Below are 111,638 nucleotides of genomic sequence, written 5' to 3'. Positions count from 1 at the left end.
ATCCTGGGGCTGTAGTCGGTCCCAAGGGTTGGGCTGTTCGCCCATTAAAGCGGTACGCGAGCTGGGTTCAGAACGTCGTGAGACAGTTCGGTCCCTATCCGTCGTGGGCGCAGGAAATTTGAGAGGAGCTGTCCTTAGTACGAGAGGACCGGGATGGACGCACCGCTGGTGTACCAGTTGTCTTGCCAAAGGCATCGCTGGGTAGCTATGTGCGGACGGGATAAGTGCTGAAAGCATCTAAGCATGAAGCCCCCCTCAAGATGAGATTTCCCATAGCGTCAAGCTAGTAAGATCCCTGAAAGATGATCAGGTTGATAGGTCAGAGGTGGAAGCATGGTGACATGTGGAGCTGACTGATACTAATCGATCGAGGACTTAACCATAGTCTTAAGGTGAACTCGTTTTTACTAAAAACTTCTTCTGTATTATCTAGTTTTGAGGGAATGAAAAAAAATAAATTTACCTCTTGAAAAATTTCAAAAAGACATTATAATAAAATAGTGTCTGATAAACAGTCTGGCAATAATGGCGAGAAGGTCACACCCGTTCCCATACCGAACACGGAAGTTAAGCTTCTCAGCGCCGATGGTAGTTGGGGGCTGTCCCCCTGTGAGAGTAGGACGTTGCCAGGCTGTTATAATGGAGGATTAGCTCAGCTGGGAGAGCATCTGCCTTACAAGCAGAGGGTCGGCGGTTCGATCCCGTCATCCTCCACCATAATATTTATAAACCTGCCGGTTTAGCTCAATTGGTAGAGCAACTGACTTGTAATCAGTAGGTTGGGGGTTCAAGTCCTCTAGCCGGCACCACTTTTATGTTTAGAGCCATTAGCTCAGTTGGTAGAGCATCTGACTTTTAATCAGAGGGTCGAAGGTTCGAGTCCTTCATGGCTCACCATTTAAATTGGATATGCGGGTGTGGCGGAATTGGCAGACGCACCAGACTTAGGATCTGGCGCCGCAAGGCGTGGGGGTTCGACTCCCTTCACCCGCACCAATTAAATTAAATATGCGGAAGTAGTTCAGTGGTAGAACACCACCTTGCCAAGGTGGGGGTCGCGGGTTCGAATCCCGTCTTCCGCTCCACTCTTGCCGGGGTGGCGGAACTGGCAGACGCACAGGACTTAAAATCCTGCGGTAGGTGACTACCGTACCGGTTCGATTCCGGTCCTCGGCACCAAAGCTTTTAAAATATGCGCCCGTAGCTCAATTGGATAGAGCGTTTGACTACGGATCAAAAGGTTATGGGTTCGACTCCTTTCGGGCGCGCCATTATCGGGAAGTAGCTCAGCTTGGTAGAGCACTTGGTTTGGGACCAAGGGGTCGCAGGTTCGAATCCTGTCTTCCCGACCATTATCTTTAATTATAATATGGGGTCTTAGCTCAGCTGGGAGAGCGCCTGCTTTGCACGCAGGAGGTCAGGGGTTCGATCCCCCTAGACTCCACTTATCTAAATAATATTTTGGCGGTGTAGCTCAGCTGGCTAGAGCGTACGGTTCATACCCGTAAGGTCGGGGGTTCGATCCCCTCCGCCGCTACCAAAAGGGACCTTTAGCTCAGCTGGTTAGAGCAGACGGCTCATAACCGTCCGGTCGTAGGTTCGAGTCCTACAAGGTCCACCATTATATTTGAAATATTACGGAGGAATACCCAAGTCCGGCTGAAGGGATCGGTCTTGAAAACCGACAGGCGGGTTAAACCGCGCGGGGGTTCGAATCCCTCTTCCTCCGCCATATGATTTTATCTTCAGCATAGAGTTTTAGCTTCAATTATTATTATCGCGGGGTGGAGCAGTCTGGTAGCTCGTCGGGCTCATAACCCGAAGGTCGCAGGTTCAAATCCTGCCTCCGCAATTTGGTCTGGTAGTTCAGTTGGTTAGAATGCCTGCCTGTCACGCAGGAGGTCGCGGGTTCGAGTCCCGTCCAGACCGCCATTTGTTGGCTCAGTAGCTCAGTCGGTAGAGCAAAGGACTGAAAATCCTTGTGTCGGCGGTTCGATTCCGTCCTGAGCCACCATTTAAATTTCAATAGCATGCTTCCAAGTATGGCGGTTGTGGCGAAGTGGTTAACGCATCGGATTGTGGTTCCGACATTCGTGGGTTCGATTCCCATCAGCCGCCCCATAAAATGCGGGTGTAGTTTACTGGTAAAACCTCAGCCTTCCAAGCTGATGTAGTGGGTTCGATTCCCATCACCCGCTCCAAAATATGGGCCTATAGCTCAGCTGGTTAGAGCGCACGCCTGATAAGCGTGAGGTCGATGGTTCGAGTCCATTTAGGCCCACCATATTTTAATTATTCCGCAGTAGCTCAGTGGTAGAGCTATCGGCTGTTAACCGATCGGTCGTAGGTTCGAGTCCTACCTGCGGAGCCATATAGAGAAGTACCCAAGTGGCTCAAGGGGCTCCCCTGCTAAGGGAGTAGGTCGGGTAACCGGCGCGAGGGTTCGAATCCCTTCTTCTCTGCCATAAAATTTAATCGGCCCCTTGGTCAAGCGGTTAAGACACCGCCCTTTCACGGCGGTAACACGGGTTCGAATCCCGTAGGGGTCATATAGTAAAGCTGATGATATAGTTCATCAGCTTTTTTATATTGAAGGATCCTCCGCCATAGAATCTATATGAGACTGAATTTTATGAATTACTTTTGTATGTTTCCTCAATGTACGTATAGGGGATAGATGTAAATAAGCCACGAGACTAAAAGTGTCTCCAATACAGCGTATAGGAGACAGATACGGATGTATCATGACTGAAAGTGTCTCTTATAGGGCGTATAGGAGACAGATATCGGTGTATCATAACTGAAAGTGTCTCCTATAGAGCATTTAGTAGACAATTATGAATGAATTAAGGCTAAAGTGTCCCCAAAAGGCCCCTTTAACAAGTATTTGTTAAAAAAGTATCTCTTACGCAACATGCTGCATTTATGAAGATTTTTATAGGTTCATGTACTTTCTACTTTTAAAAATCATTATTTCCACTTTCTACGTTTTACTTTCTGATTTAGCAAATATACGTTCCACTTTCTACGTTTTACTTTCCGGTTTAACCAATATACTTTCCACCTTTCACACTTTACTTTCCACCTACCAAAATTTATCGTCCGCCTCGACCCAAACCGAACCACTCTCCATTAATATTTTCCTCTATATATCTTCCACTCCTACAATCACAAAATGTAAACGCTGCCAGGCAGAAACTTTTTTTAAGAGATTTCATCTGTTTTTGTCGAGAAACGTTATTTTCTTTGTCTGTTATGCTCGAATTCTGTCGAAAAAGCAAGCAATATGGAATTTGATAATAGTTATTGTCAGAAAACATAAAAAAGTATTTCAACGAAAATACAATAATTACAATTATAATTGTACTTTGTAATACATATTTTCAATGGAGATGAGAAAAGCCATGGCAGTGAATACATTTTTTCCTACTGACTATCAGTTGCATTTATTTCATGAAGGAAGCTTTTTTCAAAGTCACCAGCTTTTTGGCGCTCATATCTATAAAGATTCCGATAAAGTATATACACGGTTTTGCGTATGGGCCCCTAGGGCGCTAGAGGTGAGGCTAGCTGGCGATTTTAATAATTGGAACGGAAAGGGATATGAACTACAAAAAGTGAATGATGAGGGTGTTTGGATTCTCATAATGGACCAGGACCTTGAAGGACGCCTTTATAAGTACGAAATTATGACTGAAAATGGTGAGGTCATCAAAAAGGCTGATCCATATGCATTTTATTCAGAACTACGTCCGAATACTGCATCAGTTGTTTATTCCTTAGAAGGATATTTGTGGCAGGATGAACAGTGGATGAATCAGAGAAGGAAAAAAAACTTTCTATCAGAGCCTTCTGTTATCTATGAAGTTCATCTAGGGTCATGGCTGAAGAAGCAGGATGAAGAATTTTTATCCTATAAGGAATTGGCGGCAGAGCTTCTTCCCTATGTTCTTGAACATGGGTTCACACATATTGAGTTATTACCCCTTGTTGAACATCCGCTCGATGCGTCTTGGGGATATCAAGGTACAGGTTATTATTCTGTAACTTCAAGATATGGTAAACCGGAAGATTTCATGTATTTTGTTGACCAGTGCCACCAGCAAGGAATAGGAGTTATTCTTGACTGGGTACCAGGGCATTTTTGTAAAGATGCACATGGTTTATATCAGTTTGATGGTTCGCATGTCTACTCTTATAGTGATGTACATGATCGGGAAAACCCGGTATGGGGGACAGCGAATTTTGATTTAGGAAAAGCTGAAGTGCAGAGCTTCCTTATTTCAAATGCCTTTTTTTGGATGCTTTACTACCATATTGATGGTTTTCGAATGGATGCGGTTGCCAATATTATTTATTGGCCGAATGCCGACGGAAAAATTGAAAACCCATATGGGATTGAATTTTTAAAGAAATTGAACAAAGAAATCCACGAATATGATCCATCCTTCTTGGTGATTGGAGAGGACTCAACTGATTTTCCTCGTGTCACCACACCGGTTTGTTATGGAGGATTAGGCTTCGATTATAAATGGAATATGGGCTGGATGAATGACATGCTTGAATATATGGAGACACCCCCTTATTCTCGTTCAAAAGTCCATTCAAATGTATCCTTTTCGCTTTTATATGCATTTTCAGAAAACTTCATGCTTCCATTCTCTCACGATGAAGTTGTCCATGGGAAAAAGTCATTATTAGATAAAATGCCAGGTGATTATTGGCAAAAGTTTGCTCAATTACGACTATTACTGGGCTATATGTACGCCCACCCTGGCAAGAAACTGTTATTTATGGGATTTGAACTAGGGCAATTTTCTGAATGGAAAGATAAAGAACAGCTTGATTGGAACTTGCTGGAGTATGACATGCATCAAAAAATGAATGTGTATGTTAAAGAATTAACAAAGTTTTACAAACGTTCAAAACCTCTTTATGAATTAGACCATCTTCAGGACGGATTTGAATGGATTGATGTAAATAATCATCATCAATCAATCTTTTCTTTTATCCGAAAAGGAAAAAAAGTGGAAGAGTCATTAATTATTATTTGTAATTTTACAGGGGTTGGATATGAAAATTATCGGATTGGTGTTCCGTCCCCTGGAGAATATCGAGAAATTTTTAATAATGATTACGAAATATTCGGCGGTGCCGGATGGATGAATAAAAAGAAAATCATCTCTAAAGAGGAGCCGTTTCATGGCAGGAGATATTCTGTTGAAGTAACCATTCCGCCATTTGGATTCCTCATTATTAGACCTGTCAAAAAGCGAAAGGAGAGAAAAGGAAATGGGAAAGAAAAAGTGCGTAGCCATGCTATTGGCAGGAGGGAAAGGAAGCAGACTTAACTCTCTCACAAAGGACCTTGCAAAACCGGCTGTACCTTTTGGGGGGAAATATCGGATTATTGATTTTCCTTTAAGTAACTGCTCTAATTCCGGTATCGATACCGTTGGTGTTTTAACGCAATATCAGCCATTACTGCTCAACTCGTATATTGGAATTGGCAGTGCCTGGGATCTTGACCGAAAGGATGGCGGGGTAACTGTTTTACCTCCATATAGTGAATCGTCTGAAGTTAAGTGGTACACAGGTACGGCTAGTGCCATTTATCAAAATTTAAATTATCTTAAGCAATACCAGCCGGAATATGTGTTAATACTTTCCGGAGATCACATCTATAAAATGAACTACGAAAGCATGCTTGAATATCATATTGAAAAAAGGGCGGATGTCACGATTTCCCTAATTGAAGTACCATGGGCAGAAGCCAACCGCTTTGGCATTATGAGTACGAATGAGGATATGAGAATTACAGAGTTTGAGGAAAAGCCGAGCAGTCCTAAAAATAATCTTGCTTCCATGGGCATTTACATTTTTAGCTGGAATATACTGAAAGAATATTTGGAAATGGATGAAAGAAATCCTCATTCCAGTCATGACTTTGGAAAGGATGTTATTCCTTTATTACTGGATGAAAAGAAGAAACTTTATGCCTACCCTTTTAAAGGGTACTGGAAAGATGTAGGTACGGTCCAAAGCCTTTGGGAAGCCAATATGGATTTATTAAATGATAAGTGTGAATTAGATTTATTCGATCTTGACTGGAGAATTTATTCAGTTAATCCGAATCAGCCACCACAATATATTGCCCCAAATGCTATCGTTACAGAATCACTTATCAACGAAGGGTGCACCATTGAAGGTGAGATTGAAAAGTCAGTTCTATTTCAAGGGGTAAGTGTGGGGCAAGGGACAATTATAAAAGAATCAGTCATTATGCCTGATGCAATTATTGGTAATAATGTCTTGATTGAAAAGGCAATTGTTCCAAGTGAAGTTACGGTTCCGGATGGAACAGTCATTCGTTCATATGAAGATGAAATTATCCTTGTGACAGAAGAAATGTTAAGTGGGCTATATCCTGCGTTTTAAATAAATAAGGAGGGAATAAGGTTTGAAAAGAAGGCTATTAGGAGTAATTGACGCAACAACCTATCATGAAGATTTAGAGGACTTAATCACACACCGCTCACTTGCAGCCCTGCCTTTTGGCGGGCGCTATCGAATGATTGATTTTATTCTTTCCAACATGGTTAATTCCGGAATCCGCAGCGTGGCGATTTTTCCGAAGCAACAATACCGTTCATTAATGGACCATTTAGGTTCAGGAAAGAATTGGGATCTAAATCGAAAACGAGATGGACTGTTCTTTTTTCCTTCGCCCATTCTCGAAAATGATCAAAACAAAGTCGGTTCATTTGATCATTTTGCGGCTAATATGGACTATTTTTATCGCAGCACCCAAGAATACGCAATTATTGCTAATTGCTATACTGTTTTTAATATGAACTTTAAACCTCTTTTGGATTGGCATATCCGTTCAGGTTGTGATATCACAGAACTCCATCACAAAGACGGCCAGCCGATGGAGATTTACTTAGTAAAAACCTCCCTGCTTATGAAATTAATTGAAACCAGAAATGAAACAGGGTATACCTGTATGAAAGACGTTGTTCGGGATATTCATCATGAATACACAGTCTGCCACCATGTATATGATGGATATGCAGTAATGATTGATTCATTCCAAAACTATTATTCTACGAGTATGGAAATGTTAAACCCAGCTGTTTGGAAGCAGTTATTTTTAAAAGACCAGCCAATTTTAACCAAGGTAAAGGATGAGCCGCCATCAAAATATATCAAAGGCTCAAGCGTAAAAAATACGATGATTGCCAATGGCTGCATAATCAACGGTACAGTTGAAAATAGCATTATCTCTAGGGGCGTTAAAATTGGTAAAGGGTCAGTTATTAAAAACTGTATTATCATGCAGAAGTGCCAAATCGAGGATAATTGTTACCTAGATTCGGTGATTTTAGATAAGGATGTCAAAGTTCAGGCTGGAACCCAATTAACGGGGACAGCTCAGAATCCATATGTTATTCGTAAAGGTACGAAACAAGGAGTGTTGATTAATTCGTGAAAGTTTTATTTACAGTTTCTGAATGTGGTCCATTTGTAAAATCTGGAGGGCTTGCCGATGTTGCAGGCTCTCTTCCCAAAGAATTAAAGAGTCTTGGTACAGATGTTAGAGTGATCCTTCCTAAATATGGTACAATTTCTGATGATTTTAAGAAGGAAATGAAAAAAATAAAGGAATTTACTGTTCCCGTAGGCTGGAGAAATCAATATTGCGGGATTGAAGAGCTGGTTTACCAAGGACTTACCTTTTATTTTGTCGATAATGAATATTATTTCAAACGAGAAAGCCTTTATGGTTTCTTTGATGATGGGGAAAGATTTGCTTTCTTTAACCGGGCTGTGTTAGAAGCCTTATCACACCTTAATTTCTTTCCAGATGTCCTCCACTGCCATGACTGGCATACAGCGATGATTCCTTTCCTTCTAAGAAAGGAATATTATCAACGAAAAGGGTACGGTAAAATCCGCACAGTCTTTACAATTCATAATCTTCAATTTCAGGGAATTTACCCAAATGAAGTATTAGAGGATTTATTTGGAATGGACCGTAAGGCTGTCGATTTGGGACAACTGGAGTTTTTCGGAAATGTTAATTTTATGAAAGCTGCTATTGTGGCTGCCGATAAAATTACGACTGTTAGTCCTACGTATAAGGAGGAAATACAAACACCAACCTATGGTGAAAAGTTGAACGGTCTTTTGAAAACAAGGGAAGAAGACCTTCTTGGAATCCTGAATGGGATTGATGAGGATTTTTATAATCCGGAAAAGGATCCATTTATTTATCAAAGGTACACGGCCAATAATCATGAGAAAAAGTCCGTTAATAAACGCGAGATTCAAAAGCTTTTTGGTCTGCCGCAATCCTCGGGGACTCAGCTTATGGTGATGATTTCCCGACTTACGAAACAAAAAGGGTTTGACCTGGTTAAATGTGTCCTTAGAGAAATCCTGCAAGAGGATATCCAGTTAATTGTTCTTGGAACAGGCGATTACGAGTTTGAAGAATATTTTAGACAGGCTGCAAGGGTTTATCCTGAAAAATTAAAAGTTTATACCGGATTTAGTGAAGAACTGGCTCATAGGCTGTATGCTGCGGCAGACCTATTTTTAATGCCGTCACTCTTTGAGCCATGCGGGCTTGGTCAGATTATTGCCATGAAATACGGTGCCATTCCGATTGTTAGGGAAACCGGCGGGTTGAATGATACCGTTCAAGCCTGGAATGAAGCAACAGGTGAAGGAAATGGCTTCTCATTCAGCCATTTTAATGCACATGACATGCTCTATACGATTCAGAGAGCCATTCATTTTTACCATGATCAGAAGGTATGGCCAAAGCTCGTAAAGAGGGCTATGGAGACGGATAATAGCTGGGCACAGTCCGCATTCAGATATAATCAACTCTATGCAGAGCTCATCTCAAGGAGTGAAACTCATGTTTTCTAGTAAAAACGGGTTTAAAAAGACTTTTTTAAAAAGAGTTGAGATGGTATGTGGGACTAGTTTTGCCGAGAGTACGGAGCGGGACCATTTTCAAACCCTAGGAAATATGATTCGTGAATATGTAAGCAATGATTGGATTAAAACCAATGAACATTACCGGGAAACGAAGGGGAAACAGGTTTACTATCTCTCCATTGAGTATCTTTTGGGGAAACTTTTACGACAAAATTTAATCAATCTTGGTATCGAAAATGTGGTCCAAGAAGGGCTTGGGGAACTTGGGATTGATTTAAGCGAGTTAGAAGAGTTTGAAGCGGATGCAGGCTTGGGAAATGGTGGCTTAGGTAGGCTGGCCGCCTGTTTTTTAGATTCCCTCGCCTCGCTTAATCTTCCTGGCCATGGATATGGCATCCGCTATAAACACGGGTTGTTTGAACAAAAGATTGTCGACGGGTACCAGGTTGAACTTCCGGAACAGTGGCTTCGGAGCGGGAATGTTTGGGAAATTCGTAAGGCAGATTTAGCGGTTAAAATTCCATTTTGGGGGAAAGTAGAAGCTAAAATGGAAAATGGCAGGCTTCAGTTTCAGCATTTGAATGCTGAAACAATTACTGCCGTGCCCCATGACATGCCGGTAGTCGGCTATAACACTGACACTGTCAATACATTAAGGTTATGGAACGCCGAGCCTTCACAATTTCCGATCCACCATGATATTTTAAGGTATAAAAGAGAAACAGAGTCTGTTTCGGAATTTTTATATCCTGATGATACGCATGATGAAGGAAAGATTTTACGATTAAAGCAGCAGTATTTTTTAGTTTCTGCGAGCCTTCAATCCATTATTAAGTCCTACCGTCAGCAGCATGGCAATTTAGCACAACTTCATGAGTATGTCTGCATCCATATCAATGATACTCATCCTGTTTTGGCTATTCCCGAATTGATGCGGATATTAATTGATGAGGAGTCATTTGAGTGGGACGAGGCATGGAATATTACGAAAAATACCATTTCCTATACCAATCATACCACTTTAACAGAGGCCTTAGAAAAATGGCCGCTCAGGATTTTCCGCCCGCTGCTTCCACGAATTTATATGATTGTAGAAGAGATCAATGAACGGTTTTGTAAGGAACTTTGGGAACGGTATCCTGGGGATTGGGACCGAATTGCGAAGGTTGCCATTATTGCGGATGATCAGGTGAAAATGGCTCATTTAGCAATCGTCGGAAGCTTCAGTGTAAATGGGGTTGCGAAACTCCACACAGAAATTCTAAAGAATCGGGAAATGAGTCAGTTTTATCAGTTGTTTCCGGAGAAATTTAACAATAAAACGAATGGAATTGCCCATCGGCGCTGGCTATTAAAGGCAAACCCAAAATTATCGGGCTTAATTTCCGAAACAATTGGTACTAATTGGACACAAGCACCGAATGAATTAGTTCGGTTAAGCGAATATGAGAATAATACATCCTTCTTAGAACGTTTAGCGAAGATTAAAAAGGATAATAAAGAAAGACTTGCAGATGTCATTCATGAAAAAACAGGAGTTGCAGTTGATACGAATTCTATTTTTGATGTGCAGGTAAAAAGACTTCATGCCTATAAACGTCAGCTGCTCAATGTTTTACATATCATGTATCTTTATAACCAAATTAAAGAGGATTCAAGTTTTTCGATGGTTCCAAGGGTGTTTATTTTTGGTGCTAAAGCTTCACCGGGATACTATTATGCAAAGAAAATCATTAAATTAATTAATACGGTTGCAGAAAAGGTCAATCATGATCCAAAAGTCGGTGATCGTATGAAGGTCATTTTTATGGAGAACTATCGCGTTTCATTAGCAGAGAAAATTTTTCCCGCTGCTGATGTAAGTGAACAAATTTCTACAGCGAGTAAAGAAGCTTCGGGAACAGGAAATATGAAATTTATGATTAATGGAGCCCTTACAGTAGGAACACTGGATGGTGCTAATATTGAAATCCGTGAATTAGTAGGGGATTCCAATATTTTTACTTTTGGACTTACGGCGGATGAAGTACTGCATCATTACCAACATGGCGGCTACCAGTCCCTTGAATATTATCATCATGATTGGCGGATTCGGCAGGCCGTGGACCAGCTGGTCAATGGATTCTTCCCAGGAGTATATAATGAATTTGAGCCGATATTCGATTCTCTACTTGAGGAGAATGATCAATACTTTGTTTTAAAGGACTTTGCCTCCTATGTGGATATTCAGAAAGTAATTGGCAACACTTTTATGGACCCAATTAAGTGGCAAAAAATGAGTTTAGCGAACATTGCCAATGCCGGCTATTTTTCCAGCGACCGAACGATTCAAGAGTATGCTGATGATATTTGGGGCATTAAGTAATAGGCTGTATTAAAGTATAATGTTGATTTTTGAACAACGTTGATTGGAGTGGAAGGCACGAAGACTCCTGTGGGAGTACGGGACAGGGGAGACCCCACAGGAGCGAAGCGACGAGGAGGCTCCCCGAACCGCCCACGGAAAGCGAAGTGCCTGGAACGGAAATCAACCACCAAGTTAAAAAGGGAGACCAATAATACGGCCTCCCTTTTATTATGAGAAAAAGTGTCCAATAAAGATTCCGACAGCTAATAGAAATCCAAAGATTGTATTCGTTTGAGCTGTAGCTTTCATGGCTGGTGCCATTTGAATAGGAAGGGTGTTTTCGATAAATCCCTTTGTTGCTTTGATTGCTTTTGGTGCACTAATTATAACAATTGCGACCCAGGCAGGAGTGACTCCGGCAACAATCAGAGCGATCACCCAAAGATAAGAGAATGTAAACATCCCAGCAAGTAGATATATAGCTCTTTTCTTTCCTAGCAGAATGGCAACCGTTTTTCGGCCGTTTTTCTTATCTCCATCAAGGTCGCGAATGTTATTGGATAGCATGATTTCACCGACAAGTACCATACTAGGAACAGACACAAGAATGCTGGTACTAGTAACTGTACCGGTTTGAATAAAGAAAGAGATTAAAATAATCAACATTCCCATAAAGAAACCAGAGAAAATCTCTCCAAATGGGGTATAAGCAATTGGGAAAGGCCCTCCAGTATAAAAATATCCGATTGCCATACAAATCAATCCAACTAATGCAAGCCACCAGCTGCTGTTTGCACAAATATATACTCCTAATAATAAAGCAATCCCATAAAAACCAAAGGCAAGATTTAAAACGGTTTTTGGTTTAATTCCATCACGGACAATCGTACCGCCAATTCCGACCGATTCCTCATTATCTAAGCCTCGTTTGAAATCAAAATACTCATTAAACATATTGGTTGCTGCCTGTATTAACAAACTGGCAATCAGCATAGCAATAAAAAGTCCCACGTGAATTTTTTCATATTTAAGTGATAGTGCTGTCCCAAGCAGGACCGGTACAAAAGATGCCGTTAGCGTATGGGGGCGGGTCATTTGCCACCAAACCTGAAAACCGCGGTTTGATTCCACAGCTGAACGCTGTAAATTTGGCTGCATATTTATTCTCTCCCTTTTAAAATTTTATCTATATTCCAAGCTTAATTTCTAATAGGACCAATGATCTTTCCAAATACTAAGTGTAAGAAAACAAAGAGTCAGTGTCAATGGAATTTTATTAGTTAGCCTAGCAGATAATACCTGTTTGATTGAAAAGACCGTTTAACTAGCATGAGGAAATACCCGATTATACTGTTTTTATACGAAAAAGAAAAATTTACTATATAATAAGGAATGAAAAGGAAGGAAAAGACATGGATTTATTGACTTTTTTACGATGGGAGTAGTATGTTTAAATAGGCTTGAAAATGAATGGATAACAGCATTTTTAGCTGTTTTGGAGGGATTTTTTTGGTTACCATTCACGAATTAGAATTAAAGGAAAGGGGCCTTTTGGCTCTTACAAGAGCAAAAAAACTTGGCCGGTCCATTTTAGTAAGTGAAGTTCATCAAATGGATTGGATGAACCCTTTTACATTTTTTTTGCTGGGGAAGGAACGCTATCTGGGTGAACGTTTTTTCTGGAAGGACCCAACAGATGAAATAGTGCTTACAGGTATTGGAATATCAAAACAAATTCAGTCGGATCAGGCTACTGACCGCTTTTTTCATGTTGATAAAGAATGGCAGACTTTTTTAAAGGATAGCCTTATTTATAATTCATATTCAGAATCGGGGGTCGGGCCCGTCATGTTTGGCGGATTTTCTTTTGACCCTCACAAACCCAAAACAAATCTTTGGTCAAAATACCCGGATTCACTGTTTCATATCCCGAAATACATGTTAAGTATTATAAAGGGTCAAACCTTTCTTACAACCAACATTGTTTGTACCCCAAATGATGATGAATCATTATTTACAAAGATTCTGGACGAAAGAAATCAGCTTATACGTTCCAGCAATCAGAAGTTCGAAACAAAGTCAGCAGACCTCCTTATGACGAAAGAAATTTCCCCTGAATCGTGGAAAGCGTCCGTTGATGAAGTTGTAAAGGATTTAAAGACAGGCCCATTAAAAAAGGTTGTTCTTGCCCGTGAACTCCGTCTGTTATTTAATACTACGGTTGAACCGGAATCCGTATTAAATCGGTTATCTGAGCAGCAACAAGATAGTTATCTCTTTGTGTTTGAATCCAATGGGGATTGCTTTATCGGGGCTACTCCTGAACGGCTAATAAAGAAGCAGAATACTCACATTTTTTCGACTTGCCTTGCAGGCTCTATTTCGAGAGGCCAAACAGAGGAAGAGGATGAACATTTAGGTAAGACCTTATTAAACGACAAGAAAAATCTAATCGAGCATGGTTATGTTGTTGAAATGATTAAGGAAGCTTTAGAGGAATCCTGTGAAGAAATTATCCTTCCTGATAAGCCGCAATTAATGAAAATTAGAGACATACAGCATCTTTATACACCAGTTGTGGGAAGAGCTAAGAGCGATGCTTCTTTGCTCCATATAGTTGAGAGGCTCCATCCAACACCAGCCCTTGGAGGGCTGCCAAAAAAAGAAGCGGTTGAAAAAATCAGGGAAGTAGAAAAACTTGATCGGGGCTTTTATGCAGCACCCCTTGGCTGGGTGGACTATCGTGAAAATGGAGAATTTGCTGTTGCGATTAGGTCCGGCCTTATTCAGGGAAAGGAAGTTTCCTTATTCGCCGGATGCGGTGTTGTTTCCGATTCTGAATCAGAAAGTGAATATTTAGAGACGGATTTAAAATTTAGACCGATGCTTCGTGCTCTTGGAGGAAATTAAAATGAGTCATCAGGAATCACTAACTGCTTATATTGCAGCATTTGTTTCAGAGCTTGTGCTTTCCGGCATAACCGATGTCGTAGTCAGCCCAGGCTCCCGTTCAACACCAATGGCTATGGTCATTGCGGAACACCCAGACTTAAAACTTCATATCCATGTAGATGAACGCTCGGCAGCGTTCTTTGCATTAGGGATTGCAAAGGCTTCCAATCGTCCAGTAGCGATCCTGTGCACATCAGGAACGGCCGCTGCTAATTATTATCCTGCAATTGTCGAAGCACGATACGCAAGGGTACCGCTACTCGTACTAACGGCTGACCGTCCGCATGAACTACGAAATGTGGGTGCACCGCAGGCGATTGATCAAATTCATTTATATGGTCATCATGTTAAGTGGTTTTCAGAGATGGCATTGCCTGAAAAAAATGACGAAGTGATTCGCTATGCAAGAACCGTTTGCGCTCGTGCGGCAGCTATTGCGACACAAGCTCCAGCTGGCCCTGTCCATTTGAATTTCCCTTTTAGGGAGCCGTTAATACCAAAGCTGAATGATGAGCTGTTTCATTTGACGGAACGCCCGAATGGGTATGTAAACGTCCTTAACGGAGATGTTACGATAGACGATGAACAATTTAAGGCGATTGCCTTGTTGCTTGAAGAGAATGAAAAGGGAATTATTGTATGTGGGAATATAGGTGACAAGGATTTTGCAAAAAATGTGACGAAGTTGGCGGAAACCTTAAACTATCCAATTCTGGTTGACCCATTATCACAGCTAAGAAGCGGTAAACATAATCAGGAGCATATCATCGAAGCTTATGATACATTTTTAAGGAATGAAGATGCGAAAAATAATCTAAAACCTGATATAGTGATCCGTTTTGGAGCCATGCCTGTTTCAAAAGCGTTAACAATCTTCCTAAAAGAAAATCACAATGCATTGCAATTTGTGATTGATAGTGGAGGGGGCTGGCGTGACCCTGCTGCATTAACAACCAATATGATTTATTGTAAAGAATCAACTTTTTGTAAAAAGTTAGCATCAAGTGTTGAGCGAAAATCGACAACATCATTTTTAGATAGCTGGAAAAGGGTTAATCAACTGACGAAGGACCATATGGGTATGATAAGAGATGCTGCCGAGTTAAGTGAAGCGAAATTATTCTCCCAGTTGGCGGACATTCTTCCGGAGGGTGCCACTTTATTTGTCGGAAATAGTATGCCTATACGGGACTTGGATAGTTTTTTCCTTAATAATGATAAATCGATTACCATTATGGCCAATAGGGGAGCGAATGGAATTGATGGCACCGTTTCAACGGCTTTAGGTGCGGCTTTATATTTAAAACCTCTTTATCTTGTAGTAGGAGATTTAACGTTTTTCCATGATTTAAATGGATTATTGGCAGCGAAGTTACATGAAATCGACATTCAAATTCTTGTTATTAATAATAATGGTGGAGGAATTTTCTCCTTCCTTCCACAATCGGAACATTCGACTCACTTTGAGCTGCTATTTGGAACACCAATAGATCTTGATTTTGAATATGCTGTTAAGATGTATAACGGGAATTTTACTAGAATTAAGGATTGGGATCATTTTTATTCGGTAATGAATAATGCCAAAACACCTGGTTTAAATGTATTTGAACTCGTGACAAATAGAGAGAAAAATACGGAGGAACACCGCGAATTTTGGCGATCAGTTTCCCAGGAAATATCAAACTTTGTCAATGGTGAACATGAATGGACGTAATGGTTGATGATCTGCAGGTTCATGTCGAAATATACGGAAAAGGATTCCCATTACTTTTGCTGCATGGGTTTACAGGAGATGCCTCCACTTGGACTCCTTTTTGCTCTGTTTGGGGCGGACATTCCAAATTAATCATTCCTGATATCGTGGGCCACGGTAAAACCCAGATGAGCGAAGATTTAGAGCGCTATACGATTGAGTCAGCTGCTGGGGATTTGAACCTCTTACTTGAACACTTAGAAATAAATCAGATTGACGTTCTTGGATATTCAATGGGGGGAGACTTGCATTAACCTTTGCCATTCTTTATCCTAAAAAGGTAAGAAAGCTGATTTTAGAAAGTGCTTCACCAGGTCTAGAAACCGAAGAAGAACGGAAAAACCGCTGTATAAATGATTTTAAACTTGCTCGTTTTATAAAAGAAAAAGGAGTCCATTCATTTGTTGATTATTGGGAGACAATCCCATTATTCGCAACGATGGAAAAACTTCCGGATGAAACGAAGGAGTCAATTAGAAATCAGCGGTTAAACAACTCCCCGATTGGGCTTGCTAACAGTTTAATTGGAATGGGAACGGGTGCTCAGCCCTCATGGTGGGAGAATTTAAATCAGCTATCCTGTGAGGTTTTACTGCTTACTGGTGAAAAAGATGTTAAGTTTTGTCGGATTGCAGAAAAAATGATGGAAAAGCTGAAAAATGGTAATTGGATTGTGGTTCAAAAAAGTGGACATGCAATCCATGTGGAAGATGCTGAAAAGTTTGGTACAATAGTTAGTGACTATTTGTCGAATAAAACAAAAGGAGGATCAACTTATGACAGTTGAATGGGTTGCAGGTCGCAAGTACGATGAAATTATTTATGAAACCTATAATGGGATTGCGAAAATTACCATTAACCGCCCGCATGTACATAATGCTTTTACACCAAAGACCGTAATGGAATTAATTGATGCTTTTGCTTATGCACGTGATGACTCAAATGTAGGTGTTATTGTATTAACAGGTGCAGGAGATAAGGCGTTTTGTTCCGGGGGAGATCAGAGCGTCCGTGGACATGGAGGCTATGTGGGGGATGACCAAATTCCTCGTTTAAATGTGCTTGATCTTCAACGTCTAATCCGTGTCATTCCGAAACCAGTTATCGCAATGGTAAAGGGGTATGCAATTGGCGGAGGACATGTCTTACATGTTGTCTGTGATTTAACAATTGCAGCAGACAATGCTGTTTTTGGACAAACAGGACCGAAAGTAGGAAGCTTTGATGCCGGATATGGTTCAGGCTATCTTGCAAGAATTATAGGACATAAAAAAGCCCGCGAAATTTGGTATTTATGCCGTCAATATAACGCGCAGCAGGCGCTTGATATGGGTCTTGTTAACACTGTTGTTCCACTTGAGCAGGTAGAAGAAGAAACCATTAAATGGTGTGAAGAAATGTTAGAAAAGAGTCCAACAGCTCTTCGCTTTATAAAGGCTGCCATGAATGCGGATACCGATGGATTAGCTGGACTTCAGCAATTTGCCGGAGATGCTACATTACTATACTATACAACGGATGAAGCGAAAGAAGGCCGCGATGCATTTAAAGAAAAGCGTAAGCCTGACTTCGGTCAATTCCCGCGATTCCCTTGATTTTAAAAACAAATTTCAATGCAGCTTGATGGTCTCCATCAAGCTGTTTTAATAGAAAGCGGAACTTTAAAAGTTGGTGACTACGATGCAAAATGATTTAATGCCTAATTTTTTAAAGAATAGATCGTATTTAACACCTAATCGCGTAGCGGTTTATTTTAATAACAGGCAATTAACTTTTCATGAACTTTATGAACGATCAGTTGAAACAGCAGGCAAATTTCAAAGCCAAGGTGTTAGAAGGGGTCAATATGTGGGGGTTTTATTAAAAAACCACTTGGATACAATTGTGGTATTATTTGCACTCCAACTTCTCGGAGTTAGAGCTGTTATTCTCAATAACCGTTTAACCTCGTCTGAAATCATTTGGCAGCTCAAAGACTCACAGGCTGCCTTTTTGATAACCGAAAAAAGCTTTGCTGATAAAGAACTTGAAATAAGAGACATGATTCCAACACTTCCAACCCTTATAAAAGAACAATTGGACAGCCTTCCAATGGAAACTCCTGATATAGAAGAAGAAATTAATCTTGGCGATGTTTGTACCATAATGTACACCTCCGGAACCACAGGTAAACCAAAAGGAGTTATGCAGACATATGGAAATCATTGGTGGAGTTCTGTTGGATCCGCCCTTAATCTTGGATTTACCGATTCAGATTGCTGGCTTTGTTCGGTCCCTCTTTTTCATATCAGTGGTTATTCCATCCTCATGCGTAGTGTCATATATGGTATGCCAATCGTTCTTCATGAGAGCTTTGACGTTGAAAAAATCATAGAGGATTTTCATAGTAAGAGGGTTACCATTATGTCCGTTGTAGGAACTATGTTAACAAGAATTGTTGATTTCATTGGTGAAGAGCAGCTGCCGCAATCATTCCGCTGTATGCTTCTTGGCGGAGGGCCTGCTCCATTGCCATTACTTCAATTCTGCGTGGCAAAAGATATCCCTGTATTTCAGACATATGGCATGACAGAAACTTCCTCACAAATTGTAACCTTGTCACCGGAGTATAGTATTTCAAAATTAGGTTCTGCTGGAAAGCCGCTTTTTCCTTCACAGGTTCGGATTATGCTTGATGATGGTCGAAGAGCTCAGGAAGGCGAAACAGGAGAAATTTTCGTTAAAGGCCCCAATGTTACTCCAGGTTATTTAAACCGTCCAGGAGCCATGTTAGACAGGACGAAGGATGGCTGGTTTTCGACGGGGGACATCGGATATTTAGACGATGAGGGCTTTTTATATGTATTAGATCGCCGTTCTGATTTGATTATCTCAGGAGGGGAAAATGTTTACCCGGCTGAAATAGAATCGGTGCTTCTATCCCATCCTTTTGTTAAGGATGCAGGGGTAACAGGACAAGAGGACGAACGATGGGGTCAGGTACCTATTGCTTTTATTGTGATAAAAGAGAGAATCGCTGTATCTCGAAATGAACTTGAATTATTTTGTATGGAGCGTTTAGCCAAATACAAAGTGCCAAAAGATTTTAAGTTTGTTGAAGAGCTCCCAAGAAATGCTTCCAACAAGCTGTTAAGAAGAAAGCTTAAAGGAGAACATTAGCAATCTAAAAGAACCAGGCAGATCACAAATGCCTGGTTCTATTCTTTATATTCCCTCTGCTTCAAAAGTTTTACAGTCTGTTTCTTGAATATTATCTGCTGTTTTTCCTTTATGACTTACAACATATATTTGTTCAGCGCTGCATTTATTTCCTTTTGCCCAATAAGTACAGTTATTGACTTCACATAAAACATCTTGTGCCATTTTGTATCACTCCTTTTAATTTCGTAATACAGCTATAGCTTTTGATGTTTGGTATTGATTCATCCATGGGAGTAAAAGGAATTTTATTTAGATAAAGCCGTTTTTAAAGTCGCTAAATTTTTATTCATTAAAGTAAAATAGGTTTCTTTATTTTTAATATTTTCTTCGGTTAAAATGGCTAAATTGTGGATGGGAAGTGCCTTTGCACCAATTTCATTTTTAACAATCTCTCCTAATTTGGAATGAACATTTTGTTCAAAAAGAATATAGTGTAATCCTTCACGGTCGGCCAATGAAATGATTTTTTCTAATTCCTTTTGTGTAGGTTCATTCGTTGTCGATAAACCTGAAATACTAATTTGCTTAATTCCATAACGAGTTTCCCAATAGCCAAATGCAGCATGGGTAACGATTATTTCTTTATGTGGTGCATTTTTTATCGTTTCTTGATACTTTGTATTCAGATTATCCAATTGCTTTGCAAGCCTTTGGTAATTTTCTGTGAATAATGCTTTATGCTGCGGCATTTTTTTAATTAATGAATTTTTAATGACTTCGGCCATTTCTTTAGAGTATATAGGGTCAAGCCATACATGGGGGTTTATATCGCCATGTTGATGGCCATCTTCATCCGCTTCATCAGCATGCTGATCTTTTGGAAGTTGAAGCTGATCAGCAGCTGGAACTAATGTAACATTCTCGTCCTGCAAGGTGGTCTTTGCCTTTTCTACAAATCCTTCAAGACCTAAACCAATATAGAAAAACAGGTCTGAATCTGCAAGGTTCATCATATCCTTTTGCGATGGTTCAAAGGTATGTTCATCCGCTCCAGGGGGATAAATGGTTTTTACATTTACGTATTTTCTGCCAATTTGTTCAGTAAAATACTGAAGTGGGAATACTGTTGTATATATGGTTAATTGTCCTTTCTTTTTTTGCACTTGGTTATTATTTGATGTACATCCTGACAAAAGCAAACTTAAAGGAACTAGGATCGAAAGAAAAAGAATAAATTTTTTCATAAAAACTCCTTTATTAATTTAATAAATCGGATTAATTACGATTTAAATAAGAAAAATTTTTAAAAATAGCATGTATAATACGGAACGATTCCGATTTCCTTATGTATCTTACAAAAAAATAACCTTATTTGCAAGCAAAAAGTTTACTGCCGCAAGCAGAATTTATATAAGATAGAGAAAAGGAAATAGATACGAAAGGTAGATGGCTATGACAGGAAAGAAAATGTTAAATGATATTTTGGAATTTAATAAGCAATTTGTGGAAAATCGAGAATATGAAAAATATGAAACGACCAAATTTCCAAAAAAGAAAATGGTGGTCCTTACCTGTATGGACACCAGATTATTAGAGTTATTGCCAAAAGCGCTGAATTTAAATAATGGGGACATCAAACTTGTCAAAAATGCTGGTGCGATTGTTTCCCATCCGTTTGGTAGTATTATGCGCAGCATTTTGATTGCAGTCTTTGAATTACAAGCAGATGAGGTAATGGTCATTGCCCACCATGATTGCGGCATGAGTGGACTAAAAGCAGGCCCGGTAATTGAAAGTATGAAAAAGCGGGGTATTTCAGAAGAAAAACTTGAGACATTAAAATATGCAGGGGTTGATTTTGAAGAGTGGCTGCATGGATTTGATAACGTTCAAGAGAGTGTTGTTCACAGTGTAAATACCATTAAGTATCACCCGCTAATGCCAGAAGGCGTACCGGTTCACGGCCTTGTTATTGATCCAAAGACAGGAAAGCTTGATTTGATTGTCAACGGTTACGAGGACTAATCACCTTTTCGCCGCACTTTTTTTTCAGGAACAGGATCGAAACCGCCTGGATGAAAGGGATGACATTTTAATATCCGTTTGATTGTCAGCCAGCCGCCCTTAAAAGCTCCAAAGCGTTGAATGGCCTCCATGCCATAATGGGAGCAGGTGGGATAAAAACGGCAGGTTGGCGGTTTTAAAGGTGAAATCACCAATTGGTAAAAACGAATCAACCCAATAAATGTTTTTTTAATCATGCAGTTCACCTCTAGAGAATCAATATCTACAACATATCATAATTTTAAAGTAACGTCTAAATTGTTAATTTGAACTAAGTAGATGTAAGAACTCGGATTTTATAGTATGATAGGGAAGAAATAAGTAAAGGAGTGATATGAATGCCTTCAGTTGAAAGCTTTGATCTAGATCATAATGCTGTTAAAGCCCCGTATGTCCGCCACTGTGGTGTCCAAAAGGTAGGCAGTGACGGTGTTGTTAATAAATTTGATATCCGATTTTGCCAGCCAAATAAAGCGGCCATGAAACCAGATGCCATTCATTCTCTTGAACACTTACTGGCACATAATATTCGTGAGGCTGCTGAAAAGTATGATTTCAGCATTATTGATATCTCGCCTATGGGTTGTCAAACGGGCTATTACCTTGTTGTTAATGGAGAACCAACAGTTGATGAAATTATTGACCTTATTGAAGATACAATGAAAATTTCTCTTGAAGCAACAGAAGTTCCTGCAGCAACAGAAAGGCAGTGCGGGCAGGCAAAGCTTCACAATTTAGAAGCTGCTAAAGATTTAATGCGTGAATGGCTTAAAATCAGCAAAGAGGAATTAAAGCAAGTATTTGCATAGCAAAAAAACTCCTATTCAATCGAATAGGAGTTTTTTTATGGCCTATTTTGTTCCTCTTCATCCTTGTTTTCTTTCTCTGCATAAGGATTATCTTCCAATGGATCAACGGAATGTTTATATGAGTAGGCTTTAGAGGTGGTAATAACTGCAAGCAGTAAAACAACGATTACAATTACAATACATACTACGAAAACTGCATACATCTTTTTTTCCTCCCTTCCCACACTATTGTAGCATGCCATTAACCTTTTTTTGTACAAAAAAGGAAATTGCCCAAAGGCAATTTCTCTTTATTCTATATGTAAAATTAATGTATATTACGAGGATAAAAGGTATGTGTCCGGTGCTGTCCATATTCTTCTTGAGCAAATTTGCCCTTTAAACTTTCGATTAAATATAACCCCATTAAATCGTAAAGTTCTTGTTTATCCATATCTTGGATTAATGAGAGTAAATCTTCATGGGACATTTCCTCAAGAAAAGCGAATGCCAGCATATCAATATCTTCTTCGTCACCAGTCAATTTATTCCGATACATTTCGTATAGTTCATCAACTAATTTCAAATTGGTCACCTCCTATGAGAATATTTTACTTAATCACTATTTTATCCCTTTTTCATAATAAAAAATCTGTTACCTTAATTTTATGATAATTATACAGCATTCATTTCTAAAAAATGAACCAAAATTTAAAAAAGAATAAAATTATCTTTTCGGAAGTATTATTTGGGGTTAGTTAGGAAAGGAGTAGTGTTTCACTACCCCTTTTTAGGTTGAAGTTATTCTTATAAGAAAGCAGGCTCTGCCTTATTGATGAATAATTCCCTAACTTTTACATGGGAAGGAATCAATGGGTGGTTTTGAATAACGTTCACACTTGTATATACATTATCTTTAAATGTACCACTGCCCTCGAGCCATTCCATTATACTATCTGCTGGATACTCTGGCTTGCAATGTTTAAAAAGATAATCAAATATTTGAATTTTGTTCTGAATTTCTTTGTTTTCGTTTATCTTTTTAACGATTGCCTCTAAGTTATTGTGGTTATTTTCTGAAACTGCCACAATAATTTCATCTACATTTTCCTGATAAACAGAAAGGATGATGTCCCTCATTAAATCACCGAATGGCGAAATGACTGGTTGGAAACACTGCAAAATTAAGAAGTCCTCAGGATCCATTTTGATATTTTCTTTAATAAGCCCTTCAATTTTTTGGTCCATTCCAATAACAAAAAGGATTTTTTTCTTCCCATCTATATACATTTCATTCACCTTCTCAAGATAATTTGTTCTCTAAATTATTAGAGAGCTTAAAAACCATGATTCGTTCTCCAGTACGTGTACTAATATCAGTGTAAAAACTAATCACTTCCTGACCCGTGATCGTAAAGATAATCTCCTTTAATTCTTCTATACCTGATTCCACTAAACTATTTCGGGTCTTCTTAACGGATAGCAATCCCTCTTTGTCCTGACATAATGAATATTCAGCTGGAGATAAAATACCATGCAATATGACAAAAATCATATCCCGTAAGATATCTGATTTAACAGATACTGATCCACGTCCAAGATAACTTTTTTCCCAATAAGTTAAAGCTTTACTTATTTCAGCTTCAACCATTCCTTTTGACTTATCCATATTGATTCCTGTTCCTTCTCTCTTTTTAAAAGTTAAAAATAAATATGAAACATTATAATTGCATTATGTGAGGGGAAGAGCTGTTATGACCAACTCTCCCAGTTTCCTTCTGGATCAATAGATGCAAGCCGAATCCATCCATTTTGTACTTTTTGATAGAATTCTTGACTCTGGTTAAGTGCCCTTTGCACATATTCTCTTGGCGCTTGAATTACCATCAGAAGTCTTATTGGAGCGTGATAGACCTCTTCATCAGAATGCATAACGGATTGCCATGGAAGTCCGGATAATAAGTCACTGGCATTCCCTTGCATCACTCCGATACCGGCAGTTACGGTTTGGGTTGCTTTATTTCCACTGCCATAATAATGCGGTGCAACAGTAGAGGCATAATACTGCAAGTTAATCCATTGGCAAACTGTTCCTGGACCATTAATGATAGCGGAAAGTAAATCACCATTTTTATCATTTTGCCATTTATAATTATGCAGAAAAGCTCTTCCGTTCAAATTGCAATCTTGGGTTAGGTTTCGTTCTCCGATAATAAAGGAGGCATTGCGTGCCAGGCCCCACTCTGGACGTACTTCACTCCAATCTTCTGCAAAGCGTTCTGCTTCTCTCTTCGGATTTTTGCAAGTCAAGTTGATATTTGGTAATTGTGGTATACGTTCAGCATTGGCTTTTTCACTAACTTTTAACAATATGGACTCTATTTGATCAAATGCCTCCTTGGCTGAATCCGAAAGTTCCGGAACATAAAGCCAATTCAATTTATCCAGTGTAGTAATATGTTCGGCGGCCGCAAAAACCGTATCAACCGGAATCGAAATTCCCTCCCTAGCGAGAGTTTGCCGAACCTTTGGAAGATTACACAAGGACGCGAGCACTCGGGCATTGAATCCACTCGAGGCTCCACCACATGCACCACAGTCAAGTGCAGAGGCATAAGGATTGTTTGTGCTATGACTTCCATGACCGCAAATAACCACTAATGGAGCGAAATATTCAGTAAGTCCCATCATCTTCAGTGCTTGACGTACGTAGGACACTTTTTCCTCATCAGTAAATCCAACAGGCAACTCTGAATGTAAAGTATACTCACGTTCTAATGAGAGTTTAGTGGAAGGTTTTTGCAGCCAAGTTTTTCGAATTATGCGTAAAGCAGATCCGGCCCCTCTAGGAACAAAACTTCTTACTAACGTTTGTAAGCCCATCCATGGACCGCTAATCTCCGGCAGCAGCATGCTTGAAGGAAGGTTATGTTTCATTGTCTTAAATGTTGAATTGAGTGAATGAGCAGCCTTCCTTCTTTGTTGATACTGCTTTAATTCCAGTTCAGATGAAGTTTCTTTTACTTTAAATTGCGGTTTAAACATAACCGGTAAAGAGTTATGGCTGTGATGACATCCAAGCTCAGAGGTTTCGATTGGCAAACCGAAAAAACCAGCAGCTCCCATTGTCTCAAATGGTCCCTCTTGTTCAAGGTTACGGCGAAAAGGCTCAGAGCGTACATCAATACAAAAGATAAATTGTGCCATTACAGGTTTTACATACTTTTCTGAATTCGGTTGTTTTGATTCGATTATTTTCTTTAATTGATTTTCGTATGTTTTTTCCCATGCTTCTAACCAGAGGCGCTGGCGGACAACCCGATCAAAACGATGGGCAAGTGTGAAATGTGCTTTTAGTTCTGCAGTAGATAACTGGGCTAATCTGTTGAGTGGTATGCCACCCCACTCGTCCCAGGCTGCAGCCAACGGTTCTATTAAGACTTTATCCTCTATTTTTTTCTCAGGCAAGGGAAGATAAGGTTTAATCAAAGCATATTCCAGAGAAATTCGAACAGCCAAATATTCCTCAAGCAGTGAATTTTCCTGGGATGATTTCTGTGAGCGCCAAAGCATCATTCCCGCCCAGCCTGGAAGAGCAAGTAAATGAGCTTCTAGATACTCCTGTATCTCATAAAAAGGAATTTCTAGCTTCATCAAAGCCTTCATTAAAGCATCTTCAGCTTTTTCAGGTAAATCATTAAGTTCTAAGCGTACAGAAGATTTTAATGCTGGGTCATACTTGACTAATCCCCGCCAAGCATGATAGAAACCATCTTCCCGATTCGGCATTGACAAAACAGCCTGGGATTCATCGAGAAATAATTTACACCACTTAATCATGTGGCGATTGAGATCTTTAGCTGTTCCTTCATTTCCGAGTTGATCCAAGTATTGACTAAACGTTTTAATGGCATGTTTTTCGGAAATCTTATGCTTAAAATGACTTAGTTTCTTTTCGAACCTTCTAAACTCCTGTGTTTGTGGTAGTTTGGAAGGAGGGTGGTCCATCAAAAGTGCAGAGCGACAGAAGCGTTCTGCAACATCACGCGGTACGTCTAAAGATAGTGAATCCAGCCAATTATGAAGGACAATTTCGAGAAATTCCTGTCCAATTTCACCTCGTTTATATGCCGACTTTAATATAGATTCTGTCGGATAAATATCGACATCACAAACATCCTTGAGCCGACGGGCGACTTTCTCAAATGGTTGCTGTTCTAATCCCATCCACGGATTTCGCGCAGCAAACGTATTAATAGGTCCAAGGGGTGATATGATTTCAGCGGCTGATTTCACCAAATCGTTAAGATGCTGGGGATAAGATTCCTTTTCTAAACTGGATGATCGTGCCAATGTTAATGTAGTACTCACCGTAAATTTCCTCCTTGAGACAGTAATCTTGTCAGATACTTTGGATGGCTTTCAAAGAATTTATTTTTCGGTTCACTTAACCGTAAGAGCCACAGATAAATGACAGCAAAGGCCGCGGATGAACGATAATGAAATAGTAATAAACCAAGAGCACTGCAAGCTAGCACAATAACCAGAAGCATAAGGGTTGCAAGGGCAGGAGGTTGTGTTCCAGTTCCAATTTGAACGGTTTCCTCTAACAATCTATAAAAGGCGGTATGCACGAAGTGGAAAACAATACCTGCCCCTGCAAATAGTATAAATCCTGCTACTCGCCCGACCTTACCGTTTGCATGTGCAACAAGCTGTTTCCAGGCTAGTAAGACAGACCATCCTAAAATGATAGCGCTCATTAATTGATACCCGTCTTTAGGGGAAGTCAACCAAAAGACAGCACCCAGGAACAATCCTAAAACGCCCCCACTGATTGTCCATAACCAAGATGAAGGTTGTGTGGTCCTGATGATTGATTTACGGTGTTGCACCGCAGCCCCAGCCTGAAGGAAAAGGGTGGCCTTGAATAGACCGTGTAACACAGCGTGAATGATGGCTGCCCAATAAGCCCCTAATGCACATTGAATCAGCATGAAGCCCATCTGTGCGATCGTAGAGCCTACGAGTTGTCGTTTATAGTCAACCTGGACCAGCATAATTCCCGTACCCATTAAAACTGAAAAACTTGATAATACTAACAGAACCACCTGTGCCACATCTCCACTAAAAAATGGTGCAAATCGGGTTAACATAATTCCACCGGCATTTACAATCCCTGCATGCATCACAGCAGAAATAGGTGTTGGCGCAATAACTGAATCTAACAGCCAGCGGTGGAAAGGCCATTGTGCGGCTGGAATCATAACGGCCACGATTACCAGCAAGCATATACAGGTTTTTTCCCATGAATCAAGTTGCTCAAGACTATTCTCTGAAAGTACCTTTGACAACTGCCACTGTCCTGTTGCCTGTCTAATCCAGAGAAAAGCTGACAATAAGATGATCCAACCAAGGGCGAAAAGACGACCGGAGAGCCTAGAAGCATTTCGGGCAATTTGCCACTCTTTTTTTAATCCGATGAGAAGGGTCAATCCTAGAAGTGTCGCTCCCCAGCAAAGTAATAATAATCGGGTATCATTACTTAACCAGGCAAGAGAATCGGCGGCCGTAGTCATGGTAAGCAGTGTAAAATACTTCCGGTAAGAATGTTCCCCAAGTAAATAATGAACGGAGTACCGCTGCACAATAAAACTAATCGTAAATACAAAACATGCAAGCAGCCACGATAATGAATCAAGATGCCACGGGCCGAAATTTATTTCTCCATTTCTAAAAACCAGGGCGATTAGTGCGGAGATCGCGGGCAATAAAAGAATTGCAGTATGAACACGTACAAAATTCAAGGGAACTTTCGGATTTAATAGCAACATGGAGCTAAGCACAGAAAGTGCAACCATGAGAAAAAAAATCGTAGGCAGTAAAATCATTTGCATCAATTTCCTTTCTACTTAACATTTTTAAAACAAAAAAACCGACAATTTTTCAATGTATAATAGTTTTGTAATCAAACTATTATACGCTGAAAATTGTCGGTTTACTTTTAACTAGCCTATTTTAGGCTTTTTACTAGTCTACCTTATTATATAATTGTTCCTTCCTTGTCAAAAAGGAAGCATATTCCGAATTAACCTATTCCATTTTTCGTTAAAATTATAGATTTCCTTTTTCATATAGTCATAAATAAATGATTAACCAAATGCTAAAGGAAAATGAATTTTATATCTTAATAGAATAAGTTTTATATAGTAATAATGTTACTACTCATTAAACATTCTGTCAATGAATACGAACGGATGAAATAAAAAGAATAAAATGTATCACTTTGTGGAAAATGATAATTAGTGTTAAGAAAATTGGGCTGCCTCCGAAATTTCAGAGGAAATGGCCAAGAAAAAGGGGCTGACTGCATGGATGGACAAAAGAAAACCTATTATATAGATGTTGGAACAGGGCATATAACACAAAGTGCCCGGAGTTCAACATGGAGCTATAAAATTCAAGCAACGGATGAAGAAATTACTGAGCTGCGTGAATTATTTGATCAGAACTATTCAACGGAATGGGATAATTTTATCCGCGCCCATATTCCCTATGTTGAATATCACCATGATCGTGAAAACCACCGGTATGATAGTACGATTCAACAGGTTTATGGAATAATTTTCAAACTCGGTGATGAGGAAGCAAGGAATCATATTGAAACGATGAATATCCTGCCAAAAAGTGAATAATAAAAGGAAATCCTTATCCATCCAAAGATAAGGATTTTTTGTTTCCTGATTATTGATTATAATAAAAGAATCAACGGTAATAGGCGGTAATGAGATGATAGAGTTTATTGATCAAAATGGGAATCAAGTTGAGTTATCTTTTTCTGAAAAAATTTTTCCCGAAAAGGCAAAGCACGTACTGGTCATTTGTCAATATAAAGATTCCTGGTTATTGACGTGTCATAAAACACGTGGTCTTGAATTTCCTGGGGGAAAAATGGAGGAAGGAGAAACACTGGAAGAAACGGCGCGTCGTGAGGTTTATGAAGAAACAGGGGCTCTTCTTGGTGATTTAAGGCGAATCGGGGAATACAGGGTAATCGATCCAAAAGGTCCTTTTGTAAAGGCAATTTTTTGGGGAATCGTGAGCATGTTAAACAAAACGAATACCTATTACGAAACCAATGGCCCTGTTCTTGTGAAAGGAGATCTTTTACAACTCCGGTTTGGTGATGAATACAGCTTTATTATGAAAGATCGAGTCGTGGAAGAATGCCTTCAAGTTCAAGGTAGAAGAGAATAGCGGCATTGGTAGTGATTACTGCTATTCTTTTATTTTTATCAAAAATTTTGAATTTTCCCTAATAACTGAATTGACAAATAAACTAGTTTATGAGAATATAATTTTGTGAATCCGCTTTCAACTATTCGATTCTTCAAAAAACAATAGAATATTTTACGGTTGATTGTATTGGGAGAGAGTAACAAATGTTGCCGCCGAAGGAGCAAATTCCATAAAAGCCTTGGAATAAATCTCTCAGGTAATAAGGACCAGTACATGACGTAGCTCTGGAGAGTGCATATTTCTTTATATGCCACCAAAGGGGATCTGCTTTTTTAGCAGGAAACTTTCAGGTAAAAGGACAGAGAAGGCAGTAATAATGCCTTCTTCTGTCCTTTTTTGTTGTCAAAAAGGAGGTAAAGAAAATAGGTTGGATTTACTGAAACATGATGAGGGTGTATTCACGCTTTGAAAAAATTAGGAAAAGAGGGGAATCAATGCAGGAACAAAAATTAGATAGGGGTTTAAAGAACAGGCACGTTCAGCTAATCGCCATTGGCGGGGCAATTGGAACGGGGTTATTTCTTGGGGCAGGAAAATCTATTCATTTGGCAGGACCTTCGATTTTATTTGCTTATATGATTACAGGTGTCATTTGCTTTTTAATTATGCGTGCACTTGGCGAACTACTCTTAACTAATTTGAACTATCATTCATTTGTTGACTTTGTTCGAGACTATTTAGGTAATATGGCAGCTTTTATCACTGGTTGGACCTATTGGTTTTGCTGGATTTCGATTGCCATGGCTGACTTAACAGCGGTTGGTCTCTATACCCAATATTGGTTTCCGAATGTACCACAGTGGATGCCAGGATTAATTGCTCTTGTTATTCTGTTAGTTATGAACCTTACAACTGTTAAACTTTTTGGTGAAATGGAATTTTGGTTTGCATTAATCAAAGTAATTGCCATCTTGGCACTAATTTTCATCGGGCTTGTCATGATTATTAAAGGCTTTTCCACAAATTCTGGGCCATCCAGTTTCAAGAACTTGTGGAGCCATGGAGGCATGTTTCCAAATGGAATAAATGGGTTTATACTTTCATTCCAAATGGTCGTGTTTGCATTTACAGGGATTGAACTAGTAGGACTTACAGCGGGTGAAACAAAAGACCCGGAAAAAGTAATCCCAAAAGCCATCAATAATATCCCAATCCGTGTTTTTATTTTCTACCTTGGCGCATTATTTGTCATTATGAGTATTTATCCTTGGAATGCCATAAATCCGGCAAAAAGCCCGTTTGTCCAGGTCTTCGTAGCGGTTGGTATCGCAGCTGCTGCCGGTATTGTTAATTTTGTCGTGCTTACATCCGCAGCTTCAGCATGTAATAGCGCCATCTTCAGCACAAGCCGGATGGTTTACTCACTAGCCAAGGATAATAATGCACCTGTACCATTCGCAAAACTTACTTCACGAAAAATACCTTCAAATGCATTATTCTTTTCAACAGTTGTCATTCTCATTGCCGTAATTTTAAACTATATCATGCCGGAAGGAGTATTTACACTAATTACAAGTATTTCTACGGTATGTTTCATCTTTATTTGGGGAATTACTGTCATCAGCCATTTAAAATACCGTAAAGTAAGACCAGATTTGGCAAAAGTAAATAAATTTAAGTTGCCGTTTTATCCTGTTTCCAATTACTTAATCCTTGCTTTTCTTGCATTCGTTTTGGTTGTCCTTGGGCTAGCAGAAGATACTCGTGTTGCCTTGTTCGTAACTCCTGTTTGGTTTATTATGCTAATTGCTATTTATAAGGTACGGAATCAAAAGGAAAACCATGCAGATCCAGTGAATCAAGAAAAAATTGCAGAAAATTAACAGCAAACGATAAATGATCTTAATTACTTTTTATTGTTATCGCTTTCAAAAATTTATAAAAAAAGCTTGACGTGAATTATGTTAGCGATTATTCTGAAAATAATAATAAATAGAGCGGATGACGGTTGTGGGAGAGTGCAAATTAACACGCCACCGAAGGAGCAAGTTCCAAAAAGACCCTTGGAATAAATCTCTCAGGTAGATGGAACCATAACTGGACGCAACTCTGGAGAGCGCATAAATAATTATGCCACCAAAGGGGAAGGTTCTTTTCGTAAAAGAGCTAAACTCTCAGGTAAAAGGACAGAGAAGGGTAGAGCAATCTTTATGCTACCCTTTTCTGTCCTTTTTTGCGTGCAAAAAAGTGAGTGTTTCTATCGGTTTACTTGGAAAAAATATCTTCGGTGATAAGGAAGATATTCCATGTTTGAAACATCAAAGGGTAGTTGAACCATTAAAAGGAGGACTAGAAATGGGATTACAACAAAATGATTCAACTATTTTTGAAGCAATTAAGAAAGAGCAGGAACGCCAGCATCAAACATTGGAGTTAATCGCTTCTGAAAACTTCGTAAGCCAAGATGTATTAGAAGCAATGGGAAGTGTGATGACGAATAAATATGCAGAAGGCTACCCAGGGAAGCGTTACTATGGTGGATGCGAATTTGTTGATATAGCAGAAAATACAGCGATTGATCGCCTAACAAAGCTGTTTGGCGCAAAATATGCAAATGTTCAGCCACACTCAGGTGCACAAGCGAATTTTGCAGTATTCTACGCATTGTTGCAGCCTGGTGATAAGGTCATGGGGATGAACCTTTCACATGGCGGGCACTTAACTCATGGAAGCCCTGTCAGTGTTTCAGGAAAATGGTTTGAAATTGTCTCCTATGGTGTGAGAGAAGACACTCAAATGATTGACTATGATGAACTGGAAGAGATTGCAAAAAGAGAAAAACCAAAATTGATTATTGCGGGGGCAAGTGCTTACCCAAGAGTAATTGATTTTGCTCGTTTTAGACAAATTGCTGACAAAGTTGGTGCAAAATTCATGGTGGACATGGCGCATATTGCGGGACTTGTTGCAGCTGGTCTTCATCCATCACCAGTCCCATTTGCTGATGTTGTAACAAGCACTACACATAAAACGCTCCGTGGTCCGCGCGGCGGAATAATTTTAACCAATGATGAAGACATCATAAAGGCCATTAATAAATCAGTGTTCCCAGGGATACAAGGCGGTCCCCTCATGCATATTATTGCAGCCAAGGCGGTTGCTTTCAATGAAGCACTGCAGCCAAGCTTTAAGGAATATGCAAAACAGGTCATTGAAAATGCATCAACACTTGGCGAAACATTAAAAAATGAAGGTGCTGCACTAGTTTCTGGGGGAACGGATAATCATATCGTTCTTTTAGATTTACGTCCGTGGAATTTAACTGGAAAAGAAGCAGAAAAATTATTAGAAGAAGCGGGTATTACCGTAAATAAAAATACGATTCCATATGACCCGGAAAAACCGTTTGTTACGAGTGGGATCCGGATGGGAACTGCAGCTCTGACAACACGCGGAATGAAGCAGGAAGAAATGGTGGAAATCGGGAAAGTCATTGCCGCTGTTCTGAAGAGTAAAGGGGACAAAGTCGTGCTTGAGAAAGCAAAGGAAACAACAAAAACGATTTGTGGCGCCTATCCGTTATTTCAACAAGCTGTAACAGTGTAAGAAAGGGGCAAATTGGGATGGAATTTCAGAGTTGTTTTGACATTATCGGTCCGATTATGGTGGGACCATCGAGTTCTCATACAGCTGGAGTCGTATCAATCGGAAAGTTTATCTTCGAATTGTTAGGAGATTGTCCGGAAAAAGCAAATATTGTATTTTATGATTCATTTGCCGAAACCTATCAAGGTCATGGAACAGATAAGGCACTTCTCGGAGGATTACTTGGGATGGATACTGATGACTCGCGAATTAAATCTTCATTAGATTGGGCTAAAAAACATGGCATGCAGTACCAATTCGATTTTGCAGAAAACTGTGAGTATTACGACCATCCAAATATTGCAATGGTAACAGCAAGGTGCGGTGATTATGTTGTTAAAGTTGGCGGTGTTTCTCTAGGCGGCGGCTTATCTAAGATCTTTATGATTAACGAGAAGATGGTTGATATTCGATTGAGTGCAGGGGATGATTTTGCCGTCCTTGCTCGTCATTACCAACCAATCAGGAAAGAGCTTATGGAGGCAATATGATGGGAATTCAGTCGATGAGAGAACTAGTCGAAGCTTGTGAAAAAGAACAAACAACCATAGGCGAAATGATGTTGATGATGGAAGCAGAAAAATCAGGGAGAAACAAAGAAACCATTATTGCCATGATGAGAGAGCGACTAATCAAAATGAAAGAAGCTGTCGACAGCGGCATCAAAGATGACTCAGCTGCACCAAGTGGGATTTCCGGCGGGGATGCTGTGAAAATGTATGATTACATGAGTCAGGGAAAGGGTCTGTCAGGAAATTATATAAGTAATGCAATGGCCTTTTCATTGGCAACCTCTGAAGGTAATGCCCGTATGGGGGTCATAGTAGCAACGCCAACCGCCGGAGCAGCCGGCATTTTACCTGGAGTTTTGTTTTCGCTTCATAAAAATGATGGTACGCCCTTTAAAGATTTAGTTATGGGCTTGTTTACTGCAAGTATGCTTGGTTTAGTCATTGCAAACCGTTCTTTCATTTCAGGAGCAGCTGGAGGGTGCCAGGCTGAGGTAGGGTCCGCAACTGCCATGGCTGCCGGAACAATCGTTGAACTAAAGGGAGGCACACCACAACAGGCCGTGAATGCCACTGCCATTGCCATGAAATCACTCTTAGGTTTGGTTTGTGACCCGGTAGCAGGACTTGTTGAAGTGCCATGCATTAAACGGAATGTGATTGGGACTTCCATTGCGTTTTCAGCAGCGGATATGGCCCTTGCCGGGATTGAAAGCCGGATTCCTTGTGATGAAGTCATTGAGGCGATGTATAGGGTTGGAAAAGATATGCCTAGGACACTCCGGGAAACAGCTCTTGGAGGACTGGCAACGACAGAAACAGGCAAACAGGTAAAAGAACGGCTTTTTTGCAGGAAATTATAGGAGGTATAACAATGGGGATAGATACAGCATTAAAACAAACACCACTTTTTGAAACTTATGGTAAGCATGGTGCGAAGGTTATTGACTTTGGCGGCTGGGCACTACCAGTGCAGTTTTCCAGTATTTTAGATGAGCATGAAGCGGTCCGAACAAAGGCAGGACTTTTTGATGTCTCCCATATGGGTGAAGTGCTCGTTGAGGGAAAAGATGCAGAGAGTTACATTAACTACTTGGTTACAAACGATGTAACAAAACTTAGCATCAATCAAGCACAATATACCGCAATGTGCTACCCAGAAGGCGGAACGGTCGATGATTTATTAGTATATAAATTAGACAATGAAAAATATTTACTCGTCATTAATGCGGCTAACATCGAGAAGGATTTTGACTGGATGAAGCAACAGGCAAAAGGGGAGATGACGCTCCAAAATATTTCGAATGAAATCGCTCAGCTTGCCATTCAAGGTCCAAAGGCTGAAGGTATCGTTCAAAAATTAACTGATATCAACCTATCAGAAATTGGCGCATTTAAATTTGCCCAACATATCAATCTAGACGGGGTAACAGATGTACTTGTATCTCGCACCGGTTATACAGGAGAAGATGGTTTTGAACTATATTTAGCTGCTGATCAAGCGGACACCCTTTGGGAAAAGCTTTTAGAAGCAGGAAGTGAGGACGGCTTAAAGCCATGTGGACTTGGTGCACGTGACACACTCCGTTTAGAAGCACGTCTGGCACTTTATGGTCAAGAACTTTTAAGTGATATAAGTCCGCTTGAAGCAGGAATTGGCTTTGCCGTAAAACTGAAAAAAGAATCCGATTTTATTGGAAAGGCTGCACTTATCGCCCAAAAAGAATCAGGTTTAAAACGGAAGCTTGTTGGGATTGAAGTCACTGGACGAGGGATTCCGCGTCACGGTTATAAGGTTGTTTCGGAAGCTGGAGAGGAAATTGGGGTTGTTACATCCGGAACTCAATCACCCTCTTTAAAGAAAAGTGTTGGACTTGTTCTAATTTCTGCGGAACATGCTGAAGTGGGGACACCATTAAAAGTGGAAATCCGTAATAAGATGATTGATGCCGTTGTTGTGAAAACACCATTTTATAAAAGGGGTTAATAGAGTAATAAAGATACTCTCGCAGACTCTCAAACTGGCAGCACACCTAATCCACAAACATACTTAAAAATGATTTTTTTAACTTATTAAATTCTAATTAATCGTTGAAGGGAAGAAAATATGATGACACAAGCAATTGCAACTTTACTATATAGCAAGGAACATGAGTGGGTTTTAAAGTTAGACGGAAATCGAGTACGAATCGGGATTTCTGATTATGCACAAAAACAGTTAGGAGATATCGTATTTGTTGAAAATCCGCAAGTGGATGATGAAGTAACAGCGGATGAATCAATGGGAACAATCGAATCGGTTAAAGCCGTTTCTGAAATTTTCGCTCCAGTATCAGGTACAGTAGTCCGGATAAACGAAGAGTTAGAAGATGCTCCTCAGACAATTAATGAACATCCATTCAGCAAAGGCTGGTTGGTAGAAGTGGAAATGTCAGTTCCTGAAGAGCTTGAATCCCTTTTAAATGAAGATGAGTATAAAGCATTTATCAATGAAGAAGGAGAGGAATAAGATGGCGAATACTTATAGATATCTCCCTGATACGGAACAAGATAAAAAGGAAATGCTCGATTTCTTAGGAATGTCTTCAATCGAAGAATTATTTGAAGATATTCCATCTGAACTTCGCTTAAAAGGTGAATTAACTATTCCAGATGCGGATCCAGAACCTATTTTAATGAAGAAATTGAACCAACTTGCTGCAAGTAATTTAAATGCAAATCAATATCCAACTTTTCTAGGTGCGGGTACATATGATCATTACATTCCAAGTGTTGTTGATCATATGATCTCACGTTCAGAATTTTATACAGCTTATACACCATATCAACCAGAAATCAGCCAAGGGGAATTACAAGCAATTTTTGAATTCCAAACCATGGTTTGTGAGCTGACAGGAATGGATGTGGCCAACTCCTCCATGTACGATGGCTTTACATCACTTGCAGAAGCTGCCTCACTTGCTGTTGCTTCTACAAGACGTTCAAAAGTAGTTATTTCAAAAGCTGTTCATCCTGAATCACGTGCAATTTTAAACACTGTTGCTAAGGGTCAAGAATATTCAGTTGAAGAAGTAAGTCTTGATACAGATGTAACAGACTTAGAACAACTTAAAGCACAAGTAGATAAAGGCACGGCTGCTGTTATTGTTCAATATCCAAACTTCTTCGGTTCTATTGAAGATTTAACAGAAATTAAGAAAATTGCTGATGAGGTTGGTGCTCTTTTCATCGTAAGTTCAAACCCGCTTGCATTAGCTCTATTACAATCACCAGGTAAACTTGGAGCAGATATTGTTGTCGGGGATATGCAGCCACTTGGTGTTCCTATGTCCTTTGGGGGACCGCACTGCGGATATTTTGCTGTTAAACAAAAATATATGCGTAAAATTCCAGGTCGTATTGTAGGACAAACTCATGACGAACAAGGAAGACGCGGCTTTGTATTAACCTTGCAAGCTCGCGAGCAGCATATTCGCCGCGATAAAGCGACTTCTAATATTTGTTCAAACCAAGCACTAAATGCTCTTGCCTCTTCTATTTGCATGTCAGCATTAGGAAAGAATGGTGTTCGTGAAATGGCACAGCAAAATATTGAGAAAGCTGACTACATGGCAAAGTCTCTTCAAAACAAAGGCTTTAACGTTTTAAACAAATCAGCATTCTTCAATGAATTTGTTGTAGAACTACCACGTCCAATTAAAGAAGTTAACACTAAGCTCCTTGAATCAGGGCTCATTGGTGGTTATGACTTAGGTATTGATTACGGATTTGACAATCAAATGCTGATTGCGGTAACAGAACAACGTTCAAAAGAAGAGATAGACAAATTTGTAGAAGCATTGGGGGCTGTTGTAAATGGTTGAATATAATGATCTAATTTTTGAAATCAGTCGTTCAGGTCGTGTAGGTTACAGCCTTCCGAAAAGTGATGTTAAAAGTGTTGATTTACAAGATAAATTTCCAAAACACTTAATTCGTGATGAAGCAGCAGAACTACCTGAAGTATCTGAGCTTCAACTTGTTCGTCACTATACTGCACTTTCAAATAAAAACCATGGGATTGATAATGGATTCTATCCTCTTGGATCTTGCACGATGAAATATAATCCGAAAATTAACGAAGATGTGGCACGTCTAACAGGTTTAAGCCGTATTCACCCATATCAACCAAGCGAAACGGTACAAGGTGCATTAGAGCTTTTATATAATCTACAAGAAGAGTTAGCTGTAATCACTGGTATGGATGCAGTAACATTACAGCCTTCTGCAGGTGCTCAAGGTGAATGGACTGGATTAATGATGGTTAAAGCTTACCATGAGCAAAAAGGTGAAGTTAGAAAGAAAGTTCTTGTTCCAGACTCCGCTCATGGTACAAATCCTGCTAGTGCGAGCGTTGCAGGATTTAAGACAGTAACGATTCCATCAAACGAAAATGGATTAGTTAACTTAGATGAATTAAAGAAACATGTGGATAGTAATACCGCTGCATTAATGTTAACAAACCCTAATACACTTGGTTTATTTGAACAAGAAATCGCAGAAATTGCTGCTGTAGTTCATGAAGCAGGCGGATTACTATACTATGATGGTGCGAATGCCAATGCGATTTTAGGAAAAACAACTCCAGGAACAATGGGCTTCGATATCGTGCATTTAAATCTTCACAAAACATTTACTGGTCCACACGGTGGCGGAGGTCCTGGTGCAGGTCCTGTTGGTGTTAAGGAATTCCTTCTTCCATATTTACCTGTACCACGTGTTGAAAAAGACGGCGATAAATTTGTGTTGAATTCAAATTATCCATTATCTATTGGCCGTGTAAAAGGCTATCATGGAAACTTTGGAATTTTGGTTCGTGCATACACTTATATTCGTACATTGGGACCAATTGGATTGCGTGAAGTTTCTGAAGGGGCTGTCCTTCATGCGAACTATCTTCGTAAAAGACTTGAGCCTTATTTTGATGCACCATATTCACAAATTTGCAAGCATGAATTTGTATTATCTGGATCAAGACAGAAGAAGTTGGGGGTAAGAACCCTTGATATGGCCAAACGTCTGCTTGATTTTGGGTATCATCCGCCAACCATCTACTTCCCGTTAAATGTTGAGGAATGTTTGATGATCGAACCAACAGAAACGGAGTCAAAGGAAACAATGGATGCATTTGCTGATGTGATGATTCAAATAGCCAAAGAGGTTGAAGAAAACCCTGGTATTGTATTAGAAGCACCACATACAACAGTGATTGGCCGATTAGATGAAGTGCAGGCAGCGAGACAACCAATTTTGCGTTATAAAAAAGAGGAATCGGCAGTAAAAGTAAAAGAACCTGTAAACGTATAAAGTGAAACTTCAATCAGTGGGGGTTTTTTTCATCCCCCACTGATAGTTAGTTGAACCAATCGGGCTTTTACGGGCAGTTGGACCCCCACTTATGCTTCCTGTTTCCACTTGGCCTTGAAGCGGGGGTTCTTACTGCCCGTTAATGCGGGATAAAAGAAACCTTCCGTCTGTGCAGGGATTCCCTTGCACAGATAATTTTCAAGTTTAACAGATTATATGTTCCGTTCATAGGAGTGAATAAGATGGCAACTGAGTATGTACGTAAACCAGAATGGCTTAAGATAAAATTAAATACGAATGAGCAATATACCGGGTTAAAATCGATGATGCGTGAAAAAAAGCTTCATACCGTCTGTGAAGAAGCAAAATGTCCGAACATTCATGAATGCTGGGCATCTCGAAAAACGGCAACCTTTATGATTTTAGGAAGTGTATGTACACGGGCCTGTCGATTCTGTGCCGTTCAAACAGGGCTTCCTACAGAGCTTGATTGGGAAGAGCCAGAACGCGTAGCAGAATCAGTGGAGCTGATGGGATTAAAGCATGCCGTGATTACGGCTGTTGCCCGTGATGATTTAAAAGATGGGGGAGCCGGGGTTTTTGCAGAAACGGTCAGAGCCGTCAGACGTCGTAATCCATTTTGCAGCATTGAAGTTCTACCTTCTGATATGAATGGAAAATATGAAAATTTAAAAACGTTAATGGATGCAAAGCCTGATATTTTAAATCACAATATTGAGACAGTGAAACGTTTATCACCAAAAATACGTGCCCGGGCTACATACGATCGTTCCCTTGAGTTCTTGCGGCGCGCAAAAGAAATGAATCCTTCTATTCCAACAAAGTCAAGCATTATGATTGGCCTTGGAGAAACAAAAGAGGAAATTATCGAAACGATGGATGATCTTCGCGCGAACAATGTGGATATTATGACCATTGGACAGTATTTGCAACCTACTAAACATCATTTAAAAGTCCAAAAATATTGGAGTCCGCAAGAATTTGAAGAACTTAAAATAATCGCCATGTCAAAAGGCTTTAGTCATTGCGAAGCGGGTCCGCTCGTTCGCTCCTCCTATCATGCAGATGAACAGGTCAATGCAGCAAAAGCGAAGGCACAATAAAGGTAAATAAGTGATTAGGAGAAGAGGAGCGTGGTCCTATGAAGTTAAAAGTGACAGAAGCTGCGATAGACAAACTTAAAGAGCTGATTGAGACGGAAGGAAGAAGTCCCCGGATTGATGCGGATGTAACAGGGGGCTGCGGGATGTCCGTTAAGTTTTCAATTGTTTTTGATGAATCGCGTCGAAACGATTTATGCATTGAAATGGAAGGAATACAAATCCGGCTGGATCGTTTTACTAAACGCTATTTAGATGAAGAAACAGAAATTGATTATCAAGTTGAACAGGGGTTTCTAGTTGGAGACAGCTTTACCTCAAGTGCATGTGCAATTGAAATCGATTAATGGGAACCTGGTTGTGTCGTAAGATGCAATGAATATCTCTAATTTTTATTACTTATAATCTAAGTTTTCCGGTAGGTATTATAGGTATTTTTGTTTGGAAAGGAGAAACGAAAATGACAAAAGAATATGATGTTGTTATTATCGGCGGTGGACCTGGAGGATACGTAGCTGCCATTCGCGCATCTCAATTGGGTTTAACAGTAGCGGTTGTTGAAAAAGGGAAAATAGGTGGAACATGCCTTCATGCTGGGTGTATCCCAACCAAAGCCTTATTAAGAAGTGCAGAATTATATTCTCAAACAAAAAATGCAGAGCGGTTTGGTGTCATTGCCCCTGAAATTGGACTTGATTTTTCAAAAGTACAAGCTCGGAAAGAAGAAATCCAAGAACGTCTTTTTAAGGGGATCCAACATCTAATGCAAAAAGGAAAAATCGATGTTTATGATGGAAAAGGCAGTATCTTGGAGTCAAAAGATGTATTAGTTGAATTGAACAATGATGGCGGAGAAATCATTATAAGCCCGCGGAATATTTTAATTGCGACAGGTTCCCGGCCAAGAACATTCTATGGCTTGGAGGCAGATGAAAAGTATGTGATGACATCAGATGAAGCCTTAGAAATGGAAACACTTCCAAATTCCATCATAATTGTTGGCGGTGGGGTGATTGGAATAGAATGGGCATCGATGCTTGTGGACTTCGGTACACAGGTTACTGTGCTTGAATATGCTGATCGTATTTTACCGACAGAAGATAAAGATGTTTCAAAGGAAATCCAACGCTTACTAAAGAAAAAGGGAGTAAAAATCATCACAGGGGCAAAAGTTCTACCGGAAACGCTTGAAAAAGGTGATGGTGTTTCGATAAAGGCAGAGCATAAAGGGAAAGAAACATCATTTTCTGCCGATAAACTTTTAGTTTCCGTAGGGAGATTACCAAACACGGAAGGAATTGGACTTGAAAAAACGGGCATTGAAATGAATGGAATTTTTATTAAAACAAATGATTCCTATCAAACAAAAGAACCGAACATTTACGCAATTGGTGATGTTATTGGCGGCTTGCAGCTTGCTCATGTCGCTTCACATGAAGGAATCATTGCTGTTGAACATATAGCTGGAGAAAGTCCTAATGCACTTGACCCAACTCTTGTTTCAAAATGTGTATACTGCAGTCCTGAAGTAGCAAGTGTTGGACTTACAGAAGATGAAGCAAAGGAAAAAGGATTTCAAGTAAAAACCGGTAAATTCTCATTTCGTGCAATCGGTAAGGCACTCGTTTTTGGTGAATCAGACGGATTTGTCAAACTTGTTGTTGAAGAAGGAACAAATAAACTGTTAGGAGCTCACATGGTGGGTCCTCATGTAACGGATATGATCACCGAGTTTGGTCTTGCCCGTGTATTAAATGCGACTGCAATGGATATTGCCCATACAATCCATCCACATCCTACATTAGCCGAAGCAATAGGTGAAGCAGCACTAGCGGTAGATGGAAAGGCCATTCATGCATAAAGGAAGGTGAGAGAGGAAATGATCACAAAGTTAAAGCTGAATCGTGCGGTACTATTAATTTCTTGTCCAGAAAAGCCAGGTATTATCTCCACAGTAACGAATTTTTTATTAGAACACAAAGCGAATATTGTCCATTTTGATCAACATACAACGGACCCACACTCTGGTGTATTTTTCATGCGGATTGAGTTTGATTTGGAAGAATTAGATACTTCATTTGAAAAACTTGAACATGATCTTCATATGTTAGGGGAGGAGCATGCTTTAGATTGGCAGTTAAGCACGAATAAAAAAAGGAAGCGAATGGCTATCTTTGTTTCCAAAGCAGATCATTGTCTCACCGAGCTTCTTTGGAGGTGGAAATCAAAGGAAATCCCGGTGGACATCCCTTTGGTAATTAGTAATCATCCCGATTTAAAAGAGGAAGTTGAAAGTTATGGCATCCCTTTTTATCATATTCCAATGTCTCATGAGACAAAAGAAGAGGCCGAACATAAAGCGTTAGAACTAATTGACGGGAAAGTAGATTTTATTGTATTGGCAAGGTATATGCAAATTCTCTCCCCAAATTTTATCTCTCATTTCCCGAATCAAATCATTAACATCCATCACTCTTTCTTACCGGCATTTGTTGGTGCAAATCCCTATGTGAGAGCATTTAACAGAGGTGTGAAGTTAATCGGGGCTACTGCCCACTATGTAACGAATGATCTTGATGAAGGACCAATCATTGAACAAGATGTACAGCGTATTAATCATCGTTTTACAGTTGAGGACCTAAAGACGGCCGGGCGCCATGTGGAAAAAAGGGTTCTAGCTGAAGCGGTTTCCTGGCATGTTGAAGATAAAGTACTTGTTCATGGGAATAAAACGATTGTATTTGCATGAGAGGCATGAAAAAACTAAAAAGAATAGCGATATTTTTTCGCTATTCTCAGATTGTCGAGAAAGTGTATTTTTCTCGGCAATTTTTTACTTTGTTTAAATCTAATACCCATTTTATTATTGTCCCTCCAAAAGGGCCTGTTGATTTTCGCTCCGGTTAACAGGGGTGCAAATCAATTATTTAATTCCTCATCTGGAACTAGTTCATCAATAGAGACAAATTCATTTTCACTTTGCCTTGACTTTTTTAGCTTAAACATTAAATTTACCACTTATTTTTATTATTTATTGGGAGTTATAGTCTTTATTGAATACACCTGTTGGTTGGAGCGGAAGGCACGAAGACTCCTGCGGGAGTACGGGGCAGGTGAGACCCCGGAAGCGCCAAAGCGCTGAGGGGGCTCCCCGGCACGCCCGCGGAAAGCGAAGTGCCTGGAGCGTAAATCAACAGACCAGTTGAACAGCTATATTTTAACTTCTTATAATAAATAAACGCGGTAAATTATAAGAAAGAAAGTGAATGAAATAAAAGGCTATCGAAAGTTTTTCGACAGCCCGAGAATAGTGATACATTTTCGCTATTCTTTTATTAGTTTTTTTTCAATAAAGTCCACAAGTTGGTACATAATCGTTGCTAAGACGGCAACAACAAGGAGTGACAGCATCACTAATGTAAAATTAAATACCTGGAAGCCGTAAATAATTAAATACCCTAGCCCTTTAGCTGATACAAGGTATTCTCCTACAATTACTCCTACCCATGATAATCCGACATTTACCTTTAAAGTTGAGATAATCGTTGGAAAACTGGCCGGCAGAATCGCTTCTTTAAAGCATTGAAAACGAGTGGCACCAAATGTTCGCAGAACTTTTATATAGTTCGGATCAACTTCGCGAAAGGACGTATAAATTACGATGGTTGTCACAATAACAGATATGATGACTCCCATAGCAATAATCGAAGGATAACCCGGACCTAAAGCGACAATTAAAATTGGACCAAGGGCCACTTTTGGCAAAGCATTTAAGATTACTAAATATGGATCGAAAATTTTTGAAATCATCGGGGACCACCATAATATTGCAGCCATAATAGTGCCCAGTAATGTCCCTAAAATAAAACCGAAAATGGTTTCAGTTAATGTGACCATCGTGTTATCAAGCAATGTTCCATCTTGAATTTTATCCCAAAATAATAACCCAATTTTGGAAGGGGAACTAAAAATGAGCGGATCAACCCAATGGAGTCTGCTTGCAACTTCCCAACCTATAAAAAATAAGAGGAAAATTAACAGCTGATAAAATCTTACCCATCTATTTTCAACCTTTAAGAAGTGCAGGTATTCCTGGTGAAGCTGTTTTACTTTATGAGGATTCAAGGGACTCCAACTCCTTCCATATCATCTCAAATAAGTTGGAATATAATTCGTGGTTTCGGGCTTCAAGTGGTGATAAATCTCTTAGCTCATTTGGAATTTGAAAAGTTTGATGGAGCTTCCCAGGTCTTGCTGAAAACAAAAATACCCGATCACTCATGGCTATGGCCTCACCAATATCATGTGTAACAAGGATGGCTGTTTTGTTTAACTCTGTTAATGTGTTAGAGACTAGATCCTCTAATTTTAACTTTGTTTGATAATCAAGTGCTGAAAAGGGTTCATCCAGCATCAACAACTTAGGCTCTGTTGCTAATGTTCGAACGAGTGCAGCACGCTGCCGCATTCCTCCAGATAATTGTTTTGGCAGTTGTTTCTCCACACCTTTTAGACCGATTTGATTTAAAAGCTGTAATGTTTTCGTTTTCGACTTTTCATTCAGCTGGTTTGATAATTTCAGTCCCATAAGGACATTTTCCTCAATTGTTTTCCAAGGAAACAGGTAATCCTGCTGAAGCATGTAGCCAATTTCATTGTTGTTCGAGGATATAGGTTTATTTTCGAGAAGTACCGTCCCTTGGGTCGGTTTAAGTAACCCTGAAATAATGGATAGAAGCGTTGTTTTTCCACAGCCGCTTGGGCCGAGAAAGGAGACAAATTCCCCTTCCTCGATTTTTAAAGAAACATCGGAGAGGGCCGTGGTCACGGAGTTTTTTGTCAAATAGGTATGATGGATTTCATTAATGGCTAAGAAACTCATCGGACCGCCTCCTAAAGTAGTTTTAAAAAAATTTAGAGCCTTGGTGTCATTATTTTTGTATGATTTTTTCTGCAACACTGGTATTCACTAATGTTTTGTAATCAACTTGCTTTGGTAGTTCGCCTGCTTCTTTCATAATGTTTTGGAGATTGTTCCATTCTTCTTCATCGAGAATTGGGTCTGTAGCAAAAGACCCTTGATTTTTATAACGATCAACCACCATTTTAATAATTTCAAAGTCCGTGTCCTGGAAATAAGGCTGAACCGCCTTAGCAATTTCTTCAGTACTGTGCGTTTTCACCCATTGTTGAGCTTTATAAATGGCTCTGGTGAATCTTTCAACTGTTGCATTATGCTCCTTCATATAACTTTGCTTTGCCATAAAAGTGGTATAGGGAACATGACCTGATTCGGTGCCGAACGAAGCGATGATATGACCTTTTCCTTCTTTTTCAAAAATACTGGCGGTCGGCTCAAATAATTGGACAAAATCACCAGTCCCGGAAGCAAAAGCACTGGAAATATTTGCGAAATCAATGTTTTGAATTAAATTTAAATCTTTATGCGGATCAATTCCGTGTTTCTTTAAAACAAACTCCCCCACCATTTGAGGCATACCGCCTTTACGCTGTCCTAAGAAGGTTTTTCCTTTCAGCATATCCCATGAAAAGTTATCAATTTTTTCTCTGGAAACGAGAAATGTTCCATCTGTTTGTGTTAGTTGAGCAAAGTTTATCACCGGATCATCTGTTCCTTGGGTATAAACGTAAATGGAAGTTTCTGAACCGACTAATGCAATATCTGTTCCACCGGACAGTAATGCTGTCATGGTTTTGTCGCCACCGAAGGTAGTCGTTAGTTTTACATCCAATCCCTCAGCTTTGAAAAATCCCTTTTCTAGGGCAACATATTCAGGTGCGTAAAAAATTGACCTCGTTACTTCAGCTAACCGAACTTTTTCCAATTTTTTTGTCTTCGTAGTATCATTATTGCAGGCTGCAAGTGAAAACATAAGAATAGCAATAAGAAGCGTTGAGAAACTGAATTTTAGCCATTTTTTCATGTTAAACCTCCTAATCTTCAAAAATCTGGGCTGCTTTTGCATACGATATCGTATGAAAAGGGAAAAAATGTGTGAATGCCCAGTGACAAAATTTTTTAATAAATAGGGAGTGGTTGCGTTGAATGCAGATACAGGAAAAATCATTGAAATGGATCGGTTTCCCTCCCCAAATCCGAATGTTGAGCTGAAGCTTGTTACCTACCTTTCAAATGGATTAAAGGTGAAAGGAATGCTAGCAGAGCCAAAATATGAAAAAACAAATGAAGGATTTTTATATTTACGCGGCGGGATTAAAAATGTTGGAAGAGTTAGACCAGCTAGAATTGCTCAGTTTGCAGCGGAAGGGTTTATTGTTTTTGCACCGTTTTACCGGGGAAATCAGGGTGGAGAAGGGAATGAAGATTTTGCCGGTGAAGACAGGGAGGATGCATTTTCGGCCTTTTTGCTGTTAAAATCCCTTCCAAAGGTTCAGCATATTCATATTTTTGGTTTTTCACGAGGCGGGGTGATGGCGCTCTTAACAGGAATTCAATTTCCAGAGGCAGCATCCCTTGTTACATGGGGAGGGGTAAGTGATATGGCCTTGACCTATATGGAGCGCACTGATTTGCGTAGAATGATGAAAAGAGTGATTGGCGGTACACCTGAAAAATTTCCTGAGCGATATGAGGAACGGACTCCCTTATTTAAAATGGAGGCGTTAAAAGCACCTGTTTTAATTATCCATGGAGTGAATGATCATAATGTTTCGGTTGAACACGCATATCGTCTTGAACGGAGGCTGAAAGCTTTAAACAAGTCTGTAGAGCCCTGGTATTTTGAGTCATACACTCATTACTTTCCTCCGGGGGTAAATCGAAAAATTGTCCAAGATTTAACGAATTGGATGAAAAGGCAAATCAAAAGATGATAGAATGGAAGTAACCAATTAGCAGAGGAGTGGGTCATATGGGCATGCCTCTTGAGTTAAACACGATGATAGTGACAAAAGGAAATGAAAAGCGGGTAGAAGAAAATCTGTTCTATTTAGTAAAAGAAGGATACAGGCTCTATCCAATTGATATTCCGATTGAGGTTCGAAAAACGATACAAAGTGATTCTAATGGAACAGCGGTCATTCGGAAAGTAGAATGGCAGGAGAAAACAACTAAAATTACGTACCAATTAATTTCATTGAATTCAACGAATTAAGCAGGGGTTTTTACACCTGCTTTTTCTTTTATTAAAAAATCAGTTTCGCAGATAAAAGCATGTTTATCGCAGATACATCATCCAGTAACGCAGATAAATGTCCCCTTATCCCAGATAAAAGTGCGTTCACCACAGATAAACCTAAATCAAGATAAAAAAAGAGATGCCATTCATTTGGAATGGCACCCCTTTTTCATATTATGCGATTGGTCCGCCTTTTTCTTCGATATCGCTTGCGGCAGATGAAAACTTTTTGAAGTTTTGACGGAATTGTTCAGCTAATTCTTTTGCTTTCAGTTCATATGCATGTGCGTCAGACCATGTTTTGTTAGGCTGAAGCACCTCGTCTGGAACTCCTGCAATGTGAAGCGGGATATGAAGACCAAAGATTTTATCCTGAACAGTTTCAACATGATTTAATTCACCTTCAAGAGCTGCCTGAACCATTGCTCTTGTATAGGAAAGCTTCATTCTGTTGCCAACGCCATATTCTCCACCAGTCCAGCCTGTGTTTACAAGGAAAACATTTGCACCGTGTTCAAGGATTTTCTCACCAAGCATTTCTGCATAACGTTTTGCAGGCAGCGGCAGGAATGGCGCCCCAAAGCAAGTTGAGAATGTAGCCTGTGGTGAAGTGATTCCACGTTCTGTACCGGCAAGCTTCGATGTATAACCGCTCAAGAAATGGTACATTGCTTGTTCCTTTGTTAATTTAGCGATTGGAGGCAGTACGCCGAATGCATCAGCCGTTAAAAAGACGATTGTATTTGGATGCCCAGCGATGCTTGGCTCAATAATGTTATCAATCGCTTGAATTGGGTAAGCTGCACGTGTATTTTCTGTTAATGTGTTATCATCATAATCAGGAATTCTTGTTTCAGGATTCGTAATGACATTTTCTAACACAGTTCCAAAACGAATGGCATCAAAGATTTGCGGTTCTTTTTCACGAGTAAGACTAATGGTCTTTGCATAGCAGCCGCCTTCAATATTAAAAACTCCATTGGAAGACCAGCCATGTTCATCATCACCAATTAATTTGCGATTTGGATCTGCAGATAGCGTTGTTTTACCTGTTCCAGATAGACCGAAGAATAAAGCGACATCACCTTCTTGGCCAACATTTGCAGAACAGTGCATGGAAAGGATATTGTTTTCAGGTAGTAAATAATTCATGACAGAGAAAATGGACTTTTTCATTTCTCCCGCATATTCTGTACCACCGATTAAGACAGTGCGGCGTTCAAAAGAAATAATAATAAATGTTTCGGATTTTGTCCCATCAACAGCCGGATTTGCTTTAAAATTTGGTGCGGAAATAACGGTAAAGCCCGTTTCGTGTGCTAATAACTCTTCTGCATTAGGACGAATAAATAATTGATGGGCAAATAGGTTATGCCACGCATATTCATTAACCACTTGGATTGGCAGGCGAGATTTTTTATCTGCCCCGGCGAATCCTTTAAAAACAAAGATTTCTTCTTTTGTCTTTAAATAGTCAAGGACTTTATTGTAAAGGTTTGTGAATGCTTCTTCAGAAATAGGCTGATTGTTTCCCCAATCAATTTTATCCTTTGTAGATCCTTCAGCAACAATAAATTTGTCGTGAGGAGAACGTCCAGTATATTTACCAGTTGCTACACTGATAGCACCTGATGAGGTTAAAGTTCCTTCATTACGGCTTAATACTTTCTCTACCAATTGCGGAACGGATAGTTGGATTTGAACATTTTTTTCATCTAATAATTGATTTAATTCATTAGGGATATGAAGAGAATTCATTTGGATGGGACCTTCCTTTTTAGTTTTTTTAGCAGGGACTGCATCTTGATAAAAAGTATAACACATTTAATTTATTAGTCTATACTAATTCGAAAAATAACTAACATTTTATACATTATTCATAAATTAATGCGTTTATTTAGGCAAAATGTTCATTAATATTATTTTTTACAAAAAATAATTTTTTCGCTGATTTTTATTGTTGGTTTATTTTTGAAAAATTGATTGACATCCTTCGACATGGTAGGTTAAGATTTAAAATTGAACGGATACTCTCTTATCCCGAGCTGGTGGAGGGACAGGCCCAATGAAACCCAGCAACCTGCTATTTTCAGGAAAGCAGTCGACAAAAGGATATTCCTTTTTAAACTGGTCATTTTCTAAGCAAAGGTGCTAAACCTGAAGCAAGGCTAGACCTTGAACGATAAGAGTGAAAGGCGCGGAAACAGTATGCTCTTGACCTTTCCTCAAATGGAAAGGTTTTTTGTTTTGGTGCAGTAATCTTTTATTTCTACCCTTGAAAATGTACAATGGGCTTGTTTTTCTCATAAAATGCCCGTATTTATTTCATACTACTAAGGGAATGAGTACCGTATCAGCCCGAGGTTAAATGGAAAAGGTTTAAAAGCCGACACAGATAACCTCATATAATAAATTTAGGAGGAATTCAGATTGTCAACAAAACGTCGTTTGTTTACTTCTGAATCAGTAACCGAAGGTCATCCTGATAAAATCTGTGACCAAATTTCTGATTCCATTTTAGATGCCATTTTAGCAAAGGATGCTAATGCACGTGTTGCAGCTGAAACTTCAGTTACAACCGGATTAGTTCTTGTTGCCGGTGAAATCACCACTTCTACTTATGTGGACATTCCAAAAATCGTTCGTGAAACCATTAAAGGAATTGGTTATAACCGTGCAAAATATGGCTTCGACTCCGAAACCTGTGCGGTATTAACCTCAATTGATGAACAATCACCTGACATTGCAATGGGAGTTGATCAGGCACTTGAAGCACGTGAAGGTCAAATGTCTGATGAACAAATTGAAGCAATTGGTGCAGGAGACCAAGGCTTAATGTTTGGATTTGCTTGTAATGAGACAAAAGAACTTATGCCGCTTCCAATTTCACTTGCTCATAAGCTAGCACGTCGTTTAACTGAAGTTCGTAAAGAGGAGATTCTTCCATACCTTCGTCCAGACGGAAAAACTCAAGTAACAGTGGAATATGATGAAAATGATAAACCAGTTCGGATTGATACCATTGTTATTTCAACCCAGCATCATCCTGAAATTGCTCTTGAGCAAATTCAACGCAATTTAAAGGAATATGTAATTAATCCGGTTGTACCAAAAGAACTAATTGATGAAAATACAAAATACTTCATTAACCCTACTGGCCGTTTCGTTATCGGCGGGCCTCAAGGGGATGCAGGTCTAACTGGCCGTAAAATTATCGTTGATACGTACGGCGGCTATGCTCGTCATGGCGGTGGTGCATTCTCCGGTAAGGATCCTACAAAGGTTGACCGTTCTGCTGCCTATGCAGCGCGTTATGTAGCAAAAAATATCGTTGCTGCAGGACTTGCTGAAAAATGTGAAGTACAGCTTGCATATGCTATTGGTGTAGCAAGACCGGTATCCATTTCTGTAGATACATTTGGTACAGGTAAGGTAAACGAAGAGATTTTGGTTGAATTAGTAAGTAAAAACTTTGATCTTCGACCTGCAGGCATTATCAATATGCTTGACCTTCGCCGCCCAATTTACAAACAAACAGCAGCTTACGGACATTTCGGACGTACAGATGTTGATCTTCCTTGGGAGCGTACAGACAAAGCTGACGCCCTTCGCGAACAAGCAAATCAATAAACATTTTAAGGAAGAGAGTTACACAACCGTGTAACTCTCTTTTTTCGTCACATACATAACCGGTAAGAAGAATAGGATGTTTAAGTCATCCTAAACAGGTGAAAACTGGATAATATCTATATTTTAATATGAAGCAGGTGAGATACGATGTGCGGATTTATTGGCTGTGTCGATGATCAGCCAAGGGTTTATAGGGATGAACAAAAACAGCAATTTAAAACGATGAATGATATCATTACCCATCGTGGACCTGACGATGATGGGTTTTATCATGATGAATATGTTCAATTTGGGTTCCGCCGCTTAAGTATCATTGATATTGAAAGTGGGCAACAGCCATTAACATTTGAAAATGAACGTTATTGGATTATTTTTAATGGTGAAGTATATAACTATATTGAATTACGTGAAGAGCTTTTAATGGAAGGAATTGAATTTACCACAAGTTCTGACACGGAGGTCATTGTCGCTCTTTACAGTCATTTAAAAGAGCAGGCTGTTGAAAAACTTCGTGGTATGTTTGCCTTTATTATTTGGGACAAACAGGAACAGCGGCTTTTTGGAGCACGGGATCCCTTTGGCATTAAACCATTTTTCTATTTTGAAGAGAATGGAAAAACCTTCTTTGCTTCCGAGAAAAAGAGCATTTTGCTTGCACGTAAAAATGAGGTTCTGAATTATAATGCCTTGCAGCACTACTTTACCTATCAATTTGTCCCCGAACCGGAAACCTTATCAGAAGGAATAAAAAAATTAGAACCTGGACATTTTTTTACAAAAAGAATTGGCACTGCGATGGAAATAAAAAGGTACTGGAAAGCGCAGTTTCATCCTATTAACCGATCGGAATTTGATGTGATAAAAGAAATCAGGGATGTACTCACTGAATCGGTAAAAATTCATATGCGCAGTGATGTTCCAGTCGGTTCCTTCCTATCAGGAGGAATTGATTCGTCTATTATTGTCTCATTAGCAAAGGAATTTCACCCGGCGATTAAGACGTTTTCAGTAGGTTTTGAACGAAATGGATTCAGTGAAATTGATGTTGCGAAGGAAACGGCAGATAAACTTGGAGTTGAAAATATTAGTTATGTGATTCCACCTGAGGAATATATGGCTGAACTCCCCAAAATCATGTGGCATATGGATGACCCACTTGCCGACCCGGCATGTGTTCCTCTTTATTTCGTAGCCCGTGAAGCGCGCAAGCATGTGACGGTGGTTCTCTCCGGTGAAGGAGCGGATGAGCTTTTTGGCGGATATAATATATACCGGGAACCGCATTCACTGGAGGTTTTTAATAAAATCCCAAGAGTGGTGAAATTATTTTTAAAATGGATGGCCTCCGTTATGCCGGAAGGTACAAAAGGGAAAAGCTTTATTGAACGCGGGGTAACTCCAATGGAGGAACGCTATATTGGGAATGCCAAAATGTTTACGGAAGAACAGAAGCGGGAGTTGCTGAATGTTTATCAAGAAGGTTTGAATTATACGGAGATTACTAAATCTTTTTATCAAGAATCATTAGGATATGACCCTGTTAACCGCATGCAGTTCATTGATATTCATACATGGCTGCGGGGCGATATCTTATTGAAGGCCGATAAAATGACGATGGCCCATTCTTTAGAGTTGCGTGTTCCCTTTTTAGACAAGTCGGTCTTTGCAGTTGCTTCTCAAATACCTGAAAGTCTGAAAACAGCAAACGGAACGACAAAGTATATTTTAAGAAAAGCTGTAGAGGGAATTGTGCCGGATCATGTGTTAAATCGAAAAAAGCTGGGGTTTCCTGTCCCGATTCGCCACTGGCTGAAGGATGAAATGAATGAATGGGCGAAATCTACCATCCGTGAAAGCGAGACTGATCATCTAATCAATAAAAGCTATTTATTGAAGTTATTGGATGAGCATTGTCAGGGTAAAGGGGATTACAGCCGGAAAATTTGGACCGTGCTTATGTTCATGATCTGGCATCAGGTATATATTGAAGAAAAGTACTCATTTCAGAGGGAGTTTACAAGAGAGCCAGAAGTATTAAAAAACTAAGGGACTTATCATCATCCCTTAGTTTTTTGTTTGCAGTGATTTATAATACTGACCCTTTTCTGCGTATTCCCGAATGATTCTTTCCATGTCTTTAATATCTTCAGCGTTTAATTCGCGAATGACCTTTGCTGGTCTGCCAAATGCCAATGTATTTGGAGGGATTTTTTTACCTTGCGGAACAAGACTGCCAGCACCAATAAATGCACCCTCCCCAATTTCGGCTTGATCTAGAATAATGGAACCCATCCCGATTAATGCCTTTTTTCGAATAATACAACTATGTAAAATGACTTGATGACCAACGGTTACTTCATCTTCTAAAATGAGCGGATTATTTGGACTTTGGTGCAGGACGGAATTGTCCTGTATGTTTACCTTATTACCGATAATGGTAGGTGCTACGTCCCCGCGGATGGATGTGTTAAACCATACCCCTGATTCTTCTCCGATGGTAACATCGCCGGTGATGGTGACATAGTCAGCAATAAATGCTGAATCAGCAATTTGTGGGTATTTATTTTTAAAAGGATAAATCATTCATTTTTTCCCCTTTCTAGGTGATGGTTTTATTTTAACTAAAACGAGGAAGAAATAAAAAGTATTTGAACGTCTCTCATTAAATGCATGTCATTTTTGTAACTTATGTTAAAATAATATAATAATTATGACTAGGGTTCTAATATTTTGTCTATTGTTTCGTTCTAGCACGCAGCGCTTGCGGTTTCTAAGGAGGAAGGAAAATGTGGAAGTGGGAAGCAGAAGGGGAGGCTAAGGCGGTTATTGTGATGGTTCATGGGGCAATGGAACATCATCGCCGCTACGGTTGGCTAATTGAAATGTGGAGAACATCTGGCTTTCATGTCATCATGGCCGATCTTCCCGGTCAAGGCATGACCACTAGAACCCGCAGGGGCCACATTGATTCTTTTGATGAATACATACTAGAAGTGAAGGACTGGGTACAGGCTGCCTATCGCTACAATCTGCCTGTATTTTTACTAGGTCACAGCATGGGCGGTTTAATTTCGATTCGGCTCATGCAGGAGGAGAGAATGAATTTAGCCGGTGTGATTCTTTCTTCCCCTTGCCTTGGCCTTGTCCAAAAGCCATCCAGGTTTTTAGAGTTTCTCTCGTATGGTTTGAATTTTGTTTTCCCTTCCTTTCGAATCAATTCTGGTTTAACGGTGGAAATGGCGACAAGGAATCTGGATGTAAGGGAAGCCGATGTAAATGATACTCTATATGTGACAAAGGTTTCTGTCAGATGGTATCGTGAATTAACGACAGCAATGAAGCTTGGCTTTTTAAATTTGGAAAAAACGCATGATGTACCTATCCTTGTAATGCAGGGTGGGGATGATAAAATTGTCAATAAAAAAGCGGTAAAAGATTGGTTTAACCATGCCCTATTTTCAGAAAAAAGATTTAAGGAATGGCCAAAATTGTACCATGAGATTTTTAACGAGCCAGAGCGGGAAGAGGTTTTTGAATACGCAAAAGACTTTGTTACCAGTCAGTTGAAAGCAATTGGGTATATTGTATAAAAAAGAGGTGGAATGATGAGTTTTTCGATGATGCCAATCAATCTAATGTCAAACGTATACCGTAAAATCATTCCGGCTGTGCACCAAGAATTAGGCTACTGGAAAAAACGCGCAGAAAATATTCCAAATTCGGAGTTGCGAACCCAGGCACTTGCCAGCATTGAGCATAAAACCTTCCATTGTGAAGGTGGTGCAATCCTAGCATTAACTGCCAATAAGCATTATAAAAAAGCCGTTAAATTTATTGTTGCTTATCAAACCATTAGCGATTATTTGGACAATCTTTGTGACCGTAGTACATCCCTTGATCCAAACGATTTTGCCGCACTTCACGAATCCATGACAGATGCACTATCAATTGAAGCAACAAGGAAAAATTATTATCGCCTTCGTGAAGACCAGGATGATGATGATTATTTAAATGATTTGGCTGAAACATGTCGTTCGGTATTAAACGAAATGGGAAATTATGAGTTAATCAAGAAATACCTTCTAGAGCTTTGCAGCTATTATTGTGATCTGCAAATTCACAAGCATGTGGTAAAAGAAGAGCGGGTACCTAGGTTGGAAAATTGGTTTAATCTTTATAAAAGTCAACTTCCAGACATGGAATGGTACGAGTTTTCTGCATGCTCTGGTTCTACACTTGGGATTTTTTGCCTTATTTCCTATGCGATGCGGGAGGATTTCAGGAGAAGGATGGGGAAAATATCCGTAAAGGTTATTTTCCTTATATACAAGGCCTGCATATTTTATTAGATTATTTTATTGATCAAGAGGAAGATATTGAGGGAGGAGATTTAAATTTTTGTTTCTATTATGAAAATCAGGAAAAGCTCTTTAAAAGGTTGAAACACTTTGTTTTAGAAGCTGACCGTCATACAGAATACCTTCCTCACAAGAAATTCCACCAGTTGATTAATCGCGGTTTGTTAGGGATTTATTTATCGGATCGAAAAGTAAGAAAACAAAAGAATGTTCGGAAATTAGCAAAGGAAATCATAAAGACCGGCGGAATCATTAGCTACTTCTTTTTTATAAATGGACTAGCTTATCGTTCTTTTCAAAAATGGGTGCCATCATTTGCTACAAGATTGATAAAGTAAAAAACCAGGCCTTTTCAAACCTGGTTTTTAACGTTTTTCAATCGCCACAATAAATGGCGGATGATTTTGTTGGTTGATAAATTGATACATTAGGACATGAGCAGACTTTTGGTCGAGTGTTTGACAATACTCTAGTACCGCATCACGCTCAAATGCACCTTCAGAATGACCGTGATAAATGACAAGAATAATGATTCCTTCAGGCTCCATTATGTTTAAAAGCTGCTCAACCGCTGCAATAGTCGTTTCAGGTTTTGTGACAACCGTTTTATCGCTGCCTGGTAGATATCCGAGGTTAAAAATTGCTCCTGTTATTTTTCCGCAATCAGCAGCGGGAATTTTTTGTTTAATTTTCTCGTGTCCTTCATGAAAAAGTGTTACCCGTTCGTGCATGTTATGCTCGGACAGCCGTTCTTTACTTGCTTCTATGGCTTCTTCTTGAATATCAAAACCATATACTTTACCATTTTCGCCGACAAGCTCCGCTAAAAATAGGCTATCGTGTCCGTTCCCAAGTGTTGCATCAACAGCAATATCACCAGGTTTTACAGCTTTGGCTAGTAACTGTTTTGCAAAAGGAAGAATCCGCTCTAATTTCATTGGATATTCCCCTTTTGAAAAAATTTCCCCTGCCAGCTGTTTCTTCTTTTTAGCTCAGCATTAATTGCATTCAAAACTTCCCATTTATTTACACTCCACATTGGTCCAACCATTAAGTCAATTGGTCCATCACCGGTAATGCGATGGACAATCATTTCGGGTGGTAAAATTTCTAATTGGTCACATACTAGGCTTACATAGTTTTCTTGGGAAAGAAACTCTAGCATACCTTTTTCATATTGTTTTACCATTGGTGTCCCTTTTAAAAGGTGAAGTAAATGGATTTTAATCCCTTGAACATCTAATTTTGCGACCTCACGAGCAGTCTCCATCATCATTTCATTCGTTTCAAGCGGCAGGCCGTTAATTATATGAGAGCAAATGCGAATCCCATGTTTTCGTAACTTGTTAACTCCCTCAACATAGCATCGAAAATCATGAGCGCGGTTAATTAACATGGCTGTCCGCTCATGAACAGTCTGTAAACCAAGCTCGACCCAAAGATAAGTTCTTTCATTTAATTCAGCCAGATATTCCACCACATCATCTGGAAGACAGTCCGGGCGGGTGGCAATCGACAGGCCCACAACGCCTTCCTGTTTGAGTACTGCTTCATATTTCTCACGAAGGACCCCAACAGGTGCATGGGTATTTGTGAACGCTTGGAAATAGGCCAGATATTTTCCGTCTTTCCATTTTGTATGCATTTTTTCTTTTATTTCAAGAAATTGGGTTTCTAATGTCTCGGAACGGTTTCCGGCGAAGTCCCCGGAACCTGAAGCGCTGCAAAAGGTACAGCCTCCATGAGCCACCGTACCGTCACGGTTTGGGCAATCGAATCCGCCATCTAATGCCACTTTAAAAACCTTGTGGCCGAAATGGTGGCGAAGATGATAATTCCACGTATGGTAACGTTTATCATCTAATGCATATGGAAAAGGTTTCGTTTCAATCATTCGAAAACCTCCTTATTAAAAAATTTTATAAAGAAGCACATAAAGTAAATTTTATCATGAAGTATAGGCTTATCCAAATGGATTTTATTTGCTGTTATAGGAAAAGAAATCGAGAACAAAATAAGGATTGAAGCGGTGCGCTTCAGGGTTTACAGCAATAGGAAAGGGGTTCTAAGATGGCTACTCGTGATTCAATGAGTCATTTAATTCAGCAATGTGAGGATGCTATTCGATTTGCCCAGGATCAATATCGGGAAGGCAGCCTTCAACAACATTATAATAACGATGATTATACGAATGCCCTACAAGGACTAGAACAAACTTATCAGGATGTTTGTAAAATGGCACAATTTGCAAATGGACAACAAAGGGAGCAGCTGCACAGAATGAGACTACAGCTGCAACAGATTCAAAATACAATGATTTTACAGGGGCCTTATCAAAATACACAAATTCTTGAGTAACCAATGAGGAGGAAACTTTGGTGAAAAAACGGTCGAAACAGCAAAATCCGGAACAAAAAACAAGGAATGGCATCAATAATAACGATTTAGAGTTAGGTCAGGATGTTGATTTAGTAAAACAGGCAAAAAAGAAATATGAAGAGACAGGCGGTCAACCAGTAAAATCGAAATTTCATCAAGAAAAGGAACAATCTTCTTAATAAGTTGTTAACCCTCAACATATTGTTGGGGGTTTTTTATATTTGATTTTTCAGTCGAAATAAGGCAATGAAAAAGGATTGCGCGTTAGGTAAAAGTACACTACACTTATGTAGGGTTTCGAAATATTTATATGTAAAGGGGAATTTTCATGCCGCGTGCATTATGGCTGTTAATTATTGGGATGGCAGTGAATTCAACTGGCTCTTCTTTTTTATGGCCTTTAAATACAATCTATATTCATGATCATCTAGGAAAAAGTTTATCAATGGCTGGGGTTGTTCTTATGTTAAACTCTGGTGCAAGTGTTATTGGTAACCTAATTGGCGGTAGTTTTTTTGATAAGTATGGGGGTTATAAATCAATTTTATCAGGTATTGGGGTTTCATTGTTTGCCATCATCGGCCTTTCGATTTGGCATGGCTGGCCGGAATACGTGATTTTTTTAACCATCATTGGACTTGGAACTGGCATTATCTTTCCTTCGATGTACGCTATGGCAGGTTCTGTATGGATTGAGGGTGGTCGAAAAGCTTTTAATGCTGTGTATGTTGCCCAAAACCTGGGTGTAGCAGTAGGGGCTGCTCTATGCGGAATTGTTGCTGATTATTCTATGCAATTAATTTTTCTAGCAAATGCTGTTATGTATATCATATTTTTCTTCATTGCCGTTTTTGGCTATAGGAATATTACTGTGAGTACCGTAAAACAAATGAAAAAGCAAGAAGAACATATTCAGGTAAAAAACAAAAGGAATTTAAAATCATTACTTATCCTATGTTCTGGTTACTTGCTATGCTGGGTAGCCTATGTTCAATGGACAACAACGATTGCTTCATATACGCAGGAAATCCATATTTCATTATCACAATATAGTTTATTATGGACGATAAATGGTGCACTCATCGTTCTTGGCCAGCCAGTTTTAAATAGTGTTTTAAAACGCTGGGTTACTTCGTTAAAGGTACAGATGGTGACAGGAATCATCATTTTTATTATTTCATTTGTCGTAGCTGGTAATTCAAATGCTTTTTTGGGGTTTCTAATGGGGATGATTATTTTAACAATTGGGGAAATGTTTATTTGGCCCGCGGTCCCAACAGTTGCTTTTGCCTTATCACCTAAGGGTCGTGAAGGATTCTACCAAGGAATTGTCAATAGCACTGCCACCGGCGGCAGGATGCTCGGTCCGCTATTAGGCGGAATAATCGTCGATCTATACAGCATGTCCACTTTATTTACAGTATTAATCGCATTATTTTTGGTGGCTATCGTCACAACCCTAATCTATGACCGCGCAACGGTGACAGGCACCGTTCGTGGACAAATCTGAGGATTTGTCCGTATGGAATGGACAAAGTGGTTTTTTTAACCTCTTTGTCTATTTTTATGTTTAAAAGAGAAGGAATGCGGCAATTCTGAATTTAGGCTTTTGTTATCTTGCAAATTGCCGGGAAATTTTATACAATATCCGTATATCTTTATATTGAAAGACATGGATTAGGAATAGTAATGGTTCCTGCCCGTTTAGAGAGTTGACGGCTGGTGAAAGTCAATCGGGTACATCATGAACTCGCCTAGGAGTTGCAGGCACGAAAGAATAGTAATGTTTGCCGTTTACCGCGTTAAGGATAATGAAGCGAGTGTTTTAACACTAATGTGGGTGGTACCGCGGGAAGATACATACAATCCTCTCGTCCCTGTTTAGGGATGAGAGTTTTTTTATTTTTAAGGAGGAAAATCTTATGAGTTTCGACCATCAACAAATCGAAAAGAAGTGGCAAAAGAAGTGGGAAGAAGAGAAAACATTCAAAACAAGCGAAGAGTATGATAAACGAAAATTCTATGCGCTTGATATGTTTCCATATCCTTCCGGTGCCGGACTTCATGTCGGACACCCTGAAGGCTATACAGCAACAGATATTCTTTCACGTACGAAACGGATGCAGGGCTATAATGTTCTTCACCCAATGGGCTGGGATGCCTTTGGTTTACCTGCAGAACAATATGCGTTGGATACCGGAAATGACCCGGCAGAATTCACCGAACACAATATTAACACGTTCCGCAGACAAATTAAATCACTAGGTTTTTCTTACGATTGGGACCGTGAAGTAAACACAACTGATCCTGAATATTATAAATGGACCCAGTGGATTTTCTTGAAACTATGGGAAAAGGGTCTTGCTTATATTGATGAAGTGGCGGTTAACTGGTGTCCGGCACTTGGAACCGTATTAGCAAATGAAGAAGTCATCGATGGAAAAAGCGAACGTGGAGGACATCCGGTAGAACGCCGTCCAATGAAGCAATGGATGTTGAAAATTACTGCCTATGCTGACCGTTTGCTTGAAGACCTTGAAGAACTTGATTGGCCGGAAAGTCTGAAAGAAATGCAGCGCAATTGGATTGGCCGCTCTGAAGGTGCTGAAGTCACCTTCCAAATCGATGGACATGATGAAACCTTCACTGTATTCACAACCAGACCCGATACACTATATGGAGCAACCTATGCAGTACTTGCCCCTGAACATACTTTTGTTGAAAAAATTACAACCGCTGAGCAACGTTCAGCAGTGGATGCTTATTTAGATAAAGTAAAAACCAAAAGTGATCTTGAGCGGACAGATCTTGCAAAAGAGAAAACAGGCGTATTTACAGGTGCTTATGCCATAAATCCAGTAAATGGTGAAAAAATGCCGATTTGGATTGCTGATTATGTATTAGTAAGCTATGGAACTGGTGCAATTATGGCGGTTCCGGCACACGATGAACGCGACTACGAATTCGCTAAACAATTCGACCTGCCTATTAAGCAAGTAGTTGCTGGCGGTGATATTGAAAAAGAAGCGTACACAGGTGACGGGGAACATATTAACTCTGAATTCTTAAATGGTTTAGATAAAACAGAAGCAATTCAAAAGATGATTGCTTGGCTTGAAGAAAAAGGAATTGGCACTAAGAAAGTAACCTTCCGTTTACGTGACTGGTTATTCAGCCGCCAACGTTACTGGGGTGAACCAATTCCAATTATCCATTGGGAAGATGGCGCAATGACCGCTGTGCCGGAAGAAGAACTTCCGTTAATGCTACCAAAAACAACGGAAATACGACCTTCTGGAACAGGTGAATCACCACTTGCTAATATCGATGACTGGGTAAATGTGGTTGATCCAGAAACTGGTAAAAAAGGCCGTCGTGAAACCAATACGATGCCGCAATGGGCAGGCAGCTGCTGGTATTATTTACGCTATATTGATCCAAAAAATAATCAGGCACTTGCTGCTGAAGAAAAATTAAAGCATTGGCTTCCAGTTGATACCTATATTGGCGGAGCAGAGCATGCGGTGCTTCACTTACTTTACGCTCGTTTTTGGCATAAGTTTTTATATGATATTGGTGTTGTGCCAACGAAGGAACCATTCCAAAAGCTATTTAATCAAGGAATGATTTTAGGCGAAAATAATGAAAAAATGAGTAAATCTAAAGGAAATGTCGTCAATCCGGATGATATCGTGGATAGCCATGGTGCTGATACGCTCCGCTTATATGAAATGTTCATGGGACCTCTTGATGCCTCAATTGCATGGTCAACGAATGGCCTTGACGGTTCACGACGCTTCCTAGACCGGATTTGGCGTTTATTAGTGGAAGAGAATGGCGAGGTAAATCCGAAGATCCAGCCAAACGAGGAAGCCGCTAATTTGGAAAAAATTTATCATCAAACTGTAAAAAAAGTTACAGAGGATTATGAAGGTTTACGTTTTAATACGGCTATTTCACAAATGATGGTATTTATCAATGAAGCATATAAATCAACGGTCCTTCCAAAGGATTATATGGAGGGCTTTGTGAAATTACTTTCACCAGTCTGCCCGCATATTGCAGAAGAGCTTTGGGAAAAGTTAGGCCACAGTGGTACAATTTCCTATGAAACATGGCCAGCATATGATGAGGCAAAGCTTGTCGATGAAGAAGTTGAAATTGTCATCCAAGTAAATGGCAAAGTGAAAACAAAGCTAAAGGTACCAACAGATGCGAGTAAAGAAGCGTTAGAAGGTATCGCCATGGACGATGACCGGGTGAAGGAACAAATCGAAGGAAAAACTATTCGCAAGGTCATAACGGTTCCGGGTAAGCTAGTCAATATCGTGGCAAACTAATACAATTGAACATCCTCCAGCAAAAAGCTGGAGGATGCTTTCTGAAAGGATGGTTAATATGGAGGAAATTCAAATTATTACTCCGGAAGAATTAAAGTCGAAGCTTGAGCAAGGGGAAAAGCTGGAGCTTGTTGACGTAAGGGAAGATGAAGAGGTTGCTGAGGGAATGATTCCGGGTGCAAAGCATATCCGGATGGGAGATATCCCGGTCAACCTTGATTATTTCGATAAGGATAAAGAATATATCTTCATATGCCGCTCAAGCCGCCGTAGTGAAAATGTCTGCTACTACCTGCAGGAACAAGGCTATAAAGTTCGCAATATGATTGGCGGCATGATGAACTGGACAGGTGAAACCAAATAAACGATTCCACAAGTGGAATCGTTTTTTCTTTTACCTAACATTTCCCTCAAAAATTCCTCCTCTCCAAATTTTTCCCTCCTGATCAATGAGTACTGCTTGGGTTCTTTTTTCGCGGATATAACTCTTTCCATCCTTATCTCCTAATAAAAGAACGGTCTTTGCCCATACATCCGCTTCAACAGCGGTGGGGGCGGTCACGGTCGCTGAAACAATATTGCTCTCAGACGGCTGGCCGGTTCGAGGATCTATCAAATGATGCTGCCACTCCCCGTTTAACTTCCACCTTCTTTTCATGGAAGTTGAGGTTGCAACCGCACCACTTTCAATCTGAATGGAGGAGAGGAGGTTGGAAAAATCAAATGGACTCTCAATTCCAATATTTAATGACCGCGGCAATGCTCCAAAAATGCGTATATCCCCGCCGACATTAATAAAGCCAAATCCTATTTTTTCTAATAATTCTGCTGCCCGGTCAATCACCCAGCCCTTAGCAATTCCGCCTAAGTCAATTTTTGAAAAAAGAATGGCTGATTGCTGTTTCTTGTCTAAAACAAATGGTTTATTATTATGAAATACATTCGGGGAAAGGCCGGGTAATTTAAATGATTGTCCTTTAATATGCTCAATTGATTTTACATAACCGCTGCTTTCAAGCGAAGTTAATACTCCCGGATTGAAAACACCACAAGTTTCAAGAAAATATTGTTCAGCATCTGTTAGGATCGAAAACATTTCAGGAGAAACGGTTACTTGTTTGCCTATTTGTTTATTTAATTGGGATAATTCGCTATCCTCTATAAACCGGCTGCAGGTGGACTCGATTAAATCAAAAAGTTTATAGATCGGCATCAAATCATTCGCAAACATTTCTTGGTTAATCGAGATTTTCACCATTGTACTCATGGAGTTAAATTGATATTGATACATCAGGTACCACCCGTTGTTGTGTCAAAGCCATCATGATGCCCAAATGAATGACTACCGCCAGAAAATTGATCTTGATTTTGCTGAAAAGAATCATCGCGGTTCCCTTGCCCATATTGCGATGCTTGATTATCATCAAAACTAAAATTTGAATTCGAATTGGAATCTCCTGATGACTGATTTCCACTGGAATCAAGATTATTTTGTGCTTGTTGATTTGTATTTTGATTAGCCTGAGAGTTTTGACTCACTGCTGCTTGATTATTATTTCCATTTGATAGTCCGAGATAGGATACCATCCCTGCGACTAATGCCAAGCTCCCAAAGCTGACGCCCCAAGAGATTCTTTGTTTTTTATCCAATTTTCTTATCTCCTTTCCTTCTTTCTGATAGTAGTTTAAAAGCCGAACCTTAAATTATTCTTAAATTTTTGCGGGTTTTGATTTTTAAAATTCTGAAAATGAGGAAATAATGATAGGAAAAAACAAAAGGAGAGAGTAAAGTGATTCAGGTTAAACTGTTTGACCGGGAGCATGAAAAGGATTTGGAAAAGGAAATGAATCGTTTTTTAAAAGGTTTAGATGAGAAAAGCCTGCTGGATATAAAATACAATGTTGCGGCAATGACAGAGGATGAAGAGGAGGAACAAATTTATTGTTTTTCTGCGATGATTATATATAGATCCTGACAATTATTTGTCAGGATCTAGCTTTTGCAGAAAGTGCGGCATTTGTACCGGCAAGCCTTCCGGTTACAAGTGCAGAGGTAATATTGTATCCTCCTGTATATCCATGGATATCAAGTATTTCCCCACAAAAATATAAACCATTCATCATTTTAGAGCCCATCGTTTGTGGCTCAATTTCTTTTACTGAAACTCCGCCACCGGTGACAAATGCTTTTTCAAGTGGCAGGGTGCCATTCACTTTAAAGGTAAATTGCTTGCAGCTTTTTGCGAAATTACGAATTTTTTCATGAGAAACAGTTCCACACTGTACAGCAGGATCTATCTCATTGTTCTCCAGTAAAAATAGAAGGTATCGCTCTGGAAACATCCCTTTTAAGGTGTTTTTTATACTCCTCTTTGGTTCATTTTTTACCAGCTTACTAATTTCTTGAAAAAGGACCTCCTCTTTTTTGTCCGGGATGACATCTAGGCTCATCGTTACCTCTTTTAAATTCCACTTCTTCATCGCTTTGACAACAAATTGGCTGCAGCGTAAAACAGCTGGGCCGCTTACCCCAAAATGAGTAAAAATCATATCCATACGATGAGATATAATTGGTTTGCTTTTTGGATTTAAAACACTTAATTCAATATCCCTTAAAGACAGTCCCTGAAGGGTTTTCTTTTGGATAAACGCTTCGCTTGAAGTGACAGGTACTTCTGTCGGGAACAACTCGGTCACATTGTGCCCGGCTTTTTCTGCCCATGCGTATCCATCCCCGGTTGACCCGGTATGGGGAACAGATTTTCCACCTACCGCAATTACAACCGATTTTGAGGTTAGCTTTTGACCATCCCTTAGTGTAACGCCTGATACCTGCCCGTTTCCATAGAGGACTTCCTTTACGGCCGTATTTTTAAAAACCCGGACCTTCAGTTCTTCTAATTTTTGCAAGAGAGCATCTACAACTGATTGAGCTTTATTCGACGCTGGAAACATCCGCCCGTGATCTTCCTCTTTTAAGGTTATCCCGAGTTTTTCAAAAAAAGCAATAATATCCTCATTACTAAAAATGGAAAACGCACTATATAAAAATTTACCATTCCCTGGAATATGTTTTATAATTTCATCAACAGGGAGCCGGTTTGTCACATTGCACCGTCCTCCCCCTGAAATAGCAAGCTTTCGTCCAAGCTTGTCTCCTTTATCAATCAAAAGAACTCTTGCACCCTTTTCACCGGCGGCTATTGCTGCCATCAGGCCTGACGGACCACCGCCAATGACTATACAATCAAATTCCATTCTCTCACCAACTTTATGTTCCTAGAAATTTTTGGTTAAACTATTGAAATACATTATTTTATTATAAACCTTACCATTTTTTCTGAAAAGAAAACGGAAAGTCAATATTTAAAAAAATTTAATATGGTTGCTAGTAGCGTCAAAGGGAAAACAGTTGTAAACTACTATAGTGTGCAAAAAAAGTCGAATTAACTTTGAGGAAGAACATATTTTAAAATTATAACATGAATACTGTCTAGCTCCAGCGCCTGGCCCTCGAGGTCGCGTCGGGCCAGCCGATGAATTCAAAGAACGACTTCACCGGCTGGCCCGCAAGCAGCTGCCTTAGGCTGAACAAGGCGCTTACGCTTTTCGAAGTAGGAAGGGATTCTATGTCGTCTAAGCTTTTAAGAGGAACATTTATATTAACCTTTGGAACGATTTTATCAAAGGTTCTTGGCTTATTCTATGTCATACCTTTTTATCAAATTGTCGGGTCTTCGGGAACAGCGCTTTATCAATACTCGTATGTTCCTTATACGATTTTTATCAGTATTGCAACAGCTGGGGTACCGCTTGCCGTTTCAAAGTTCATTTCCAAATACAATGCTCTAGAAGAATACGCTGTTGGCCGCAAGTTATTTAAATCAGGCTTAGTGATTATGCTGTCGACCGGATTTGTCTCATTCTTAATCCTCTATTTTTCTGCCCCGCTTTTCGCAGAAATGATGTTTACGAAAAATGAGGATGTTGGTTCAAGTTTAAAGGATATCACAACGGTTATTAGGGCAGTAAGCTTTGCATTGATCGTCGTTCCGTTTATGAGTCTAATCCGCGGATTTTTCCAAGGCCATCAATCGATGGGGCCATCCGCAGTTTCGCAGGTAATTGAGCAAATTGTCCGGATTGCCTTTACACTTGCAGGTGCATATGTTGTCTTGCATTGGTTAAATGGCAGTACGGTTCAAGCGGTTAGTGTTGCAACCTTTGCTGCATTTGTTGGAGCTATCGGAAGTCTATTGATGCTATTTTGGTATTGGTATAAGAGAAAACATTATTTGGATGAACTTCTCATCCATGATAAAGGAACCATTAATATTTCATTGAAAGAAATTTATAAAGAAATCGTTCTTTATGCAGCCCCATTTGTATTTGTAGGAATCAACAATCCGTTATTCCAGGCCATCGATCAATTCACCTTTTACCGTGCATTAGGGGCAACGGAATTTGCTAAATCAGCTTTTTCCATTTTAAACTTTGAGTCTCATAAGATTGTTATTATTCCAGTCTCACTTGCAACTGGATTTTCGTTGGCACTGGTGCCAAGTATTACGAAAGCATTCGTTGAGCAAGACCGAAGTGGTTTGAATCGCCAATTAAATCAAGCATTTCAGGTACTTCTTTATTTAACTTTGCCAGCAGCCATTGGACTTTCTTTACTGGCTGAGCCTGTTTATACCGTATTTTATGAGCATAAAATGCTGGGAGTGGAAGTATTAAGAGCATATGCTCCTGTAGCAATCTTGTTTTCCTTGTATTATGTAACGGCCTCCATTTTACAAGGGATTAATGAGCAACGCTTTACTGTTTTAACCTTGCTGGTAGGATTATTGATAAAATTATCATTAAATATTCCACTGATACAAAAGTGGGGACCACAAGGGGCAGTACTGGCAACGACTCTTGGATATATGGCAGCCATTGCGATTAACTTATTCGTAATTAAAAAATTTGTAGGGTTTCAGTATCGGCTTGTCTTTCGGAGAAGCTTACTAATCTTCATTTTTGCCGGCTGTATGTGGGCAGGCTGTGAAATCGTTTATCGGTTATTAACGTTATTCCTTTCACCTGCTTCTAAAGGGCAGTCTCTTATTATCATTGTCATTACGGCAGCAGTGGGAGCAGTAATCTATTTTTATCTTGGTTTAAAATCAGGATTGATCAACCGATTATTTGGTGACCGCGTTGACCGGATAAAGCAAAAGCTGCATTTAAGAGTTTAAAAACCTTCTCAAAAGGGGTGTAAGCCATGAGAATTGATAAAATGCTGGCGAATCTTGGATATGGGAGCCGTAAAGAAGTAAAACAGCTTCTAAAAAGCGGTGCCGTAAAAGTAAACGATGTTGTTGTAAAAGATGCGAAACAGCATGTGGAGCCTAATCAAGAAACCGTGACACTAAATGGTGAAGTAATTGAATATAAAGAGTTTATTTATTTGATGATGAACAAACCGCAAGGGGTTTTATCAGCTACTGAGGATAATTCCTGTGAAACGGTTATTGACATATTGGAGCTTGAGGATCAAGTGTATGAGCCCTTTCCTGTCGGTAGACTGGACAAGGATACAGAAGGTCTGCTTTTGATTACGAATGATGGTCAATTGGCCCATCGCTTACTTTCTCCTAAAAAGCATGTCCCAAAGACATACTTTGCCGTAATTGACCAAGAGGTAACGGAGGAAGATGTCCGTGCTTTCGGAGATGGGGTCACACTTGATGATGGCTATAAAACAAAGCCAGGCGAGTTAAAAATTTTAAAATCAGGGATTCGTTCTGATATTGAACTTACGATTACCGAAGGGAAATTTCATCAAGTAAAGAGAATGTTCGAAGCGGTTGGGAAAAAGGTCGTATACCTTCAGCGAATTTCGATGGGGCCGCTGGCTCTGGATGAGACACTCGAACTTGGCGAATATCGCGAACTAACGAAGGAAGAAGTGGAGTTATTGATGGAGTTTCAAGTGAAATAGAATAAAGCTAGGAAAAAGCAGCCAGTCCTGGCTGCTTTTCCATTTGGTTGCTAATGTTTTTGATTTTCGTAAACCGAATAACCGCCGATATTTTTAATCCATAGCTTTGCATTTTTTCCATCCTGATCTGCAATCCATAAATCTTCCTCAGCAGATGCAATATCTTTTTTTCGCAACCAAGTTACCTTGCTGACAGAAGGAATATAAACCGGGCTGTAATCCCCCAAGCCTGCTGGTGGATGAGTAATCTGAGTCTGCTTCTGGTCATTTATATTGATTAAAAATAAGGATGGATCGGGGCGTTTGATTGCTTCGTTTGACCACTCTTTTTCTTTTACCCTTGAAACGTAAAGTGCATTGTCATCTTTCCATCCGAATCCTAATTCAGCAAAATTCACTGGGGTCAGACTGAGGGTATTGTAGGCCGGAAGTTCAGTGACCTTCATGGTTTTATTCTTGAAACCAAAAACAATTCTTCCACCACCGGCAATGTAACCGATTAAATCTTTATGTAATGCCCACTGTGGATGATCCACTCCAAGGATAACCTCATCTAAGACCTCGAAATTCTTTCCATCCGAAGAAATAACACAAACCATATTACTGTCCATTGACCAAGACGCTGTTGGCCCCACAATAAAAGAAATCCACTTGCCATCAGGAGAAAACTGAAAATCAGTTCCATCAATTGCGATAATACTGATATTGCCTTTCTTCAATTCTTTCGGGATTGTATAAAAAGGCTTTACGTTTTTAGTTAAGCTTGTAATCTTTTTTAAATTCTTTTCCAGTGTTATTTTATAAAGGACTGGATTTGTCCATCCATCAGGGCGTAATGATGCACTTGAGGAAGTAATTAAGGAACGGCCATCAGGGAACCAATTATAATCCCCAACTCCTAAAGCAATATTATAAAAATGTTTAAGATCCGAGACATTTAACACGCCACCGCTTTTAAAGGCTACCAAATCCTCGACAGGTGACCATTTCGGATTCGTGCCATTCACCGTAATCCTTTTATGCTTTTTCGTTTCGATATTATAAACCCATATTTCTGTACTATGTTCAGAGGCCGAGCTGGCTTTTTCTTTTGTTTGGATTTGGTACAAAATCCACTTTCCATCATGCGACCATTGTGGGGCATAAGGGTAAGTACCCGGTTCTTTCGTTTGTTTCTCTTGCTTGCCATTCATCATTGTCCAAAGGAAGCCATTTTTGATATAGGCCATTTTTATATGAGCCTCAATTGGTTCTGCCTTTGCAAAGGTTGGCATGAGCAAAAATAAAATAAATACGATGGAAATTTGTTTTTTCATTCTTTCACCTCATCTTCAATTATTTTCCACAATAAAGGGAAAATTATGTTGGAAAAAACAAATGAACAATATTTGCAAATAACATGATTAGACAGTGGGTAATCTATAAATATTTACTTGGGATTTTTGAAAAGGGGGAAAGTATATCATGAAGCTAACACATGAGCAGCGGATTGAGTTACATGGCTTTAATAACCTGACAAAATCACTTAGCTTTAATATGTATGATATTTGTTATACAAGAACGAAAGAAGAACGTGAGGCCTATTTGCAATATATTGATGAGGAGTACAGTGCGGACCGATTAACCAAAATGTTAAAACATGTTTCGGACATCATTGGAGCCCATGTCTTAAATATTGCCAGTCAGGATTTTGAGCCGGCTGGAGCAAGTGTGACTCTATTAGTATCAGAAGGTCCTGTTGAGCACGCGCCATCTGAATCCTTTGAGGAATCTCCTGGGCCGTTGCCGGAATCAGTCGTCATGCAGTTGGATAAAAGTCATATTACCGTTCATACATACCCGGAATATCATCCAGATGAAGGCATTAGCACCTTTAGGGCGGATATTGATGTTTCTACCTGCGGAGAAATTTCACCGCTTAAGGCACTTCATTATTTAATCCGGTCGTTTGAGACAGATGTGATGATTGTTGATTATCGCGTTCGCGGATTTACTAGGGATAAAAGTGGCCATAAGTTATTTATTGATCATGAAATCAGTTCGATTCAAAATTATATTCCTGAAGATGTTGGCGAAATGTTTGATATGATTGATGTAAATGTTTACCAAGAGCATATTTTCCACACAAAATGTAAGCTGCGGGAATTTGATTTAAATAATTACTTATTTGGTTACACAAAGGACAAGTTATCCCCTGACGAACACATTGAAATTACCGAAAGAATTAAAATGGAAATGGACGAAATTTTTTATGGGAAAAATATTGTTCAATAGCCAAGAAGAGGGTGCCCCAAAAGTATAACTTATAGGGGCGCCCCCTTTTTGCAAATGGTTCCTTTGACTTGTCCGTTGATTTACGCTTCAGGCGCTTCGCCTTTCCGCGGGCGTGCCGGGGAGCCTCTCCTCGTCGCTTTCGCTCTTGCGGGGTCTCCCCAGCCCCTTACTCCCGCAGGAGTCTCGCGCCTTCCGCTCCAATCAACTTTGTACAAAAAATAAGAAAATCATATTCATGAATAGATCCCCGTTTCGGTAATAGGAAATCAAAAAAGAGAGCAACAAAGTTTACGAAATCAGCCTTCTTTTATGGAAATTATCCATTTAACAAATGATGAAGCATTCTTTCCTTGTTATCAAAAAACTGTTTCATCATTTTATAGTGATTGGTCTCTTCTAGAGGGCATTCATGAATCCCTTCTTCTGTAAACTCAAAAATTTTCGCATTAGGATATGCCATGATTATTGGAGAATGGGTTGCAATAATAAATTGGGAATGATCTTTAACTAGGTCATGAATTCTTGTTAGCATCGACATTTGCCTCAGCGGTGAAAGAGCGGCCTCAGGTTCATCCAATAGATAAACCCCATTGCCACGAAACCGATGAAGAAATGTGGCAAAGAAGGCCTCTCCGTGAGATTGTTCATGCAATGAGACTCCCCCAAAAGAATCGATGACTCGAGGACCGCTGCCTTCCATATCTAATTCCTCAATAGTTGAAGCAACATTATAAAAACTTTCTGCCCGCAGGAAAAAACCATCACTCGGTCGATTAACTCCTTTTATAACCCTCATATAATCCCCAAGAGGTGAGTGAGAATCATAGGTTGAAAAATTGAAGTTTAGGGAACCTCCTTCTGGATTAAAACCTAATGCAAGGCCAATTGCTTCAAGCAAGGTTGATTTTCCCATCCCATTTTCCCCAATGAGAAAAGTTACATTTGGGTGGAATTCTAATTCATCCAACGACCTAAGACTGGGCAGGTTAAATGGATATTTTTTAAAAGAAGGCACTTGACTCCTCTTTAATTGGACGCATCGTAAGTATTGATTTTTTATCATAAATATACCTCAAGAGGAAATTTTACTTTGATTGTATCAGAAACTTCTGCTTCTATTAAATGAAACTTTTTCCAAAATTTAACGTAATATTGGTAGAGAGAAAAAGTTACGAGGAGTGGCAGAATGAACAAGGATTCACTTTATTTTAAAGATAATTTTTTTTCGTCTGGCAGGACGGAGGTTTATAATAGTTTAAAAGAAAAGGTAGGGGATTTAGATCTTAAGAGCGCCTTTTCTTCTAGTATTGACGTAATAGATGGGAATGGGAAAAAGATTATTAGTGGTAGATTTGGTTTATTTAGCAATAAATGGAGAATTTTAAACGGCTGTGAGCAAGAAATAGGGATCCTTAAACAAAAGTTAACCTTCTTTGCTAAAAAATATGAATATAATGCCTTTGATCGAGGTGTTTATATCATTGAAGCAGAGGCTTTCTCCCGTGAATATGAGGTATTTGATGAACAATCGAACCAAATAGCCAAATTTGAAAAAGTAAGCGGATTCTTTGCCTCCCCAGCTTTTCAATTAACTAATCTTAAAGAGAGTCTCCGTTCAGAGGAATTAATTGCGGTTATAATGGGAGTCAATGCCATTCAAAAAAGAAGAAGTAGTAATGGAACTGCTGCAGGCAGTACGGGAAATTGATTTTTTTTAAGTTTTTAATAAATCTATTTATTGAATGAAACAGGTCTATTAAGGTGACTTTACTAATTGTAGAGTTGCCTTTTTTATTAAAAGGCTTTGTTAAAGAACAATGTTGATTTTTTAACAAAGTTGATTGGGGTGGAAAGCGAGCGCCTGGAGAGGAAATCAACAACTATGTTTAACATCCTATTAAAAAAATAATTGACATGAAACCAAAGGGTGTTATATATTTTAAATGCGAAACCAAATGGTTTCTTATTTGTTTGTACAAATCTCTTATTAAAACCGGAACATTTTGAGGAGGACTTTTAAAAATGACGAATGAAACACTACAGGATATTAGATATACAGAAATCTACAATGCTCCCATTGATAAAGTATGGGCCGCTGTTGCCACTTCAGAAGGTCTTTCTGCATGGTTCATGCCGAACGATATGGAACCGGTAGAAGGCCATGAATTTCATTTGAATGCCGGACAGTTTGGAATGTCCCCTTGTAAGGTTACACTAGTCGACCCGCCTAATCGTCTTTCTTTTAATTGGGGAAAGGATTGGACCCTTACATTTGAATTAAAAGAGTTAGAGGGCAAAACTGAATTTACCTTAATCCATGGCGGCTGGGATGCGAATAAGGTTACTGAATTTGGTGCACCGCATACTCCAATCCGTGAAAATATGAACCAAGGCTGGGCAGGTCTTGTTAAAAAATTACAAGGATATGTTGAAGCATAAATGGAAGCTTCTTCGGCCAAACATGATGTCTTTCAAGCCATCGCTGACCCAACTCGCCGAAGGCTGCTAAAACTTTTAAGCCAGCAGGAAATGCCTGTTAAAGATATAAGCGATCAATTCCCAATTAGCCGGACCGCCGTTTCCAAGCACTTAAGAGTATTAGCTGATGCAGGTCTGGTTAAGGAGCGAAAGGTTGGAAGAGAAACTCGGTACAAGCTTGAACCTGAGCCATTATATGAATTAAAGGACTGGCTCCAATATTTTGAAATCTTTTGGGAGAACAAACTCTCGGCGCTCAAGCGCTTTGTGGAATCCGATGAGCCCAATAATCGTAATTTATCGGGACCTGCCGGGGAAATCAAGTCTGAAGAATAGAAAAAGTGATACCCATAACAAATGGGTATCACTTTTTGGTTTAATATGAAGTGTCCACTACCTTTTTAGAGTGCTGGATATGGTTTTTTATTGCTAATTCATTTTTCGAACAGTAAAAGAAAGAACAATCAAAATTCCCATGATTACCAAACAAACAGTTGATCCTATTAGATTATTTGAATTTAAGAGAAATCCAATAAAAATGACACTTAAAGAAACAATCGCAAAAATAGTAATGAATGGGAATCCTATTACCCTGAAAAACGGTTTGCTTTTATAATGTGGTCTAAGCTTTAACTGAGCTGCACAGATGCTAATCCAAATTAACATCACTGTAAACCCTGGAATCGTCATTAAGTAACTAATTACCTGGTCTGGGGTGATATAGGCTAAAAAGATTCCGACTAAAATCCATGCACTTGTAATCAAAATCCCAGCAATCGGGGTTCCATTTTTAGAAATTTTTAATAGACTTTTCGGTGCTACACCGCTTTGTGCCATTGAAAATAAGGTTCTTGATGTAGCATAAATACCGGAATTGGCTGCTGAAAGAACTGCCGTTAAGAGCACAAAGTTCATAATATGTGCGGCACCTGGCAGCCCGGTAATACTCAATACCTGGACAAAGGGACTATCTACGCCTGATACCTTGTTCCATGGTATCATTCCGCAAATGATAAGGATTGGGAAGATATAAAAGATAATGACTCGCCATACGGCCCCTTTAATGATCTTTGGCAAAACTTTTTCAGTATCTTTTGTTTCCGTAACAGCAACCCCAATTAATTCTGCTCCGCCATAGGAAAACATTACAACTAAGAAGGCGCTGGCCACTCCGTGAAAACCGTGCGGGAAAAAACCGCCATATGCCGTATAATTGGACAGCGGGTCGTGAATCGAGCTTGGGATTATTCCTACTAGGATTAATACACCCAAGATAATAAAAGCCGTTAAAGCTAAAATTTTGATTCCTGCAAACCAAAATTCAAGCTCTCCATAGTATTTAACTTGAAATAAATTAATTCCCACAATCAATAATCCACAAAAAAGACTTAACAGCCATAATGGCGCAGAAGGGAACCAGAATTGCAGGAAACTTCCCGCAGCGAGCAACTCAACGACGGTAACAATGATCCAGTTAATCCAATAGAGCCAACCAACAATGAACGAAACTTTGAATCCAAATGCTTTATTAACCAAAAGCTGTACGTTTAAGTTTGGATAGGAAACTGCCATTTCCCCTAATGCTGCCATAATGATTAGCAATAATATTCCGCCAATAAAGTATGTTAATACAACACCTGGACCAGCGATATTTAATGTATCTGAACTTCCTTTGAAAATTCCGGTCCCAATCATTCCAGCTAAGGCAATAAGCTGAACATGACGAGGTAATAACCCTCTTTTTAATCCTTGATGATTTTTTTCCAAAATGCTCCAACCCTTCTATATTCAACAAGTTTTCTTTTGCGCTTAAACGCTTTTATGTGTTAAAGATTTTTATATTAATATAATATATTTTAAAAGTTTATAAATCAAGTATAGTCTGATATCTTTGCCATAATGATAAATAATTTCACTTTAAGAATTTTTTTGCCTAAAGGAAACTTTTTAGATTTCACGAATAAAATAATAGTAAAATTGGAGGGTGATAGAAATGAATTCGACACCGCGTATCCATAAAAAAATCTTAAAATATTCTTTCCTTTTTAAAATGCTGGGCATTATAAATGACCAGGAATTTAAAGCAATAACGGGTGTAGATTTTTTACATGCTGACGGTAAAAGGTAAGTGGCGGAATTTTTCTAGGAATGACTTATTTTAAAAAGGGCAAAAAAATAGCAAGCGAAATCATCGCATGCTATTTTTTCATTATTTTGTTATTCATTAATAAACTGTTTAAGAAGTCATTTTTACTTTCTTTTCTGTGGTGGTCCATTTTCCGCGGCTTGGGCTTATAACCAAGTCATTATAGGCTAAGACATTTAAATCTCGTTGTATGGTGCGAGGAGTGATACCAAATTCCTCTACAAGTTCCTGCGTTGTCACAGTGCCATTATTGCGAATAAACATGTAGATACATTTGATGCGGTTTAACATCCGGTTAGTTGAAGGTTTCAAAGAACCACTCCCTATCCTTTTTTCAAACCTATGGCGAATTCCCTCTACCGACAGCCTCTTTGAAGAAGTATTCTTCAAGAATATGTAGTTTCTTTTCCGCAGACATCTCCTTTGCATGGACGTTTAAGTGGACACTTAGATGTCATACATCTAACCTTATTGTACCCACAATTTCTGAAAATTTCCACCATTATACATCATTTTACAAATAATCTTTTTTTATTTATAGATAGTGGTTACTCCCCCTCCTTTAAATTCTCTTAGTATAGAATATGGGGAATCAAGCTAGAAATATGATAAATTAATTGAATTTTTTGTAAATTTATCATAACAAAAACTATCCGGATTTCGCTTTTGTTATGAAAATTGGTAAGATATTTGCAATAATAATATTGTCTTTACGTATCATATTTGCTTTAGGAGGCATTTGAATTGACAAAGATTGATTGGATCATTGAGGTGGAAAAAAGAAAAGAGGCACTGCTCAAAGATGCACAGGGACTATTACATATTAAAAGCCTATTAGATGAAGAAAATGCTACGCAGGATGCCCCACTTGGTAAAGGGGTGAAAGAAGCATTAGATTACATGCTGACTCTAGGGGAGAAGGATGGGTTTATCCCTAAAAATGTTGGGAATCTAGCTGGTCACCTGGAGTTTGGAGAGGGGAGGGATTTGCTAGGAATTCTCTGCCATGTCGATGTTGTTCCAGAGGGGGACGGCTGGACAAGTAATCCTTATGCAGCTGAAGTGCGAGATGGAAGAATCTATGCAAGGGGAGCGATTGATGATAAAGGGCCGACAATAGCAGCTTATTATGCCATGAAAATTGTGAAGGAACTTGGTCTGCCGTTGAAGAAACGGGTACGAATGATTATTGGAACGGATGAAGAAAGCAATTGGCGCTGTGTGGAACATTATTTTCAGCATGAAGAAATGCCTTCTCTTGGGTTCGCTCCGGATGCTGACTTTCCGATTATTAACGCAGAAAAGGGAATTTCCGACTTTGATATGGTTCAAATAGGAACGGATCAGGTTAATACAGATGCAAATGTTGAAGTTCAAACCTTTCTTTCAGGGAAAAGATATAATATGGTTCCTGATTACGCAAAGGCAGTAATTCAGATTAAGGAGAATCAGGCAGAGATCACTGAAATGTTTACAAATTTTATGAACCAATATAAACTCGATCATCAATATTCAGAAGAAAATCAAGAGCTCACTTTAGAAGTAAAGGGAATTTCTGCTCACGGAATGGAGCCAAGAAACGGTAAAAATGCAGGCCTATTCTTATCAGAGTTTCTTTCAAAGCTCAATTTAGATCGAAAAGCAGCCCGATATTTTCAATTTGTTTCCCGTTATTTTTTTGATGATTCAAGGGGAGTTCATTTGGGAGTTGCTTTTTCGGATGATATTTCAGGGGAATTAACCATCAATCCTGGTAAGTTCTCTTATACAAAAGAGTCCGGTGGGACAATCGGAATGACATGCAGATACCCTGTCACTAACAAGATGGAAGCAACAAAAGAAAAATTAGACGCGCTGTTGAAAAACGAAGGTTTTACGATTGAAAACTTTTCAGATTCTAAACCGCATTATGTTGATGAAAAGGATTTCTTGATTCAGACGTTAAAGAAGGTTTACGAAGAGCAAACGGGTGAGCAAGCGGATCTGCTGGCAATTGGCGGTGGAACCTATGCACGTTCTCTTAAGGCAGGTGTAGCCTTTGGGCCATTATTCCCGGGAAGACCGGATGTAGCCCACCAAAAGGACGAATATATTGATCTTGAGGATTTATTCAAAGCCACAGCCATCTACGCACAAGCAATCTATGAACTGGCAAAAGAAGAATAAGCAAAAAAGTAAAGACGTGTCAGCAACCCACTGCTGCACGTCTTTTTTTAAGGATATTTGTGAAGTTTGCAAAATCCAATTATTTAAAGATTACCTATGTTAATGGGCCTGTTGATTTCCGCTCCAGGTGCTTCGCTTTCCGCGGGCGTGCCGGGGAGCCTCCTCGGCGCTTTGGCGCCTGCGGGGTCTCCCCTGCCCCGTACTCCCGCAGGAGTCTTCGCACCTTCCGCTCCAATCAACAGGGAGCGATTCAATATAAAACTTGCCACACACCTTTTCCAATCAGTTTGTTGCAATTTTTTATAAAACTCTTAAACAATGTAAAAAATATCGGAAACCTCTGGATTTTGTTTTAGATACAAATGGAGGCAAATCGACTAAAATTAAGTAAAGGAAGGAATTAGAAATGAATCATCAAACTCATTTTTTTTACGCTGTACCAATTCCAAAAGAAATAAAATTAATTATGAAAGACCATTGTGAAAAATTAAAACAGTCCCTTCCTTTTAACCGCTGGGTACATCATGAAGATTTACATATTACTTTAGCCTTTTTAGGATTTGCACCTTCAGATCAACTTGAAAAATCAATAGAAAACGTCAGTAAAGAACTATGGGGAACATCTTCTTTTTCACTGCAAATCAACCAACTTGGAACTTTTGGACGTAAAGAATCCCCCCGTATCTTTTGGGCGGATACGATAAAAAGTGATGAACTTCAATTGGTAAGAAGAAAAGTATTTACAGCATGTGAAAATTCAGGTTTTCAGCTTGAAACAAGACCGTTTCGTCCTCACATCACCCTTGCAAGGAAATGGACAGGGGATCAAGCCTTTCATCATGATAAACTTGATGTTTGGCAGGAACTACAGCCGGAACCCCTTGCTTTTATAGCTAGTGAAGTGGTTTTATTTCAAACCCATTTAGAGAAAACACCAAAATATGAAGTAAAGGAAATTTTCCCTCTAATAAAATAAAAAGGTTGATTCGGTATGAAGACCATCTACTTTATTATTAATCCCAAGGCAGGAAACGGGACCTGTAAAAAAATCTGGAGGAAGATTGAGAGCCAATTAAAGGTCGAGCAAATACCATATATAGCGTTTTTTACGAATTCCCCGGGACATGCAAAAACACTTGCATCGCAAATTGCGGAGAGTGTTGAGGAGCACACCATCATCGTTGCACTTGGCGGTGATGGAACCATGCATGAAGTGATGAATGGAGTTGTAAACTATAATAATATCACTCTTGGATTTATTCCGGGAGGATCAGGAAATGATTTTTCGAGAGGATTTGAAATTCCTTCTAATCCGAAGCTGGCCCTTAATGCACTACTCCATTTAATGCAAATTGAAGCCAGCGTTGATATTGGGAAAATCGATAGGGGGAATCAAGCAGTTTGCTATTTTATAAACAATATGGGTGTTGGGTTTGATGCGCTGATTTCATATGATGTGAATCGTTCAAAGATTAAATCCGTCTTAAATAGCCTATCCTTGGGAAGGTTAGTATATGTTTATTTTTTATTGATTAAACTTTTTAAGTATAAACGTTCAACAATTCGTTTATCAATTGATGGTAAAACGCATATATTTGAACATACATGGTTTGTCACAGTTTCGAATCAACCCTTTTATGGCGGTGGTATGAAGATTGCTCCAGATGCCAAGCCAAATGATGGCGTTTTTGATATTACAGTTGTCCATCAATTATCAAGGCTGAAACTGTTATTAGTATTTATTAGTGTTTTTTGGGGAAAACATGTTCTTTTTAAGGAAGTAAAAATGCTTAAAGGCAAGAATATTTCTATTCAATCATCAGCCCCCCTTTTTGCCCATGCTGACGGGGAGTTTATTGGTTATACTCCGATAAAGATACAGCTCAAAATCAAAGGCATTAAAAATTCTGACAGTAAACAAAATTTACAAGAATTTGGTTTGAAAGAGAGGGATTCGAATGATTTCCAGTGAACGAAATTTTCTTGCCTACTTGGATGAGATGAAGATCATTGCGATTCTTCTTCCTCTTTCATATTACCAAGGTATGTCCGCAACATTTTCGATAAGTGATGGAATTAAGACACAGCCTCTAAAGATACTCGAGAAGAGACGAATTGAAAATAATAATAAATATGTTTGTCAGCTTGCAGATGAAATTAGTTTTGGAAAAGTATACTGGATAATGGATGAGCATGGTGGTAAAACAGACCTACAAATAGGTGCAGTGATTCGTACAGAATTATTCGATAAAAAATATTATTACGATGGAGATGACCTTGGGGCAAAATGTACGGAAACTTATACCCAATTTAAACTATGGGCACCGACTGCTACCCAAGTGAAAGTCAAACTACGGCAGCCTCAGGGTCCATATGCTGAAATTGTAAAAATGAAGCGACATGATAGAGGGGTTTGGTCTGCAATAGTCCATCGTGATTTAGACTATCATCACTATACTTTTCTAGTCCTTGTGAATCAAGTATGGCAGGAAGCTGTTGACCCATATGCTACAGCTGTTTCGGTCAATGGGGAGCGAGGAGTAATCGTTAAGTTGGAAAAAACGGCGAGACCGAAAATCCCCTTGCCTGAATTGGAAAATCCAGTCGATGCGATTATTTATGAAACACATATCAGGGATTTTACCATCCATCCCAATAGTGGAGTAAGGCACAAAGGGCTTTATCTTGGTGCAGGGGAAATTGATACAAAAAGAAAAGAAGGAGACGTGACAGGTCTATCTTATTTAAAAGATTTAGGAATAACTCATATTGAATTTTTACCCTTTCATGATTTTGCCGGGGTAAATGAATTAGAAGCAAAAAAGGAATATAACTGGGGCTATAACCCTGTACATTTTAATGCCCCTGATGGAAGCTATGCTACCGACCCAACTGATCCCTATTCCAGAATTAAGGAACTAAAGCAGTTAATTGATCAAGTTCATTATAAAGGTTTAAAGGTAATAATGGATGTCGTATATAATCATGTGTACAGTCGTGAAAACTCCCCATTTGAAAAAATAGTACCGGGCTATTATTTCCGTCATAATGAATTTGGGATGCCCTCAAACGGTACAGGAGTTGGAAATGATATTGCATCAGAAAGAAAAATGGTAAGAAAGTTTATTCTTGATTCCATTCGTTTCTGGCTGGAAGAATACCATATTGATGGTTTCCGTTTTGACTTAATGGGAATTCTTGATGTGGAAACCATGTCCGAAGTCAGAAAGATGTGTGATCGATTGGCTAAGGGGATTTTGTTAATTGGTGAGGGTTGGAATTTAAATACGCCCCTTCCGCTTGATAAAAAGGCAATCATTCAAAACCAGTCCAAACTTCCCACTATTGCTCAATTTAATGATAAATTCCGGGATACGATTAAAGGGAGCACCTTTAATTTATTTGATAAAGGATATGCCTTTGGAAATGAACATCACTATGAGGCAGCAGCCGATTTAATTGCCGGCAGTGTTGGGGTTTTGAAAAAGGAAAATAAGTTATTTAATGAGCCCTCTCAAACAGTCAATTATGTGGAATGTCACGATAATCATACAATGTGGGATAAACTATTGGCATGCTATCGAACGGAAGATGAATCCATTCGAATAAAATATCATTTGCTTGCAACAGCCCTGGTGATTTTGTCACAGGGAGTTCCTTTTCTTCATAGCGGGCAAGAATTCTTTCGCACGAAGCAAGGTGAAGGGAATAGCTATCGATCACCTGATTTTATAAACCAAATGGATTGGAATCGAAAAAGCCGTTATATAAATAGTGTTCAATATATAAAAGGTTTAATAGAAATTCGAAAAAAATTATCCTGTTTTAGATTACGCACCGCTGAGGAAATCCGCTCATCCATGAAACAAAGTCCCCTTCACGCTCCGCTCATCACCTTTGTCTATCAAAATAAAAATGGAGAATATCGTGAAGTCATTCTTGCCATAAATCCAAGAAAAAATGAAGAAATAATCAGCCTTCCAGAAGGAGAATGGTACGTGTTAGCTGACCATTATGAGGCTGGGATTTCTATGAGCAAAAGGATTTCTGGGGGAGAAATAAAAATTCAACCTATCAGTATAAATATTTTTGCGAAAAAATAGATTCTTTAGATTTACTTGACGAAAAAAGCTCTTTGGGGATAAAATTTATTAAGATGGCTATTGTGTGAAATGATATCAATAGCTTTTTTTATTTTAATTATTTAGTATAAATTCTCCTTAAATTTTTAAGCTGTGAAGTATTACAGGGAAAGAAAGAACCTTCCAGCAGCAAGGATTTTACTTCGGAATAAAATGGGCTAGTACCCCATTAGAACGGTCATAATTGAAGGTGAACAATTTTGGAACATTTACTTGGACAAGAATGGGAAATTGTCCCGGCTGGTGGAGCGACTGGAGAAGCTTTTTTTGCCCGGTATCAGGATCAAAAGCTTTTTCTGAAACGTAATTCTTCTCCATTTCTTGCAGTCTTATCTGCTGAAGGCATTGTCCCGAAGCTTGTTTGGACAAAACGATTGGAAAATGGTGATGTGATAACAGCACAGCAATGGCTTTCCGGAAGAGAACTTAAGCCGGCTGAAATGGATCAAGAAGTCGTCGCAAAACTTTTGAAGAAAATTCATCGCTCGGAGCCAATGCTAGGCATGTTAAGCCGCCTGGAAAAAACGGCAATGTCTCCTGAAACGATTTTTCAATCCGTGCAATCACAATTAGATTCAGAGGTCCTGGGATTACCGGAAGTGCAAAAAACGATGGACTTTTTAAAAGAAGAAGTATCAAATATTTATAGCGAGGAAAAGGTTGTTTGCCATGGTGATGTTAATCATAACAACTGGCTGCTCGATGAAAACAACCAGTTGTATTTGATTGATTGGGACGGTGCCATGATTGCTGACCCTGCTATTGATTTAGGATTACTGCTTTATTGGTATATTTCAGAAGAAAGCTGGGACAAATGGTTAGCGATGTATGGAAAAATGTTAACAGACGATTTAAGACTGAGAATGAAATGGTATGTGGCCATTCAAACTATATCTTCCATACAATGGCATAAAAATAAAAGTAGATTTCAGGAAATGGATAAGTGGGTTAAGTTTTTAAATGTCATTCTTTAATTATGAGAATTGATCAATATTACTAACCCACCCGGATAGGTTTTCTTGGTTTGAAAGGATATGCTGGTCTAAATCAGCAGTCTGAGCTCCATTTTGGCTGTACTGATAAACTTCCTGCAAAATGCTTTTTACATTTTGATCGACTTGTGTATTAACCATAAGGGATTTTACTAAACGTTCCAATTGTTCACATTCAGCAACAGATCCACAGCAATCTGTTTGATGATTGCTTAATATATCTTTTAGTAACGTAACTTGGTCTTGGTGACTTAATGGCATAGCGTAACACCCTTTCAAGTGATAATAAGTAGAATTCACAGTTAGGTTGTGAATTCTTTTTTTGTTTATACATTGCATCTAAGTTACTTGATTTCCAAAAGATTCGCCTTGCACTTATGGATCATAGCATGTTAAAGTTTGAACGAAAATATTTTTAGGAGTGTAAAAATGAGACTTCGAAATAAGCCTTGGGCAAAGGAGAAAATAGAGCAGCACCCACAATATATAGTTCCCAATCCTGAAGATTTTAAAGGAAGATGGAAGGAAGCATTTGTGAAAGATCAGCCGCTTCACATCGAAATTGGAACAGGCAAAGGCCGTTTTATTACAGAAATGGCGAAGGCTCACCCGGACATTAATTATATGGGGATTGAGGTATACGACAGCGTGATTGTTGCGGCTTTAGATCGCTTAATTGAAGCGGATTTACCGAACCTTAAGCTATTAAATGTTAATGCAGAGGATTTAGAAAAATACTTTGCAAAAAACGATGTGGCTCGCGTGTATTTGAATTTTTCCGATCCATGGCCAAAAGTACGTCATGAAAAAAGAAGATTAATGTATAAAGACTTTTTGAAAAAGTATGAGGACATATTAATCGATGGTGGGGAAATTCATTTTAAAACGGATAATCAAGGTTTATTTGAATATTCGTTAAGGAGCTTTTCGGAATATGGTTTATTATTGAAATTTGTCAGTCTCGACCTTCATAACAGTGATTATGAAGGGAATATCATGACAGAATATGAACAAAAATTCTCTGAAAAAGGCAACCGCATATACCGTTCAGAAGTAAAATATCAAAATGAAGGAAAGGACAGTTCTTTATAGGGCTGTCTTTTTTGTTTTCCTGAATTATCAGACAATGGTAAAATAAAGGAAGAGGAGGAGAGGTCCGTGGAAAAATTACAAATTGGAAGGGTAACGCTTACATGGCTTACCGGAGGAGTTACAAACTTGGATGGCGGTGCGATGTTTGGTGTTGTTCCAAAAATATTGTGGGATAGAAAATATCGGGCTAACGAAAAAAACCAAATTGAATGTCCGACAGATCCGATATTAATTCAAATGGATGGGATGAAAATATTAGTTGAGTCCGGAATCGGAAAAGGAAAATTAACAGAAAAACAATTGCGGAATTTTGGGGTAACAAAAGAATCGGAATTGGATTCATCTCTTGAAAAAGTAGGACTAAAACCGGAAGAAATTGATTACGTTCTTATGACTCATTTGCATTTTGATCATGCAGGCGGTCTTACGAAACTTGTTGATGGGGAATATGTTTCAGCTTTTCCAAATGCGAAAATTATTACGTCAAAAATTGAATGGGATGAAATGCGTACCCCTAATATCCGCTCCAAAAATACATATTGGAAGGAAAATTGGCAGGCAATTGAAAAACAGGTCATACCCTTTGATGAAAAGTGGAACTTAGGTTCCCTCACCTTGATTCATACCGGTGGACATAGTAATGGACATTCGATTTTACTCATTGAAGATGGCGATGAGGTTGCCATTCATATGGCGGATTTACTGGCAACTCACGCCCATCAAAATGTGCTCTGGGTAATGGCCTATGATGATTACCCAATGGATTCGATTGCCGCAAAAGAAAAATGGCTGCCATATGCCCTTGAGAAAAATGCCTGGCTTACCTTTTATCATGATGCTTTTTATCGTGCAGTTAAATGGGATCTAGACGGACAACTAACGGATGCCATTAAAAGAAACTAAAAAAAATGGGGCGTACCTATCAGTACGGCCCGTTTTTATTCTATTTACTTGGTAACATGAACGTCTATGACCGTTCCCGTTTTAGCATCAGCGACAAATTCATATTGCTCGGCTGTACCCTCGTTATTTTTGGATATGCCGCCTTTATATACTTGATAATGGATATGTTGCTTTTGGTAGGGCACAGCTTCCATATGTATCCATGACCCGTTGATGTCTCCGTTTTGTTTAAACTGTTTTTTTACATTTGCTAATACCCGCTCAGGTGAAACTGTTGAATTTTTTGAAATGATTTCTCTTACTGCTAAACTGCTTATTGCTCCTGCTGCCGCACCAATGATAAATGATTTCCAGTTCATACCTTCTGTACCTCCGAAATATGATTTAGAAAAGAAAACGTTTCGGTTAAGAATTCTCCTTTTAGTATATCGTATTTAATGGTCTGAACATAATATAACCATTGGCGATTTGAAATGTTGGTCATCTAGGAAATGATTCTGTAAAATAAATGTATACATAAATAAATTTTAAGGAGTTTGAAAATGAACGAACAAACATTAAAGCTTTTTCAAACCTTGACAGAGCTTCCCGGCGCTCCTGAAATGAACATCTTGTGAGAAAATTTATGCGGGAACATTTAACACCTTATGCGGATGAAATTATTCAAGATAACCTTGGAAGTATTTTCGGTGTGAAAAGGAGTAATGAGAGTGGTCCCACCGTAATGGTAGCAGGACATATGGATGAAGTGGGCTTTATGGTTACTTCCATTACCGATAACGGAATGATTCGTTTCCAAACACTTGGCGGCTGGTGGAGCCAGGTTCTTTTAGCACAGCGGGTTCAAATCATGACGAAAAATGGCCCAGTTATTGGCGTCGTGGGCTCAATTCCTCCTCATTTACTCGATGATTCAAAGAAAAATAAACCGATGGAAATCAAGAATATGCTGATTGACATTGGTGCGGATGACCGTGAGGATGCGAAGAGGATTGGCATTAAGCCAGGTCAGGCAATTTTACCGATTTGTCCATTTACTCCAATGGCCAATGAGAAGAAAATTTTAGCGAAGGCTTGGGATAATCGTTATGGCTGCGGATTAGCGATTGAACTACTTCAGGCAGTAAAGGATGAAATTTTGCCAAATACTCTATATTCCGGAGCTACGGTCCAAGAAGAAGTAGGATTAAGAGGTGCACAGACTGCTGCCAATATGATTAATCCTGATATCTTTTTTGCACTAGATGCAAGCCCTGCTAATGATATGTCAGGGAAGAAGTCAGAATTTGGCCAGTTAGGAAAAGGGACATTGCTGCGAATCCTTGATCGCTCAATGGTTACCCATCGTGGAATGAGAGAATTCGTCCTCGATATGGCTGAAACCCATAGTATTCCATATCAATATTTCGTGTCGCAAGGCGGTACAGATGCAGGAAGGGTTCACTTGTCCAATGAAGGTGTTCCAAGCGCCGTAATCGGAATATGCTCTCGCTACATCCATACCCATGCTTCGATTATTCATGTAGATGATTATGCCGCAGCTAAAGAATTATTAGTCAAACTTGTAAAAGCATGTGACAAATCAACGGTAGATTCTATAAAAGCAAATAGTTAAATATTAAGAGGGGGCATTTGGATATGCCTCTTTTTAGCGAAAAAAGGAGCGGCACCATGAAAATCATTATCGGAACTAAGAACCCTGCTAAAATTTCCGCAGTTAAAAATGCATTTGTTGAAACAGAAGCGGAGTTTCTCTCCTTAGATATCCCGTCAGAAGTAAGTGACCAGCCGTTTTCGGATGATGAAACAATTCAAGGAGCAATCAATCGGGCACAGGGGGCTCTAGGACAAGGAAATGGTGATCTAGGTATTGGACTTGAAGGCGGTGTCCAAGAATCCAAACATGGGCTATTAATTGTAAATTGGGGGGCACTTGTTGCAAAAGGCAGAGAACCGATTATTGCTGGAGGAGCAAGAATTCTGCTCCCTGAAGAAGTTGCGGCACGTTTGAGGGCAGGAGAAGAATTAGGGCCAGTAATGGAGGATTTCTCCAACAAGGAAAATGTCCGTAAAAAAGAAGGTGCAATCGGAATTTTTACCAATGGATTCATTAAACGGGATGAAATGTTTACCCATATCGTGAAGCTGCTAGTTGGACAATACACCTATCAAATAAATAGGGAATAAAGAAATTTCTCCTTGTTTCGACAACAAATATCGACAAATACCTTGTCATGTAAAGAATGTGAAAGGTATGATGTATATAGGAATGGTCGAAAAAGGAGGGAAATCATCTGAAATTCTTTAAGACAATTTTTATTTGTATCCTAGCTATTCTCATATTAAGTTCCTGTGGGAAGCCATCATTGAAAGAGGCAAGTAAGACCGCTGTTGAAACTGTCAAAACTACTTTTAATGAAGACACGAAGAAGCCTAACAAAAAAAGCGGAGAATTCCAATTTTACCTGCCATTTGGCTATGAGATTAATGATAAATCGCCTAATAATATAGTTTTAAAAAATGGTTCAAGAACTTTTATCCTATTTAATAATCCGCAAGAAGATTTGGCAAGTGAAGTAGTTTACAAAGCAACAGTGGCACAATATAAGCATCTTTATACAAATGAAAAATTTAAGAAAAATAATGAACTTGGATTTATCTTGGTAAAACATTTGAAGGATGATTTGAATGAAGTTACGGTAGGAATTGGTGGAACCAAGATGACCACTCAAACTAAAACAAGCAGTTTAGCAGATGACGCTAAAACGATGATGCAGATTGTTCATTCAATAAAAAAATAAGCAGGAGGTAATGAAATTGAAAAATTTAGAGTCTATGGAGCAATTTGAACAACTTCGGGATAAGGGAAAAACGATTTTTATGTTTTCAGCAAACTGGTGCGGGGATTGCCGTTTTATTGAACCGTTCCTGCCTGAAATCGAAGAAAATTTTAAAGAATATACTTTTGTTCATGTTGACCGCGATCAGTTTATAGATCTTTGCCAGCAGCTTGATGTATTTGGAATTCCGAGCTTTATTGGCTTTGAAAATGGAAAAGAACTTGGTCGCTTTGTTAGTAAGGATCGAAAAACCCAAGAGGAAATCGAAAACTTCATCAAGGGCCTAAAATAATTACGTTTCTCTCTCCATCTCCTTTTGAGATGGAGTTTTTTTAAAAGAAAATTTAACATTCGACTTTGAGAATTGTCCAGCTCCAGCGCCCAGCGACTAGTGTACTTCACTCGCCTCCCTACGATAAGTCAACATCGAATCGCTAACGCTCTTCGTGTTTCCTTTATCTCAATCGACTCGCTCCAGTCCTGTCGTGTGCTAAACGGGCGCTTCCGCTTTTCTTATGTTACAATAAGTGCGCATCTCCTTTGATATGGAGGGATAAGGATGAAAATGGATAGTAAGAAAATGCGAAAAGAATTAGAACAGCGATTGGCGGCTCCTGGTCGGAACTTTACGTATAACCGTGATAAAGATCAGCTCCGAATCGAAAATTCTGCGGCTGGAAAAGGAATTACGGTTTCTTTATCTGGAATAATTGCTAATTGGCATACCAATAAAGAAAAAGCGATTGATGAAGTGGTTTATTATGTTGAAGAAGGCCTAAAGGCGATGGAAGATAAAATCCAGTTAACAAACCACGAGAAACATATTTTCCCTGTTATTCGTTCTACATCATTTCCGGCTGAAGCAGAAGAGGGTGTTCCTTTTTTAGTCGATGAGCATACAGCGGAGACGAAAATCTATTATGCGATTGATATGGGAAAAACGTATCGTTTAATTGATTCACGTGTGCTGGAAAATGAGGGTTGGGAAGCAAATCGGATAAGAGAAATTGCGTTATTTAATGCCAGATCCCTTCCAACCCCATTAAAGGAAGATCATGTTGCTGGAAATGTCTTTTATTTCCTTAACACAAATGATGGGTATGATGCCAGCCGGATTTTAAATAAAGGCTTTTTAAATGAGATGCAAAAGAAAGTTTCAGGAACAATGGTATTAGCTGTACCGCATCAGGATGTGCTGGTCATTGCGGATATTCGAAATGACAGAGGCTATGATGTTCTAGCACAATTAGCGATGAGCTTCTTTGCTAATGGCCATGTGCCCATCACGGCATTGTCATTTTTGTACGAGGATGGGGAACTAGAACCAATCTTTATTTTAGGAAAAAATAAGTGACAAAAATGAGGAAGGATCACAACAAAAAGTGGTCTTTTTTCATTTGTATTTTAAGAATTCCAACCTATTCCACTATATTTCGACTGATTTTTAGATTTCTTGTCGAAATATTATCAAATACTGCTAAAATAGAATAATAGATGAAAGTAGAAAGAGTGATAGTTTTGAGCTGGATCCAAAACTTTTTTCAAAGGTTTAAAAATGATGAGGAAGATGAAAATGATTACGAATATGAACTGAACCATTCTAGAATACATAATGAAATGAGAGACTTTCCCTCTAAAAAAAATAATGAAGGCGGCAGGGATATAGATGCCCGTATTTCCTACCAATATCCAAAAGGGAAAATTCGTTTACCTATTATCCCGGATGAAAAGTCAATCGAAAATAAGGGTGCAGCTTCAAAGAAGCGAACAGAAAGACAGCAAAAAAGTAAAGAGACAGAGCATTTTGAGGTTGTGCAAGAGAAAAAGGCAGCTCCTAAAATACAAAAGGAGCAGGAGCCAAAAAAAAGCAGACCTTTTCATGCAACCGAAATTCCATCTCCAGTTTTTGGATTTAAAAGACCTGTGAAAAGCAGCAATTCAATCATTGTTGAGCACGAGCTGACTCATTTTATAAAAGAGGATACAGAATCAACCCAAAACAGTCAAAAAATGATGGAAGAGATTCAAGTTCCACCACAGGAACAAAATGAAAATCCTGTTATCCTGGTAACAGAACCCGGTCCGTTAGTTGAGGAGATTGAAAAAGAGGAAGATTCAAGGTTGGAGCCATCCTTAAATATTTCATATTCAATACCGGATCGTGAGCAAGAGATTCCTTCAGTTCAAGCGGTTGAACCTGAAAACTTACCACCACAAATAAGTGTAGAAACCGTTCAGGTGCATACGGAGAACCCAAGACCAAAACAGTCCCATTTACCATTCAATGTCATGATGTTAAAGCAGGATAAGGAGAAATGGGAAGAAAGAAAAATACAAAGAAAAATGGGCATGGATTCCCGAATACCGCCTGAAATAAACAAGCCGATAGAAACGGTTAAGAAAGTAAAAGTGGTTCATGAGGAATTGAAGGAAGTGCCAATTTTTCAAATAGAGAAGGCTGCACCGAAAAAAGAGGCATTCATTAATGATGAAATCAAGGTCCATTTTGAAGAGGCAACCACTCATGATGAACCTGATGCTCATAAAGAAGAGGCAACCACTTATGATGAACCCGATGCCCATAAAGAAGAGGCAACCACTTATGATGAACCCGATGCCCATAAAGAAGAGGCAACCACTTATGATGAACCTGATGCCCATAAAGAAGAGGCAACCACTTATGATGAACCTGATGCCCATAAAGAAGAGGCAGCCACTTATGATAAAACTGTGGCCCATGAAGAAGTGGCTATTTCGGCAGCGGATACCTATCAATTTCCTGAATTTTCTTTGTTGAGTCCACCAGTTGTAGTTGAAAAAGATACAGAGTGGATTCAAAACCAGGAAAATTTATTAAACCAAACCTTACAAAATTTTAACGTTGGAGCAAAGGTGGTTAATGTAACACAGGGTCCAGCCGTTACACGCTTTGAGGTTCAGCCTGAGCCGGGTGTCAAGGTAAATAAAATTACAAACCTTAGTGATGATATTAAATTAAGTCTTGCAGCTAGAGATATCCGGATTGAGGCTCCTATCCCAGGAAAGCATACGATTGGTATTGAAGTTCCTAATCAAAAGTCACGGCCGGTCTTTATAAATGAAATTATCCAAAGTAATGTTTTTAAGGAATCCACCTCGCCCTTAACGGCTGTATTAGGGCTCGATATTTCAGGAAAACCAATTGTAACTGATTTGAAAAAAATGCCGCACGGCTTAATTGCCGGAGCTACGGGGTCGGGAAAAAGTGTTTGTATTAACACAATCCTTGTTAGTTTATTATTTAAAGCTAGTCCTGAAGATTTAAAGTTATTGCTGATTGATCCCAAAATGGTTGAATTAGCTCCTTATAATCGAATCCCACATTTGGTCAGCCCGGTTATAACGGATGTAAAAGCTGCAACAGCTGCCTTAAAATGGGCTGTTGAGGAAATGGAAAGACGCTACGAGCTTTTTGCCCATACAGGTGTCCGAGATATCAACCGCTTTAACGAACTAGCAATGGAACATAAGAGATATTCCGACAAGCTGCCGTTCATTGTCATTATTATTGATGAGTTAGCTGATTTAATGATGATGTCACCGGCAGATGTTGAGGAAGCCATTTGCCGAATTGCCCAAAAGGCTAGAGCGTGTGGGATCCATTTAATCGTGGCTACCCAAAGACCTTCTGTAGACGTTATTACAGGGCTAATCAAAGCAAACATTCCAACACGAATTGCTTTTTCCGTTTCATCACAAATTGATTCGCGAACAATCATTGACATAAGCGGGGCGGAAAAATTGCTTGGACGGGGGACATGCTCTTTTTAGAAAATGGTTCATCGAAGCCTGTCCGTTTGCAAGGTACATTTGTTTCTGATGAAGAAATTGACCTTGTTGTTGCACATGTAAGGGAGCAGCAGGAACCGGATTATTTATTTGAACAGGAAGAACTTTTAAAGAAGGCGCAAGTGACAGAGGAGGAGGATGAACTTTTTTATGAAGCCTGCGAGTTTATCATTGACCATGGCACGGCCTCAACCTCTAGTTTGCAACGCCGTTTTAAAATCGGGTACAACCGTGCAGCAAGATTAATGGATATGCTTGAAGCAAATGGGTTTATTTCCAGTGCAAATGGAAGTAAACCGCGTGAGGTTTTAATTACGGCATCGGATTTAGAAGCCTTTTATGAGGCGAATTCAAATGGATAACCCAATACTCTTTGAATTAAAAAATGAAATATTTGAAATAAAAGTAAATAGTTCTTAAATAGTTTTTAAGAACGAAGAGTGTTATAATATATAAATGTGATTACAATGAGAATATAGTTAAAATTAGCAAATAAAGTAAGATGTCATATACTGTTTTACAGATAGACGTTTGTTGGAGGTTCTTTAGATGACTATTTACCATTTTGTAGGTATTAAGGGGTCTGGAATGAGTGCGTTGGCACAGGTTCTGCACGATATGAATTTTGAAGTGCAAGGCTCCGATGTCGAAAAGCGCTTTTTCACTCAGGTAGCCCTTGAGCAATCAGGAATAAAGATCCTTCCCTTTCAAAAAGAAAATATTAAACCGGGAATGACCATTATTGCAGGAAATGCTTTTCCTGATACCCACGAAGAAATTCAAGAGGCGATGAAGCTGGGGCTTCCGATTGTCCGTTACCATCGCTTCTTGGGAGATTTTATGCAAAACTTTACAAGTATTGCGATTACAGGTGCCCATGGAAAGACGTCCACTACTGGGTTGCTTGCTCATGTTATGGAAGGAGCCAAACCTACATCGTTTTTAATTGGCGATGGTACAGGGAAAGGGCAGGAAGGCGCTGAATATTTTGTATTCGAAGCATGCGAATACAGAAGGCACTTTTTATCGTACTTCCCTGATTATGCAATCATGACCAATATAGACTTTGACCATCCTGATTATTTTGCCAATATTGATGATGTTTTCTCTGCCTTCCAAGAGATGGCCATACAGGTAAAAAAGGGAATTTTTGCATACGGTGATGATGAGCAGCTTCAAAAAATCCAAGCAAAGGTTCCGGTATTATTTTATGGTTTTGATGAAGAGAATGACTATCAAGCCAAAAATCTTGTGAAAACAACAGATGGAACTAGCTTCGATGTGTTTATCCGGAATACTTTTTATGATTCCTTTACAATTCCAACCTTCGGTGATCATAGTGTCTTAAATTCTCTTGCTGTCATTGCCCTTTGCCACTACGAAGAAATTGATGTGGCTATTGTCAAGGAGCAATTAAGCACGTTCCAGGGAGTAAAAAGAAGATTCTCGGAAAAAAGAATTGGTTCACAAATTTTAATTGATGATTATGCACACCATCCTACTGAAATTAAAGCAACAATTGAAGCGGCTAAACAAAAATATCCTGATCGTCAGTTGATTACCGTTTTCCAGCCGCATACCTTTACAAGGACGCAGGCGTTTCTTGAAGATTTTGCTGAAAGCTTACGCAAGGCGGATAAGGCCTATTTATGCGAAATTTTTGGTTCTGCACGTGAAAACCATGGAAAGCTTACAATCAAGGATCTTCAGGACAAAATAGAGGGAGCGGAGATTCTTTCAGAAGAGAATACATCTGTCCTTAAAAATTTTGATAATGGTGTGATTATTTTTATGGGTGCAGGAGATATTCAAAAATTTCAAGAGTCCTATGAAAAGCAATTATCTTAAAAAAGGATGCCAGGCAATACCTGGCATCCTTTACCTTTATACTAAATGATCTGGGTTTAATTTTTCTAATTCGGGGATCACGAATAGACCGTCCTTGCGAATTAAGACATCATCAAAATAAATTTCGCCTCCGCCATATTCAGGACGTTGAATATTGACCATATCCCAGTGAATATTTGAATGGTTCCCGTTAAAGGCATCATCATAGCATTGACCAGGTGTAAAATGGAAGCTTCCTGCAATTTTTTCATCAAATAAAATATCCTGCATTGGATTTAAAATGAATGGATTTACGCCAATGGCAAATTCCCCGATATAGCGTGCTCCCTCATCCGTATCAAAAACTTTATTGATTCGTTCTGAATCATTTGCTTCTGCTTCAACAATTTTTCCATCCTTGAAGGTTAATTTAACATTTTCAAACGTAAATCCCTGATAGGGGGATGGGGTATTATAAGAAATCATGCCGTTTACAGAGTCACGAACAGGAGCTGTATATACTTCTCCATCCGGAATGTTTAATCTTCCTGCACATTTAATGGCTGGGATATCTTTTATGGAGAAGCTAAGATCTGTTCCCGGTCCGGTTAAACGAACTTTGTTAGTACGGTTCATAAGTTCAACAAGGCTGTCCATTGCCTCATCCATCTTTCCATAATCCAAGTTACAGACATTGAAGTAAAAATCTTCAAATCCTTCAGTGCTCATTTTAGCTAATTGAGCCATAGAGGATGTTGGGTAACGAAGCACAACCCATTTTGTTTTTGGCACCCGAATGTCACGGTGGACTTTCTTGCCAATTGTATTCCCGTGAATCTTCATTTTTTCATCTGGTACGTCTGCATGCTCATTTATGTTATTGCCGGAACGCAGTCCTATGTATGCATCCATTTGACTCATTACATTGGCCTCAAATTCAGCCATCATATTATATTGTTCTTCCTTTGCACCGAGTAATAAAGAGCGGTCCACTTGATGATCTTTTAAAAGAACAAATGGGTAGCCTCCAGCTTCATAAGCTTCTTTTACTAAAGCGGTTACAAGTTCACGCTGCAATCCGAAATTCTCAATTAGTACCTTTTCACCTTTTTGAAGCTGGACAGAATAGTTAATTAAATTTTTTGCGAGTTTCTCAATCCGTGTATCCTTCATTTCATACGCCTCCGAAAGAAAATTTCTTATACTGCTTCTCTATTTTACCCGAATATGGATGAATGTTGAAAAATAACGATATTTTATAAATGTGTTGGCAGGAAAACAAGACAAAAAGATTGAAGTAGTATAAAATGTTGATGAGGTTTATGCCCAACATCGTTGGGTAATACATATAGGTAGAATCAAGCGGAGGTGCCACAATGATTATTATTTTATACTTAAGTGTTGCATTGATTGCAATTGCCTTTCTAGTACTTGTGATTTATGTTTCCAAAATGCTTACGTCTCTAAGGGAGACATTGAAAAGCGTTTCAAAAACTCTTGAAGGGCTCGAAACACAGCTTGAAGGAGTCACAACAGAAACAACCGTACTTTTACAAAAAACGAATGCTCTTGCAGATGATTTAAAATATAAGTCAGAAAGCTTAAATAGTGTTGTGGATGCTGTAAAAGATGTTGGTACAACAGTGAGTAAGTTTAATGGAACTTTACAGGACATTACCCAATCCTTTGACAAGCAAGTTGAAGAAAGTAAAGAAAAAGTTTCTCAAGTTATTCAATGGAGTAATGTGATTCTTGAACTTAGGGATAAATGGAAGGCAAAAAGGCAAGAAAAAAATATGATTACCCCAAGTGAAACCGGCAGAGTTAGGTCAAGATAATATAGGTTAACTCAAGGAGGGCGTTTTTTATGTCTAATAAAGATAACGAAACACGAGAAACGAACCAAAAAAGAAACGAAGATTCCGGTAATAGTTTTTTACTTGGCGCCTTAGTAGGCGGGATGGTTGGTGCGGCTGCCGCACTGTTTTTTGCACCAAAAGCAGGGAAGGATTTGCGAAACAAACTAAGTAACCAAACGGGTTTTCTAATGGAAAAAACCGCAGATTTGCGGGGAAATATGATGAACAAAAGCAGCCAGCTTGCTTCCAAGACAACATCGATCACACAGGGCATCGTTCAACAATCAAGTGATCTTTTAAGCAAAACAAAAATCAAACCGAAGGCAAGGGAAGAAAAAGAGGACAAGTCAGATGTCATTTATATTCCCATTCAAACCCACCAACAAAAAAATGTAAGCATAAAGACAGAGGCACCACTAAACAACGAGGATATTAAGAGAAAACTAGACGAAGCAAAAAAAGCCCTCGATGAAGAAGAGTTAAAGGTAAAACAGTAAGAATTTTTAAAATTTAAAAGACAGTGTTTTCTTTTGAACAACGTTGATTGGAGCAAAAATCAACAACTAGGTTTAAGACAGCCAAAATCTAAACTGATTATTTGTGATAGAAACGGTGAAGTGATAAAATGACTTCACCGTTTATTTTTTAGGAGGGAATAAGAATGGTTGACAAAATAGAAACACAAGAACAGTTTGAAACATTACTGGAAAAAGAAGAGAAATTTCTTCTTTTAAAACATAGCTTAACATGCCCGGTTAGTCAGGCAGCTTATCAGGAATATCAAAAATTTGCCGATAATGAAAATAGCATTCCTGCTTACTTTTTAGCTGTACAGGATTCACGCCCATTATCAAATGATATTGCAGAGAAGTTTAATATTAAGCATGAATCACCACAGGCTATTCTTTTTACAAATGGGGAGCCACGCTGGAATGCCTCGCATTGGAAAATTACCAAGCGTTCATTGACAGATGCAGTGGGTGAAAATCAGTAGTATTTAAAGGCATCCATAATATGGGTGCTTTCGTTTTGAAAAATGTACAATTTTTTCTATAAGCATCACATAATTCAAATATCAACATATTTTAATTTAATATCCCTTATAAATACTTTAGTGCTTAAAAGCGTTTAATCAATAAAGAAAAAAGTGGTGACAAAAATAATTTTTTCCGCTATAATAAAGCCTAATTATTGAAAAAATAGAAAATTTATTTCAATACAATCTTAAAAAAGTAGGACACCGTTCAGTATTTATGAATATAAATATCTGATGGGTTATGAAAGGACGGGGAAAATATTGAGCACAAATGAATTGGATCACTTACGATCACGTGTGGATGAATTAAACTTGGAATTGTTGAGGTTAATTAATGAAAGAGCTCGACTCGTCCAAGAGATTGGGCAAGTAAAGGGGAACCAGGGAGTTTACCGTTACGATCCAGTCCGTGAAAGAAAAATGTTGGAGGTTATTAAGGAGCATAATGATGGTCCTTTTGAAAATTCAACAATTGATCATATTTTTAAAGAAATTTTTAAAGCTGGGTTAGACCTGCAAAAAGATGATCATAGTAAAGCATTATTAGTTTCGAGAAAGAAAAAGCCTGAAGATACAATTGTTACGTTAAAGGGTGAAAATATTGGAGACGGTAAACCGCACTTCGTTTTTGGTCCTTGTGCAGTTGAATCTTATGAGCAAGTTGCAACGGTAGCTAAAGCAATGAAGGAAAAAGGACTAAAACTTCTACGTGGCGGTGCATATAAGCCAAGAACCTCTCCATATGATTTCCAAGGTTTAGGCGTCGAAGGCTTAAAAATTTTAAAACGTGTTGCAACTGAATTCGATATGGCTGTAATCAGTGAAATTGTAAACCCTGCGGATATTGAAATGGCAGCTGAGTACCTTGATGTGATTCAAATTGGTGCCCGTAATATGCAAAACTTTGAATTATTAAAAGCAGCCGGAGCTGTAAAGAAACCTGTTTTATTAAAAAGAGGCCTTGCAGCAACCATTGAAGAATTTATCAATGCAGCAGAATACATTATGGCACAAGGAAACGGACAAATTATTCTTTGTGAACGCGGTATTCGCACATATGAGCGTGCAACAAGAAATACATTAGATATTTCTGCAGTACCAATTTTGAAACAAGAGACACATTTACCAGTTATGGTGGACGTAACACACTCCACTGGAAGAAGAGATTTATTGCTTCCTGCTGCTAAGGCGGCGATTGCAATTGGAGCTGATGGAGTTATGGCTGAAGTTCATCCAGATCCAGCCGTAGCATTATCCGACGCCCAACAGCAAATGAATCTTGAACAATTTGATAATTTTTACAATGAGTTACTAGCATCACACTTTGTTCGGATCTAAAATTAATAGTAATTATTTCCAAAAAACCTTCTGCAAACTTGTGCAGGAGGTTTTTTTACTTAAAATATCCGAAAATAGAGGAATCTCATTGCGGCTTCTACGTTCTTGTCGTATCATTAAATAGATAATTAAGATTGTTTATTATATCACAAATTAAAATAGCGGAAACGATAGACTAAGCTAAGGAAAAAGAAAATGACTAGGCTTTGTTAAACTGCTATAAAATAAAGAAAAATAATGTATCGTTTTAAGGAGAGTGTTGAGCGTGAATGTGACGATTTACGATGTTGCCCGGGAAGCAAATGTTTCGATGGCAACCGTTTCACGTGTTGTGAATGGAAATCCCAATGTTAAACCGGTTACCCGTAAAAAAGTATTAGAAGTAATTGAACGGCTTGGATACCGTCCGAATGCTGTTGCAAGAGGATTAGCTAGTAAAAAAACTACTACTGTAGGTGTCATTATCCCGGATATATCAAATATTTTTTATGCTGAATTAGCACGGGGTATTGAAGACATTGCAACAATGTACAAATACAATATTATCTTAAGTAACTCTGACCAAAATAAAGATAAAGAATTACATTTGTTTAACACGATGCTTGGGAAACAAGTGGACGGCATAATTTTTATGGGAGGAAATATTACTTCTGAACATGTAGAGGAATTTGAAAAATCACCTGTCCCTATTGTGCTTGCCGGCTCTATGGAAGAAACCGAAACGATTCCTTCCGTGAATATTAATTATGAACAAGCCGCTTATGATTCGGTTAAAGAATTTATCGATAAGGGCCACAAGAATATTGCCTTTGTCGTCGGTCCATTATATGAACTGGAGAATAAGGTAAAAGGGTATCAAAGAGCGCTTGAGGATGCCGGGATTCCATTTAACGAAGAATTGGTTGTTGAAGGAGATTACACATACGATTCAGGAATTGAAGCCTTTGAAAAGTTATTGGAAGCACAAGAACGGCCAACTGCCATTTTAGTGGCATCTGATGAAATGGCACTTGGGGTTGTCCATGGTGCTCAGGATAAGGGGTACAATATACCTGAAGACTTTGAGGTCATTACCTCGGATAATACAAGATTGGCCCTTATGGTACGTCCACAGCTAACAACTGTTATTCAGCCATTATACGATATCGGCGCAGTGGCAATGCGTCTGTTGACTAAATATATGAATAAAGAAAAAGTGGAGCGGCATACTGTTGTTCTTCCACACCGAATTGAACATCGTCAATCAACAAAATAAATTTAAAAGGGCTATCTGCAGATAGCCCTTTTAATATTAGCTGGATTGACTCTTTTGCTGATTTCGAATCGGATATAAAGCCTTTTCAAGCGTCTGTAAATTTTTTTCAGTAATTTCTGCCTTTCTTGGAATCGGCAAATATAGATTGTCTGGATCGTCCCATTCTCTTGGTATTTCAACAGGGGAGTCCTTCTGCCAGAAGTGGACCCATTCCTCGGGTAAATTACCATAACAATTGGAGTTTTCAGTCATTTCCAGCCAAATAAGGGCCCATGCACGTGGCACCACTCTCCAGATGTCATACCCGCCGCCGCCAACAGCAATCCAGCGGCCATTACAATATTGATGGGCGATTTCATGGGCAAGCTTTGGTATTTCGCGGTAGATTTTCATCGTTGCGGATAAATGTGTCAATGGATCAAAGTAATGAGCATCTGCCCCATTTTGGGTGAGAATAACATCTGGCTTAAAGAAATCAGCGACTTCCCTAATTGCATGTGAATAGGTGTGAAGCCATGATTCATCTTCGGTAAAAGCATCAACAGGGATGTTAAACGAATAGCCATAACCTTTACCTTGGCCGCGTTCATTTACGTTTCCTGTTCCGGGAAATAAATATCTGCCTGTTTCATGTATAGACAGGGTACATACATTAGGGTCATCATAAAAAGACCATTGGACACCATCCCCATGATGAGCATCCGTATCGACATATAAAACGCGCGCATTATATTTTTGCTGCAGATACCTAATTGCTACAGAGCTGTCATTATAAATGCAAAACCCGGAAGCTTTTCCTCGAAACCCGTGGTGAAGCCCCCCTCCCAGGTGAACTGCATGAACTGCTTGTCCTGTCATTACCTGGTCAACTGCTGTTAATGTTCCGCCAACTAGTAATGAGCTTGCCTCATGCATATTTGGAAAAATTGGAGTGTCCTCGGTTCCTAAACCATAATTTTCTGCTATTTCAATAGGTAGTTGATCATGACCAGCCTTAAATACGGCGTCAATATAATTTGGATCATGAATAAGGCTGAGATCCTCTAAAGTAGCCGTTCTGGGTAAGATAATTTGCTTTTCATCCAGTGCATTTAATTTTTTTAGTAAATCTACTGTTAATTTAAGCCGAAACTGATTAAAAGGATGATGGCTGCTGAATTTATAATTCAACAGTTCTTCTGAAAAAACAAATGAACATTTATCTGTCATAGTGAAATCCCCGGAAGATTTGGCCATAGAACATGGTGTCCTGCTTTTTTTAAATCTTCAATTAGCCCCGTTGGGTTCATCATTTGCACGCGAATAACGAGTATTTTAAATTGATCATCCTTTTTGTCTGGGTAAACAAGCACACTAAGAATATTTGCGTTACGTTTTCGTATTATACAAGAAATTTCACTAAGCATTCCGGTTATATTTGGGACCTTTATTTCAATTTGTGACCCGGGCTGATGGGCACCGGTTAATTCCACCATTGTTCTTAGCAGGTCTGTTTCTGTGATAATTCCAACGAGCTTTTGATCATTGATGATGGGAAGGCAGCTGATTTTATGTTCATAAAATAGACCTGCCACCTCTTCTACAAAATCAAGCGGATGGCCTGTAATCACATTTTTTTTCATTATCGTCACAACTGGTTTTTGTAAATCCTCCAAGTGTTCATTGGCATGAAATATAGAGGGCATTGCATCACGGATATCCACGACTGTAACTAACCCTACTAAATGATTTTCGGAGTCTATAATGGGCACATGGCGAATTTTTTTTGATTCCATAAGGCCTAAGGCATCCTTAATCGAATCTGTTGGAAAAAGTGTTGCAACGTTTGGTTTCATGATTTCTTCTACGATCATTGGAAAATCCCCCTTCATAAAAACAGTTTCAGTGTCCAGCTCCAGCGCCTAGCCCCCTCGATGGTCTACAGTCAATCCGTCAAGAAGGTTAAAGAGCAACCTTCTCGCCGGCTTGTCTTATGCTTGTCGGGGCTGACCAAGGCGCTTCCGCTTTTCGTTTAATACATAAACCGATTCATAAAGCGCAGGCGGTCAAATTTTTGGACGGATTCGTTATCTACCCTTTTGCCGATCTTGACCATTAAGCAATTTGCAGGATGGGAACAAATTTCAGGATCATCGGTTGCATACCATTCAAGTCCACCGGCATTCATCATTTTCTCCATAACCTTTCGATATTCCCATACATTCAGACCTGTTCCTTTTAGATCCCAGTGCCAATAATATTCAGTCGTAATCGTAATATAATCTTCCATCGCATCATCCATCATTGCCACGAATATGAGATTTTTCCCAACAGCACAGCCCCTAAATTGAGGAATGACTTCAATGGCACCTAATTCTATTAAATTATCCATTTTTCCTTCAGACCATCTTTCAAGCGGGTCTGGATAGAGGTAGGTAACATAGCCAACAATTGTATGGTGAGATCTGGCGATAATAATTCTTCCTTCCGTAAGATCGGCAATTCCCACCAATGCTTGGTGTTGCTGCCTGGGCGGACGAAAGGCGGTAAGGTCCTCATGAAATTCGTAACCTGCAAGCTTTTCCGCTGAGATTGGTCCTTCTATAATTAAATTTCCGTGAGGGGTCTTTAATTCTTTTGCATTGTACGTTTTCTTATGTTCCATTTGATCACCACCTGGAAATGTGTTTCAAATATAATTCTATTATACAAAAAATCTATTTATTAGAAGCGTTTTCACAAAATTTTTAGACACTTTTTATAGATTTCAAAAAAATTATCATACAAAAAAATAATTTTAAAAATTGAGAATAGTCTCTTTTTGTAATATAATTATCTCAATAAAACTTAAGGGGGAGAATTAGATGAGAGTGGAAGCGCTGCCAGTGGTACAGGGAGAGTATAACCTACCAAATTATGAAGAATTGTATAAGAATTTTAATTGGGAAGAAGCTGAAAAGGAATTTTCTTGGCACGAAACAGGATTGGTAAATATGGCTTACGAGGCGATTGACCGCCATGTAAAAACCTTCCGGAAGAACAAAATTGCTCTTTATTATCGTGATGGAGTAAGGGACGAAAAGTACACATTTAAAGAAATGAAAGAACTGTCAAATAAGGCAGGCAATGTTTTGAAAACCTATGGCGATGTCGATAAAGGCGACCGTGTATTTATTTTCATGCCTCGCTCTCCAGAGCTTTACTTCACTGTTTTAGGTGCGATTAAATTAGGAGCGATTGTTGGTCCGTTATTTGAAGCATTTATGGAGGGGGCCGTCAGAGACCGTCTTCAGGACAGTGGTGCAAAGGTACTTGTTACCACTCCGGAATTGCTTGATCGTGTTCCTGTAAGTGAATTACCTGATTTAAAGCATATTTTTGTAATCGGTAAAAATGTAGATGAGCAGGGACCGGTTATTGACTTCTTGAAAAAATTGGAAGAAGCAGAGAAAGAGTTAAGAATTGAATGGGTTGAAAGAACAGACGGCATGATTCTACACTATACCTCCGGTTCTACTGGGAAACCTAAAGGAGTTTTGCATGTACATAATGCGATGGTTCAGCATTACCAAACAGCTAAATGGGTTCTTGATTTAAAAGAAGACGATGTTTACTGGTGTACAGCGGACCCTGGCTGGGTTACAGGAACCTCATATGGTATATTCGGACCATGGTTAACAGGAACCTCTAATGTCATAGTTGGCGGACGTTTCAGCCCTGAATCATGGTATCAAATGATTGAAGATTTTGGTGTTACAGTTTGGTACAGTGCCCCAACTGCTTTCCGGATGTTAATGGGAGCCGGCGATGAACTTGTGAAAAAATATAATCTTAGCTCACTCCGTCATGTTTTAAGTGTAGGGGAGCCGCTAAATCCTGAAGTTGTAAAATGGGGAGCAAAGGTATTTAATAAACGAATTCATGATAACTGGTGGATGACGGAAACAGGGGCACAGCTGATTTCAAATTACCCATGTATGCCGATTAAACCAGGATCAATGGGGAAACCGATTCCAGGAGTAACCGCAGCGATCGTTGATGACCAAGGTAACGAATTGCCACCTTACCGTATGGGCAATCTTGCGATTAAAAAAGGCTGGCCTTCCATGATGTACACAATTTGGAATAACTCAGAAAAGTACGAGTCCTATTTTATGCCTGGTGACTGGTATGTTTCTGGCGATTCAGCGTATATGGATGAAGAAGGGTATTTCTGGTTCCAGGGACGTATTGATGATGTGATCATGACTTCCGGTGAACGTGTTGGTCCTTTTGAGGTTGAAAGCAAGCTTGTTGAGCACCCAGCAGTCGCGGAAGCAGGCGTTATTGGAAAGCCGGACCCAGTTCGTGGGGAAATTATTAAGGCCTTTATCGCCTTAAGAGATGGCTTTGAAGAAACGGAAGAATTGAAAGAGGAAATTAGACAGTTTGTGAAAAAAGGTCTTGCAGCACATGCGGCACCTAGAGAGATTGATTTCCGAGATAAGCTTCCAAAAACTAGAAGCGGTAAAATTATGAGACGTGTTTTAAAGGCATGGGAGCTTAATCTGCCTACTGGTGACCTTTCAACAATGGAAGATTAAAAAGTAGAAAAAACCGCACTCTGTGCGGTTTTTTCTACTTATTTATTTTTCTCTTTGTTGTTATTTTCCTTTTGGTCGGTGTTTTTATCGGTACCCCCCACCTCCACCAAATTAGAGGGCGGGGATTCCTTACCGGCAATATCGACTGCCGTAACATAATAGGTTCCGCTTGGGACCGAAAGAGAAAGGCTTGATCCGCTTTTAATACTGGCTATCTTCAATTTTAAAAGCCCCGCGTGATAAACCCGGTAGCCAATGACATCATTTTCCGAAGATGTTGACCAAGCTAGTGTATTTGCGTCAGCACTTAGCCTTACGGATCCCGGAGTCTTGCCGTTATCAACAATCTTAGCGGTTGGGACAAGAATATGCGCCCAACGGCTTCTGTTTGGAATGAGCTGGCTTGGATTATGAAAGTTCCTTCCAACCATTCGGGTAATGAAATCGGGATTTAAGACAAGACCTCTTTGCGCAAACTCTGCAGGTGTTGAATCCAATGCTAAATATTTTCTGTCGCCAATCATAACATATTTTCCGGCAACTAAACTATCATCCACTTTTGTCGGGACATATTTAGCATTGAAGTAGTCACTCTCAACCAAGCCCGCATTTACGCAAGCTGCCGATGGCAAGAGACCTGATACAGCGCAATAAGAGCGTCTAACAATTCCGTTTGGCATTTTAAATTGCTTTTTCGGAGCAATTAAGGACGGCTTGATCTTATAGGCAGAATTGATTAAATCAACCCAAAGATTGTTTGTCCGCTGACTATACGACATATATCCGTAAGATTGAAGGGATTTTGGCGTATCATAACCCGTCCAGATTCCAAATGTTACATTCGGATTGGTTCCAACCAGCCATGAGTCTTTATAATCGACTCCTGTACCTGTTTTTCCGGCCCAGTCTGTTCGAAATTTAAGACGGTAATTAATGCCCGCAGCCGTACCCATTCGCATAACATCACGCATCATATCTAATGTTAAATAAGCGGTCTGAGGTGTAAAAACCTTAACAGGTTTAACCTGATGCTGATAAATCACTTTCCCATTTTTATCGACGATACTGTCAATCATATAGGCGTCGATAAATTTCCCGCCATTTGCAAAAGTTGTAAAAGCATTCGTATTTTCTTCAACTGTAACTCCGTTGCTTAAAGAACCAATAGCCGTTGAAAGGTTCGTATAGTCTTCACTTCTAAGTGAAGAAAAACCCATTTTTTCCAGGTATTTAGCCGGCCGTTGATTAACAATGTCCCTGTATAACTTCACAGCAGGCACGTTATAAGACCATGCCAGGGCGTATCTTGCAGAGACTAAACCACTATACCTCATGTCATAGTTATGGGGCCATGGGCTGCTGCTTGCCGGGTTAAGGCTCAAAGCAACATCTGGTAAAGTTGTCCCGGGGGCAGCCTTTCCCATTTCAATTGCCGGTCCATAAACAAGGAGCGGTTTCATGGTCGACCCATTTTGACGAATCGCGTTGGTAGCGTGATTAAGCTGCTGTTTATCATAATCTCTTCCGCCAACAAAGCTAATGATTTTACCGGTTTTATTTTCAATCAAGATAGCCCCAACTTCCACGGGCTCCATGACGGTTTTGACCTTACCTGTCTCCGGATCCTTCTTTTCTTCCGGTTTATCAGGTCCATAATATGGATATCGATCCTTAACTTTTTGCATGGCGTCATACATTTTTTTGTTAATGGTTGTGTGAATCTCATAACCATTTTGTTTTAAATCATGACTGGCTAAAGTTTGGTACTTGTATTGGAGATTGCTGTCTTTCTTTAATTCTTTTTCACTGATTCCGTCCTTTTGGGCCAAAACCGTAGCAAGAACATCGATTGAACGTTTTTCAATTTCAAATGTCAACCAAGGATATTTTTCCAAAGGATTTGGACGCGGTGGTGTAAAATCTTTTGTAATGTCATAGGCCGCCGCTTCAGCATACTGCTTTTTGTTAATGTAACCGCCATCATACATCCTTTTTAAAACGGTTTTCATCCGGTTGATTCCCGGTTCCAAATTTTCTTTCACTTTTCCGTCTCTTGTAAAAGGGGTGTATCCGAAGGGGCTTTGCGGTAACCCTGCGATAAAGGCTGCTTCTGGTAGTGTGAGCTTGTTTGCGCTTTTCCCGAAGATTCCTTTTGCTGCTGCCTGTACCCCTGCAATATTTCGTCCGGATGAATTTCGACCGAATGTTGAAACATTTAGGTAGGCCTCAAGAATTTCTTTTTTGGAGAAAAATTTTTCTAAACGAAGGGCAAGTAAGATTTCATTTGCTTTCCGTTGAAAGGAGACCTCATTGGTTAAAATTTGGTTCTTAATAAGCTGCTGAGTTAACGTACTGCCGCCTGATTGAACTGCTGAATTGGTGACTTCCTGAAATAGGGCGCGAAAAACGGCTTTTGGAACCACACCATGATGCTTGTAAAAATACTCGTCCTCTGTTGAAATGACGGCTTTTACAAGGTAATCAGAGACCTGATCCAAATTTACTTCTTCACGTTCAAGATCTGATCTTAGTTTTCCAAGGTAAACATTATCAGCAAAATAGAGGTCAGAAGTCTCAGTATAATTATAAATATCTTTTTTCAAACTACTGTAAGAGCGGACGGGTTCATCCTTCACAAGTGAGGCAAAGTACCCTGCACCAACACCGGTAGCAAAAGAGCCTCCAAGAATAAATACAGTTAAAAAGATTAGAAAAAGATTCCAAACCACAGAATATGTAATTCGAGCACTCTTTACTGTTTTTTTATGTGTAATCAAGTTTAGGGATGATTTTAAAACTTCCATCCAAGCCTGCAGTCTTTCTTTCATTAAGAGCATCACCTCGACTTAAATCACATACATTATAGCATATACATGTTCAAAAAAATGACAAAGTTCTACATTTATCTTAATTTTCCAATTCAAGTTTGACAAAAGTCATGGAAATATGGTAAAAAAGGTATAATCAATTTTATAATTTTAATGCTGTGAAGGGAATCAACAGTAGATTTTCTATCCCTGTTTGTAGAGAGTCAGCGGAGGGTGAAAGCTGATACATATAGAAAATTGAATTACGTCCTGGAGCTTTCTCTGTGAAGATTAGAGTAGCAGAGAACGGATAAGCCGTTAATTTTTCGAGGTGGAGGAATTTTTTTCCTCAAGCCGGGTGGTATCGCGTATTTATACGTCCCTGCATGTTTGCAGGGGCGTTTTTTATTTTCTTTTAGGAGGCTATTTTAATGAATTTATTAGAGGATTTGGCATGGCGGGGAATAATCTATCAGCAAACCGATGAAGAAGGTTTAAAAGATATTTTATCAAGTGAAAAAATTTCATTATATTGTGGTGCAGACCCAACAGCAGACAGCTTGCATATCGGCCACTTAGTTCCGTTTTTAACACTTAGAAGATTTCAGCAACACGGGCATCGTCCTATTGTGCTAGTCGGTGGGGCCACGGGTTTAATCGGTGATCCTAGTGGTAAAAGTGAAGAGCGTAACTTGCAAACATTAGAAGCCGTACAAAAAAATGTTGAAGGCATTCAAAAGCAATTAGCAGCGATTTTTGAGTTTGACGGAGAAAATGGAGCCACTATGGTAAATAACTATGACTGGGCTGGTTCCATGGATATCGTTTCGTTTTTACGTGATATCGGGAAACATATCGGTGTAAACTACATGTTGGCGAAAGATACTATTGCGAATAGACTTGAAACAGGGATTTCTTTTACTGAATTTACTTATACGATTTTACAAGCGATGGATTTCAACCATTTATATGAGCACCATAATTGTAAATTACAAATTGGCGGCAGTGATCAGTGGGGGAACATTACCTCTGGGCTGGAATTGATCCGTAAAATGCAGCCTGAAGGCTCAAAAGCTTTTGGATTGACAATTCCATTAGTAACAAAAGCGGATGGTACCAAATTCGGTAAAACCGAAGGCGGTGCCGTTTGGCTGGACCCTGAAAAAACAACACCATATGAATTTTATCAGTTCTGGATCAATTCAGCTGATGCGGATGTGGTTAAATACTTGAAATACTTTACTTTCCTGTCGCATGAGGAAATTGAGCAACTAGAAAAGTCGGTAAAGGAAGAACCTCATCTACGTATGGCGCAAAAGGCTTTGGCTGAAGAAATGACTCGATTAATTCATGGTGAAGAGTCATTGCAGCAGGCAATTAAAATCACCCAGGCATTGTTTAGTGGTAATGTGAAAGAGCTTTCTGCTGCAGAAATTAGACAAGGATTTAAAGATGTTCCTTCATTTGATGCTTCCGATTTTGAAGGGAATCTCGTTGACCTGCTTGTGGAAGCAGCGATTTCACCATCAAAACGTCAGGCGCGTGAAGATATAACAAATGGAGCGGTGTCTGTTAACGGTGAACGTATTACAGATGCTTCCTACTCCCTAGCTGAGAATGAGCGGATTGAAGGACAATTTACCATCATCAGAAGAGGGAAGAAGAAATATACATTAATTAAATACTAAAATAAAGGGGCTCTTGGAGAATTTCCGAGGGCTCTTTTGTTTGAGTTTTTGATGGGAGCCTTTAGGAGACAAAATAGAGGTGGAAAGTGTCGCCAATACTGTGTTAAGAAAAGAAATCTGTAACTAAATAGTAAATTTCATTTTATGTTACAACAGATTAAATTAAATCGTCTAATATTATAGGAGAAAGACGGGGGTGAGGTATTTGCGGTTAATGTTTCATGCTATTTTTATCATTGTGCTCACACTTATTACATTTTTTGGTTTAGGACCAATTATGTTAGCAGATGGAAGTTTAGCAGAAAGAATCATCACAGCATTCATTGTATTAATTTTATATGTAATCATTGTCTTTTTTTATCGAAGGTCACTTCAATCCATTAAAAAACGAAAATAAAGAGATCCTGAGCAAATTGCTCAGGATCTCTTTATTACAAAGATTAACGAGAATAGAACTCAACGATAAGAGTTTCGTTAATTTCAGCTGGTAATTCAGAACGCTCTGGTAAGCGAGTGAAAGTACCTTCTAACTTATCAGCATCGAAAGTTAAGAAATCAGGAACGAAGTTGTTTACTTCAATCGCTTCTTTCACAACGTCAAGATTGCGTGATTTTTCACGAAGGGTGATAGTTTGTCCAGCAGTTAAACGGTATGATGGGATATCAACGCGTGAACCATCAACAAGGATATGACCGTGGTTAACTAACTGACGTGCAGCACGACGAGTACGTGCTAAACCTAAACGGTAAACAACGTTATCAAGGCGTGATTCAAGTAGAATCATGAAGTTTTCACCGTGTACGCCGCCTAATTTACCAGCTTTGTCGAATAGGTTGCGGAATTGACGCTCATTTACTCCATACATATGACGAAGTTTTTGCTTTTCTTGTAATTGCAAACCATATTCAGAAAGCTTTTTGCGTTGGTTAGGACCATGTTGTCCTGGAGCGTAAGGACGCTTATCTAATTCTTTACCTGTGCCGCTTAGAGAGATTCCAAGACGACGGGATAATTTCCAGCTAGGGCCGGTATAACGAGCCATGAGAGACTCCTCCTTCGTGTTTTTATTTTGGTAAAATAAAAACGGTTATGAAACAACGATGATAGCCATTTTGTTTTCAGATACCTTCGCCCTAGCAGCAGAGGGTTACAAGATACCCCATCATTTGAAAAAGTGTTCAAGTGAGGAACAAAATGAACGATTAAAGTGTTCACATAAGCTGCAATATTTTACACAAGGAGTATTATATAATTTTATTTACTGAGAAGTCAAGAATATTTTGTTATAATAATGTATAGCCAAAATTTTGAAGTCTTTATAAAAGTTAGAAAAAATTCAAAAAAGTAATTAAAAAGGCGATGGATTTTCACTATAATAAAGTGAGGGTGTATATATTTGGAATTAGATCGAGAAAATTGGGTGAGCTAATAATGGACGTTCGGTGATCATGTAACCATACAAAATGACGAAAACAGATATAAGCGGTTATTTCATATAACTGAAAAATTCCATTCTTTAATGGATAAGGAATCTCTTTTACGAGAAATAATTGTTTCTCTCGAACAGTTGTATCCCTCATTTTCCTGCTATTTGCTTCTTTCTCAAGATTATCACAATCAAAACGAATTGCCCATTATTGATCTGGAATATGATAGTGAAAATATTATAGCCATGGAGGCTTACGTTTCAGGGAATACCAAAATGGAAAATTCTCTTGAAGAGAGGCGCTCTATCCTTTATGCGCCGTTAAAAGGGAAACAAGGGGTTTATGGAGTTCTGCAGATCATTGCTCCTAACATCCTTGTATTTCCAAAAGACGAAATTGAATTTATCACTTTACTGGCAAATGCGGCTGGCGGTGCATTGGAAAATACCAAGCTTTATCAGCAGTCCAGGCAGGTTATTTCCGATTTACAGTTAATTAATGAAACAACACATCGTTTAAACTCAAAACTCAGGCTAAAAGATATGATTAGCTATATGACAAATCAAATTAAACATTCCTTCCAAGCAGAGGAAGCAGGTTATTTCCTGCTGACAGACAATTTGATTAATAGTAAACTACTGCCAGGATCTACCCCATTCTTTTATACGAAACAAGCATATCCATATATTGAATACATAAAAAATAAAATACTGTTGGAAAAAGAGGCGCTTTTTTTCGGAGATATAAACATTCCTAGTATTAATGGAATAAAGTGTTTTCGTTCCATAATGGCGGTTCCAATGGTCCAAAGAGGAAAATTTAAAGGTTTTAGTATTGTTATGAATCAAGAACCCTATTTCTTTTCATTTGAAGCCTTTAAGCTTCTGCAATCGCTGATTCATCATTCCGCACTGGCGCTTTCCAATTCGATGCTTAGGGAAGAATTGGAGAGAATGATTATTACAGATCATTTAACGAAACTTCATTCGCGAAATTATCTTGATGAAAAGATTCAATTGTCAATGAAAGAGGACGAGCAAGGGACATTCATTCTGATTGATATTGATAATTTTAAGAACATAAATGATACGTATGGACACCAGGTTGGTGATGAAGTATTGGTTCAAGTGGCCAATATTATTCGTGGAAATATTCGCGATCATGATGTTGGAGCACGCTGGGGTGGTGAGGAAATGGCCATCTACCTTCCTAAAGTGTCATTAGAGACAGGGGTTGCAATCGCTGAGCGCTTAGTAAAAGCTGTGGCCGAATGCTCTGTCCCATCAATTACCGTATCTTGCGGTGTATCCTATTGGCATATGGACATGCTTGATTCCTATAACTATTTATTTAAAAGGGCTGACGAGTCCCTCTACACAGCAAAAGGGACAGGGAAAAATAAAGTCATTAATCAAAATGATCGCATAAAAGCAAGTTAAGGCATCTATGGATTCATGGGTGCCTGAATCCATATAGGTTGAAATTTTGTTTACGTACTTTATCTATATAGGCTTCATATTCTATAAAAATGGAAGCGTTTTCAAAATAGGAGGGGTAAAATTGGAGGATAAAAACTTACGCTTTGAAACAGAGGTCATTCATTCAGGTTATGTTTCAGATGAACATCAGGGGAGTCTCGTTCCACCCTTGTATCAAACATCAACCTTTACCTTTTCCACTGCTAAGCAAGGGGAAAAACGGTTTTCCGGAGAGGAAGAAGGCTTTATTTATTCACGTTTAGGGAATCCAACTGTAAAAATACTTGAAGAACGGTTGGCAATACTTGAAAAAGGGGGTGCTGCTTTAGCCTTTTCATCCGGAATGGCAGCTGTTTCTGCTGCATTAATTGCTTTAACGAAAACAGGTGACCACATTCTTTGTTCACAGGGTGTCTATGGCTGTACCTTTGGATTCCTGCAACTTTTGAAAGAAAAATATGGGATTGAACATGATTTCTCTTCAATGGATTCAATAGAAATGGTGGAAAAAGCGATCCTGCCAAACACCGCATGTATTTATATTGAAACACCAATAAACCCTACAATGAAACTGGTTGATTTAGGGCAGGTGGCTAAAATTGCGGATGAAAAAGGCATACCGGTGGTGGTGGATAATACATTTTGTTCTCCTTATTTACAAACCCCGCTTACCCATGGCTGTGATGTCGTCATCCATAGTGCCACAAAATATATTTGCGGACATGGCGATGTCCTTGCCGGTATCGTCGTTGGTAAAAAAGAATGGATTCAAAAGGTTTCAAGAACAACGCAAAAAGATATTGGAGGAATTATTTCACCCTTTGATGCGTGGCTTTTGCTAAGAGGATTAAAAACCTTACCAATTCGAGTCGATCGTCATTGTGACAATACAGAAAAAATCTTTCAGTTTTTAAGAAATCATCCTAAAATTGATGCAATCTATTACCCTGGTGATGCTGATCACCCGGACTATCAAATTATGAAAAAACAAATGAAAAAGCCCGGGGGCCTTATTTCTTTTTCAATAAGAGGTACAAAGGAAACAGCGCAGCGGTTGATGAATGAGCTAAACTTAATTAAAATTGCTGTTAGTCTTGGGGATGCAGAAACTTTAATCCAGCATCCGGCTACGATGACACATGCAGTTGTTCCGGAAGAAGAAAGACGAAAAATGGGGATAACGGAAAATTTACTTCGGCTTTCGGTAGGGCTTGAAGCCTGGGAGGATATTATCGACGACCTCGAACAGGCCCTAGAAAAGATATAATAATAAAAAGCAAGGAAGAGGAAAGACTCTTCCTTGCTTTTTATTATTAAATATGCTGGACTAAAATTTCAACAAACTCTTCTAATTTCTGCTGATCAAGTTCGTCGAAGCGGTTTGTTTCTGGTGAATCAATATCCAAAACACCAAGTAATTTTCCGTTTTTTAACAATGGGATAACAATTTCAGATTGTGATGCAGCATCACAGGCAATATGGCCTGGAAACTGATTCACATCTTCTACTCTGACTGTTTCCCTTAACTTTGCTGAGGTGCCGCAAACGCCTTTTCCAACAGGAATTCGAACACAGGCAGGGAGACCTTGAAAGGGTCCTAATACAAGTTCTTCCTTCTCATCCATTAAATAAAACCCGACCCAGTTGGTACGGTCAAGAAATTGGTTTAACAAGGAGCAGGCATTACTAAGATTCGCAATTTGATTTTTCTCATCATGAATCAAGGCATGCAATTGTTTTTTTACAAGCTCATAATTTTCCTCACGACTACCCGAATACATTTCGACGT

Annotated in this window: 100 protein-coding genes, 21 tRNA genes, 2 rRNA genes, 3 pseudogenes, 3 riboswitches and 2 other annotated features (2 of these 131 running past the window's edge); of the genes and pseudogenes, 93 read left to right on the top strand and 33 right to left on the bottom strand. The window is 39.1% G+C overall.

The features are described 5' to 3' along the window. From RCG21_RS27605 to RCG21_RS27470, 28 genes are all read left to right on the top strand, one after another. A 23S ribosomal RNA gene (locus tag RCG21_RS27605) occupies positions 1-383 on the top strand (it extends 2,556 nt beyond the left edge of the window). Between the two features lie 132 nt (positions 384-515). After that, a 5S ribosomal RNA gene (rrf, locus tag RCG21_RS27600) occupies positions 516-632 on the top strand. A 9-nt stretch (positions 633-641) separates the two neighbouring features. Continuing rightward, positions 642-717: transfer RNA gene (locus tag RCG21_RS27595), tRNA-Val, on the top strand. Between the two features lie 16 nt (positions 718-733). Beyond that, a tRNA-Thr gene (locus RCG21_RS27590) sits at positions 734-809 on the top strand. Positions 810-821: 12 nt separating this feature from the next. Next, positions 822-897: transfer RNA gene (locus RCG21_RS27585), tRNA-Lys, on the top strand. 14 nt (positions 898-911) lie between these two features. After that, a tRNA-Leu gene (locus RCG21_RS27580) sits at positions 912-996 on the top strand. A gap of 14 nt (positions 997-1,010) precedes the next feature. Continuing rightward, positions 1,011-1,085: transfer RNA gene (locus RCG21_RS27575), tRNA-Gly, on the top strand. Between the two features lie 5 nt (positions 1,086-1,090). Beyond that, positions 1,091-1,179: transfer RNA gene (locus tag RCG21_RS27570), tRNA-Leu, on the top strand. A 15-nt stretch (positions 1,180-1,194) separates the two neighbouring features. Further along, positions 1,195-1,271 (top strand) — tRNA-Arg (locus RCG21_RS27565). A gap of 4 nt (positions 1,272-1,275) precedes the next feature. Continuing rightward, positions 1,276-1,352 (top strand) — tRNA-Pro (locus RCG21_RS27560). A 19-nt stretch (positions 1,353-1,371) separates the two neighbouring features. Then, positions 1,372-1,444, top strand: a tRNA-Ala gene (locus tag RCG21_RS27555). Between the two features lie 19 nt (positions 1,445-1,463). Next, a tRNA-Met gene (locus RCG21_RS27550) sits at positions 1,464-1,540 on the top strand. A gap of 4 nt (positions 1,541-1,544) precedes the next feature. Next, positions 1,545-1,621, top strand: a tRNA-Ile gene (locus RCG21_RS27545). An 18-nt stretch (positions 1,622-1,639) separates the two neighbouring features. Next, positions 1,640-1,732: transfer RNA gene (locus RCG21_RS27540), tRNA-Ser, on the top strand. Between the two features lie 46 nt (positions 1,733-1,778). Then, a tRNA-Met gene (locus RCG21_RS27535) sits at positions 1,779-1,852 on the top strand. 3 nt (positions 1,853-1,855) lie between these two features. Beyond that, positions 1,856-1,932 (top strand) — tRNA-Asp (locus RCG21_RS27530). Between the two features lie 6 nt (positions 1,933-1,938). Next, positions 1,939-2,014 (top strand) — tRNA-Phe (locus tag RCG21_RS27525). Positions 2,015-2,045: 31 nt separating this feature from the next. Then, positions 2,046-2,121 (top strand) — tRNA-His (locus RCG21_RS27520). 6 nt (positions 2,122-2,127) lie between these two features. Beyond that, a tRNA-Gly gene (locus tag RCG21_RS27515) sits at positions 2,128-2,201 on the top strand. Between the two features lie 6 nt (positions 2,202-2,207). Continuing rightward, positions 2,208-2,284 (top strand) — tRNA-Ile (locus RCG21_RS27510). 12 nt (positions 2,285-2,296) lie between these two features. After that, positions 2,297-2,371, top strand: a tRNA-Asn gene (locus RCG21_RS27505). Positions 2,372-2,374: 3 nt separating this feature from the next. Then, positions 2,375-2,465: transfer RNA gene (locus RCG21_RS27500), tRNA-Ser, on the top strand. A 12-nt stretch (positions 2,466-2,477) separates the two neighbouring features. Further along, positions 2,478-2,549: transfer RNA gene (locus RCG21_RS27495), tRNA-Glu, on the top strand. 855 nt (positions 2,550-3,404) lie between these two features. Then, on the top strand, positions 3,405-5,351 hold the full coding sequence (gene glgB, locus RCG21_RS27490) for a 1,4-alpha-glucan branching protein GlgB (RefSeq protein ID WP_308913953.1): 1,947 nt from the start codon (positions 3,405-3,407) through the stop codon (positions 5,349-5,351). Next, positions 5,293-6,438: a glucose-1-phosphate adenylyltransferase gene (locus RCG21_RS27485; protein ID WP_133334233.1), complete on the top strand. Its 1,146-nt coding sequence runs from the start codon at positions 5,293-5,295 to the stop codon at positions 6,436-6,438. Before glgB ends, RCG21_RS27485 begins: the two co-directional genes overlap by 59 nt. Positions 6,439-6,460: 22 nt before the next feature. Then, positions 6,461-7,492: a GlgC family sugar phosphate nucleotidyltransferase gene (locus RCG21_RS27480; protein WP_133334234.1), complete on the top strand. Its 1,032-nt coding sequence runs from the start codon at positions 6,461-6,463 to the stop codon at positions 7,490-7,492. After that, positions 7,489-8,940, top strand: coding sequence for a glycogen synthase GlgA (gene glgA / locus RCG21_RS27475; protein WP_133334235.1), 1,452 nt, complete (start codon positions 7,489-7,491; stop codon positions 8,938-8,940). Before RCG21_RS27480 ends, glgA begins: the two co-directional genes overlap by 4 nt. Continuing rightward, positions 8,930-11,317, top strand: coding sequence for a glycogen/starch/alpha-glucan phosphorylase (locus tag RCG21_RS27470; RefSeq protein ID WP_133334236.1), 2,388 nt, complete (start codon positions 8,930-8,932; stop codon positions 11,315-11,317). Before glgA ends, RCG21_RS27470 begins: the two co-directional genes overlap by 11 nt. Before the next feature lie 210 nt (positions 11,318-11,527). On the opposite strand, the gene RCG21_RS27465 is transcribed toward RCG21_RS27470, so the two are convergent. Beyond that, complete coding sequence (locus RCG21_RS27465) at positions 11,528-12,457, bottom strand: 1,4-dihydroxy-2-naphthoate polyprenyltransferase (RefSeq protein WP_133334237.1); 930 nt, start codon at positions 12,455-12,457, stop codon at positions 11,528-11,530. 351 nt (positions 12,458-12,808) lie between these two features. Here RCG21_RS27465 and RCG21_RS27460 point away from each other — a divergent pair, with 351 nt between their 5' ends. From RCG21_RS27460 to RCG21_RS27435, 6 genes are all read left to right on the top strand, one after another. Continuing rightward, entirely contained in the window at positions 12,809-14,209 is a 1,401-nt protein-coding gene (locus RCG21_RS27460) for an isochorismate synthase (protein WP_133334238.1), read from the top strand. A gap of 1 nt (position 14,210) precedes the next feature. Beyond that, positions 14,211-15,965, top strand: coding sequence for a 2-succinyl-5-enolpyruvyl-6-hydroxy-3-cyclohexene-1-carboxylic-acid synthase (gene menD / locus RCG21_RS27455; protein ID WP_308913952.1), 1,755 nt, complete (start codon positions 14,211-14,213; stop codon positions 15,963-15,965). Next, the gene (locus RCG21_RS27450; protein WP_308913951.1) at positions 15,956-16,258 is read left to right on the top strand and encodes an alpha/beta fold hydrolase; all 303 of its coding nucleotides are present in this window, start codon (positions 15,956-15,958) and stop codon (positions 16,256-16,258) included. The genes menD and RCG21_RS27450 overlap by 10 nt, the downstream gene beginning before the upstream one ends. Before the next feature lie 185 nt (positions 16,259-16,443). Continuing rightward, positions 16,444-16,791 (top strand): hypothetical protein, encoded by a 348-nt coding sequence (locus tag RCG21_RS27445; protein WP_308913950.1) that lies wholly within the window; start codon positions 16,444-16,446, stop codon positions 16,789-16,791. Beyond that, entirely contained in the window at positions 16,781-17,599 is an 819-nt protein-coding gene (gene menB / locus RCG21_RS27440; protein WP_133334241.1) for a 1,4-dihydroxy-2-naphthoyl-CoA synthase, read from the top strand. Before RCG21_RS27445 ends, menB begins: the two co-directional genes overlap by 11 nt. A gap of 85 nt (positions 17,600-17,684) precedes the next feature. After that, positions 17,685-19,163, top strand: a complete 1,479-nt coding sequence (locus tag RCG21_RS27435; protein ID WP_308913949.1) for an o-succinylbenzoate--CoA ligase — start codon at positions 17,685-17,687, stop codon at positions 19,161-19,163. A gap of 45 nt (positions 19,164-19,208) precedes the next feature. Here RCG21_RS27435 and RCG21_RS27430 read toward each other — a convergent pair whose 3' ends face one another. Further along, positions 19,209-19,367 (bottom strand): DUF1540 domain-containing protein, encoded by a 159-nt coding sequence (locus RCG21_RS27430; protein WP_133334243.1) that lies wholly within the window; start codon positions 19,365-19,367, stop codon positions 19,209-19,211. A gap of 83 nt (positions 19,368-19,450) precedes the next feature. Next, on the bottom strand, positions 19,451-20,389 hold the full coding sequence (locus RCG21_RS27425) for a metal ABC transporter solute-binding protein, Zn/Mn family (RefSeq protein WP_308913948.1): 939 nt from the start codon (positions 20,387-20,389) through the stop codon (positions 19,451-19,453). Between the two features lie 208 nt (positions 20,390-20,597). On the opposite strand from RCG21_RS27425, the gene RCG21_RS27420 reads away from it, so the two are divergent. After that, positions 20,598-21,170 (top strand): beta-class carbonic anhydrase, encoded by a 573-nt coding sequence (locus RCG21_RS27420; protein ID WP_133334245.1) that lies wholly within the window; start codon positions 20,598-20,600, stop codon positions 21,168-21,170. Here the strand turns inward: RCG21_RS27420 and yidD are convergent. Further along, the gene (gene yidD / locus RCG21_RS27415; RefSeq protein WP_308914303.1) at positions 21,167-21,403 is read right to left on the bottom strand and encodes a membrane protein insertion efficiency factor YidD; all 237 of its coding nucleotides are present in this window, start codon (positions 21,401-21,403) and stop codon (positions 21,167-21,169) included. The genes RCG21_RS27420 and yidD overlap by 4 nt on opposite strands. Before the next feature lie 144 nt (positions 21,404-21,547). Between yidD and RCG21_RS27410 the strand changes: the two genes are divergently transcribed. Further along, positions 21,548-22,018 (top strand): S-ribosylhomocysteine lyase, encoded by a 471-nt coding sequence (locus RCG21_RS27410; RefSeq protein ID WP_133334247.1) that lies wholly within the window; start codon positions 21,548-21,550, stop codon positions 22,016-22,018. A gap of 35 nt (positions 22,019-22,053) precedes the next feature. On the opposite strand, the gene ytzI is transcribed toward RCG21_RS27410, so the two are convergent. From ytzI to RCG21_RS27380, 6 genes are all read right to left on the bottom strand, one after another. Beyond that, on the bottom strand, positions 22,054-22,221 hold the full coding sequence (ytzI, locus tag RCG21_RS27405; RefSeq protein ID WP_133334248.1) for a YtzI protein: 168 nt from the start codon (positions 22,219-22,221) through the stop codon (positions 22,054-22,056). Between the two features lie 104 nt (positions 22,222-22,325). Continuing rightward, positions 22,326-22,583 (bottom strand): DUF6154 family protein, encoded by a 258-nt coding sequence (locus RCG21_RS27400; RefSeq protein WP_133334249.1) that lies wholly within the window; start codon positions 22,581-22,583, stop codon positions 22,326-22,328. A gap of 221 nt (positions 22,584-22,804) precedes the next feature. Continuing rightward, the gene (locus RCG21_RS27395) at positions 22,805-23,287 is read right to left on the bottom strand and encodes a carbonic anhydrase (protein ID WP_133334250.1); all 483 of its coding nucleotides are present in this window, start codon (positions 23,285-23,287) and stop codon (positions 22,805-22,807) included. Positions 23,288-23,300: 13 nt separating this feature from the next. Continuing rightward, complete coding sequence (locus RCG21_RS27390) at positions 23,301-23,666, bottom strand: Na-translocating system protein MpsC family protein (RefSeq protein WP_133334251.1); 366 nt, start codon at positions 23,664-23,666, stop codon at positions 23,301-23,303. Between the two features lie 83 nt (positions 23,667-23,749). Further along, positions 23,750-26,350 carry a DUF2309 domain-containing protein gene (locus tag RCG21_RS27385; protein WP_308914302.1) on the bottom strand — a complete coding sequence of 867 codons (2,601 nt, stop codon included), beginning with the start codon at positions 26,348-26,350 and terminating at the stop codon, positions 23,750-23,752. Between the two features lie 14 nt (positions 26,351-26,364). After that, positions 26,365-27,894, bottom strand: coding sequence for an NADH dehydrogenase subunit 5 (locus RCG21_RS27380; RefSeq protein WP_308913947.1), 1,530 nt, complete (start codon positions 27,892-27,894; stop codon positions 26,365-26,367). A 474-nt stretch (positions 27,895-28,368) separates the two neighbouring features. Between RCG21_RS27380 and RCG21_RS27375 the strand changes: the two genes are divergently transcribed. The 14 genes from RCG21_RS27375 (at position 28,369) to purU (ending at position 42,606) form a co-directional block, all read left to right on the top strand. Further along, entirely contained in the window at positions 28,369-28,692 is a 324-nt protein-coding gene (locus RCG21_RS27375; RefSeq protein ID WP_133334254.1) for a hydrolase, read from the top strand. A gap of 94 nt (positions 28,693-28,786) precedes the next feature. Next, positions 28,787-29,254: an RNA deprotection pyrophosphohydrolase gene (ytkD, locus tag RCG21_RS27370; RefSeq protein ID WP_133334255.1), complete on the top strand. Its 468-nt coding sequence runs from the start codon at positions 28,787-28,789 to the stop codon at positions 29,252-29,254. 159 nt (positions 29,255-29,413) lie between these two features. After that, positions 29,414-29,515: riboswitch (glycine riboswitch) on the top strand. Positions 29,516-29,730: 215 nt separating this feature from the next. Then, positions 29,731-31,119 carry an amino acid permease gene (locus RCG21_RS27365; protein ID WP_133334256.1) on the top strand — a complete coding sequence of 463 codons (1,389 nt, stop codon included), beginning with the start codon at positions 29,731-29,733 and terminating at the stop codon, positions 31,117-31,119. A gap of 216 nt (positions 31,120-31,335) precedes the next feature. After that, positions 31,336-31,436, top strand: a riboswitch (glycine riboswitch). A gap of 155 nt (positions 31,437-31,591) precedes the next feature. Beyond that, positions 31,592-32,842, top strand: coding sequence for a serine hydroxymethyltransferase (gene glyA, locus RCG21_RS27360; protein WP_308913946.1), 1,251 nt, complete (start codon positions 31,592-31,594; stop codon positions 32,840-32,842). A gap of 17 nt (positions 32,843-32,859) precedes the next feature. Beyond that, the gene (locus RCG21_RS27355; RefSeq protein ID WP_133334258.1) at positions 32,860-33,372 is read left to right on the top strand and encodes a serine dehydratase beta chain; all 513 of its coding nucleotides are present in this window, start codon (positions 32,860-32,862) and stop codon (positions 33,370-33,372) included. Beyond that, on the top strand, positions 33,372-34,253 hold the full coding sequence (gene sdaAA / locus RCG21_RS27350; RefSeq protein ID WP_133334259.1) for an L-serine ammonia-lyase, iron-sulfur-dependent, subunit alpha: 882 nt from the start codon (positions 33,372-33,374) through the stop codon (positions 34,251-34,253). The genes RCG21_RS27355 and sdaAA overlap by 1 nt, the downstream gene beginning before the upstream one ends. Before the next feature lie 11 nt (positions 34,254-34,264). Then, entirely contained in the window at positions 34,265-35,377 is a 1,113-nt protein-coding gene (gcvT, locus tag RCG21_RS27345) for a glycine cleavage system aminomethyltransferase GcvT (protein WP_133334260.1), read from the top strand. A gap of 123 nt (positions 35,378-35,500) precedes the next feature. After that, a complete protein-coding gene (gene gcvH, locus RCG21_RS27340) occupies positions 35,501-35,899 on the top strand; it encodes a glycine cleavage system protein GcvH (protein WP_026572110.1) in 399 nt (132 codons plus the stop codon). Between the two features lies 1 nt (position 35,900). After that, the gene (gene gcvPA, locus RCG21_RS27335) at positions 35,901-37,253 is read left to right on the top strand and encodes an aminomethyl-transferring glycine dehydrogenase subunit GcvPA (protein ID WP_133334261.1); all 1,353 of its coding nucleotides are present in this window, start codon (positions 35,901-35,903) and stop codon (positions 37,251-37,253) included. Next, on the top strand, positions 37,246-38,736 hold the full coding sequence (gene gcvPB / locus RCG21_RS27330) for an aminomethyl-transferring glycine dehydrogenase subunit GcvPB (protein ID WP_133334262.1): 1,491 nt from the start codon (positions 37,246-37,248) through the stop codon (positions 38,734-38,736). The genes gcvPA and gcvPB overlap by 8 nt, the downstream gene beginning before the upstream one ends. 242 nt (positions 38,737-38,978) lie before the next feature. Continuing rightward, positions 38,979-39,860 carry a lipoyl synthase gene (gene lipA / locus RCG21_RS27325; protein WP_133334263.1) on the top strand — a complete coding sequence of 294 codons (882 nt, stop codon included), beginning with the start codon at positions 38,979-38,981 and terminating at the stop codon, positions 39,858-39,860. 38 nt (positions 39,861-39,898) lie between these two features. Beyond that, positions 39,899-40,204: an iron-sulfur cluster biosynthesis family protein gene (locus tag RCG21_RS27320; protein ID WP_133334264.1), complete on the top strand. Its 306-nt coding sequence runs from the start codon at positions 39,899-39,901 to the stop codon at positions 40,202-40,204. Positions 40,205-40,317: 113 nt separating this feature from the next. Next, positions 40,318-41,718 (top strand): dihydrolipoyl dehydrogenase, encoded by a 1,401-nt coding sequence (lpdA, locus tag RCG21_RS27315; RefSeq protein WP_133334265.1) that lies wholly within the window; start codon positions 40,318-40,320, stop codon positions 41,716-41,718. An 18-nt stretch (positions 41,719-41,736) separates the two neighbouring features. Continuing rightward, the gene (gene purU / locus RCG21_RS27310) at positions 41,737-42,606 is read left to right on the top strand and encodes a formyltetrahydrofolate deformylase (protein ID WP_133334266.1); all 870 of its coding nucleotides are present in this window, start codon (positions 41,737-41,739) and stop codon (positions 42,604-42,606) included. 575 nt (positions 42,607-43,181) lie between these two features. Here purU and RCG21_RS27305 read toward each other — a convergent pair. The 3 genes from RCG21_RS27305 to RCG21_RS27295 are packed head-to-tail and all read right to left on the bottom strand — an operon-like array spanning position 43,182 to position 45,802. Continuing rightward, positions 43,182-43,982, bottom strand: a complete 801-nt coding sequence (locus RCG21_RS27305; RefSeq protein WP_133334267.1) for an ABC transporter permease — start codon at positions 43,980-43,982, stop codon at positions 43,182-43,184. Continuing rightward, on the bottom strand, positions 43,969-44,739 hold the full coding sequence (locus tag RCG21_RS27300; RefSeq protein ID WP_133334268.1) for an ABC transporter ATP-binding protein: 771 nt from the start codon (positions 44,737-44,739) through the stop codon (positions 43,969-43,971). Before RCG21_RS27300 ends, RCG21_RS27305 begins: the two co-directional genes overlap by 14 nt. A 49-nt stretch (positions 44,740-44,788) precedes the next feature. Next, positions 44,789-45,802 carry an ABC transporter substrate-binding protein gene (locus RCG21_RS27295; RefSeq protein WP_133334269.1) on the bottom strand — a complete coding sequence of 338 codons (1,014 nt, stop codon included), beginning with the start codon at positions 45,800-45,802 and terminating at the stop codon, positions 44,789-44,791. Between the two features lie 148 nt (positions 45,803-45,950). Here RCG21_RS27295 and RCG21_RS27290 point away from each other — a divergent pair, with 148 nt between their 5' ends. Beyond that, the gene (locus RCG21_RS27290; RefSeq protein ID WP_133334699.1) at positions 45,951-46,712 is read left to right on the top strand and encodes an alpha/beta hydrolase family protein; all 762 of its coding nucleotides are present in this window, start codon (positions 45,951-45,953) and stop codon (positions 46,710-46,712) included. A gap of 38 nt (positions 46,713-46,750) precedes the next feature. Further along, positions 46,751-46,993 carry a DUF2584 domain-containing protein gene (locus RCG21_RS27285; protein ID WP_026572121.1) on the top strand — a complete coding sequence of 81 codons (243 nt, stop codon included), beginning with the start codon at positions 46,751-46,753 and terminating at the stop codon, positions 46,991-46,993. 198 nt (positions 46,994-47,191) lie between these two features. On the opposite strand, the gene pckA is transcribed toward RCG21_RS27285, so the two are convergent. After that, positions 47,192-48,775: a phosphoenolpyruvate carboxykinase (ATP) gene (gene pckA, locus RCG21_RS27280; RefSeq protein WP_133334270.1), complete on the bottom strand. Its 1,584-nt coding sequence runs from the start codon at positions 48,773-48,775 to the stop codon at positions 47,192-47,194. Between the two features lie 274 nt (positions 48,776-49,049). Continuing rightward, positions 49,050-49,206: riboswitch (SAM riboswitch) on the top strand. A 241-nt stretch (positions 49,207-49,447) separates the two neighbouring features. Between pckA and metK the strand changes: the two genes are divergently transcribed. Together metK and asnB are read left to right on the top strand one after the other, a co-directional pair. Continuing rightward, positions 49,448-50,647 carry a methionine adenosyltransferase gene (metK, locus tag RCG21_RS27275; RefSeq protein WP_133334271.1) on the top strand — a complete coding sequence of 400 codons (1,200 nt, stop codon included), beginning with the start codon at positions 49,448-49,450 and terminating at the stop codon, positions 50,645-50,647. A 147-nt stretch (positions 50,648-50,794) separates the two neighbouring features. Continuing rightward, positions 50,795-52,693: an asparagine synthase (glutamine-hydrolyzing) gene (gene asnB / locus RCG21_RS27270; protein WP_133334272.1), complete on the top strand. Its 1,899-nt coding sequence runs from the start codon at positions 50,795-50,797 to the stop codon at positions 52,691-52,693. Between the two features lie 18 nt (positions 52,694-52,711). Here asnB and RCG21_RS27265 read toward each other — a convergent pair whose 3' ends face one another. Next, the gene (locus tag RCG21_RS27265) at positions 52,712-53,230 is read right to left on the bottom strand and encodes a gamma carbonic anhydrase (RefSeq protein ID WP_133334273.1); all 519 of its coding nucleotides are present in this window, start codon (positions 53,228-53,230) and stop codon (positions 52,712-52,714) included. Positions 53,231-53,433: 203 nt separating this feature from the next. Here RCG21_RS27265 and RCG21_RS27260 point away from each other — a divergent pair, with 203 nt between their 5' ends. Further along, positions 53,434-54,237 (top strand): alpha/beta hydrolase, encoded by an 804-nt coding sequence (locus RCG21_RS27260; RefSeq protein ID WP_133334274.1) that lies wholly within the window; start codon positions 53,434-53,436, stop codon positions 54,235-54,237. 15 nt (positions 54,238-54,252) lie between these two features. Beyond that, positions 54,253-55,343: pseudogene (tbcS, locus tag RCG21_RS27255) on the top strand (tetraprenyl-beta-curcumene synthase). 27 nt (positions 55,344-55,370) lie between these two features. Here tbcS and mnmM read toward each other — a convergent pair. Both mnmM and mnmL read right to left on the bottom strand, forming a co-directional pair. Next, positions 55,371-55,943 carry a tRNA 5-(aminomethyl)-2-thiouridylate-methyltransferase MnmM gene (gene mnmM, locus RCG21_RS27250; protein WP_308913945.1) on the bottom strand — a complete coding sequence of 191 codons (573 nt, stop codon included), beginning with the start codon at positions 55,941-55,943 and terminating at the stop codon, positions 55,371-55,373. After that, a complete protein-coding gene (mnmL, locus tag RCG21_RS27245) occupies positions 55,940-56,899 on the bottom strand; it encodes a tRNA modification radical SAM protein MnmL/YtqA (RefSeq protein WP_133334277.1) in 960 nt (319 codons plus the stop codon). The genes mnmM and mnmL overlap by 4 nt, the downstream gene beginning before the upstream one ends. Positions 56,900-57,075: 176 nt before the next feature. Between mnmL and RCG21_RS27240 the strand changes: the two genes are divergently transcribed. The 5 genes from RCG21_RS27240 (at position 57,076) to RCG21_RS27220 (ending at position 62,088) form a co-directional block, all read left to right on the top strand. Beyond that, positions 57,076-57,363 (top strand): YtzC family protein, encoded by a 288-nt coding sequence (locus RCG21_RS27240; protein ID WP_026572130.1) that lies wholly within the window; start codon positions 57,076-57,078, stop codon positions 57,361-57,363. A 20-nt stretch (positions 57,364-57,383) separates the two neighbouring features. Further along, positions 57,384-57,563, top strand: coding sequence for a hypothetical protein (locus RCG21_RS27235; protein ID WP_026572131.1), 180 nt, complete (start codon positions 57,384-57,386; stop codon positions 57,561-57,563). A 149-nt stretch (positions 57,564-57,712) separates the two neighbouring features. Further along, the gene (locus RCG21_RS27230; RefSeq protein ID WP_133334278.1) at positions 57,713-58,894 is read left to right on the top strand and encodes an MDR family MFS transporter; all 1,182 of its coding nucleotides are present in this window, start codon (positions 57,713-57,715) and stop codon (positions 58,892-58,894) included. A gap of 154 nt (positions 58,895-59,048) precedes the next feature. Continuing rightward, positions 59,049-59,266: a binding site (T-box leader), on the top strand. A gap of 40 nt (positions 59,267-59,306) precedes the next feature. Continuing rightward, complete coding sequence (gene leuS / locus RCG21_RS27225; protein ID WP_133334279.1) at positions 59,307-61,724, top strand: leucine--tRNA ligase; 2,418 nt, start codon at positions 59,307-59,309, stop codon at positions 61,722-61,724. Between the two features lie 58 nt (positions 61,725-61,782). Beyond that, the gene (locus RCG21_RS27220; protein WP_133334280.1) at positions 61,783-62,088 is read left to right on the top strand and encodes a rhodanese-like domain-containing protein; all 306 of its coding nucleotides are present in this window, start codon (positions 61,783-61,785) and stop codon (positions 62,086-62,088) included. Between the two features lie 30 nt (positions 62,089-62,118). Here the strand turns inward: RCG21_RS27220 and RCG21_RS27215 are convergent, their stop codons facing one another. After that, positions 62,119-63,015, bottom strand: a complete 897-nt coding sequence (locus tag RCG21_RS27215; protein ID WP_133334281.1) for an FAD:protein FMN transferase — start codon at positions 63,013-63,015, stop codon at positions 62,119-62,121. Then, a complete protein-coding gene (locus RCG21_RS27210) occupies positions 63,015-63,374 on the bottom strand; it encodes a hypothetical protein (protein ID WP_308913944.1) in 360 nt (119 codons plus the stop codon). Before RCG21_RS27210 ends, RCG21_RS27215 begins: the two co-directional genes overlap by 1 nt. A gap of 140 nt (positions 63,375-63,514) precedes the next feature. Here RCG21_RS27210 and RCG21_RS27205 point away from each other — a divergent pair, with 140 nt between their 5' ends. Beyond that, the gene (locus tag RCG21_RS27205) at positions 63,515-63,700 is read left to right on the top strand and encodes a sporulation protein Cse60 (RefSeq protein WP_133334283.1); all 186 of its coding nucleotides are present in this window, start codon (positions 63,515-63,517) and stop codon (positions 63,698-63,700) included. A 10-nt stretch (positions 63,701-63,710) separates the two neighbouring features. Here the strand turns inward: RCG21_RS27205 and RCG21_RS27200 are convergent, their stop codons facing one another. Next, the gene (locus tag RCG21_RS27200) at positions 63,711-64,982 is read right to left on the bottom strand and encodes a BaiN/RdsA family NAD(P)/FAD-dependent oxidoreductase (RefSeq protein WP_133334284.1); all 1,272 of its coding nucleotides are present in this window, start codon (positions 64,980-64,982) and stop codon (positions 63,711-63,713) included. Between the two features lie 371 nt (positions 64,983-65,353). Here RCG21_RS27200 and RCG21_RS27195 point away from each other — a divergent pair, with 371 nt between their 5' ends. After that, positions 65,354-66,964 carry a putative polysaccharide biosynthesis protein gene (locus tag RCG21_RS27195; protein ID WP_133334285.1) on the top strand — a complete coding sequence of 537 codons (1,611 nt, stop codon included), beginning with the start codon at positions 65,354-65,356 and terminating at the stop codon, positions 66,962-66,964. A 26-nt stretch (positions 66,965-66,990) separates the two neighbouring features. Then, complete coding sequence (locus RCG21_RS27190; protein ID WP_133334286.1) at positions 66,991-67,710, top strand: pseudouridine synthase; 720 nt, start codon at positions 66,991-66,993, stop codon at positions 67,708-67,710. Positions 67,711-67,760: 50 nt separating this feature from the next. On the opposite strand, the gene RCG21_RS27185 is transcribed toward RCG21_RS27190, so the two are convergent. Beyond that, on the bottom strand, positions 67,761-69,026 hold the full coding sequence (locus RCG21_RS27185) for a TolB family protein (RefSeq protein ID WP_133334287.1): 1,266 nt from the start codon (positions 69,024-69,026) through the stop codon (positions 67,761-67,763). Between the two features lie 148 nt (positions 69,027-69,174). Here RCG21_RS27185 and speD point away from each other — a divergent pair, with 148 nt between their 5' ends. Beyond that, positions 69,175-69,984 carry an adenosylmethionine decarboxylase gene (speD, locus tag RCG21_RS27180; RefSeq protein ID WP_026572142.1) on the top strand — a complete coding sequence of 270 codons (810 nt, stop codon included), beginning with the start codon at positions 69,175-69,177 and terminating at the stop codon, positions 69,982-69,984. A gap of 316 nt (positions 69,985-70,300) precedes the next feature. Here speD and RCG21_RS27175 read toward each other — a convergent pair whose 3' ends face one another. Then, the gene (locus tag RCG21_RS27175; RefSeq protein ID WP_208025355.1) at positions 70,301-71,047 is read right to left on the bottom strand and encodes an AAA family ATPase; all 747 of its coding nucleotides are present in this window, start codon (positions 71,045-71,047) and stop codon (positions 70,301-70,303) included. A gap of 123 nt (positions 71,048-71,170) precedes the next feature. On the opposite strand from RCG21_RS27175, the gene RCG21_RS27170 reads away from it, so the two are divergent. The 3 genes from RCG21_RS27170 to RCG21_RS27160 all read left to right on the top strand — a co-directional run bounded on the left by RCG21_RS27170 (position 71,171) and on the right by RCG21_RS27160 (position 72,798). After that, a complete protein-coding gene (locus RCG21_RS27170; RefSeq protein WP_133334289.1) occupies positions 71,171-71,692 on the top strand; it encodes an LURP-one-related family protein in 522 nt (173 codons plus the stop codon). A gap of 314 nt (positions 71,693-72,006) precedes the next feature. Next, positions 72,007-72,423 carry an SRPBCC family protein gene (locus RCG21_RS27165; RefSeq protein WP_133334290.1) on the top strand — a complete coding sequence of 139 codons (417 nt, stop codon included), beginning with the start codon at positions 72,007-72,009 and terminating at the stop codon, positions 72,421-72,423. Then, positions 72,424-72,798, top strand: coding sequence for an ArsR/SmtB family transcription factor (locus RCG21_RS27160; protein ID WP_133334291.1), 375 nt, complete (start codon positions 72,424-72,426; stop codon positions 72,796-72,798). A gap of 93 nt (positions 72,799-72,891) precedes the next feature. On the opposite strand, the gene RCG21_RS27155 is transcribed toward RCG21_RS27160, so the two are convergent. Continuing rightward, on the bottom strand, positions 72,892-74,229 hold the full coding sequence (locus RCG21_RS27155) for an amino acid permease (protein WP_133334292.1): 1,338 nt from the start codon (positions 74,227-74,229) through the stop codon (positions 72,892-72,894). A gap of 226 nt (positions 74,230-74,455) precedes the next feature. On the opposite strand from RCG21_RS27155, the gene RCG21_RS27150 reads away from it, so the two are divergent. Beyond that, positions 74,456-74,590 (top strand): hypothetical protein, encoded by a 135-nt coding sequence (locus tag RCG21_RS27150; RefSeq protein ID WP_268884070.1) that lies wholly within the window; start codon positions 74,456-74,458, stop codon positions 74,588-74,590. A 108-nt stretch (positions 74,591-74,698) separates the two neighbouring features. Here RCG21_RS27150 and RCG21_RS27145 read toward each other — a convergent pair whose 3' ends face one another. Further along, a complete protein-coding gene (locus tag RCG21_RS27145; RefSeq protein ID WP_071358441.1) occupies positions 74,699-74,920 on the bottom strand; it encodes a DeoR family transcriptional regulator in 222 nt (73 codons plus the stop codon). Between the two features lie 432 nt (positions 74,921-75,352). On the opposite strand from RCG21_RS27145, the gene pepV reads away from it, so the two are divergent. The 5 genes from pepV to RCG21_RS27120 all read left to right on the top strand — a co-directional run bounded on the left by pepV (position 75,353) and on the right by RCG21_RS27120 (position 81,890). Next, on the top strand, positions 75,353-76,774 hold the full coding sequence (gene pepV / locus RCG21_RS27140; protein WP_133334293.1) for a dipeptidase PepV: 1,422 nt from the start codon (positions 75,353-75,355) through the stop codon (positions 76,772-76,774). A gap of 406 nt (positions 76,775-77,180) precedes the next feature. Continuing rightward, a complete protein-coding gene (gene thpR, locus RCG21_RS27135) occupies positions 77,181-77,750 on the top strand; it encodes an RNA 2',3'-cyclic phosphodiesterase (RefSeq protein WP_133334294.1) in 570 nt (189 codons plus the stop codon). Between the two features lie 15 nt (positions 77,751-77,765). After that, positions 77,766-78,746, top strand: a complete 981-nt coding sequence (locus RCG21_RS27130; protein ID WP_308913943.1) for a diacylglycerol/lipid kinase family protein — start codon at positions 77,766-77,768, stop codon at positions 78,744-78,746. After that, positions 78,733-80,877, top strand: coding sequence for a type I pullulanase (pulA, locus tag RCG21_RS27125; protein ID WP_308913942.1), 2,145 nt, complete (start codon positions 78,733-78,735; stop codon positions 80,875-80,877). Before RCG21_RS27130 ends, pulA begins: the two co-directional genes overlap by 14 nt. A 239-nt stretch (positions 80,878-81,116) precedes the next feature. Next, positions 81,117-81,890, top strand: coding sequence for a phosphotransferase family protein (locus RCG21_RS27120; protein ID WP_133334297.1), 774 nt, complete (start codon positions 81,117-81,119; stop codon positions 81,888-81,890). On the opposite strand, the gene RCG21_RS27115 is transcribed toward RCG21_RS27120, so the two are convergent. Beyond that, positions 81,891-82,169, bottom strand: a complete 279-nt coding sequence (locus tag RCG21_RS27115; RefSeq protein WP_026572154.1) for a YtzH-like family protein — start codon at positions 82,167-82,169, stop codon at positions 81,891-81,893. A gap of 168 nt (positions 82,170-82,337) precedes the next feature. On the opposite strand from RCG21_RS27115, the gene trmB reads away from it, so the two are divergent. Continuing rightward, the gene (trmB, locus tag RCG21_RS27110; protein WP_133334298.1) at positions 82,338-83,000 is read left to right on the top strand and encodes a tRNA (guanosine(46)-N7)-methyltransferase TrmB; all 663 of its coding nucleotides are present in this window, start codon (positions 82,338-82,340) and stop codon (positions 82,998-83,000) included. 66 nt (positions 83,001-83,066) lie between these two features. Next, a complete protein-coding gene (locus RCG21_RS27105) occupies positions 83,067-83,903 on the top strand; it encodes a YtnP family quorum-quenching lactonase (RefSeq protein ID WP_133334299.1) in 837 nt (278 codons plus the stop codon). Positions 83,904-83,947: 44 nt separating this feature from the next. Here RCG21_RS27105 and RCG21_RS27100 read toward each other — a convergent pair whose 3' ends face one another. Continuing rightward, positions 83,948-84,262: a PepSY domain-containing protein gene (locus RCG21_RS27100; RefSeq protein ID WP_133334300.1), complete on the bottom strand. Its 315-nt coding sequence runs from the start codon at positions 84,260-84,262 to the stop codon at positions 83,948-83,950. A 183-nt stretch (positions 84,263-84,445) separates the two neighbouring features. On the opposite strand from RCG21_RS27100, the pseudogene RCG21_RS27095 reads away from it, so the two are divergent. The 7 genes and pseudogenes from RCG21_RS27095 to murC all read left to right on the top strand — a co-directional run bounded on the left by RCG21_RS27095 (position 84,446) and on the right by murC (position 92,419). Continuing rightward, positions 84,446-85,518, top strand: a pseudogene (locus RCG21_RS27095) (M42 family metallopeptidase). A gap of 56 nt (positions 85,519-85,574) precedes the next feature. Next, positions 85,575-86,090 (top strand): DUF84 family protein, encoded by a 516-nt coding sequence (locus RCG21_RS27090; protein ID WP_133334302.1) that lies wholly within the window; start codon positions 85,575-85,577, stop codon positions 86,088-86,090. Between the two features lie 179 nt (positions 86,091-86,269). Continuing rightward, the gene (locus tag RCG21_RS27085) at positions 86,270-86,704 is read left to right on the top strand and encodes a hypothetical protein (protein ID WP_133334303.1); all 435 of its coding nucleotides are present in this window, start codon (positions 86,270-86,272) and stop codon (positions 86,702-86,704) included. 16 nt (positions 86,705-86,720) lie between these two features. Next, entirely contained in the window at positions 86,721-87,035 is a 315-nt protein-coding gene (locus RCG21_RS27080) for a thioredoxin family protein (RefSeq protein WP_133334304.1), read from the top strand. A 267-nt stretch (positions 87,036-87,302) separates the two neighbouring features. Further along, complete coding sequence (locus RCG21_RS27075) at positions 87,303-88,097, top strand: DUF1444 domain-containing protein (protein WP_235824786.1); 795 nt, start codon at positions 87,303-87,305, stop codon at positions 88,095-88,097. A gap of 1,412 nt (positions 88,098-89,509) precedes the next feature. Further along, positions 89,510-90,933, top strand: a pseudogene (locus RCG21_RS33725) (DNA translocase FtsK); the annotation flags it as partial. 187 nt (positions 90,934-91,120) lie between these two features. Next, a complete protein-coding gene (murC, locus tag RCG21_RS27065) occupies positions 91,121-92,419 on the top strand; it encodes a UDP-N-acetylmuramate--L-alanine ligase (RefSeq protein WP_133334306.1) in 1,299 nt (432 codons plus the stop codon). 36 nt (positions 92,420-92,455) lie between these two features. On the opposite strand, the gene RCG21_RS27060 is transcribed toward murC, so the two are convergent. Beyond that, positions 92,456-93,571, bottom strand: a complete 1,116-nt coding sequence (locus tag RCG21_RS27060) for an aminopeptidase (RefSeq protein WP_133334307.1) — start codon at positions 93,569-93,571, stop codon at positions 92,456-92,458. Between the two features lie 203 nt (positions 93,572-93,774). On the opposite strand from RCG21_RS27060, the gene RCG21_RS27055 reads away from it, so the two are divergent. The 5 genes from RCG21_RS27055 (at position 93,775) to ccpA (ending at position 97,886) form a co-directional block, all read left to right on the top strand. Beyond that, positions 93,775-94,236, top strand: a complete 462-nt coding sequence (locus tag RCG21_RS27055; RefSeq protein ID WP_133334308.1) for a DUF948 domain-containing protein — start codon at positions 93,775-93,777, stop codon at positions 94,234-94,236. 29 nt (positions 94,237-94,265) lie between these two features. Further along, complete coding sequence (locus tag RCG21_RS27050) at positions 94,266-94,754, top strand: YtxH domain-containing protein (RefSeq protein WP_133334309.1); 489 nt, start codon at positions 94,266-94,268, stop codon at positions 94,752-94,754. 164 nt (positions 94,755-94,918) lie between these two features. Beyond that, positions 94,919-95,251 (top strand): bacillithiol system redox-active protein YtxJ, encoded by a 333-nt coding sequence (gene ytxJ / locus RCG21_RS27045; RefSeq protein ID WP_133334310.1) that lies wholly within the window; start codon positions 94,919-94,921, stop codon positions 95,249-95,251. Positions 95,252-95,554: 303 nt separating this feature from the next. Then, complete coding sequence (locus RCG21_RS27040) at positions 95,555-96,631, top strand: bifunctional 3-deoxy-7-phosphoheptulonate synthase/chorismate mutase (protein ID WP_133334311.1); 1,077 nt, start codon at positions 95,555-95,557, stop codon at positions 96,629-96,631. Positions 96,632-96,896: 265 nt separating this feature from the next. After that, a complete protein-coding gene (gene ccpA / locus RCG21_RS27035; RefSeq protein WP_026572169.1) occupies positions 96,897-97,886 on the top strand; it encodes a catabolite control protein A in 990 nt (329 codons plus the stop codon). A gap of 36 nt (positions 97,887-97,922) precedes the next feature. Here the strand turns inward: ccpA and RCG21_RS27030 are convergent, their stop codons facing one another. From RCG21_RS27030 to RCG21_RS27020, 3 genes are all read right to left on the bottom strand, one after another. Beyond that, the gene (locus RCG21_RS27030; protein WP_133334312.1) at positions 97,923-99,095 is read right to left on the bottom strand and encodes an acetoin utilization protein AcuC; all 1,173 of its coding nucleotides are present in this window, start codon (positions 99,093-99,095) and stop codon (positions 97,923-97,925) included. Continuing rightward, complete coding sequence (locus RCG21_RS27025) at positions 99,092-99,739, bottom strand: acetoin utilization AcuB family protein (RefSeq protein ID WP_133334313.1); 648 nt, start codon at positions 99,737-99,739, stop codon at positions 99,092-99,094. Before RCG21_RS27025 ends, RCG21_RS27030 begins: the two co-directional genes overlap by 4 nt. A 158-nt stretch (positions 99,740-99,897) precedes the next feature. After that, on the bottom strand, positions 99,898-100,530 hold the full coding sequence (locus RCG21_RS27020) for an N-acetyltransferase (RefSeq protein WP_133334314.1): 633 nt from the start codon (positions 100,528-100,530) through the stop codon (positions 99,898-99,900). A gap of 199 nt (positions 100,531-100,729) precedes the next feature. Between RCG21_RS27020 and acsA the strand changes: the two genes are divergently transcribed. Further along, positions 100,730-102,448: an acetate--CoA ligase gene (gene acsA / locus RCG21_RS27015; RefSeq protein WP_133334315.1), complete on the top strand. Its 1,719-nt coding sequence runs from the start codon at positions 100,730-100,732 to the stop codon at positions 102,446-102,448. 38 nt (positions 102,449-102,486) lie between these two features. On the opposite strand, the gene RCG21_RS27010 is transcribed toward acsA, so the two are convergent. Next, on the bottom strand, positions 102,487-105,276 hold the full coding sequence (locus RCG21_RS27010) for a transglycosylase domain-containing protein (protein WP_133334316.1): 2,790 nt from the start codon (positions 105,274-105,276) through the stop codon (positions 102,487-102,489). A gap of 149 nt (positions 105,277-105,425) precedes the next feature. Beyond that, positions 105,426-105,642, top strand: a binding site (T-box leader). A 44-nt stretch (positions 105,643-105,686) separates the two neighbouring features. Between RCG21_RS27010 and tyrS the strand changes: the two genes are divergently transcribed. Both tyrS and RCG21_RS27000 read left to right on the top strand, forming a co-directional pair. Beyond that, entirely contained in the window at positions 105,687-106,943 is a 1,257-nt protein-coding gene (tyrS, locus tag RCG21_RS27005; RefSeq protein ID WP_133334317.1) for a tyrosine--tRNA ligase, read from the top strand. Between the two features lie 196 nt (positions 106,944-107,139). Next, complete coding sequence (locus tag RCG21_RS27000) at positions 107,140-107,340, top strand: DUF6954 family protein (protein ID WP_308913941.1); 201 nt, start codon at positions 107,140-107,142, stop codon at positions 107,338-107,340. Between the two features lie 43 nt (positions 107,341-107,383). Here the strand turns inward: RCG21_RS27000 and rpsD are convergent, their stop codons facing one another. Then, the gene (rpsD, locus tag RCG21_RS26995; RefSeq protein WP_026572176.1) at positions 107,384-107,986 is read right to left on the bottom strand and encodes a 30S ribosomal protein S4; all 603 of its coding nucleotides are present in this window, start codon (positions 107,984-107,986) and stop codon (positions 107,384-107,386) included. A 660-nt stretch (positions 107,987-108,646) separates the two neighbouring features. Here rpsD and RCG21_RS26990 point away from each other — a divergent pair. Together RCG21_RS26990 and megL are read left to right on the top strand one after the other, a co-directional pair. Then, complete coding sequence (locus tag RCG21_RS26990; protein WP_308913940.1) at positions 108,647-109,810, top strand: sensor domain-containing diguanylate cyclase; 1,164 nt, start codon at positions 108,647-108,649, stop codon at positions 109,808-109,810. A gap of 121 nt (positions 109,811-109,931) precedes the next feature. After that, the gene (gene megL / locus RCG21_RS26985; RefSeq protein ID WP_133334320.1) at positions 109,932-111,116 is read left to right on the top strand and encodes a methionine gamma-lyase; all 1,185 of its coding nucleotides are present in this window, start codon (positions 109,932-109,934) and stop codon (positions 111,114-111,116) included. Positions 111,117-111,162: 46 nt separating this feature from the next. On the opposite strand, the gene msrC is transcribed toward megL, so the two are convergent. Then, on the bottom strand, positions 111,163-111,638 hold the 3' portion of the coding sequence (gene msrC / locus RCG21_RS26980) for a free L-methionine (R)-S-oxide reductase MsrC (protein WP_133334321.1). Its footprint extends 7 nt past the window's final position; 476 of the gene's 483 nt are visible here — the last part of the coding sequence; its start codon lies beyond the right edge, outside the window; it ends in the stop codon at positions 111,163-111,165.

It is taken from the genome of Bacillus salipaludis, assembly GCF_030938565.1.
In the GTDB taxonomy this organism is placed as follows: domain Bacteria; phylum Bacillota; class Bacilli; order Bacillales; family Cytobacillaceae; genus Neobacillus; species Neobacillus salipaludis_A.
Note: the sequence above shows the minus strand (reverse complement) of the source record. Positions and strands in the feature narration are given on the sequence as shown.

Excerpts from the sequence above, each read along its gene's own strand:
- glgB (WP_308913953.1), top strand. The coding sequence starts at position 3,405 with ATGGCAGTGAATACATTTTTTCCTACTGACTATCAGTTGCATTTATTT.
- RCG21_RS27485 (WP_133334233.1), top strand. The coding sequence starts at position 5,293 with ATGGGAAAGAAAAAGTGCGTAGCCATGCTATTGGCAGGAGGGAAAGGA.
- RCG21_RS27470 (WP_133334236.1), top strand. The coding sequence starts at position 8,930 with ATGTTTTCTAGTAAAAACGGGTTTAAAAAGACTTTTTTAAAAAGAGTT.
- RCG21_RS27465 (WP_133334237.1), bottom strand. The coding sequence starts at position 12,457 with ATGCAGCCAAATTTACAGCGTTCAGCTGTGGAATCAAACCGCGGTTTT.
- menD (WP_308913952.1), top strand. The coding sequence starts at position 14,211 with ATGAGTCATCAGGAATCACTAACTGCTTATATTGCAGCATTTGTTTCA.
- RCG21_RS27450 (WP_308913951.1), top strand. The coding sequence starts at position 15,956 with ATGGACGTAATGGTTGATGATCTGCAGGTTCATGTCGAAATATACGGA.
- RCG21_RS27445 (WP_308913950.1), top strand. The coding sequence starts at position 16,444 with ATGGAAAAACTTCCGGATGAAACGAAGGAGTCAATTAGAAATCAGCGG.
- menB (WP_133334241.1), top strand. The coding sequence starts at position 16,781 with ATGACAGTTGAATGGGTTGCAGGTCGCAAGTACGATGAAATTATTTAT.
- RCG21_RS27435 (WP_308913949.1), top strand. The coding sequence starts at position 17,685 with ATGCAAAATGATTTAATGCCTAATTTTTTAAAGAATAGATCGTATTTA.
- RCG21_RS27430 (WP_133334243.1), bottom strand. The coding sequence starts at position 19,367 with ATGGCACAAGATGTTTTATGTGAAGTCAATAACTGTACTTATTGGGCA.
- RCG21_RS27425 (WP_308913948.1), bottom strand. The coding sequence starts at position 20,389 with ATGAAAAAATTTATTCTTTTTCTTTCGATCCTAGTTCCTTTAAGTTTG.
- RCG21_RS27420 (WP_133334245.1), top strand. The coding sequence starts at position 20,598 with ATGACAGGAAAGAAAATGTTAAATGATATTTTGGAATTTAATAAGCAA.
- RCG21_RS27410 (WP_133334247.1), top strand. The coding sequence starts at position 21,548 with ATGCCTTCAGTTGAAAGCTTTGATCTAGATCATAATGCTGTTAAAGCC.
- ytzI (WP_133334248.1), bottom strand. The coding sequence starts at position 22,221 with ATGTATGCAGTTTTCGTAGTATGTATTGTAATTGTAATCGTTGTTTTA.
- RCG21_RS27395 (WP_133334250.1), bottom strand. The coding sequence starts at position 23,287 with ATGTATATAGATGGGAAGAAAAAAATCCTTTTTGTTATTGGAATGGAC.
- RCG21_RS27390 (WP_133334251.1), bottom strand. The coding sequence starts at position 23,666 with ATGGATAAGTCAAAAGGAATGGTTGAAGCTGAAATAAGTAAAGCTTTA.
- RCG21_RS27380 (WP_308913947.1), bottom strand. The coding sequence starts at position 27,894 with ATGCAAATGATTTTACTGCCTACGATTTTTTTTCTCATGGTTGCACTT.
- RCG21_RS27375 (WP_133334254.1), top strand. The coding sequence starts at position 28,369 with ATGGATGGACAAAAGAAAACCTATTATATAGATGTTGGAACAGGGCAT.
- ytkD (WP_133334255.1), top strand. The coding sequence starts at position 28,787 with ATGATAGAGTTTATTGATCAAAATGGGAATCAAGTTGAGTTATCTTTT.
- RCG21_RS27365 (WP_133334256.1), top strand. The coding sequence starts at position 29,731 with ATGCAGGAACAAAAATTAGATAGGGGTTTAAAGAACAGGCACGTTCAG.
- glyA (WP_308913946.1), top strand. The coding sequence starts at position 31,592 with ATGGGATTACAACAAAATGATTCAACTATTTTTGAAGCAATTAAGAAA.
- RCG21_RS27355 (WP_133334258.1), top strand. The coding sequence starts at position 32,860 with ATGGAATTTCAGAGTTGTTTTGACATTATCGGTCCGATTATGGTGGGA.
- sdaAA (WP_133334259.1), top strand. The coding sequence starts at position 33,372 with ATGGGAATTCAGTCGATGAGAGAACTAGTCGAAGCTTGTGAAAAAGAA.
- gcvT (WP_133334260.1), top strand. The coding sequence starts at position 34,265 with ATGGGGATAGATACAGCATTAAAACAAACACCACTTTTTGAAACTTAT.
- gcvH (WP_026572110.1), top strand. The coding sequence starts at position 35,501 with ATGACACAAGCAATTGCAACTTTACTATATAGCAAGGAACATGAGTGG.
- gcvPA (WP_133334261.1), top strand. The coding sequence starts at position 35,901 with ATGGCGAATACTTATAGATATCTCCCTGATACGGAACAAGATAAAAAG.
- gcvPB (WP_133334262.1), top strand. The coding sequence starts at position 37,246 with ATGGTTGAATATAATGATCTAATTTTTGAAATCAGTCGTTCAGGTCGT.
- lipA (WP_133334263.1), top strand. The coding sequence starts at position 38,979 with ATGGCAACTGAGTATGTACGTAAACCAGAATGGCTTAAGATAAAATTA.
- RCG21_RS27320 (WP_133334264.1), top strand. The coding sequence starts at position 39,899 with ATGAAGTTAAAAGTGACAGAAGCTGCGATAGACAAACTTAAAGAGCTG.
- lpdA (WP_133334265.1), top strand. The coding sequence starts at position 40,318 with ATGACAAAAGAATATGATGTTGTTATTATCGGCGGTGGACCTGGAGGA.
- purU (WP_133334266.1), top strand. The coding sequence starts at position 41,737 with ATGATCACAAAGTTAAAGCTGAATCGTGCGGTACTATTAATTTCTTGT.
- RCG21_RS27300 (WP_133334268.1), bottom strand. The coding sequence starts at position 44,739 with ATGAGTTTCTTAGCCATTAATGAAATCCATCATACCTATTTGACAAAA.
- RCG21_RS27295 (WP_133334269.1), bottom strand. The coding sequence starts at position 45,802 with ATGAAAAAATGGCTAAAATTCAGTTTCTCAACGCTTCTTATTGCTATT.
- RCG21_RS27290 (WP_133334699.1), top strand. The coding sequence starts at position 45,951 with ATGGATCGGTTTCCCTCCCCAAATCCGAATGTTGAGCTGAAGCTTGTT.
- RCG21_RS27285 (WP_026572121.1), top strand. The coding sequence starts at position 46,751 with ATGGGCATGCCTCTTGAGTTAAACACGATGATAGTGACAAAAGGAAAT.
- pckA (WP_133334270.1), bottom strand. The coding sequence starts at position 48,775 with ATGAATTCTCTTCATATCCCTAATGAATTAAATCAATTATTAGATGAA.
- asnB (WP_133334272.1), top strand. The coding sequence starts at position 50,795 with ATGTGCGGATTTATTGGCTGTGTCGATGATCAGCCAAGGGTTTATAGG.
- RCG21_RS27265 (WP_133334273.1), bottom strand. The coding sequence starts at position 53,230 with ATGATTTATCCTTTTAAAAATAAATACCCACAAATTGCTGATTCAGCA.
- RCG21_RS27260 (WP_133334274.1), top strand. The coding sequence starts at position 53,434 with ATGTGGAAGTGGGAAGCAGAAGGGGAGGCTAAGGCGGTTATTGTGATG.
- mnmM (WP_308913945.1), bottom strand. The coding sequence starts at position 55,943 with ATGAAATTAGAGCGGATTCTTCCTTTTGCAAAACAGTTACTAGCCAAA.
- mnmL (WP_133334277.1), bottom strand. The coding sequence starts at position 56,899 with ATGATTGAAACGAAACCTTTTCCATATGCATTAGATGATAAACGTTAC.
- RCG21_RS27240 (WP_026572130.1), top strand. The coding sequence starts at position 57,076 with ATGGCTACTCGTGATTCAATGAGTCATTTAATTCAGCAATGTGAGGAT.
- RCG21_RS27230 (WP_133334278.1), top strand. The coding sequence starts at position 57,713 with ATGCCGCGTGCATTATGGCTGTTAATTATTGGGATGGCAGTGAATTCA.
- leuS (WP_133334279.1), top strand. The coding sequence starts at position 59,307 with ATGAGTTTCGACCATCAACAAATCGAAAAGAAGTGGCAAAAGAAGTGG.
- RCG21_RS27220 (WP_133334280.1), top strand. The coding sequence starts at position 61,783 with ATGGAGGAAATTCAAATTATTACTCCGGAAGAATTAAAGTCGAAGCTT.
- RCG21_RS27215 (WP_133334281.1), bottom strand. The coding sequence starts at position 63,015 with ATGTATCAATATCAATTTAACTCCATGAGTACAATGGTGAAAATCTCG.
- RCG21_RS27200 (WP_133334284.1), bottom strand. The coding sequence starts at position 64,982 with ATGGAATTTGATTGTATAGTCATTGGCGGTGGTCCGTCAGGCCTGATG.
- RCG21_RS27195 (WP_133334285.1), top strand. The coding sequence starts at position 65,354 with ATGTCGTCTAAGCTTTTAAGAGGAACATTTATATTAACCTTTGGAACG.
- RCG21_RS27190 (WP_133334286.1), top strand. The coding sequence starts at position 66,991 with ATGAGAATTGATAAAATGCTGGCGAATCTTGGATATGGGAGCCGTAAA.
- RCG21_RS27185 (WP_133334287.1), bottom strand. The coding sequence starts at position 69,026 with ATGAAAAAACAAATTTCCATCGTATTTATTTTATTTTTGCTCATGCCA.
- speD (WP_026572142.1), top strand. The coding sequence starts at position 69,175 with ATGAAGCTAACACATGAGCAGCGGATTGAGTTACATGGCTTTAATAAC.
- RCG21_RS27175 (WP_208025355.1), bottom strand. The coding sequence starts at position 71,047 with ATGATAAAAAATCAATACTTACGATGCGTCCAATTAAAGAGGAGTCAA.
- RCG21_RS27170 (WP_133334289.1), top strand. The coding sequence starts at position 71,171 with ATGAACAAGGATTCACTTTATTTTAAAGATAATTTTTTTTCGTCTGGC.
- RCG21_RS27165 (WP_133334290.1), top strand. The coding sequence starts at position 72,007 with ATGACGAATGAAACACTACAGGATATTAGATATACAGAAATCTACAAT.
- RCG21_RS27160 (WP_133334291.1), top strand. The coding sequence starts at position 72,424 with ATGGAAGCTTCTTCGGCCAAACATGATGTCTTTCAAGCCATCGCTGAC.
- RCG21_RS27150 (WP_268884070.1), top strand. The coding sequence starts at position 74,456 with ATGAATTCGACACCGCGTATCCATAAAAAAATCTTAAAATATTCTTTC.
- thpR (WP_133334294.1), top strand. The coding sequence starts at position 77,181 with ATGAATCATCAAACTCATTTTTTTTACGCTGTACCAATTCCAAAAGAA.
- RCG21_RS27130 (WP_308913943.1), top strand. The coding sequence starts at position 77,766 with ATGAAGACCATCTACTTTATTATTAATCCCAAGGCAGGAAACGGGACC.
- pulA (WP_308913942.1), top strand. The coding sequence starts at position 78,733 with ATGATTTCCAGTGAACGAAATTTTCTTGCCTACTTGGATGAGATGAAG.
- RCG21_RS27115 (WP_026572154.1), bottom strand. The coding sequence starts at position 82,169 with ATGCCATTAAGTCACCAAGACCAAGTTACGTTACTAAAAGATATATTA.
- trmB (WP_133334298.1), top strand. The coding sequence starts at position 82,338 with ATGAGACTTCGAAATAAGCCTTGGGCAAAGGAGAAAATAGAGCAGCAC.
- RCG21_RS27100 (WP_133334300.1), bottom strand. The coding sequence starts at position 84,262 with ATGAACTGGAAATCATTTATCATTGGTGCGGCAGCAGGAGCAATAAGC.
- RCG21_RS27090 (WP_133334302.1), top strand. The coding sequence starts at position 85,575 with ATGAAAATCATTATCGGAACTAAGAACCCTGCTAAAATTTCCGCAGTT.
- RCG21_RS27075 (WP_235824786.1), top strand. The coding sequence starts at position 87,303 with ATGAAAATGGATAGTAAGAAAATGCGAAAAGAATTAGAACAGCGATTG.
- murC (WP_133334306.1), top strand. The coding sequence starts at position 91,121 with ATGACTATTTACCATTTTGTAGGTATTAAGGGGTCTGGAATGAGTGCG.
- RCG21_RS27060 (WP_133334307.1), bottom strand. The coding sequence starts at position 93,571 with ATGAAGGATACACGGATTGAGAAACTCGCAAAAAATTTAATTAACTAT.
- RCG21_RS27055 (WP_133334308.1), top strand. The coding sequence starts at position 93,775 with ATGATTATTATTTTATACTTAAGTGTTGCATTGATTGCAATTGCCTTT.
- RCG21_RS27050 (WP_133334309.1), top strand. The coding sequence starts at position 94,266 with ATGTCTAATAAAGATAACGAAACACGAGAAACGAACCAAAAAAGAAAC.
- ytxJ (WP_133334310.1), top strand. The coding sequence starts at position 94,919 with ATGGTTGACAAAATAGAAACACAAGAACAGTTTGAAACATTACTGGAA.
- RCG21_RS27030 (WP_133334312.1), bottom strand. The coding sequence starts at position 99,095 with ATGACAGATAAATGTTCATTTGTTTTTTCAGAAGAACTGTTGAATTAT.
- RCG21_RS27025 (WP_133334313.1), bottom strand. The coding sequence starts at position 99,739 with ATGATCGTAGAAGAAATCATGAAACCAAACGTTGCAACACTTTTTCCA.
- RCG21_RS27020 (WP_133334314.1), bottom strand. The coding sequence starts at position 100,530 with ATGGAACATAAGAAAACGTACAATGCAAAAGAATTAAAGACCCCTCAC.
- acsA (WP_133334315.1), top strand. The coding sequence starts at position 100,730 with ATGAGAGTGGAAGCGCTGCCAGTGGTACAGGGAGAGTATAACCTACCA.
- RCG21_RS27010 (WP_133334316.1), bottom strand. The coding sequence starts at position 105,276 with ATGAAAGAAAGACTGCAGGCTTGGATGGAAGTTTTAAAATCATCCCTA.
- tyrS (WP_133334317.1), top strand. The coding sequence starts at position 105,687 with ATGAATTTATTAGAGGATTTGGCATGGCGGGGAATAATCTATCAGCAA.
- rpsD (WP_026572176.1), bottom strand. The coding sequence starts at position 107,986 with ATGGCTCGTTATACCGGCCCTAGCTGGAAATTATCCCGTCGTCTTGGA.
- RCG21_RS26990 (WP_308913940.1), top strand. The coding sequence starts at position 108,647 with ATGGAAAATTCTCTTGAAGAGAGGCGCTCTATCCTTTATGCGCCGTTA.